The 112,762-nt window shown below is 71.2% G+C and carries 98 protein-coding genes and 2 pseudogenes (1 of these 100 cut by a window edge); 58 read left to right on the plus strand and 42 right to left on the minus strand.

Features of this window, described 5'->3' with window-relative positions; genetic code table 11:
• Nucleotides 1-117 precede the first annotated feature (117 nt).
• Nucleotides 118-498 carry a glyoxalase superfamily protein gene (locus tag ACFVHK_RS08970; protein WP_376928512.1) on the minus strand — a complete coding sequence of 127 codons (381 nt, stop codon included), beginning with the start codon at nt 496-498 and terminating at the stop codon, nt 118-120.
• Nucleotides 499-766: 268 nt separating this feature from the next.
• Between ACFVHK_RS08970 and ACFVHK_RS08975 the strand changes: the two genes are divergently transcribed.
• The 7 genes from ACFVHK_RS08975 (at nt 767) to ACFVHK_RS09005 (ending at nt 13,481) form a co-directional block, all read left to right on the plus strand.
• Entirely contained in the window at nt 767-1,354 is a 588-nt protein-coding gene (locus ACFVHK_RS08975; protein ID WP_376928513.1) for an HhH-GPD-type base excision DNA repair protein, read from the plus strand.
• Between the two features lie 368 nt (nt 1,355-1,722).
• Nucleotides 1,723-2,703, plus strand: a complete 981-nt coding sequence (locus ACFVHK_RS08980) for an ABC transporter substrate-binding protein (RefSeq protein WP_207207067.1) — start codon at nt 1,723-1,725, stop codon at nt 2,701-2,703.
• 142 nt (nt 2,704-2,845) lie between these two features.
• Nucleotides 2,846-4,522 carry a sugar ABC transporter ATP-binding protein gene (locus tag ACFVHK_RS08985; protein ID WP_376928613.1) on the plus strand — a complete coding sequence of 559 codons (1,677 nt, stop codon included), beginning with the start codon at nt 2,846-2,848 and terminating at the stop codon, nt 4,520-4,522.
• Complete coding sequence (locus tag ACFVHK_RS08990) at nt 4,519-5,562, plus strand: ABC transporter permease (RefSeq protein ID WP_242492284.1); 1,044 nt, start codon at nt 4,519-4,521, stop codon at nt 5,560-5,562. The genes ACFVHK_RS08985 and ACFVHK_RS08990 overlap by 4 nt, the downstream gene beginning before the upstream one ends.
• Nucleotides 5,559-6,632 (plus strand): galactofuranose ABC transporter, permease protein YjfF, encoded by a 1,074-nt coding sequence (yjfF, locus tag ACFVHK_RS08995; RefSeq protein WP_376928514.1) that lies wholly within the window; start codon nt 5,559-5,561, stop codon nt 6,630-6,632. Before ACFVHK_RS08990 ends, yjfF begins: the two co-directional genes overlap by 4 nt.
• Before the next feature lie 121 nt (nt 6,633-6,753).
• Nucleotides 6,754-7,812, plus strand: coding sequence for a LacI family DNA-binding transcriptional regulator (locus tag ACFVHK_RS09000; RefSeq protein WP_376928515.1), 1,059 nt, complete (start codon nt 6,754-6,756; stop codon nt 7,810-7,812).
• 299 nt (nt 7,813-8,111) lie between these two features.
• The gene (locus ACFVHK_RS09005; RefSeq protein WP_376928516.1) at nt 8,112-13,481 is read left to right on the plus strand and encodes an alpha-L-arabinofuranosidase C-terminal domain-containing protein; all 5,370 of its coding nucleotides are present in this window, start codon (nt 8,112-8,114) and stop codon (nt 13,479-13,481) included.
• A 77-nt stretch (nt 13,482-13,558) separates the two neighbouring features.
• Here the strand turns inward: ACFVHK_RS09005 and ACFVHK_RS09010 are convergent, their stop codons facing one another.
• Nucleotides 13,559-14,035, minus strand: coding sequence for a MarR family winged helix-turn-helix transcriptional regulator (locus ACFVHK_RS09010; protein ID WP_376928517.1), 477 nt, complete (start codon nt 14,033-14,035; stop codon nt 13,559-13,561).
• Between the two features lie 88 nt (nt 14,036-14,123).
• Between ACFVHK_RS09010 and ACFVHK_RS09015 the strand changes: the two genes are divergently transcribed.
• Nucleotides 14,124-14,711, plus strand: a complete 588-nt coding sequence (locus tag ACFVHK_RS09015) for an NADPH-dependent FMN reductase (protein ID WP_376928518.1) — start codon at nt 14,124-14,126, stop codon at nt 14,709-14,711.
• A gap of 27 nt (nt 14,712-14,738) precedes the next feature.
• On the opposite strand, the gene ACFVHK_RS09020 is transcribed toward ACFVHK_RS09015, so the two are convergent.
• Both ACFVHK_RS09020 and ACFVHK_RS09025 read right to left on the minus strand, forming a co-directional pair.
• Entirely contained in the window at nt 14,739-15,446 is a 708-nt protein-coding gene (locus ACFVHK_RS09020) for a hypothetical protein (RefSeq protein ID WP_376928519.1), read from the minus strand.
• A gap of 68 nt (nt 15,447-15,514) precedes the next feature.
• Nucleotides 15,515-16,333: an alpha/beta fold hydrolase gene (locus ACFVHK_RS09025; protein ID WP_376928520.1), complete on the minus strand. Its 819-nt coding sequence runs from the start codon at nt 16,331-16,333 to the stop codon at nt 15,515-15,517.
• 684 nt (nt 16,334-17,017) lie between these two features.
• Between ACFVHK_RS09025 and nrdH the strand changes: the two genes are divergently transcribed.
• The 6 genes and pseudogenes from nrdH to ACFVHK_RS09055 form a co-directional block, all read left to right on the plus strand.
• Entirely contained in the window at nt 17,018-17,251 is a 234-nt protein-coding gene (gene nrdH, locus ACFVHK_RS09030) for a glutaredoxin-like protein NrdH (RefSeq protein ID WP_154347074.1), read from the plus strand.
• Nucleotides 17,252-17,303: 52 nt separating this feature from the next.
• A complete protein-coding gene (gene nrdI / locus ACFVHK_RS09035; RefSeq protein ID WP_376928521.1) occupies nt 17,304-17,732 on the plus strand; it encodes a class Ib ribonucleoside-diphosphate reductase assembly flavoprotein NrdI in 429 nt (142 codons plus the stop codon).
• Nucleotides 17,733-17,767: 35 nt separating this feature from the next.
• Nucleotides 17,768-19,873, plus strand: coding sequence for a class 1b ribonucleoside-diphosphate reductase subunit alpha (gene nrdE, locus ACFVHK_RS09040; RefSeq protein WP_376928522.1), 2,106 nt, complete (start codon nt 17,768-17,770; stop codon nt 19,871-19,873).
• A gap of 45 nt (nt 19,874-19,918) precedes the next feature.
• Complete coding sequence (nrdF, locus tag ACFVHK_RS09045; RefSeq protein WP_376928523.1) at nt 19,919-20,938, plus strand: class 1b ribonucleoside-diphosphate reductase subunit beta; 1,020 nt, start codon at nt 19,919-19,921, stop codon at nt 20,936-20,938.
• A gap of 348 nt (nt 20,939-21,286) precedes the next feature.
• The gene (locus tag ACFVHK_RS09050; RefSeq protein WP_376928524.1) at nt 21,287-23,179 is read left to right on the plus strand and encodes a PxKF domain-containing protein; all 1,893 of its coding nucleotides are present in this window, start codon (nt 21,287-21,289) and stop codon (nt 23,177-23,179) included.
• A gap of 15 nt (nt 23,180-23,194) precedes the next feature.
• A pseudogene (locus ACFVHK_RS09055) lies at nt 23,195-23,602 on the plus strand (ribonucleotide-diphosphate reductase subunit beta); the annotation flags it as partial.
• Nucleotides 23,603-23,618: 16 nt separating this feature from the next.
• Here the strand turns inward: ACFVHK_RS09055 and ACFVHK_RS09060 are convergent.
• Entirely contained in the window at nt 23,619-23,798 is a 180-nt protein-coding gene (locus ACFVHK_RS09060; protein ID WP_376928525.1) for a hypothetical protein, read from the minus strand.
• A 99-nt stretch (nt 23,799-23,897) separates the two neighbouring features.
• Entirely contained in the window at nt 23,898-25,202 is a 1,305-nt protein-coding gene (locus ACFVHK_RS09065; protein WP_376928526.1) for a hypothetical protein, read from the minus strand.
• 263 nt (nt 25,203-25,465) lie between these two features.
• Between ACFVHK_RS09065 and ACFVHK_RS09070 the strand changes: the two are divergent.
• Nucleotides 25,466-25,952: pseudogene (locus tag ACFVHK_RS09070) on the plus strand (nucleoside deaminase).
• A 105-nt stretch (nt 25,953-26,057) separates the two neighbouring features.
• Here ACFVHK_RS09070 and ACFVHK_RS09075 read toward each other — a convergent pair.
• Nucleotides 26,058-27,101 (minus strand): serine hydrolase domain-containing protein, encoded by a 1,044-nt coding sequence (locus ACFVHK_RS09075; RefSeq protein WP_376928527.1) that lies wholly within the window; start codon nt 27,099-27,101, stop codon nt 26,058-26,060.
• Nucleotides 27,102-27,541: 440 nt separating this feature from the next.
• Between ACFVHK_RS09075 and ACFVHK_RS09080 the strand changes: the two genes are divergently transcribed.
• The gene (locus ACFVHK_RS09080; protein WP_376928528.1) at nt 27,542-28,933 is read left to right on the plus strand and encodes an FAD-binding oxidoreductase; all 1,392 of its coding nucleotides are present in this window, start codon (nt 27,542-27,544) and stop codon (nt 28,931-28,933) included.
• A gap of 121 nt (nt 28,934-29,054) precedes the next feature.
• On the opposite strand, the gene ACFVHK_RS09085 is transcribed toward ACFVHK_RS09080, so the two are convergent.
• Nucleotides 29,055-29,714 (minus strand): GntR family transcriptional regulator, encoded by a 660-nt coding sequence (locus ACFVHK_RS09085; protein WP_376928529.1) that lies wholly within the window; start codon nt 29,712-29,714, stop codon nt 29,055-29,057.
• A gap of 151 nt (nt 29,715-29,865) precedes the next feature.
• Between ACFVHK_RS09085 and ACFVHK_RS09090 the strand changes: the two genes are divergently transcribed.
• The 6 genes from ACFVHK_RS09090 to ACFVHK_RS09115 all read left to right on the plus strand — a co-directional run bounded on the left by ACFVHK_RS09090 (nt 29,866) and on the right by ACFVHK_RS09115 (nt 35,393).
• A complete protein-coding gene (locus ACFVHK_RS09090) occupies nt 29,866-30,567 on the plus strand; it encodes an alpha/beta fold hydrolase (RefSeq protein WP_129232971.1) in 702 nt (233 codons plus the stop codon).
• A 74-nt stretch (nt 30,568-30,641) separates the two neighbouring features.
• Nucleotides 30,642-31,307, plus strand: coding sequence for a trimeric intracellular cation channel family protein (locus ACFVHK_RS09095; protein ID WP_376928530.1), 666 nt, complete (start codon nt 30,642-30,644; stop codon nt 31,305-31,307).
• A 53-nt stretch (nt 31,308-31,360) separates the two neighbouring features.
• Nucleotides 31,361-32,170: a MerR family transcriptional regulator gene (locus tag ACFVHK_RS09100; protein ID WP_376928531.1), complete on the plus strand. Its 810-nt coding sequence runs from the start codon at nt 31,361-31,363 to the stop codon at nt 32,168-32,170.
• A 146-nt stretch (nt 32,171-32,316) separates the two neighbouring features.
• Nucleotides 32,317-32,682, plus strand: a complete 366-nt coding sequence (locus ACFVHK_RS09105) for a hypothetical protein (protein ID WP_376928532.1) — start codon at nt 32,317-32,319, stop codon at nt 32,680-32,682.
• A gap of 233 nt (nt 32,683-32,915) precedes the next feature.
• The gene (locus ACFVHK_RS09110) at nt 32,916-34,295 is read left to right on the plus strand and encodes a class I SAM-dependent methyltransferase (RefSeq protein ID WP_376928533.1); all 1,380 of its coding nucleotides are present in this window, start codon (nt 32,916-32,918) and stop codon (nt 34,293-34,295) included.
• 261 nt (nt 34,296-34,556) lie between these two features.
• The gene (locus ACFVHK_RS09115; protein ID WP_376928534.1) at nt 34,557-35,393 is read left to right on the plus strand and encodes an alpha/beta fold hydrolase; all 837 of its coding nucleotides are present in this window, start codon (nt 34,557-34,559) and stop codon (nt 35,391-35,393) included.
• A 334-nt stretch (nt 35,394-35,727) separates the two neighbouring features.
• On the opposite strand, the gene ACFVHK_RS09120 is transcribed toward ACFVHK_RS09115, so the two are convergent.
• The 3 genes from ACFVHK_RS09120 to ACFVHK_RS09130 form a co-directional block, all read right to left on the minus strand.
• A complete protein-coding gene (locus tag ACFVHK_RS09120) occupies nt 35,728-37,188 on the minus strand; it encodes a thioredoxin domain-containing protein (protein WP_376928535.1) in 1,461 nt (486 codons plus the stop codon).
• A gap of 139 nt (nt 37,189-37,327) precedes the next feature.
• A complete protein-coding gene (locus ACFVHK_RS09125) occupies nt 37,328-39,694 on the minus strand; it encodes a LuxR C-terminal-related transcriptional regulator (protein ID WP_376928536.1) in 2,367 nt (788 codons plus the stop codon).
• 78 nt (nt 39,695-39,772) lie between these two features.
• Nucleotides 39,773-40,624 carry a MerR family transcriptional regulator gene (locus tag ACFVHK_RS09130; RefSeq protein WP_376928537.1) on the minus strand — a complete coding sequence of 284 codons (852 nt, stop codon included), beginning with the start codon at nt 40,622-40,624 and terminating at the stop codon, nt 39,773-39,775.
• 129 nt (nt 40,625-40,753) lie between these two features.
• Between ACFVHK_RS09130 and ACFVHK_RS09135 the strand changes: the two genes are divergently transcribed.
• Nucleotides 40,754-41,623, plus strand: a complete 870-nt coding sequence (locus ACFVHK_RS09135; protein WP_376928538.1) for an AraC family transcriptional regulator — start codon at nt 40,754-40,756, stop codon at nt 41,621-41,623.
• 153 nt (nt 41,624-41,776) lie between these two features.
• Here ACFVHK_RS09135 and ACFVHK_RS09140 read toward each other — a convergent pair whose 3' ends face one another.
• Both ACFVHK_RS09140 and ACFVHK_RS09145 read right to left on the minus strand, forming a co-directional pair.
• Complete coding sequence (locus ACFVHK_RS09140; protein WP_376928539.1) at nt 41,777-43,411, minus strand: amidohydrolase; 1,635 nt, start codon at nt 43,409-43,411, stop codon at nt 41,777-41,779.
• The gene (locus tag ACFVHK_RS09145) at nt 43,408-44,922 is read right to left on the minus strand and encodes an APC family permease (protein WP_376928540.1); all 1,515 of its coding nucleotides are present in this window, start codon (nt 44,920-44,922) and stop codon (nt 43,408-43,410) included. The genes ACFVHK_RS09140 and ACFVHK_RS09145 overlap by 4 nt, the downstream gene beginning before the upstream one ends.
• Nucleotides 44,923-45,081: 159 nt before the next feature.
• Between ACFVHK_RS09145 and ACFVHK_RS09150 the strand changes: the two genes are divergently transcribed.
• A complete protein-coding gene (locus tag ACFVHK_RS09150; protein WP_376928541.1) occupies nt 45,082-46,122 on the plus strand; it encodes a LacI family DNA-binding transcriptional regulator in 1,041 nt (346 codons plus the stop codon).
• Nucleotides 46,123-46,187: 65 nt separating this feature from the next.
• On the opposite strand, the gene ACFVHK_RS09155 is transcribed toward ACFVHK_RS09150, so the two are convergent.
• A complete protein-coding gene (locus ACFVHK_RS09155) occupies nt 46,188-47,213 on the minus strand; it encodes an LLM class flavin-dependent oxidoreductase (RefSeq protein ID WP_376928542.1) in 1,026 nt (341 codons plus the stop codon).
• A gap of 128 nt (nt 47,214-47,341) precedes the next feature.
• On the opposite strand from ACFVHK_RS09155, the gene ACFVHK_RS09160 reads away from it, so the two are divergent.
• On the plus strand, nt 47,342-48,208 hold the full coding sequence (locus ACFVHK_RS09160; RefSeq protein WP_376928543.1) for an AraC family transcriptional regulator: 867 nt from the start codon (nt 47,342-47,344) through the stop codon (nt 48,206-48,208).
• Between the two features lie 247 nt (nt 48,209-48,455).
• Here ACFVHK_RS09160 and ACFVHK_RS09165 read toward each other — a convergent pair whose 3' ends face one another.
• Entirely contained in the window at nt 48,456-48,863 is a 408-nt protein-coding gene (locus ACFVHK_RS09165; protein WP_376928544.1) for a VOC family protein, read from the minus strand.
• A gap of 245 nt (nt 48,864-49,108) precedes the next feature.
• On the opposite strand from ACFVHK_RS09165, the gene ACFVHK_RS09170 reads away from it, so the two are divergent.
• Complete coding sequence (locus ACFVHK_RS09170; protein ID WP_376928545.1) at nt 49,109-50,470, plus strand: sensor histidine kinase; 1,362 nt, start codon at nt 49,109-49,111, stop codon at nt 50,468-50,470.
• A complete protein-coding gene (locus ACFVHK_RS09175; protein WP_376928546.1) occupies nt 50,464-51,105 on the plus strand; it encodes a response regulator in 642 nt (213 codons plus the stop codon). Before ACFVHK_RS09170 ends, ACFVHK_RS09175 begins: the two co-directional genes overlap by 7 nt.
• Before the next feature lie 63 nt (nt 51,106-51,168).
• On the opposite strand, the gene ACFVHK_RS09180 is transcribed toward ACFVHK_RS09175, so the two are convergent.
• Nucleotides 51,169-52,665, minus strand: coding sequence for a PxKF domain-containing protein (locus tag ACFVHK_RS09180; protein WP_376928547.1), 1,497 nt, complete (start codon nt 52,663-52,665; stop codon nt 51,169-51,171).
• A gap of 271 nt (nt 52,666-52,936) precedes the next feature.
• On the opposite strand from ACFVHK_RS09180, the gene ACFVHK_RS09185 reads away from it, so the two are divergent.
• On the plus strand, nt 52,937-53,152 hold the full coding sequence (locus ACFVHK_RS09185; RefSeq protein ID WP_376928548.1) for a hypothetical protein: 216 nt from the start codon (nt 52,937-52,939) through the stop codon (nt 53,150-53,152).
• A gap of 16 nt (nt 53,153-53,168) precedes the next feature.
• On the opposite strand, the gene ACFVHK_RS09190 is transcribed toward ACFVHK_RS09185, so the two are convergent.
• Together ACFVHK_RS09190 and ACFVHK_RS09195 are read right to left on the minus strand one after the other, a co-directional pair.
• Nucleotides 53,169-54,032, minus strand: a complete 864-nt coding sequence (locus ACFVHK_RS09190; protein WP_376928549.1) for an alpha/beta fold hydrolase — start codon at nt 54,030-54,032, stop codon at nt 53,169-53,171.
• Nucleotides 54,033-54,072: 40 nt separating this feature from the next.
• A complete protein-coding gene (locus tag ACFVHK_RS09195) occupies nt 54,073-55,821 on the minus strand; it encodes an L-aspartate oxidase (RefSeq protein ID WP_376928550.1) in 1,749 nt (582 codons plus the stop codon).
• A 93-nt stretch (nt 55,822-55,914) separates the two neighbouring features.
• On the opposite strand from ACFVHK_RS09195, the gene ACFVHK_RS09200 reads away from it, so the two are divergent.
• Nucleotides 55,915-56,841: a LysR family transcriptional regulator gene (locus tag ACFVHK_RS09200; protein WP_376928551.1), complete on the plus strand. Its 927-nt coding sequence runs from the start codon at nt 55,915-55,917 to the stop codon at nt 56,839-56,841.
• 78 nt (nt 56,842-56,919) lie between these two features.
• On the opposite strand, the gene ACFVHK_RS09205 is transcribed toward ACFVHK_RS09200, so the two are convergent.
• Together ACFVHK_RS09205 and ACFVHK_RS09210 are read right to left on the minus strand one after the other, a co-directional pair.
• Nucleotides 56,920-57,822, minus strand: a complete 903-nt coding sequence (locus ACFVHK_RS09205) for a right-handed parallel beta-helix repeat-containing protein (RefSeq protein ID WP_376928552.1) — start codon at nt 57,820-57,822, stop codon at nt 56,920-56,922.
• 197 nt (nt 57,823-58,019) lie between these two features.
• Nucleotides 58,020-58,181 carry a hypothetical protein gene (locus tag ACFVHK_RS09210; protein WP_376928553.1) on the minus strand — a complete coding sequence of 54 codons (162 nt, stop codon included), beginning with the start codon at nt 58,179-58,181 and terminating at the stop codon, nt 58,020-58,022.
• Nucleotides 58,182-58,299: 118 nt separating this feature from the next.
• Here ACFVHK_RS09210 and ACFVHK_RS09215 point away from each other — a divergent pair, with 118 nt between their 5' ends.
• Nucleotides 58,300-59,145 carry an aldo/keto reductase gene (locus ACFVHK_RS09215; protein WP_376928554.1) on the plus strand — a complete coding sequence of 282 codons (846 nt, stop codon included), beginning with the start codon at nt 58,300-58,302 and terminating at the stop codon, nt 59,143-59,145.
• Nucleotides 59,146-59,169: 24 nt separating this feature from the next.
• Here the strand turns inward: ACFVHK_RS09215 and ACFVHK_RS09220 are convergent, their stop codons facing one another.
• The 3 genes from ACFVHK_RS09220 to ACFVHK_RS09230 all read right to left on the minus strand — a co-directional run bounded on the left by ACFVHK_RS09220 (nt 59,170) and on the right by ACFVHK_RS09230 (nt 61,170).
• Entirely contained in the window at nt 59,170-60,147 is a 978-nt protein-coding gene (locus ACFVHK_RS09220) for a zinc-binding dehydrogenase (RefSeq protein ID WP_376928555.1), read from the minus strand.
• 63 nt (nt 60,148-60,210) lie between these two features.
• Nucleotides 60,211-60,696, minus strand: coding sequence for a MarR family winged helix-turn-helix transcriptional regulator (locus tag ACFVHK_RS09225; RefSeq protein ID WP_376928556.1), 486 nt, complete (start codon nt 60,694-60,696; stop codon nt 60,211-60,213).
• Between the two features lie 87 nt (nt 60,697-60,783).
• Nucleotides 60,784-61,170: a PPOX class F420-dependent oxidoreductase gene (locus tag ACFVHK_RS09230; protein WP_129233679.1), complete on the minus strand. Its 387-nt coding sequence runs from the start codon at nt 61,168-61,170 to the stop codon at nt 60,784-60,786.
• A gap of 142 nt (nt 61,171-61,312) precedes the next feature.
• On the opposite strand from ACFVHK_RS09230, the gene ACFVHK_RS09235 reads away from it, so the two are divergent.
• Genes ACFVHK_RS09235 through ACFVHK_RS09245 form a run of 3 tightly spaced genes read left to right on the plus strand, consistent with a single transcriptional unit; the run spans nt 61,313 to nt 64,033 of the window.
• Nucleotides 61,313-62,455, plus strand: coding sequence for a 3-oxoacyl-[acyl-carrier-protein] synthase III C-terminal domain-containing protein (locus ACFVHK_RS09235; protein WP_376928557.1), 1,143 nt, complete (start codon nt 61,313-61,315; stop codon nt 62,453-62,455).
• On the plus strand, nt 62,452-63,171 hold the full coding sequence (locus ACFVHK_RS09240) for an iron-containing redox enzyme family protein (RefSeq protein WP_376928558.1): 720 nt from the start codon (nt 62,452-62,454) through the stop codon (nt 63,169-63,171). Before ACFVHK_RS09235 ends, ACFVHK_RS09240 begins: the two co-directional genes overlap by 4 nt.
• A gap of 1 nt (nt 63,172) precedes the next feature.
• Nucleotides 63,173-64,033, plus strand: a complete 861-nt coding sequence (locus tag ACFVHK_RS09245) for a DUF6999 family protein (protein WP_376928559.1) — start codon at nt 63,173-63,175, stop codon at nt 64,031-64,033.
• Between the two features lie 103 nt (nt 64,034-64,136).
• On the opposite strand, the gene ACFVHK_RS09250 is transcribed toward ACFVHK_RS09245, so the two are convergent.
• From ACFVHK_RS09250 to ACFVHK_RS09265, 4 genes are read right to left on the minus strand one after another with little or no spacing between them, the layout of a single operon-like run.
• The gene (locus tag ACFVHK_RS09250) at nt 64,137-64,901 is read right to left on the minus strand and encodes an ABC transporter permease (protein WP_376928560.1); all 765 of its coding nucleotides are present in this window, start codon (nt 64,899-64,901) and stop codon (nt 64,137-64,139) included.
• Nucleotides 64,898-65,722, minus strand: coding sequence for an ABC transporter ATP-binding protein (locus ACFVHK_RS09255; protein ID WP_376928561.1), 825 nt, complete (start codon nt 65,720-65,722; stop codon nt 64,898-64,900). Before ACFVHK_RS09255 ends, ACFVHK_RS09250 begins: the two co-directional genes overlap by 4 nt.
• The gene (locus ACFVHK_RS09260) at nt 65,719-66,093 is read right to left on the minus strand and encodes a DUF1048 domain-containing protein (protein WP_129233690.1); all 375 of its coding nucleotides are present in this window, start codon (nt 66,091-66,093) and stop codon (nt 65,719-65,721) included. The genes ACFVHK_RS09255 and ACFVHK_RS09260 overlap by 4 nt, the downstream gene beginning before the upstream one ends.
• A 2-nt stretch (nt 66,094-66,095) precedes the next feature.
• Nucleotides 66,096-66,443, minus strand: a complete 348-nt coding sequence (locus ACFVHK_RS09265; protein ID WP_376928562.1) for a PadR family transcriptional regulator — start codon at nt 66,441-66,443, stop codon at nt 66,096-66,098.
• Nucleotides 66,444-66,699: 256 nt separating this feature from the next.
• On the opposite strand from ACFVHK_RS09265, the gene ACFVHK_RS09270 reads away from it, so the two are divergent.
• From ACFVHK_RS09270 to ACFVHK_RS09280, 3 genes are all read left to right on the plus strand, one after another.
• A complete protein-coding gene (locus tag ACFVHK_RS09270) occupies nt 66,700-67,599 on the plus strand; it encodes a lytic transglycosylase domain-containing protein (RefSeq protein ID WP_376928563.1) in 900 nt (299 codons plus the stop codon).
• A 78-nt stretch (nt 67,600-67,677) separates the two neighbouring features.
• Nucleotides 67,678-68,424 (plus strand): formylglycine-generating enzyme family protein, encoded by a 747-nt coding sequence (locus tag ACFVHK_RS09275; protein WP_376928564.1) that lies wholly within the window; start codon nt 67,678-67,680, stop codon nt 68,422-68,424.
• A 90-nt stretch (nt 68,425-68,514) separates the two neighbouring features.
• Nucleotides 68,515-69,150 carry a nuclear transport factor 2 family protein gene (locus tag ACFVHK_RS09280; protein WP_376928565.1) on the plus strand — a complete coding sequence of 212 codons (636 nt, stop codon included), beginning with the start codon at nt 68,515-68,517 and terminating at the stop codon, nt 69,148-69,150.
• 12 nt (nt 69,151-69,162) lie between these two features.
• Here ACFVHK_RS09280 and ACFVHK_RS09285 read toward each other — a convergent pair whose 3' ends face one another.
• Nucleotides 69,163-69,333 (minus strand): hypothetical protein, encoded by a 171-nt coding sequence (locus tag ACFVHK_RS09285; RefSeq protein ID WP_376928566.1) that lies wholly within the window; start codon nt 69,331-69,333, stop codon nt 69,163-69,165.
• 99 nt (nt 69,334-69,432) lie between these two features.
• Nucleotides 69,433-69,792 (minus strand): iron chaperone, encoded by a 360-nt coding sequence (locus tag ACFVHK_RS09290; protein WP_376928567.1) that lies wholly within the window; start codon nt 69,790-69,792, stop codon nt 69,433-69,435.
• Nucleotides 69,793-70,048: 256 nt separating this feature from the next.
• Between ACFVHK_RS09290 and ACFVHK_RS09295 the strand changes: the two genes are divergently transcribed.
• Both ACFVHK_RS09295 and ACFVHK_RS09300 read left to right on the plus strand, forming a co-directional pair.
• On the plus strand, nt 70,049-70,711 hold the full coding sequence (locus ACFVHK_RS09295) for a hypothetical protein (protein WP_376928568.1): 663 nt from the start codon (nt 70,049-70,051) through the stop codon (nt 70,709-70,711).
• Entirely contained in the window at nt 70,708-71,484 is a 777-nt protein-coding gene (locus ACFVHK_RS09300; protein WP_376928569.1) for a PspA/IM30 family protein, read from the plus strand. The genes ACFVHK_RS09295 and ACFVHK_RS09300 overlap by 4 nt, the downstream gene beginning before the upstream one ends.
• 19 nt (nt 71,485-71,503) lie before the next feature.
• Here ACFVHK_RS09300 and ACFVHK_RS09305 read toward each other — a convergent pair whose 3' ends face one another.
• Nucleotides 71,504-72,196, minus strand: coding sequence for a YdeI/OmpD-associated family protein (locus tag ACFVHK_RS09305; RefSeq protein WP_376928570.1), 693 nt, complete (start codon nt 72,194-72,196; stop codon nt 71,504-71,506).
• A gap of 292 nt (nt 72,197-72,488) precedes the next feature.
• Between ACFVHK_RS09305 and ACFVHK_RS09310 the strand changes: the two genes are divergently transcribed.
• From ACFVHK_RS09310 to ACFVHK_RS09340, 7 genes are all read left to right on the plus strand, one after another.
• Nucleotides 72,489-74,927: a M14 family metallopeptidase gene (locus ACFVHK_RS09310; RefSeq protein ID WP_376928571.1), complete on the plus strand. Its 2,439-nt coding sequence runs from the start codon at nt 72,489-72,491 to the stop codon at nt 74,925-74,927.
• An 83-nt stretch (nt 74,928-75,010) separates the two neighbouring features.
• Nucleotides 75,011-75,340, plus strand: a complete 330-nt coding sequence (locus tag ACFVHK_RS09315) for a nuclear transport factor 2 family protein (protein WP_376928572.1) — start codon at nt 75,011-75,013, stop codon at nt 75,338-75,340.
• A 56-nt stretch (nt 75,341-75,396) separates the two neighbouring features.
• The gene (locus ACFVHK_RS09320; RefSeq protein WP_376928573.1) at nt 75,397-75,753 is read left to right on the plus strand and encodes a three-helix bundle dimerization domain-containing protein; all 357 of its coding nucleotides are present in this window, start codon (nt 75,397-75,399) and stop codon (nt 75,751-75,753) included.
• A gap of 106 nt (nt 75,754-75,859) precedes the next feature.
• Entirely contained in the window at nt 75,860-76,360 is a 501-nt protein-coding gene (locus ACFVHK_RS09325) for a bifunctional nuclease family protein (RefSeq protein ID WP_129233812.1), read from the plus strand.
• 98 nt (nt 76,361-76,458) lie between these two features.
• Nucleotides 76,459-77,379 (plus strand): bile acid:sodium symporter family protein, encoded by a 921-nt coding sequence (locus ACFVHK_RS09330; RefSeq protein ID WP_376928574.1) that lies wholly within the window; start codon nt 76,459-76,461, stop codon nt 77,377-77,379.
• Nucleotides 77,376-78,281, plus strand: coding sequence for a potassium channel family protein (locus ACFVHK_RS09335; RefSeq protein WP_376928575.1), 906 nt, complete (start codon nt 77,376-77,378; stop codon nt 78,279-78,281). Before ACFVHK_RS09330 ends, ACFVHK_RS09335 begins: the two co-directional genes overlap by 4 nt.
• 42 nt (nt 78,282-78,323) lie before the next feature.
• On the plus strand, nt 78,324-79,124 hold the full coding sequence (locus ACFVHK_RS09340) for an alpha/beta fold hydrolase (protein WP_376928576.1): 801 nt from the start codon (nt 78,324-78,326) through the stop codon (nt 79,122-79,124).
• An 18-nt stretch (nt 79,125-79,142) separates the two neighbouring features.
• Here ACFVHK_RS09340 and ACFVHK_RS09345 read toward each other — a convergent pair whose 3' ends face one another.
• The 3 genes from ACFVHK_RS09345 to ACFVHK_RS09355 form a co-directional block, all read right to left on the minus strand.
• Nucleotides 79,143-79,487 carry a CHY zinc finger protein gene (locus ACFVHK_RS09345; protein ID WP_376928577.1) on the minus strand — a complete coding sequence of 115 codons (345 nt, stop codon included), beginning with the start codon at nt 79,485-79,487 and terminating at the stop codon, nt 79,143-79,145.
• 8 nt (nt 79,488-79,495) lie between these two features.
• Nucleotides 79,496-80,221 carry a DUF6518 family protein gene (locus tag ACFVHK_RS09350; RefSeq protein ID WP_376928578.1) on the minus strand — a complete coding sequence of 242 codons (726 nt, stop codon included), beginning with the start codon at nt 80,219-80,221 and terminating at the stop codon, nt 79,496-79,498.
• 103 nt (nt 80,222-80,324) lie between these two features.
• Nucleotides 80,325-81,302: a calcium/sodium antiporter gene (locus ACFVHK_RS09355; protein WP_129235971.1), complete on the minus strand. Its 978-nt coding sequence runs from the start codon at nt 81,300-81,302 to the stop codon at nt 80,325-80,327.
• Between the two features lie 109 nt (nt 81,303-81,411).
• Here ACFVHK_RS09355 and ACFVHK_RS09360 point away from each other — a divergent pair, with 109 nt between their 5' ends.
• The 3 genes from ACFVHK_RS09360 to ACFVHK_RS09370 all read left to right on the plus strand — a co-directional run bounded on the left by ACFVHK_RS09360 (nt 81,412) and on the right by ACFVHK_RS09370 (nt 85,642).
• Nucleotides 81,412-82,335, plus strand: a complete 924-nt coding sequence (locus ACFVHK_RS09360) for an oxygenase MpaB family protein (RefSeq protein WP_376928579.1) — start codon at nt 81,412-81,414, stop codon at nt 82,333-82,335.
• Nucleotides 82,336-82,498: 163 nt separating this feature from the next.
• The gene (locus ACFVHK_RS09365) at nt 82,499-84,340 is read left to right on the plus strand and encodes a hypothetical protein (protein ID WP_129234192.1); all 1,842 of its coding nucleotides are present in this window, start codon (nt 82,499-82,501) and stop codon (nt 84,338-84,340) included.
• A 3-nt stretch (nt 84,341-84,343) separates the two neighbouring features.
• Nucleotides 84,344-85,642, plus strand: coding sequence for a hypothetical protein (locus tag ACFVHK_RS09370; RefSeq protein WP_376928580.1), 1,299 nt, complete (start codon nt 84,344-84,346; stop codon nt 85,640-85,642).
• An 18-nt stretch (nt 85,643-85,660) separates the two neighbouring features.
• Here the strand turns inward: ACFVHK_RS09370 and ACFVHK_RS09375 are convergent, their stop codons facing one another.
• Nucleotides 85,661-86,704, minus strand: a complete 1,044-nt coding sequence (locus tag ACFVHK_RS09375) for a DUF2235 domain-containing protein (RefSeq protein WP_129234190.1) — start codon at nt 86,702-86,704, stop codon at nt 85,661-85,663.
• A gap of 204 nt (nt 86,705-86,908) precedes the next feature.
• On the opposite strand from ACFVHK_RS09375, the gene ACFVHK_RS09380 reads away from it, so the two are divergent.
• The gene (locus tag ACFVHK_RS09380; protein WP_376928581.1) at nt 86,909-89,404 is read left to right on the plus strand and encodes an FAD-dependent oxidoreductase; all 2,496 of its coding nucleotides are present in this window, start codon (nt 86,909-86,911) and stop codon (nt 89,402-89,404) included.
• Nucleotides 89,405-89,492: 88 nt separating this feature from the next.
• Nucleotides 89,493-91,358 (plus strand): Na+/H+ antiporter NhaA, encoded by a 1,866-nt coding sequence (gene nhaA / locus ACFVHK_RS09385; RefSeq protein WP_129234188.1) that lies wholly within the window; start codon nt 89,493-89,495, stop codon nt 91,356-91,358.
• A 19-nt stretch (nt 91,359-91,377) separates the two neighbouring features.
• Here nhaA and ACFVHK_RS09390 read toward each other — a convergent pair whose 3' ends face one another.
• Entirely contained in the window at nt 91,378-93,243 is a 1,866-nt protein-coding gene (locus ACFVHK_RS09390; protein ID WP_376928582.1) for a YhgE/Pip domain-containing protein, read from the minus strand.
• Complete coding sequence (locus ACFVHK_RS09395) at nt 93,240-96,113, minus strand: MMPL family transporter (protein ID WP_376928583.1); 2,874 nt, start codon at nt 96,111-96,113, stop codon at nt 93,240-93,242. The genes ACFVHK_RS09390 and ACFVHK_RS09395 overlap by 4 nt, the downstream gene beginning before the upstream one ends.
• Nucleotides 96,114-96,335: 222 nt before the next feature.
• Here ACFVHK_RS09395 and ACFVHK_RS09400 point away from each other — a divergent pair, with 222 nt between their 5' ends.
• Nucleotides 96,336-97,895 carry a SulP family inorganic anion transporter gene (locus ACFVHK_RS09400; protein ID WP_376928584.1) on the plus strand — a complete coding sequence of 520 codons (1,560 nt, stop codon included), beginning with the start codon at nt 96,336-96,338 and terminating at the stop codon, nt 97,893-97,895.
• 78 nt (nt 97,896-97,973) lie between these two features.
• Here ACFVHK_RS09400 and ACFVHK_RS09405 read toward each other — a convergent pair whose 3' ends face one another.
• Nucleotides 97,974-99,293 (minus strand): MFS transporter, encoded by a 1,320-nt coding sequence (locus tag ACFVHK_RS09405; RefSeq protein WP_376928585.1) that lies wholly within the window; start codon nt 99,291-99,293, stop codon nt 97,974-97,976.
• A gap of 312 nt (nt 99,294-99,605) precedes the next feature.
• On the opposite strand from ACFVHK_RS09405, the gene ACFVHK_RS09410 reads away from it, so the two are divergent.
• On the plus strand, nt 99,606-100,079 hold the full coding sequence (locus ACFVHK_RS09410; RefSeq protein ID WP_376928586.1) for an NUDIX hydrolase: 474 nt from the start codon (nt 99,606-99,608) through the stop codon (nt 100,077-100,079).
• Nucleotides 100,080-100,134: 55 nt separating this feature from the next.
• Here ACFVHK_RS09410 and ACFVHK_RS09415 read toward each other — a convergent pair whose 3' ends face one another.
• Nucleotides 100,135-101,064 carry an ROK family protein gene (locus tag ACFVHK_RS09415; RefSeq protein ID WP_376928587.1) on the minus strand — a complete coding sequence of 310 codons (930 nt, stop codon included), beginning with the start codon at nt 101,062-101,064 and terminating at the stop codon, nt 100,135-100,137.
• A gap of 229 nt (nt 101,065-101,293) precedes the next feature.
• Between ACFVHK_RS09415 and ACFVHK_RS09420 the strand changes: the two genes are divergently transcribed.
• Nucleotides 101,294-103,630, plus strand: coding sequence for a CotH kinase family protein (locus ACFVHK_RS09420; RefSeq protein ID WP_376928588.1), 2,337 nt, complete (start codon nt 101,294-101,296; stop codon nt 103,628-103,630).
• A gap of 18 nt (nt 103,631-103,648) precedes the next feature.
• Here ACFVHK_RS09420 and ACFVHK_RS09425 read toward each other — a convergent pair whose 3' ends face one another.
• From ACFVHK_RS09425 to ACFVHK_RS09440, 4 genes are all read right to left on the minus strand, one after another.
• The gene (locus tag ACFVHK_RS09425) at nt 103,649-104,224 is read right to left on the minus strand and encodes a GNAT family N-acetyltransferase (protein ID WP_376928589.1); all 576 of its coding nucleotides are present in this window, start codon (nt 104,222-104,224) and stop codon (nt 103,649-103,651) included.
• A 2-nt stretch (nt 104,225-104,226) separates the two neighbouring features.
• Nucleotides 104,227-105,168 (minus strand): hypothetical protein, encoded by a 942-nt coding sequence (locus ACFVHK_RS09430; RefSeq protein WP_376928590.1) that lies wholly within the window; start codon nt 105,166-105,168, stop codon nt 104,227-104,229.
• A gap of 72 nt (nt 105,169-105,240) precedes the next feature.
• Nucleotides 105,241-105,744 (minus strand): ASCH domain-containing protein, encoded by a 504-nt coding sequence (locus tag ACFVHK_RS09435; protein WP_376928591.1) that lies wholly within the window; start codon nt 105,742-105,744, stop codon nt 105,241-105,243.
• Nucleotides 105,741-107,165: a carboxylesterase family protein gene (locus ACFVHK_RS09440; protein WP_376928592.1), complete on the minus strand. Its 1,425-nt coding sequence runs from the start codon at nt 107,163-107,165 to the stop codon at nt 105,741-105,743. The genes ACFVHK_RS09435 and ACFVHK_RS09440 overlap by 4 nt, the downstream gene beginning before the upstream one ends.
• A gap of 106 nt (nt 107,166-107,271) precedes the next feature.
• Between ACFVHK_RS09440 and ACFVHK_RS09445 the strand changes: the two genes are divergently transcribed.
• From ACFVHK_RS09445 to ACFVHK_RS09465, 5 genes are all read left to right on the plus strand, one after another.
• The gene (locus tag ACFVHK_RS09445) at nt 107,272-107,910 is read left to right on the plus strand and encodes a DUF2278 family protein (protein WP_376928593.1); all 639 of its coding nucleotides are present in this window, start codon (nt 107,272-107,274) and stop codon (nt 107,908-107,910) included.
• A gap of 12 nt (nt 107,911-107,922) precedes the next feature.
• Entirely contained in the window at nt 107,923-110,811 is a 2,889-nt protein-coding gene (locus tag ACFVHK_RS09450; protein WP_376928594.1) for a helix-turn-helix transcriptional regulator, read from the plus strand.
• A gap of 109 nt (nt 110,812-110,920) precedes the next feature.
• On the plus strand, nt 110,921-111,745 hold the full coding sequence (locus ACFVHK_RS09455) for an alpha/beta fold hydrolase (protein ID WP_376928595.1): 825 nt from the start codon (nt 110,921-110,923) through the stop codon (nt 111,743-111,745).
• A gap of 66 nt (nt 111,746-111,811) precedes the next feature.
• Complete coding sequence (locus ACFVHK_RS09460; protein WP_376928596.1) at nt 111,812-112,657, plus strand: alpha/beta hydrolase; 846 nt, start codon at nt 111,812-111,814, stop codon at nt 112,655-112,657.
• Nucleotides 112,658-112,668: 11 nt separating this feature from the next.
• A protein-coding gene (locus tag ACFVHK_RS09465) for an MBL fold metallo-hydrolase (protein ID WP_376928597.1) crosses the window boundary here: on the plus strand, nt 112,669-112,762 show its beginning. Its footprint extends 704 nt past the window's final position; only the first 94 of its 798 coding nucleotides appear in the window; its start codon is at nt 112,669-112,671; its stop codon lies off the right edge, out of view.

The raw sequence follows: 112,762 nt of genomic DNA on the forward strand, positions 1-112,762 counted from the left end.
GAGCGGCGTCATGGTGGTGCCAGGGGTGGCGTGGGCCGGGTCATCCTGCGAACTCGCGGTCGGATGCCGCGGGCGGCGGGGCTGACGGCGTCTGCGGGCCGCGCGGCATCCGTCGCCTCAGGCGGCCGAGTAGTCGGGCAGCTGCTGGAGCGTCCAGCGGTTGCCGTCGGGGTCGGCGAGCGTGATGAAGCGGCCCCACGCCTGCTCGTCGACGCCCTCGGCCTCGACGCCCTTGGCGCGCAGGTCGGCGAGGACGGCGTCGGCGTCGGGGATGACGACCTGGATCGTGTCCTGCCGCCCGGGTTCGAGCGTCAGGCCGAGCCCCTCGCCGATCGCGATCGAGCAGGCCGAGCCGGGCGGGGTGAGCTGCACGAAGCGGAGTTCGTCGCTCACGCGCTGGTCGTGGTCGGCGGTGAAGCCGAGCTTGTCGACGTAGAACTCCTTGGCGCGGTCGACGTCGGTGACGGGCACGAAGATCAGCTCGATCTTCCAGTCCATGGTGGTCCTCCTCTTCGGGCCGGGAAGCGGATGCCCGGCTGACTCCGCCAGTGTCCCGCGCCTTCCGGTCAGATCCCGTCCGGAATGGGGGTGCATCAGCACTCGCAGCGTTCGGGTCGTCGGAGATTCCGCGCGGCGCGCCGCGCGCACCCGGCGTGTCGCCGGGAATCTCCGACGACGTGATCGCATCCAAGCGCGGGCGGGCGGGCGGGCGGGCGTGCCGGGCCGGCCGGCCGCCGCCCGGCGAGCCGCGGCCTGCGGTGGGAGGATGGAGCCCATGACCACGCTCAACATCACCGGGGATGCCGCAGCCGACGACCTGCTGGGCAGCGACGCGTTCGCCCTGCTCACGGGCATGCTGCTCGACCAGCAGGTCGCGATGGAGACGGCGTTCGCGGGGCCGGCGAAGATCCGCGACCGGGTCGGCACGATCGAGCCCGCGGCGATCGCGGCCGTCGAACCGGAGCGATTCGTCGAGGCCTTCAAGCAGCCGCCTGCGGTGCACCGGTACCCGGGCTCGATGGCCGGGCGCGTGCAGGCACTCGCCGCCGCGGTGCGCGACGAGTGGGGCGGCGACGCCGCCGCGATCTGGACGCAGGGCAAGCCCGACGGCGCCGAGGTGCTGAGGCGACTCAAGGCGCTGCCCGGGTTCGGCGAGCAGAAGGCGAAGATCTTCCTGGCGCTGCTCGGCAAGCAGTGCGGCCTCGAGGCGAGCGGATGGCGCGAGGCCGCCGGCCACTACGGCGAGGCCGGGTCGTACGCCTCGGTGGCCGACATCGTCGACCCGGAGTCGCTCGCGAATGTCCGTGCCACGAAGCAGGCCGCGAAGGCGGCGGCGAAGGCCGCGAAGCGGTAGCGGGAGGGCTGCCGCTCCTGCGTCGACCCGGGCGTCGGCGAGCAGCGGGGCGCTGTCCGCGACCGGGCCGCGATGGGACGCGCTTCGACCTCGACCCGCTGAAATGAGCGATCACATCGAGTCCTGACGTAGCGGTGGCGGCGCTCAGGAAGCGAGCGCATATGGCGTCGATTATCCCTCTGAACAGGGAGAAAACGCACGCAACCTGCTCCCAGTCGCTCGTGATGCATCCGTTACCGAATTCGCACTTGTGAGCGCTCACTTGTGAGCGCTAACATTCCAAGCGCGGCCCGAATGAACTGGCCGCCCGGCGCACCGAGACTCCGCAGCAGCCCAGACGCCGGCAGTGAACAAGGAGGTTCCAGCTGATGAAGAAGCTCATCGGCATCGCCGCCACCGGCGCGATGCTCCTCGCCCTCACCGGATGCGCCACGAGCGGCAACGCCGCAAGCGATGGCCCGAAGCCGCTCGACGAACTCGTGGTCGGGTTCGCGCAGGTCGGCGCAGAGTCGGGTTGGCGCACCGCGAACACGAAGGACATCCAGGCGTCGTTCGAGGAGGCGGGCATCGAGCTCAAGTTCTCCGACGCGCAGCAGAAGCAGGAGAACCAGATCAAGGCGATCCGCTCGTACATCCAGCAGCAGGTCGACGTGATCGCGTTCTCGCCGGTCGTCGAGACCGGCTGGGACGCCGTGCTGAACGAGGCGAAGGCCGCGGGCATCCCCGTGGTCCTCACCGACCGCGCGGTCGACTCGCAGGACGACTCGCTCTACGTCAGCTTCCTCGGCTCCGACTTCGTCGCCGAGGGCGAGAAGGCCGGCCAGTGGGTGCTCGACGAGTACGCCGACTCCAGCGAGTCGGTGAAGATCATCCAGCTCGAGGGCACCACGGGCGCCGCGCCCGCCATCGACCGCGCCGAGGGCTTCGCCGAGGTCATCGCCGAGAACCCGAACCTCGAGGTCGTCGCCAGCCAGACCGGCGACTTCACCCGTGCGGGCGGCAAGCAGGTGACCGAGGCGCTGCTGAAGTCGAACCCCGACGTCGACCTCATCTACGCGCACAACGACGACATGGGCCTCGGCGCGATCGAGGCGATCGAGGCGGCCGGCATGGAGCCGGGCGTCGACATCAAGATCGTCACGGTCGACGCGGTCAAGGACGGCATGCAGGCCCTGGCCGACGGCAAGATCAACTTCATCGTCGAGTGCTCGCCGCTCCTCGGCAAGCAGCTCGTCGACATCGTGAAGCAGATCAACGACGGTGAGGCGCCCGAGAAGCGCATCATCACCGAGGAGACGACCTTCACGCAGGAAGAGGCGATCGAGGCGCTGCCCACGCGCCAGTACTGACTCGATCCGGCGGGCGCCCGGCAGGGCGTCCGCCGGACCGACCGGGTGCGCGGTCGTCCATGCCGCGCACCCGTACCCTTGTCCCACCCGCGCCGCCTCCGGCGCACGAGACGGGCGGATGACGCATCCGCTCGCGGACTCGATGGAGAGCACCGTGACCCAGCAGACCGAACCCGCCGTGCCCGCACCGGTCCCGGTCGTCGAGATGCGCGGCATCTCGATCGGCTTCCCCGGCGTCAAGGCCCTCGACGGGGTCGACTTCCGCATGTTCCCCGGCGAGGTGCACTCGCTCATGGGCGAGAACGGCGCCGGCAAGTCGACCCTCATCAAGGCGCTGACCGGCGTCTACGGCATCGATGCCGGCACGATCACCCTCGCGGGCGAGCGGGTGTCGTTCGCGGGACCCGCGCAGGCGCAGGCCGCCGGCATCTCGACGGTGTACCAGGAGGTCAACCTCCTCCCCAACCTCTCCGTGGCCGAGAACATCATGCTCGGCCGGGAGCCCCGCCGCTTCGGCGGCATCGACTGGCGCGCGATGCGTCGCCGGTCGGCCGAGCTGCTCGCGGGGCTCCACCTCGACATCGATCCGGGCTCGCTGCTCGGCGACCACTCGCTCGCCGTGCAGCAGCTCGTCGCGATCGCTCGGGCGATCGACGTGAACGCCAAGGTCCTGATCCTCGACGAGCCGACGTCGAGCCTCGACGCCGACGAGGTCGCCGAGCTGTTCCGCGTCATCCGGTCGCTCAAGGACCAGGGCGTCGCCATCCTCTTCGTCTCGCACTTCCTCGACCAGGTGTACGAGATCTGCGACCGCCTGACGGTGCTCCGCAACGGCACGCTCGTGGGGGAGTACCTCGTCGACGAGCTCCTCCGCATCGACCTGGTGCAGAAGATGATCGGCAAGGAACTCACCGCGCTCGACGACCTCGAGCACCGCGCTCACGCCTCGGTCGTCGACGAGTCGGATGCCGCGACCTTCGTCTCGGCGTCCAAGCTCGGGCGCCGCGGGGCGATCGAGCCGGCCGACCTGCCCATCGCGGTGGGCGAGGTCGTGGGCCTCGCGGGCCTGCTCGGCTCGGGTCGCACGGAGCTCGCGCGCCTGTTCGGCGGCATCGACCGTGCCGACACGGGCGAGCTGACGATCCACGGCGAGAACGTGAAGCTGCGGACGCCGCGGCAGGCGATCTCGAAGCGTATCGCCTTCTCGTCGGAGAACCGCCGTGACGAGGGCATCGTGGGCGAGCTCACGGTGCGCGACAACATCGTGCTGGCGCTGCAGGCCGATCGCGGCTGGTTCCGGCCGATCCCGAAGAAGAAGCAGGACGAGCTCGCGCAGTCCTACATCCAGGCCCTCAACATCAGGCCCGGCAACCCCGACGCGCTCGTGCGCAACCTCTCGGGCGGCAACCAGCAGAAGGTGCTGCTCGCCCGGTGGCTCGCGATCGCCCCCCGCCTGCTCATCCTCGACGAGCCCACGCGGGGGATCGACATCGGCGCGAAGGCCGAGATCCAGAAGCTCGTCTTCAACCTCGCCGAGAACGGCATGAGCGTGCTGTTCATCTCGGCCGAGCTCGAGGAGGTGCTGCGGCTCAGCCACCGCGTCGTGGTGCTCCGCGACCGGAACGTCGTCGCCGACCTCGAGAACGACGGGCTGACGGTCGACTCGCTGCTCGCGCTCATCGCCGACGGACGCGTCGCGTCCGACGATGAGGCGCTCGACGAGCGCACCCCGGCCGTGGCGGTGGTCGCCGTCGGCTCCGGAGACGGCCCCGCGGCATCCGCCCCCTCGACCCCCTCGACCGAAGGAGACCGCTCGTGAGCGCGCTCGCCAAGATGGCGTCCAACCGGCTGTTCTGGCCGGTCGTGATGCTCCTCGTGCTGTTCGCGATCAACCTGGTCGCGTTCCCCGGGTTCTTCGAGATCACGGTGCGCGACGGCCAGCTGTTCGGCAGCCTCATCGACATCCTGCGCAACGGCGCGCCGACGCTGATCATCGCGGTCGGCATGACGCTCGTGATCGCGACGCGCGGCATCGACCTGTCGGTCGGCGCGGTCGCCGCGATCTCCGGTGCCGTGGCCTGCTCGATCATCCTGGGCTCGCCGGCTCCGGGGAGCCTCGCGACCGTGGCCGTCGCGATCACGGTGGCGCTGCTCATCTCGCTCGTGCTCGGCGTGTGGAACGGCTTCCTCGTCGCGGCGCTCGGCATCCAGCCGATCATCGCGACGCTGATCCTGATGACCGCGGGTCGCGGCGTCGCGATGCTCATCACCGAGGGGCAGATCCTCACGGTGAACAGCCCGCCCTTCAAGTTCCTCGGCTCGGGCTTCTGGTTCGGCATCCCGGTGGCGGTGATCATCGCGGCGGTCGTGTTCGGGCTCGCGGCGCTCATCACGCGCCGCACGGCGCTCGGCATGTTCATCGAGTCCGTCGGCATCAACCCCGAGGCCAGCCGCCAGGCGGGCGTGCGGGCGCGTGGACTGCTCTTCGCGGTCTACACGTTCTGCGCGCTGTGCGCCGCGATCGCGGGGCTCATCCTCACCGCGAACACCGCGGCCGCCGACGCGAACAACACGGGCCTGTTCATCGAGCTCGATGCGATCCTCGCCGTGGTCATCGGCGGCACCTCGCTCGCGGGCGGCCGGTACTCGCTGCTCGGCACGCTCGTCGGCGCCCTGGTCATCCAGACGCTCGTCACCACGGTCTACACGGTCGGCATCCCGCCGATCGCGACCATGGTGTTCAAGGCCGCGGTCGTCACGATCGTGTGCCTCCTCCAGTCGCCCACCACCGCCGAGGCGCTGAGCGGGTTCCGACGACGGCTCGCCGTCCGATCCGGGAAGGGGGTCGCCGCATCATGACGAAGCTCCTCGAGGCGCCCACGACGAACCGCCAGCCGCGCCAGGGCCGGGGCACCGGCCCCGGCGGCACCGCACCGACCGGCTCGGGCCGCCGCCCGCTGGCCGCGGCATTCGGCCTGCTCACGAGTCCGAAGTACGGACCCGTCACGGTCACCGGCCTGCTGTTCGTCGCGATCTTCGTGATCGGCGGCTTCCGCTACCGCGGGTTCTTCTCCGGACAGGTGTTCCTGAACCTGTTCGTCGACAACGCCTACCTGATCGTGCTCGCGGTCGGCATGACCTTCGTGATCCTGACGGGCGGCATCGACCTCTCGGTCGGCGCGGTGGTCGCCCTGTCGGGCATGATCGCGGCGAGCCTGCTGCAGACGGGGTGGTCGCCTGGCGTCGTGATCCCGATCATCCTGGTGCTCACGAGCGTGCTGGGCCTGCTCGTCGGCCTCATGGTCCACGTCTTCAAGGTGCAGCCGTTCATCGCGACACTGGCGGCGATGTTCCTCGCTCGGGGCCTCTGCTACGTCATCAGCCAGTCGTCGATCTCGATCACCGACCCGACGTTCGTGCAGCTCGCGGTGTCGCGGATCCCGCTCGGCGCCGGCCTGTCGATCACGCCGAGCGTGATCATCGCGCTCGTCGTCGTCGCGCTCGCCGTGTGGGTGCTGCACGGCACGCGGTTCGGCCGCACGGTCTACGCGATCGGCGGCGGCGAGCAGTCGGGCCTGCTCATGGGCCTGCCGGTGGCGCGCACGAAGGTGCTCGTCTACGTGATCTCGGGCTTCTGCTCGGGCCTCGCGGGCGTGCTGTTCACCTTCTACACGCTGTCGGGCTACCCGCTGACGGCGATCGGCACCGAGCTCGACGCGATCGCCGCGGTCGTGATCGGCGGAACCCTGCTCACGGGCGGCTACGGGTTCGTGCTCGGCTCGGTGCTCGGCGTGCTCGTGCTCGGCGTGATCCAGACGATCCTGACCTTCGAGGGCACGCTCTCGTCGTGGTGGACGAAGATCTTCATCGGCGCGCTGCTGCTGGTCTTCATCATCCTGCAGAAGGTGCTGACGGCCAGGCGACGATGACCGCGGGAGGGGCGCGTACCCCGGTCGCGGGGTGCCGCCCTCCCCGCGCCGGTCGGCGGCGAATGGGATGATGGCGGGGAACGAGCGCGCCGCAGGCGCGGGGCAGGGAGCCGGTCGGAGAGTGAGCGACGACGAGAAGGCCAGGGCCGCGACGATCTTCGACGTGGCCCGGCTCGCCGGCGTGTCCCATCAGACGGTCTCGCGGGTGCTCAACGACCTGCCGAACGTGCGGCCGGCGACCCGGGCTCGCGTCGAGCAGGCCATCAAGCAGCTGCGCTACGTGCCCTCGCAGGCGGCGCGCGCGCTCGTCACGCGGCGGACGCGGACACTTGGCCTGATCGTGAGCGGTGCGCCCGACTACGGCCCCTCGAGCACGGCGCTGCACTTCAACGAGGCGGCGCGCGATGCGCGCTACTCGGTGATCACGGCGAGCATGCTCGAGGCGGATGCCGCGAGCATGCGCTCCACGGCCGAGCTGCTGGTGCGCCAGAACGTCGAGGCGATCGTGCTCATCGCGGCGCAGCGCGGCGGGCTCGACACGATCGAGCGGCTCGACCTCGGCGTGCCGGTCGTGGCGGTGGCGTCCGAGGATCGCGGCGCGCTGCACCGGGTCTGGCTCGACCAGTACGCGGGCGCGCGGCTCGCGGTCGAGCACCTGATCGGGCTCGGGCATCGCGAGATCCGGCACGTGAGCGGGCCGACCAGTGCGACGGACACTGCGGAGCGCCTCCGCGCCTGGAGTTCGACCCTCGGCGAGCACGGCCTGCCCGCACGCGAACCGCTCGTGGGGAATTGGTCGCCGGGCAGCGGCTACGTGCACGGCCGCGCGCTCGCCGAGGACCGCGAGATGACGGCGGTGTTCGTCGCGAACGACCAGATGGCGCTCGGGGTGATCCATGCGCTCGCCGAGGCCGGGCGCTCGGTGCCCGGCGACGTGAGCGTGGTCGGCTTCGACGACATCCCCGAGGCGGAGTTCTTCGCGCCGCCGCTGACGACGGTCCGGCAGGACTTCGTCGAACTCGGTCGCGACGCGATGGCGGGCGTGCTCGCGGTGCTCGGCGACGACGACCGGATGCCGACGCCGCGCGTGCCGGACCTCGTGGTCCGCGCCAGCACCGCGGCGCCCGGGGCGGCGTCGACGCCGCCGGCGGCGGCCCAGCGCACCGCCGTCTCCTCCTGACCGCCGATCCATCGGATCACGGCGTCGGCCGACATGGCGCGCCGTCGCAACTGTGAGCGCTCACATTTGTTGCGATCGGAAGCATATTCGTCGCGGACATTGGGTCTGGCGAGGCCCGGATCGTGCTGTTACGGTTCTTGATTGTGAGCGCTAACACTTCGCTCGCACTGTGCTCCACCACCCACTCCCGACGAAGAGAGCGAGGACGGTCGATGACGACCAGAGCCACGCGCGGCACGAATGCGCCGCGCCTCAGACGAGAGCCAGGTGCACCGCGCCGAGGGCTCCGGACCTCGAGGATGCCGATCTCCGGCGCCCTCGCGGTCGCCCTGATCGCGCCCCTCGGCGCGATCACCATGGCTTCGGCCGCGGCCGCCGAGACCCCGGCCGAGGCCGCTGCCGCCGGCGTCGTGATCCCGCACCTCGACGACGTGCGCGGCAACCTGGCCCTGCCGGAGGCGGGCGAGGGCGGCGCCGAGCTCGACTGGGCCACGAGCGACCCGGCGGTGATCACGACCGACGGCGTCGTGACGCGCCCGGCCACGGGCGACGACCCGGTCGCGGTCACGCTCACCGCGACCGCGACCCTCGACGGCGAGACGGCCACGCACGACTACGCGGCGACCGTGCTGCCCCTGCCGGAGCTCGAGCCGTACTCCGCGTACTTCTTCCCGCACTTCGTGGGCGAGTCGACCGACGACGGCGAGGAGATCTACTTCGCCGCGAGCGTCGGCAACGACCCCGAGGAATGGATGGGCCTCAACGACGGCCAGTCCGTGCTGGCCTCCACGCTCGGCGAGCAGGGCCTCCGCGACCCGTTCATCATCCGCAGCCCCGAAGGCGACCGCTTCTTCCTCATCGCGACCGACCTGAAGATCTTCGGCGGAGGCAACTTCGGCGACGCGCAGGAGACCGGCAGCCGCTCGATCATGGTGTGGGAGTCGACCGACCTCGTCACCTGGTCCGAGCAGCGCGAGGTCGTCGTCGCCCCCGAGAACGCGGGCAACACCTGGGCGCCCGAGGCGTTCTGGGATGCCGCGGCCGGCGAGTACATCGTCTACTGGGCGTCTGCGCTGTACCCGCCGGAGCTGCCCGCGGACCAGCGCGACATCGCCACGAGCTACCAGCGGATGATGTACGCCACCACCCGCGACTTCGTGACCTTCTCCGAGGCGCAGGTCTGGATCGACGAGCCGCAGGGCGCGGGCCGGGGCATGATCGACTCCACGGTCGCGCAGGTCGGCGACACCTACTACCGGCTCACGAAGGACGAGTCGTACATGGGCATGCGCCAGGAGCGCTCGACCGACCTGCGCCTGACGCAGGGCGTCACCGAGGGCGACGGCTGGGAGCTCATGGCCGAGCGTGTCGGCTTCGGCGAGCCCAACCAGTGGGGCGGCGAGTTCACCGGCGGCGAGGGGCCGTCGATCTTCCGCAGCAACACGGATGACACCTGGTACCTGCTGCAGGACCAGCCGTCGTACCACGGCGGCCAGGGCTACATGCTCTTCGAGACCGACGACCTCGCGAGCGCCGCGTGGACCGCGGTGCCCGATGCCGAGCTCCCCGAGAGCCCGCGCCACGGCACCGTCATCCCCGTCACCGCGACCGAGTACCAGGCGCTCCTCGAGACCTACCAGCCCGACGCGCTCGTCGAGGGCGTGACGGTCACGCCGGCCGAGCTGAGCCTCGCTCCGGGCTACACGCGTCAGCTCGAGGCATCCGTCATGCCCGTCACCGCTGAGGACCGCAGCGTCACGTGGTCGTCGAGCGACGACGCCGTGGCCACGGTCGACGCGAACGGACTCGTCACCGCGACCGGCGACGGCACCGCGACGATCACCGCGAGCTCGACGCGCGGCACGTCCGCCGACGCGACCGTCGAGGTCGCGACGCCGGGGGCGCCGGAGCTTCCCGCCGAGGCGTGGGTCGACGAGTTCGACGCCGACGCGCTCGGCGAACGGTGGAGCATCCTCTCCGAGATCCCCAGCGCCTGGTCGCTGGCCGAGAACCCGGGTGCGCTGACGATCCAGTCCCAGCGCGGTGACACCTACCAGGGCGACAACACGGCCGACAACGTGTTCCTCGTCGACGTGCCCGTCGGCGACTTCACGGCGTACACCTCGGTGAGCGGTGCCGTGTCGCGCGACTTCCAGGGTGCGGGCCTCATCGCGATGGCCGGCCTCGACGACTACGCTCGCGCGGGCCTCACCAACGTGAGCTTCGCGCCCGGCGGACCGACCGTCATCGAGAACGGCGTGGAGGAGGGCGCGGTCTACCGCTCGACATTCACCTCTCGTCCGGGATCGACGCAGGAGTACCTGCGCATGCAGCGCACGGGCGACGAGATCGTCACGAGCTACTGGACCGGCTTCGAGTGGGCCGAAGCCGGACGGGCGACCGTGGGCTTCGACGTCACCCGCATCGGCCTCTACGCGCTCGCCGCGGGCGCCGCACCGAGCCACGAGGCGCAGTTCGACTACTTCGCGCTCATCGAGCCCGAGGGCGCCGACGTCGTGCCCGAGGGGGCGTTCACGCTCGGCCGCGACGGCGATGCGTCGTACCTCGCCGAGGGCGACGACGGCGTGATCCGCTTCGGCTCGGAGCGCCCGTTCGCCCAGCTGGGGTTCACGGCCGAGGAGCTCGCCGCCGAGGCATCCGCTCGCCCCATCGCCCTCACCGAGCAGGGCGGCGACCGCCCGCTCGTCGTGCGCGACGGCGTGGTCGCCTTCGGCGCCGAGGGCGACGAGCCCACGGCGTTCCGCCTGACCGACGTGGGCGGCGGCAAGGTCGCGCTGCGCACGACGGACGGCGGGTTCGCCGGCCTCGGCGAGGACGGCGCGCTCGTGATCGGCAGCGAGGCGGATGCCGCGCGGCTCGAGATCGTGCCCGTCGAGATCGCCGAGCACTCGATCGCCATCGACACGGCGGCCGAGCGGACCGACATGAGCGACGACCTCTACGGCATCTTCTACGAGGACATCAACTACGCCGCGGACGGCGGGATCTACGCCGAGCTCGTCCGGAACCGGTCGTTCGAGTTCTCGACCGCCGACAACGGGTCGTTCACCGCCCTCACGGCATGGGACGAGGTCGAGCGCGGCGCGACCGGGTCGATCGCGGTCGGCAGCGACCGCGACCGGTGGCTGAACGACTCGAACCGCGCGTCGCTCACCATCACGGGCGACGGTCCCGGCGTCGGCGTGCGCAACGCCGGCTTCAACCGCGGCATCCACGTCGAGGAGGGGGAGTCGTACGACTTCTCGGTCTGGGCGCGGTCGGCGACGGCGCAGGAGCTGACCGTCGCGGTCGAGGACGCCGACGGCACCGAGCAGTTCGCGCTCGGCACCGTCTCGGTCGCCGGCGACGACACCTGGCGCAAGCTCGAGGTGCGGCTCACGGCGAACGCGACGACGGATGCCGGCCGGCTGGTCGTGCTCACCGGCGCCGCGGGGTCGGTGCAGCTCGACATGGTCTCGTTGTTCCCGGTCGACACGTGGGTCGGTCCGGTCAACGGCAGGAGCCCGCTCCGGAAGGACCTCGCAGAGAAGGTGGCGGAGCTCGACCCGAGCTTCCTCCGCTTCCCCGGCGGCTGCGTCACCAACGTCGGCACGTTCGACACCTACCTCGAGTCCGACGGGCAGGACCGCCAGCGGACCTACCAGTGGAAGGAGACCATCGGACCGGTCGAGGAGCGCCCGACCAACTGGAACTTCTGGGGCTACAACCAGTCGTACGGCATCGGCTACCTCGAGTACATGGAGTGGGCCGAGGACCTCGGTGCGACGCCGCTCCCGGTGGTGTCGGTCGGGGCCAACGGCTGCGGCAGCAGCATCCCCGAGATGACGGATGACGCGCGCATCGACCGGTGGGTGCAGGACACGGTGGACCTCATCGAGTTCGCGATCGGCGACGCCGAGACGACCGAGTGGGGCGCGAAGCGCGCCGAGCTCGGCCACCCGGAGCCGTTCGACCTGCGCTACATCGGCCTCGGCAACGAGGAGAACACGAAGACGTTCGAGGCGAACTTCCCGAGGTTCCGCGACGCGATCGAGGCCGTCTACCCGGACATCACGATCATCTCGAACTCGGGTCCGGACGACGCCGGCACGCGCTTCGACGAGCTGTGGGAGTTCAACCGGGCGCAGGGCGTCGACATGGTCGACGAGCACTACTACAACGACCCGTCGTGGTTCCTCCAGAACTCGGAGCGCTACGACGCGTACGACCGCGAGGGTCCGCACGTGTTCCTCGGCGAGTACGCCTCGCGTGGCAACACGTTCGGCAACGCGCTCGCCGAGGCCGCCTACATGACGGGCCTGGAGCGCAACTCCGACCTCGTCGAGCTCGCGTCGTACGCGCCGATGTTCGCGAACGAGGACTACGTGCAGTGGGCGCCCGACATGATGTGGTTCGACAACGACGAGTCGTGGGGCTCGGTGAACTACTACACGCAGCGGATGTTCATGACGAACGTCGGCGACGAGGTGGTTCCGTCGACCCATACCGAGGCGGATGCCGCGAGCGACCTCGACGGCGGGGTGTTCCTGTCGACGTGGGCCACGAGCGCGGCGTACGACGACGTGCGGGTCACCTCGAACGCGACGGGCGAGCCGCTCTACGAGCAGTCGTTCGACGCGGGCTCGGACTGGTCGCCCGTCGCGGGCAGCTGGGCCGTGCAGGGCGGCGAGTACGTGCAGTCGTCCACCTCGGTGACGGATGCGCGGTCGCTCATGCCCGACGCGTACGCGCAGGACTGGTCGAACTACACGCTCGAGCTCGACGCGCGCAAGCTCGCCGGGTCGGAGGGGTTCCTCATCGGCTTCGCGGCCGGTGGCGCGAACGACTACTACTGGTGGAACCTCGGCGGCTGGAACAACACCCGCTCGGTGCTCCAGCAGGCGGCCGGCGGCGGTGCCGGCGAGGTCGTCGCGCTCGAGAACACGGGCGTGGAGACGGGCCGCGACTACCGCGTGAAGGTGGTCGTGCAGGGCTCGACGATCGAGCTCTACCTCGACGGCGAGCTGCAGCTCAGCTACACCCAGCCGAGTGCGAAGGGCCTCTACCAGGTCGTCACGCACGACGAGGAGACCGGTGACACGGTGCTCAAGGTCGTCAACCCGACGGGCGCCACCGCGCGCACGGCGGTGTCGGTGACCGGCGGCATGGTCGTCGACGACGAGGTGGGCGTCACCGAGATGGTCGGCGCGCCGGGCGACATGAACACGAAGGCCGAGCCGGAGCACCTGGTGCCGGTCGAGCGGGCATGGGACGGCGGGGCGAACGAGTTCACCTACGACTTCCCGGCGTACTCGATCACGTTCCTCACGCTCGCCGAGTACGTGCCGACGTGCGAGGTCGACTACGTCGTCGAGGGCAACTCGAAGAAGGCGTTCGACGCGACGCTCACGATCTCGAACATCGGCGACGAGCCGATCGACGGATGGGAGCTCGGCTTCGCCTTCGACGACGCGCAGACGGTGCGCAACGGCCGCGATGCGTTCTGGTCGCAGGACGGCTCGTCGGTGACCGCGACGAACCTGCCGTGGAACGGGCGCATCGAGCCCGGCGCGAGCATCGAGGTCGGCTTCAACGGCCGCGTGAACGGGGGTGACAACACGGCGCCGAGCGCGTTCACGCTGAACGGCGACCTCTGCGCGACCGGCTGATGCCGGGTCATCCGCTCACCTGATCGGGGGCGCCGCTCGCTTCGGCGGGCGGCGCCCTCTCGCGTCGGCGCTCGTCGTCAGCGTGCTGCGGCGGATGCCGAGAGGCCGGCCCGCACGCGGGCGGATGCCGCGGCGATCGCGCGCTTCTCGTCGGGCTCGAGCCGGTCGAGGAAGAGCTCGCGGATGGCACGGGCGTGATCGCGCATGGCCCGGAGCAGTGCTCGGCGGCCGTCGCGCGTGAGCACGATCATCGAGCCCCGCGCGTCGGTGTCGCATTCGACGCGCTCGACGAGCCCGCGACCGACCATGCGGGTGAGCTGGTGCGAGACGCGGCTCTTCTCCCATCCGATGAGGTCGCCGAGCGCGCCGGGGCGCAGGCCCTCGTCGGGGCCGCGGAACAGCTCGAGGAGCAGCCCGTAGTCGGCCTGCGAGATGCCCGCGTCGCGCTGGAGTCGTCGGTCGAGTTCGCGTGCGAGCTCGGCGTGCATGAGGGAGAAGCCGTCGAAGAGCGCCCACTCGGCGTCGTCGACTTCGGAGACCTCGGAGGTGGGCATGCCGCCATCCTACCGGGCTTTGGTTGACGTGTCATCTAATTCGGTTATGATGACGTGTCAACTACTTCCCCACGAGAGGACGACGCACATGTCCGCAGTCAGGATCGGCATCATCATCGGCAGCACGCGACCGGGTCGCGTCGGCGAGCAGGTCGCGCGTTGGGTGCTCGAGCAGGCACGCTCGCGCTCCGACGCCGAGTTCGAGCTCGTCGACCTCGTCGACTTCGCCCTGCCCCACCTCGACGAGGCGATGCCCGCGGCGATGGGCCAGTACGCCCACCCGCACACGAAGGCGTGGGCCCAGAAGGTCGACTCGTTCGACGGCTACATCTTCGTCACCCCCGAGTACAACCACTCGACCTCCGGCGCGCTGAAGAACGCGATCGACTTCGTCTACGCGGAGTGGAACAACAAGGCGGCCGGGCTCGTGAGCTACGGCTCGGCGGGCGGCACGCGAGCGGCCGAGCACCTCCGCCTCATCCTCGGCGAGCTGCAGGTCGCCGACGTGCGCCAGCAGGTGTCGTTCTCGCTCATGACCGACTTCGAGAACTACACGACGTTCACGCCGGCCGAGTACCACGCCGGCATGCTCGCGACGCAGCTCGACCAGGTCGTACCGTGGGCGCTGGCACTTCGCTCGGTGCGCGAGGCGGGGGAGCTCGCGCAGGCGGCGTAGCCCGGCGGCGACGAATCGCCGTTCGCGCTACGCCTGGAGTTCGGCGTCCGGCATGGAGTGGACGGACCGGCTGCGGCGGATCATCTCCTCGATCAGGCGCAGGTACTCGTGCTCGCGCTTCGGGCGGATCCACCATGCGCGGTCGTCGAGCGGGCTGAGGCCGAGCAGGAACGCGTGGCCGTCGACCTCGGCGGCGACGAGGATGGCGCGCTCCGAGACATCCGCGAACTCGGCGCTGCCGACCCTGATCGACTCGACGCTCGACCACGGCACGAACGCGACCCCGCCGGGTCCCCCCGCAGGCCGCTCGCGGAGCTCGAACCCGTCAGCGTCGAGCGTGAGCAGCTGGAAGGCTCGTCCCGGCTTGCGGCGCTCCTCGCGGAGATCCCGCTCGTATGCCTTCGATGCCGCGAAGCCGGCGGTGCTGCGTACCGCGACGGCACTCGGATCACCTGCCTGCTCGCGCAAGGCCCGCAAGCGTGCGCGCGCTTCACCGAGGACGACGGCCAGCCGGATCCAGATGACCACGCCGCCGATCATGAGACCCCCGGCAGCGGCGACCACGCCGTCCGCAGCGCCGTTCGCGCTGCCGACGCCGAACGCGAGCGTGAGGGCGCCGATCGCTACCGCGATGACCATGGTGAGCGTTGGTCGCCGCCCGGCAGGCAGGCCGGGCGCCGAGCGTGACCGCAGGCGCACGCTCGCGCCGAAGTGGTCGAGTCCGTGGGCGGTCACGCGCTCACGCTATCGCGACGGGCAACGTGGTCGAGCGCGCCGCCGGCCGGCTGCCCGGCGCGCGCGCGTCAGCGCTCCACGTGCGCGTCGAGGAAGTCGGCGATCGCGCCGGCCATGCTCTCGGGCTGCCACGAGTGCTGCACGGCGGGCACGGTGCCGCGCTCGGCGTGCGGCATCGCCCCGACGATCGCGTCGGCGGCCGGCGCCATCCCGTTCGGCGCCTCCTCCTCGCCGACGAGCACGAGCGTGGGCGCCTGGATCGGCCCGAGCAGCTCGGCGTGCGACGCGGACTGCGCCCAGGCGAGGGACTCGGCATCCGCTTCCAGGCTCGGGCCGATGCGCACCATGAGGGGCCACGCCGGGCTGGCCTTCGCCTGCTCGAGCCACTCGGGCGGCATGTCCTTCATGAAGTACTCGACGACCGCGTCGGGGTCGTCGCCCGCGACGCGCTCGCGGATGCCGGCGAGGAACTCCGCGCCCTCGGGGCCCTGCTCGGCGCCGATCGGCACCTCGAACGCGACGATCGCCGTCACGGGCAGCCCGTGGGCCGCGGCCGCGAGTGCGATGGCCCCGCCCGAGGAGTTGCCGAAGAGGGCGACGCCCTCGCCGAGTTCGTGGATGCGCTGCAGCTCGGCGACGATCGCGCGGAGGTCGGCGAGGGTCTCGTGGAGGCCCATCGGCACGTCGTGCGCGCTCTCGCCACGCCCGCGGCGATCGTAGTTCACGACCGTGTAGCCGCGCTTGGCGAGGTGGGTCGCGAGCTGCTTCGTGGCCGGGTCGAAGGCGCGGAACTGGAACGCGCCGCCGACCAGGACGACGGGCGGGCCCTCGCCCTCGCGGTCGTAGGCGATCGAGGCGCCGTCGTGCGAGATGACGGTGTGGGACATGCGGTCCTCCCTCGCAGGGCCGGCCCTGCGTCGGTGGTGGGCTGCGTCGGTCTGGTCTGCCGTCGGTCTGTCGTGCATCGGCGCGTGGCACCGCCGGTGCGTCGGTCGAGTCCGTCGTCAGGCTAACCCGCGTGGCCGCATGCCGGTAGGGCCCCGCCGTGCGGGCGAGGGCCGCCCCGCGAAGTGGGGGCGACGGATGCCGCGACGCGCCGTGGCATCCGTCGCGGGAATGTCGGTGGGTGGTGGCAGCATTACCAGCGGACGCCACCAGATGTTGTGGTCGGCGGGCCGATGAGGGCCAGATGTCGGGTCGGGGGAGCCGGTATGTCGCGTGAAGCCGTCGCCAGCGGGGGTCGTCGCGTCGTCGCCAGGGCGGTGCGGATGCCTCGTGCCGGCGTGGTGCGTGCGCGACACGCCGACGACACGCCCGGCATCCACTCACAGGCCGATCATGCACAGATGAGCAGGCCTGTGGAGAACCCGATCGCGAACCGCGAGAATCCGCCGATCAGACCGGCATCGACCTGTTGATGAACGGTGGAGAACGCGGTGGAAAACTACACGGATGTAACTACATCATCTTGTGGTCGTGCAATTGCCCAGACACAAGATGTAGTATCGATGAGTCGAAGCAACACCGGGGGAACGGCTCCTCCAGGAGCCTGAGAAAGAGGGGTCACAGAGATGACGGTCACGGTCTACACGAAGCCTTCCTGCGTCCAGTGCAACGCCACGTACCGCGCCCTCGACAGCAAGGGCATCGAGTACGAGGTGCTCGACCTGTCGCAGGACGAGACCGCCCTCGCCGCGGTCAAGGAGCTCGGCTACTTGCAGGCCCCGGTCGTCATCACCGACGAAGGTCACTGGTCGGGCTTCCGCCCCGACAAGATCGACGAGCTGGCCTCTCGGCTCGCGTAACGGCTCCCGGGCGCATCGACCGGGGGGTCGAGATGCACGACCTGGAGCAGTCATGACGAACCTCATCTACTTCTCGAGCGTGTCGGGCAACACCGCACGCTTCGTCGAGAAGCTCGGTCGGCCGGCGACGCGCATCCCGCTCCATGCGAAGGATGCCGCGCTCGTCGCCGACGAACCGTACGTCCTCGTGGTTCCGACCTACGGGGGTGGGGACGGCAAGGGCGCCGTGCCCAAGCAGGTCATCAGGTTCCTGAACGACCCGCACAACCGCGCACTCATCCGCGGCGTCATCGCCGCCGGAAACACCAACTTCGGTGCGGCCTACGGCCTCGCCGGCGACATCGTCGCCGCCAAGTGCCATGTGCCGCACCTCTACCGCTTCGAAGTATTCGGAACACCAGACGACGTTCGCGCCGTCGACGAGGGATTGGACGCATTTTGGTCAACGCAGCAGCAGGCGCCGCAGGCGACAGTGGCGTAGCGGTCATCGACGCACCGCGCTCGGGCAACTCGGGGATGGACTACCACGCCCTGAACGCGATGCTGAACCTCTACAGCGCCGACGGGAAGATCCAGTTCGAGAAGGACCGGGAGGCGGCGCGGGAGTACTTCCTGCAGCACGTCAACCAGAACACGGTCTTCTTCCACTCGCTGAAGGAGCGGCTCGACTACCTCGTCGAGAAGGAGTACTACGAGCCCGAGACGCTCGGTATGTACTCGTTCGAGTTCATCCAGAAGCTCAACGACCTGGCGTACTCGAAGAAGTTCCGCTTCGAGACCTTCCTCGGCGCGTTCAAGTACTACACGAGCTACACGCTGAAGACCTTCGACGGCAAGCGGTACCTCGAGCGCTTCGAAGACCGGGTCGTCATGACCGCGCTCGGCCTCGCCCAGGGCGACGAGCAGCTCGCGACCGACCTCGTCGAGGAGATCATCGCCGGCCGCTTCCAGCCCGCGACCCCGACCTTCCTCAACACGGGCAAGGCGCAGCGCGGCGAGCTCGTCTCGTGCTTCCTGCTCCGCATCGAAGACAACATGGAGTCGATCTCCCGCGGCATCAACTCGTCGCTGCAGCTGTCGAAGCGCGGCGGCGGCGTGGCGCTCCTGCTCTCCAACATCCGCGAGGCGGGTGCGCCGATCAAGCAGATCGAGAACCAGTCGTCGGGCATCATCCCCGTGATGAAGCTGCTCGAGGACTCGTTCAGCTACGCCAACCAGCTCGGCGCACGCCAGGGCGCCGGCGCGGTGTACCTGTCGGCGCACCACCCCGACATCATGCGGTTCCTCGACACCAAGCGCGAGAACGCCGACGAGAAGATCCGCATCAAGACGCTCTCCCTCGGCGTCGTGGTGCCCGACATCACGTTCGAGCTCGCGAAGAACAACGAGGACATGTACCTCTTCTCGCCGTACGACGTCGAGCGCGTCTACGGCAAGCCGTTCGGCGACGTGCCGATCACCGAGAACTACCGCGCCATGGTCGACGACCCGCGCATCAAGAAGACGAAGATCAACGCGCGCGAGTTCTTCCAGACGATCGCCGAGATCCAGTTCGAATCGGGCTACCCCTACATCGTGTTCGAGGACACGGTGAACAAGGCCAACCCGATCAAGGGCCGGATCAACATGTCGAACCTGTGCTCCGAGATCCTGCAGGTCAACACTCCGACGACCTACAACGAAGACCTGTCGTACAACCAGATCGGCAAGGACATCTCGTGCAACCTCGGGTCGCTGAACATCGCGCTCGCGATGGACTCGCCCGACCTCGGCAAGACGGTGGAGACCGCCATCCGCGGACTCACCGCCGTGTCGAACATGTCGCACATCTCGTCGGTGCGCTCGGTCGAAGACGGCAACGACAAGTCGCACGCCATCGGCCTCGGCCAGATGAACCTGCACGGCTACCTCGCTCGCGAGCACATCCACTACGGCAGCGAGGAGGGCATCGACTTCACGAACATCTACTTCTACACGGTGCTCTTCCACGCGCTGCGCGCGTCGAACCAGATCGCGATCGAGCGCGGCGAGACCTTCGACGGGTTCGCCGACTCGAAGTACGCGTCGGGTGAGTTCTTCGACAAGTACACGGATGCCGCGTGGGTGCCGCAGACCGCACGGGTCATCGAGCTGTTCGCCGACGCCGGCGTGCACATCCCGACGCAGCACGACTGGCAGGAGCTGAAGGCCGCCATCCAGGAGCACGGCATCTACAACCAGAACCTGCAGGCGGTGCCGCCGACCGGCTCGATCTCGTACATCAACAACTCGACGTCGTCGATCCACCCGATCGCGTCGAAGATCGAGATCCGCAAGGAAGGCAAGCTCGGCCGCGTCTACTACCCGGCGCCGTTCATGACGAACGACAACCTCGAGTACTACGAGGACGCGTACGAGATCGGCTACGAGAAGGTCATCGACACCTACGCCGCGGCGACGCAGCACGTCGACCAGGGCCTCTCGCTCACGCTGTTCTTCAAGGACACCGCGACGACCCGCGACATCAACAAGGCCCAGATCTACGCCTGGCGCAAGGGCATCAAGACGATCTACTACATCCGTCTGCGTCAGCAGGCGCTGGAAGGCACCGAGCTCGAGATGTGCGTCAGCTGCACGCTCTGACCGCTCTCGCAACGCAACGGATGACTCGAGAAGAGGAATGAACGGATGACCCTCACCGACCCGGTGAACTCGGCCCAGAACGACCCGGCGCACGCCGCTCCGATCAAGCTGGTCGACCACGTCAACGCGATCAACTGGAACCGCATCCAGGACGACAAGGACCTCGAGGTCTGGAACCGCCTGGTGAACAACTTCTGGCTGCCCGAGAAGGTGCCGCTGTCGAACGACGTGCAGTCGTGGAACCAGCTGACGCCCGATGAGCAGCAGACGACGATGCGGGTGTTCACCGGGCTCACGCTGCTCGACACGATCCAGGGCACGGTCGGCGCGGTCTCGCTCATCCCCGACTCGCTGACTCCTCATGAAGAGGCGGTGTACACGAACATCGCGTTCATGGAGTCGGTGCACGCGAAGAGCTACTCGTCGATCTTCTCGACGCTGTGCTCGACGAAGGACATCGACGATGCCTTCCGCTGGTCGGTCGAGAATGAGCACTTGCAGAAGAAGGCCTCCATCGTGATGGAGTACTACCGCGGGGACGAGCCCCTGAAGCGCAAGGTCGCCTCGACGCTGCTCGAGTCGTTCCTCTTCTACTCGGGCTTCTACCTGCCGATGTACTGGTCGAGCCGGGCGAAGCTGACCAACACGGCCGACCTGATCCGCCTCATCATCCGCGACGAGGCCGTGCACGGGTACTACATCGGCTACAAGTTCCAGCGCGGACTCGAGCTGGTCGACCAGGCCAAGCGCGACGAGATCAAGGACTACACGTTCTCGCTGCTCTACGAGCTCTACGACAACGAGGTGCAGTACACGCAGAGCCTCTACGACGGTCTCGGCCTCACCGAGGACGTCAAGAAGTTCCTGCACTACAACGCCAACAAGGCCCTGATGAACCTCGGCTACGAGTCGATGTTCCCCTCCTCGGTCACCGATGTGAACCCGGCGATCCTCGCCTCGCTCTCGCCGAACGCCGACGAGAACCACGATTTCTTCTCGGGGTCGGGGTCGTCGTACGTGATCGGCAAGGCGGTCAACACGGAGGACGAGGACTGGGACTTCTAGGTCCTCCGCGCGACCTTTCCGCACTCGGCAAGCGCCGAGGACGTATCCTTCTCAGCCGATCGATTCGTCCCGGAATGTCAGAGGGACGGTGGATCTGCGCTCTGGCCTGACAGGGCGTCAGCCTGCCCGAATCGATCACGACCTGCTGGACCGACGCGACTGTGCAGACCTGCGTGATCCACCTGATCCGCAACGCGCGACCGTCGCGCCGTCAGAGTTCGGGCATCTGCCCGAGACGTGCGCACCGGGCAGAGTCCGGGCATTTGCCCGATGTGCGCACCGGGGCCGCGTGCTTGCCTGACTGCAGCGATGGCGCAGACGGCGTCGCGCGTGAGAGAAGAGGACCCCATGCTCACTCACCCGCATCGCGCCGGGGCGGCACTCGCGGCGGCGGCGCTGACCTCGGTTCTGCTGGCGACCCCCGCGCCCGCGCTCGCGGCCGACGGCGCGCCCTCCACGTGCACCGTGTCAGATGGTGAGCGCTCCTGCGTGTTCCCGTTCACCGGTCAGGCGCCGGGGACGTGGACCGTCCCGGCCGACTTCATCGGCGACACGTTCACCGCCGTCGTCATCGGCGGCTCGGGCGGGAACGGCGCCGGCGAAGGCGGCCGTGCCGACGCGCTCGTGCTCACGGTCCCTGCCCAGGTCGGCGATCAGTTCCTGCTCGGTATCGGGGGCGCGGGCGCGGACGGCATGCCTCGCGGGACCATCCTGGTCGGCGACGGATCACTGGGATTCGGCGCAGGCGGGTATCCCGACGGCGGCCGCTCCGGCGCCCATCTGCTCGACTTCGCTGGGCGCGCGGGTGGTGGCGGCGGGTCGAGCCTCCTCGCCCGGGTGAGCGGCGACGACACCCTGCTGGTGGCCATCGCGGCCGGCGGAGGAGGAGCCGGCGGGTGGTACGGAGGGGTCGTCTTCAACCCTGAGGTGGCGTTCTCAAAGAGCGACGGCGGCGATGCCGGCGAGGACGGCGAGGACGGCGCGAGCTCGGGCACGGCGAACGGCGTCGTCTACCCGGTTCCGGGCGGCGGCGGCAAAGCAGCGCCCGATTCGAGCCAGGGCACGCCCGGGGATGGGTGCACCCTCCCCTACCCCCAGCAAGGCGAGGGCGCCACCGGCGGCTATGGCGGCCCCGGCGGATTCGCGCAGGACGGCGACGGCAACCCGTCGGCCGGCGTCGCGACCGGTGGCGGCGGCGGTGGCGGGCTGAAGGGCGGCGGCGGCGGCGGCGCGGGCGGCGCCTGCGATGCGGTCGGTTTCGAGAACAGGTACGCCACCGGTGGTGGCGGGGCGGGAGGCCAGAGTGCCTTCGTCAACGAGCAGGTCGAGCAGGGCGCGATCGGAGTATCGGGAGATCGCGGCAACGGCCTGATCCGCATCACGCACGCTGTCGCCGACCAGACGCCGCCCGAGACCACGATCGACTCGGCGCCGGCGGCGCTCACCGCGTCCGGATCGGCGACCTTCGAGTTCAGCGGCTCCGACGGCGTCGACCTCGACCTCGATTTCTTCTGTTCGATCGACGGCGCGGAACCGGTCGCATGCACCAGCCCCGCGACCTACACGGGGCTCGCAGACGGTGACCACACCTTCACCGTCTCCGCCTCGGACCGGTCGGGGAACAAGGACACGTCTCCAGCCGAGCACAGCTGGAGCATCGACACCATCGCTCCGACGCTCGCACCATCGGTCGCATCGCCCCTCGCGTTGGGCGACGTCGTGACGGTCGATCCCGGTGCGACCGACTCGGGGTCGGGCGTGGCCGATGCTTCGTGCAACGACGGTGATCCACTCGACACCAGCAGCGCGGGGACGTTCACCATCGAGTGCTCGGCGACAGACGTGGCCGGAAACCAGGCGACTGAGTCGGTCGACTACCGGGTGGCGTTCGGCTTCGGCGGCTTCGGCGCCCCGCTCGACGCGGGAGCGGTCAACGTGGTCAAGGCCGGACGCACGGTCCCGCTCGTGTTCACGGCCGTCGCCGGCGTCGACGGCACGCCTGCCGATCTCTCGGGTGCGGATGTGAAGGTGCGCGTGTCGTCCCGGGCATGCGACCTCGGGGACACGCCGAACCTCGTCGAGGAGTCCGCCGCCGGCCAGAGCGGCCTGCAACACCTCGGCGGCGGCACCTACCAGTACAACTGGGCGACGCCCAAGGCCTACGCCGGTTCGTGCAAGACGCTCGAGCTCAGCCTCGGCGACGGCGCGGTCCATGCCGCCGAGTTCTCCTTCACGCGGTGACCTGATCGCGGAACGGTGCAGAAGAAGGCCTCCATCGTGATGGAGTACTACCGCGGTGACGAGCCCCTGAAGCGCAAGGTCGCCTCGACGCTGCTCGAGTCGTTCCTCTTGTACTCGGGCTTCTACCTGCCGATGCACTGGTCGAGCCGGGCGAAGCTGACCAACACGGCCGACCTGATCCGCCTCATCATCCGCGACGAGGCCGTGCACGGCTACTACATCGGCTACAAGTTCCAGCGCGGACTCGAGCTCGTCGACCAGGCCAAGCGCGACGAGATCAAGGACTACACGTTCTCGCTGCTCTACGAGCTCTACGACAACGAGGTGCAGTACACGCAGAGCCTCTACGACGGCCTCGGCCTCACCGAGGACGTCAAGAAGTTCCTGCACTACAACGCCAACCAGGCCCTCATGAACCTCGGCGACTAGGCCGTGTTGATCAAGTCGGCCGGCGTTGAGCCTTGATGCCATCGATGCCGACGGCCTGCTCGCCCGTCGCTGTCAGGAAGAGGCAGAGTCCGTTGCTAGCAGGCGTGGCCCACGCTGCGTCGCTCTCGACCGACAAGACCGCGGCGCCTCCGAGGTACTCGTCGTCGGAGTTGAGCACGTAGGTTCCCACCAGTCCGCGCTCGAGCAGTCGCCGGAGCGCGTCGCGAGCGGCGGGAAGTTCGAACGCGGGGAAGTCCTGTCGGCGGCGTGCGGCGCTGTGGCGACGGCCTCAGGGCACGAACTCAATCGAGTAGGAGACGCCTGACTCCGTTTCGGCCAGCATCACGACACACGATCCGTCGGGACCGAGCAACGGCGGCGCTTCGAAGACGTAGTCGTAGTCGAACGTCGTTGCGGAATCGGCCGACGCAAGCTCCTCTGCAGTGGGGTACCCGGGTATCACCTGATCGGCAGCAAAGGTCGGTGATTCGACGCTCGCCCCCTCGGGAATCGTGTAGATCATGTCGGGGAACCGGAAGTCGGCGTTCGGATCGGCCAGCGCCGAGCGATCTACTTCGACGGTGACGTGGCAGGCGAAATAGGCGCCGTTCGCGGGCCGAGGGACTGAGGCGGCATCGGCGGCATCGGTCACGTCGACAGGTCGATCGACGCGGATCCGTGCCGCGTTCTCGCCGGTCAGGTTGGAGGTCAGGTCGACCCAGGACCCATAGGTCGCCCGGTCAGCCTTCGGGATGAACTCCTCGATCGCACCGCCCCAATAGATCCGCTGCCCTCGTGCGGGAAGCAACCACGTGTAGCGCGAATCCTCGGCTGAAGCCCAATCGGCGTCGAAGACGTCGTAGCGGCTGTACTCGCCTTCGACGTTGAGGTCCCAACCTTTGAGCACCTCGTATCCTGCAATCGAGAATTCGATCGGCCACTCCTCGTAACCGCTCTCAGTGTCCCAACGCCGATCGGGGAGGAGATCGGGATCGATTTCGGCTGCGTCGATGACGCGCACCGTCACCGGGACGGCGATGTACTGATCGTCAGGGGTGGGTGCGCCTGCAGCGATGGCCTCCTGGGTGATGTCGATGGGATCCCCGGCCGCCACCAGCATCGCGGGGTTCCGGGTGCCGAGAGTGCGGAGCTCCACCTCGCTGCCGTACGGGAGCGGGGCGGCTCGGGTGGTCGGCGAGTCGGCGAGCTGTTCGGAGTACAGGTCGCCTGCCGACACCTGGTATCCGAACGAGAAGTACGTCACGATCGCGATGGTGAGGGTCCAGATCACGCCGCCGGCGATCGAGATGGCGAGTGCGCCATGAATCATCCGCCTCGCGGCAACCAGTGACCAGATGGCGGCGACGAAGCCCGCCGTGAGCAGTCCGAAGGTCACTGCGATCGCGAACACTCGCCACCAAGGTGGGAGGAAGAATGCAGCGAGCTCCTTCGATGCGAGCGGTGCCACAATTCCGAGCGTCAGCAGCACTCCGAGCCCAGAGAGAACGAGAGAGACGACGGCGGAGCGGCGACCATTCCGAGATGGACCGTCGTTTTTCTGCGCTTCGTTGCGGACTGAGGAATCCACCGCCATGTTCACCCCTGTTCCACCGACGGCGACCCGAATCATCGTGTTCGGATCGCAGAGTGCCCGCGAGGTAGGGCCGCATGTTTCTGTCTATCGGTAGCGCACCCCTCTGAGTCACCCCCCGATCGGGTGCATCCGTCGCCGACTGCATCGGCGCGGGAACAGCTTCGGTCCGCTGACCGTCGTCCACCCGGCGTCCATCGCGATCTGGGGGAGTCGGTCCTATGGAGGACGTGCCATCCGCACGCGACCGCGCCTAGCTTGGACGCATGACGATCTCCGGGGCCGATCTCGTCCACCTGCGCCGGGCGGTCGAGCTCGCGCGTGAAGCGCTCGACGCCGGCGACGGTCCGTTCGGGTCGGTACTCGTCGACGCCGTCCGGCACCGTGCGGTTCGAAGACCGCAACCGCGAGGTGACGGCGGGGGATGCCACACGGCATCCGGAGTTCGAGATCGCGCGCCGGGCGGCGGCGAACCTGACCGCCGACGAGCGGGCGGCGGCGACGGTGTACACGTCGGGGGAGCACTGCCCGATGTGCTCGGCCGCGCATGCGTGGGTCGGGCTCGGACGCATCGTGTACGTGGCGTCGGCCGCGCAGATCAGCGGATGGCGCGCGGAGCTCGGCGTCGCGGCATCCGCGGTCGCCGTGTTGCCGATCACGGCGGTCGCGCCGGGTGTGCCGGTCGAGGGGCCGGTCGACGAACTCGTGCCCGAGGTGCGGACCCTGATCGAGCGCTCGGTCGCGCTGCGCTAGCGGAACGATCGCCCCGGGCGTCATTGGCCCGTGGCATCGGCGCCAGTGATCCTCAGGGTCGAGGGAGCGGGCAGAGCGCCGGCCGCCCCGCCGTGGAGGGTGAGCCTAATCCGCAAGCAGGAGGAGCCGGCGGGCGACCTCCTGGGCGTCACCGGGCGCGTTCCACAGCACGGCCGCAGCCACGCCGGAGTCACGGTCGACGAGCAGCGACGCCGAGTAGCCACCGGTCGTGCCGTCGTGCAAGGTCAGCGTCCGCCCGGGCTGCTCATCGATGAACCACAGGTAGCCGACGGATGCGCGCGTGTTGAGCTGCAGGTGAGGGTCGAGCGCGGCGCTCTCGGAGAACGGTCCATCGAGCACTGCGCGCGCGAGCGCCGTGAGGTCCACCGCCGTCCCGGCGACCCCGCCCGCGGGGGCGTAGTCGCCGAAGGTCCAGGGCTCCACCGCGATGCCGGCCAAGGTGTAGCCCGGCTCCAGCGTCGACGGGACGTCGGCGCGGCTCGACACGACCACGGCATCGTCCATTCCCGCCGGGTCCAGCACCCGGTCCCGCAGGAGCTCGGCGTAGGGCATGCCCGACCCGGCGGAGAGGGCCGCGCCGAGCAACGCCGCTCCGACGTTGCTGTACTCCGGCTCCGGTTCGGCGGGCAGGTCGATCCCCGCAACCAACCCCGACAGCATCCCCGGGGCATCCGGGAAGGGGTCGGCGTCATCCGACTCGGAGGGAAGGAGGGGCAACCCCGCATGGTGGGTGGCGAGTTGCTCGAGCGTCACCGCCGTGGCATCTGAGGAGCCGAGATCGAGATACGCGCCGACCGGGTCATCAGGGGCGACCTCGCCGCGCTCGACCGCCTCAGCGAGCAGCAGGCCGAGGAGCGCCTTGCTGATCGACCCGAACTCGAACATCGTCGTCTCGTCGGCGTTCACGAACGCGGATCGGACGGTATCACGCGCGACGAGCACGGCGGCCGCCCGATCGACATCGTCTCCGAACGTCTGACCCAGCGACTCGACGAGTTCAGGATCACCCGTCGCACCACCGGTCGACGACGATCCTGCGTCCGTCGCCTCCGGCGACGTGTCGGACGGCTCCTGCCCGGCCGTGCAGTTCGAGCACCACAGTGCGGTCGCCGCGGCCACCGCGATCATCCCGACTCTCCGCGACCCGGCGGCGAATCGCCGCCGTTCCATCTCACGCATGGTCCGACCCTTCCGAGACCTCACCCGCACGACCGCATCGAAGCGTCGACGGATGCCAGGGTCGAAGGCCCGTTCTCGACGGCCTGATCGACCCGGCTTCGAGTCCGTTCACCCGTCCCGATCCGGGGCGGTTCGCGGGTCCGTGCGGCTGCCCGCCGCGGACATGTGCTTCGCTCGGCGGGATGGAAAGGAGCATCCGGATCTCGAGCGAGTGGGACCGGGCCACGCCACGCGAGGCCCGCCACCATGGTACTCCCGCGAGCCCTCGGCACGCGGGGCGGAGTACCGTCGCGATGCCCGGGCGGCGCGAAGCGCCTCGATCCGCCTGCGCGCCGTGCGGAATGCGGGAGAACCATGCGGCCAGCGGGCCCGCGGACTACCGTGAGGGTGTGTCCGCTCCTGCGACCGACGCGATTGACGCACGAGCCGCTCACGCCGACGGCGTGGAGCGCCTGCTGGAGAGCTATCGGGCGCTGCCGGCCACGGCGACGGTGCGGCTGGCGAAGCCGACGTCGAACCTGTTCCGGTCGCGCGACCGGGTCGAGGCCCGGGGCCTGGACACGTCGGGGCTGACGCAGGTCATCGCGGTCGACGCGGCGGCGCGGACGGCCGACGTGGCCGGCATGTGCACGTACGAGGATCTCGTCGCGGCGACGCTGCCGCACGGGTTGGCGCCGCTGGTGGTGCCGCAGTTGAAGACCATCACGCTGGGTGGCGCGGTGACGGGCCTCGGCATCGAGTCGACGTCGTTCCGCAACGGGCTGCCGCACGAGTCGGTGCTGGAGCTCGACATCCTCACCGGCGCCGGCGAGATCGTGACCGCGTCGCCGAAGGAGCACGCCGACCTCTTCCGCGCCTTCCCGAACTCCTACGGCACGCTCGGCTACGCCGTGCGCCTGCGCATCGAGCTGGAGCCCGTCCAGCCCTACGTCGCGCTCACGCACCTGCGGTTCCACGCCCTCGCCGACCTCATCGACACGATGGGCCGCATCGTCGAGACCGGCGCCCTCGACGACGGAACCCGCGTCGACTACCTCGACGGGGTCGTCTTCAGCGCCGACGAGAGCTACCTCTGCGTGGGCGTGCAGACCGCGGCATCCGGCCCGACCAGCGACTACACCGGCCAGCGCATCTTCTACCGCTCCATCCAGCACGCGGATGGCGCGACGCACGACCGGCTCACGATCCACGACTACCTGTGGCGGTGGGACACCGACTGGTTCTGGTGCTCGCAGGCGTTCGGCGCGCAGCATCCGCTCGTTCGCCGGCTCTGGCCGCGGCGCTACCGGCGCAGCAGCGCGTACTGGAGGCTCATGAGGCTCGAACGGCGGTTCGACATCGGCGACCGCATCGAACGGCTCCGGGGCCGTCCGCCGCGTGAGCGGGTCATCCAGGACGTCGAGATCCCGATCGAGCGGACCGCGGAGTTCCTCGACTGGTTCCTCGCCGAGGTGCCGATCGAGCCGATCTGGCTGTGCCCGCTGCGACCGCGCGACGACGCCGACTGGCCGCTGTACCCGCTCGAGCCGCACCGCACCTACGTGAACGTCGGCTTCTGGTCGACCGTGCCCGTCGGCGCGAGCGAGGGCGCGACGAACCGGCTCATCGAGCGCAAGGTCACCGAGCTCGACGGGCACAAGTCGCTGTACTCCGACTCCTTTTACCCGCGCGACGAGTTCGACGCGCTCTACGGCGGCGACGCCTACCGCGCCGCGAAGCGACGCTACGACCCCGACTCGCGGTTCCTCGACCTCTACGCGAAGGCGGTGCAACGACGATGACGACGTTCGCGAGCTCGTTCCCCAGATTCGTGAACTGATCGAGCGCGCGACGCGCGACGCACGACGCGCAGCCAGGCTCGGGCAGGGCGCGGTCGACCTGACCTGACGCGGCGCGAAGCGGTCACCCCGGGGGAGCGGTGCGCTCCGCCGGCAGGCTGTGCCAGATCTCGAAGGTGAGCTCCGATGCCCGCGCGGCGTCGCCGCTGGCGAGGAGCTGGATCAGCCGCTCATGCCGTTCGATCGTGTCCTGCCCGCCTGCCGCGAAGCGTTCGCGTTCCGCTCGACGCACGACGGGGCCGAACTGGTCGAGCACCGACTCGATGGCGCGGTTCCCGAGAACCGACACCGGGATCGCGTGCAACTCGTCGTCGGCGTCGAGCGCGGCGGCGGTGTCGCCGGCGCTCACGGCCCGGGCGAAGCGGTCGTTCGCGTCGCGCATGCGCGCCACGTCGGCATCGGACAGGTTGCCCGCCATCTCTCGTGCGACCAGGACGTGCATCGCGGCGACCACGTCGCGTGCGTCCCTGACGGCCTTCGGGTCGATCGCGCTGACCGTGGTCGATCGTCCGGGCACCGCGACCACGAGGCCGCTCGCGCCGAGACGAAGGAGTGCTTCGCGAACCGGGGTCCTGCTGACGCCGAGCCACTCCGCGAGGTCCGCGTCCTTCAGCTGTTCGCCGGGCAGGAACGTGCCGTCGACGATGGCGTCCCGGAGCCGGCGGAACACGTCGTCGCGCAGCAGCGAGCGGTCGACACCGGGGACACTCCGGGGAATCGGCATGCAATATATTGCCCACACTCCAGGCCCGGGTTGCAAGTCCGCTTCGCCGGTTGACGCGATCATCGGCAACATGCAATATATTGCACATCGCCGCTGTTACATCGCATGACCGCATCCCACCGGCCGAACGGCCGCTACCGAAGGAAGAGACATGAACACCGAACACGACATCACCAACGTCGTCCTCGTGCATGGGGCGTTCGCCGATGGATCCGGATGGCGCCACGTCTACGATCTGCTGACCGCTCGCGGCTACCGGGTGTCGATCGTGCAGAATCCGCTCACCTCGCTCGAGGCCGACGTGGCGGCGACCAACCGGGTGCTCGACCTCCAGGACGGGCCGACGATCCTCGTGGGCCACTCGTGGGGCGGCACCGTCATCACCGAGGCGGGCGTCCATCCCAAGGTCGCCGGCCTCGTGTACGTGTCCGCGCTGGCGCCCGACGCCGGCGAGACCTCCGCTCAGCAGTACGAGGGGTTCGCGCCCACGCCCGAGTTCGTCATCGACGTCGGCGACGACGGGTACGGCTACCTGAACCGCGACGCGTTCCACGCCGGCTTCGCCGCAGACCTCAGCGAGGCCGAGGCCGCCTTCCTCGCCGACAGCCAGGTGCCCGTCGACATGGCTGTGTTCGGGACCCCGGTGACCGTGGCCGCCTGGCGGGACAAGCCGAGCTGGGCCGTGATCGCGACCGAGGACAAGGCGTTCGACCAGGCCATGCTCCAGCACATGGCCACGCGCATCGGCGCCGACATCACCGACGTCCCGGGGAGCCACGCGGCGTTCATCTCCCAGGCCGAGGTGGTCGCCGACGTCATCGTCACCGCCGCCGAGCGGAGCGCGGCGCGCTGACGTCGTCGCTGACCTCCGGGGTCGGTTCGCTCACTTGGAGCAAGCCGACCCCGGGCGATCAGGGGAGTATCCGGATGAACGTCGCACCGTTCCAGGTCTCGCTGTGGGTGGAGCTGCTCGCCGCGGGTCTGGGCGGCCTCCAGGGCGCCCTCTTCGCGGCTGAACATAGGAACCGTCGCATCGACGTGCTCGGCGTCCTCGTCATCGGGCTGGTGGTCGCGCTCGGGGGCAGCCTGCTGCGCGACATCGTCCTCGACCAGCCGCCCGTCGTCATCTGGATGAACTGGTACCTGGTCGTCGCCGGCGGCTCGGCCATCCTCGGAATGATCCTCCAGCACCTGCTCGCTCACGCCGGCTGGGTCATCACCGTGCTCGATGCCGTCGTGATGGGACTGTTCGGCGCGATCGGCGCCTCCAAGGCGTTGTCTCTCGGCGTCGGCGAGGTCGGCGCGCTCGTCGTCGGCGCCATCGGCGCGATCGGCGGGGGACTGCTGCGGGATGTCTTCCTGGGCCTGCCGGTCTCGTTCCTCCAGATCGGGACGCTGTACGCGGTCGCTGCCGGCTCCGGGGTGGGCGTGCTCGTGTTCCTGACCGAGTTCGGCACTCCGGTGCCCATCGCCGGCCTGATCTGCGTCGGAGTGACGACCGTGGTTCGCCTGATCGCCGTCCTCCTCGGCTGGCGGTTCCCCGAGCAACGCGCCCTGACCCGGCCACGACCCAGGTCCCCGAAGCCGAGCTGAGGAAGAATCGCACCGTGCACCTCGACCACATGACGTCGCATGAGCGTTCCCTCATGACCATCGGCGACTTCTCGCGTGCGGTGCGCATGACCGCGAAGGCCCTGCGGTTCTACCACCGGAACGGCATCCTCACCCCGGCGCTCGTCGACGACCGCAACGGCTACCGGCTGTACGCCGCCGACCAAATCGCGGACGCCCGGATCGTCAGGACACTGCGGGAGCTCCACGTGCCGGTCCAGTCCATCCGAGACGTGCTCGCCGCTCCGGACGTTGCAGCGCGCACCGAACTGCTCGCGCAGCACCTCCAGCGGATGGAGCGACAGCTCGACGACACGCGGATCGCCGTGCAGAACCTCCGCGACATGCTCGCGCCCACTCCCGCGCCGGTCGAGATCGTCCACCACAGCGTCCCGGAGACCCGGGCCGTGGCGGTCAGCGAGGTCATCGGCCTCCCTGACCTCGGAGGCTGGTTCCGTCGTTCGACGGGGATGCTCCGGCACATCGCCGAAGCATCCGACCCGTCGTCGACCGGCCACTACGGCGGCATCTGGCCCAACGAGCTGTTCGCCGACGGGCGGGGACTCGCCACCGTCTTCCTCACCGTCGGTGACGACTTCGATGAACGTGCCAGCGACGGGGTCGCGACATCCGTCGAGCTGCCCGCGGTCGAGCTCGCCGTCGCACTCCACGACGGGCCCGACCAGACGATCCCGGAGGTCTACGCAGCACTCGGCGACTACGTCGCACGTCACGAGCTCGCCACGGATGCGCCCGTCCGCGAGGTCTACCTGGAAGGGTTCCCGGGCATCGACGCACACACCGTCACCGAGATCGGATGGCCGATCTTCCGGGTGCTCCGCTGAGGGCGAACGAGACGGCTTGACCTTCCCCTCAGGGGAAGCGGGAGCGTGGAGCCATGCACGAACCACGGGGCTCGACATCGGCGGTGGTCGGCGGCCCGGGGCTCGTGCATGTCGATCAACGGAACTCGAGGAACTGGAGCACACCCATGTCTCACACCGACGCATTCGACGCCTACGACACCGCGACCCTGCCGCCGGTCGTCGTCCGGTACCTGAGCGCTCACGGTGACGACGCGCAGCGGCAGGCGGTCGTCGAGACCTTCACCGCGGACGCCCGCGTCACCGACGAGGGAATCGACTACGACGGCCGGGACGGCATCCGCGCCTGGCTCGACAAGACCGGCAGCGAGTACACCTACACGTCGACGCTCACCGGCCAGCGCCAGGAGGGTCCCGATCAGTGGATCGTCCTCGCGCACCTCGAGGGCGACTTCCCCGGCGGCGTCGTCGACCTGCGCTATCGGTTCAGCCTCGACCAGGACCGGATCGCGAGGCTGATCATCGCCCCGTGAGGCGATGTGCGACCGGTTGATCGAAACCCTCGGATGACGCTCGTGGCCCGCGTCGGCCCGGGCGTGAACGCACCGATCCGCCAGCGCGCGCCGTGCGGAAAGCGGGAGGAACCATGCGGACTGCGGGTCCCGCGGACTAGCGTGAGGGTGTCCGGTCCGGCGACCGACGCGTCTGATGCCACCGATGCGCGGGCCCGGGTCCTCGACCTCTCTGCGAAGGCGGTGCAACGACGATGACGACGTCCAAGGAGCAGAGGTCGCCGTCGGCGACGACGGCCGATGCCACGCAGGCGGATGCTGCGGCGAAGCCGGCTGCCGCCCCGAAGCCGGATGCCTCGGGCAGGCTCACCCTCGCCGAGATCCTCGAGCTCGTCGCCGGTGGGCAACTCCCGCTGCGGTTCACCGCGTACGACGGCAGCTCGGCGGGTCCGCCCGACGCCCCGCTCGGCATCGAGCTGAAGACGCCGCGTGGCACGACGTACCTCGCCACGGGTCGCGGCGACCTCGGCCTCGCGCGCGCCTACATCGCCGGCGACCTCGAGATCCACGGCGTGCACCCGGGCGACCCCTACGAACTGCTCCGGGCGCTCGCCGACGAACTGGTGTTCCGGATGCCGCCGCCACGTGCGATGGCGCAGATCCTCCGCTCGATCGGGGTCGAGCACCTGCGGCCGATCGCGCCGCCGCCGGGGGAGGCGCCTCCGCGCTGGCGTCGGGTCGCCACGGGCCGCCGGCACAGCAAGGCGCGGGACGCCGAGGCCATCCACCACCACTACGACGTCTCGAACACCTTCTACGAGTGGGTGCTCGGGCCGTCGATGACCTACACCTGCGCGTGCTACCCGCGGCCCGAGGCATCCCTCGACGAGGCCCAGGAGAACAAGTACCGGCTCGTGTTCGAGAAGCTGCGGCTGAGCCCGGGCGACCGGCTGCTCGACGTGGGTTGCGGCTGGGGCGGCATGGTGCGCTACGCGGCGCGCCGCGGCATCCGTGTCATCGGCGTCACGCTGTCGGAGGAGCAGGCCACGTGGGCGCAGCGCGCCATCGCCGAGGAGGGCCTGGGCGAGCTCGCCGAGGTCCGCCACGGCGACTACCGCGACATCGCCGACACCGGGTTCGACGCGGTGTCGTCGATCGGGCTGCTCGAGCACATCGGGGTGCGCAACTACGCGAAGTACTTCCGCTTCCTGCAGTCGCGGCTGCGCACCGGCGGGCTGCTGCTCAACCACTGCATCACCCGCCCCGACAACCGGTCCGAACCCTCGACCCACGGCTTCATCGACCGCTACGTCTTCCCCGACGGCGAGCTCACCGGGTCCGGGCGCATCATCACCGAAGCGCAGGATGTCGGCCTCGAGGTGCTGCACGAGGAGAACCTGCGCCCGCACTACGCGCTGACCCTGCGCGACTGGTGCGCCAACCTCGTCGAGCACTGGGATGAAGCAGTCGACGAGGTCGGACTGCCGACCGCGAAGGTGTGGGGCCTCTACATGGCCGGCTCGCGGCTCCAGTTCGAGCGGGGCGGCATCCAGCTGCACCAGGTCCTGGCGGTGAAGCCGGACGACCGCGGGGGAGTGGGCGACCTGCCGCTGCGGCCGTGGTGGACGGCGTAGTCGGAGAGCGCCCGGAACCGGTACCTCAGACGTCGCCGCAAGGGGGTAGCGGCGTGCCCTTCGATCGGAGATGGTGGTCGCCTGCAGAAATCAAGGGCCCGTCGGCAACCGACGACGGCGCCACTGGCGCGACGTGCGGAGGCGCTGGAAGGAGCGGGGACCCGCAACCGTTGCGTCGAACATGCCTCGCCGACCCGGCGCAGCATCCAACGCAAGATCGCCGGGCAGATGCCCGGCCGAAGATGAACCTGGAGGTCGGTCATGTCCTTTGTGACGACGGACGACGGTGCGGAGATCTACTTCAAGGACTGGGGCGACCGCGACGCCCAGCCCATCATGTTCCACCACGGGTGGCCCCTGTCTTCGGACGACTGGGACGCCCAGATGCTGTACTTCCTCGGGAAGGGGTACCGCGTCATCGCCAGCGACCGTCGCGGTCACGGCCGTTCGTCGCAGATCAGCACCGGCCACGACATGGATCACTACGCCAGCGATGCGTCCGCCGTCGTGGAGCACCTGGACCTGCGCAACGCGATCCACGTCGGCCACTCGACCGGCGGCGGCCAGGTCGCCCGCTACGTCGCGAAGTTCGGTGAGCCGCAGGGTCGTGTCGCGAAGGCGGTGCTGGTCGCGGCGGTTCCCCCGCTCATGCTCCAGACCGACGCGAACCCCGGAGGGCTGCCGATGTCGGTCTTCGACGGGTTCCGCAGCGCGCTGGCCGCCAACCGAGCCGACTTCTTCCAGGCCGTCGCGTCGGGCCCGTTCTACGGCTTCAACCGCGAGGGTGCGACCGTATCGGAGCCCGTCGTCGCCAACTGGTGGCGTCAGGGCATGATGGGCAGCGCCCTCGCGCACTACGAGGGCATCAAGGCATTCTCGGAGACCGACCAGACCGAGGACCTCCAGACGATCTCGGTGCCCGTCCTCGTCCTCCAGGGCGACGACGACCAGATCGTGCCTTACCAGCAGGCCGCGCTCAAGCAGCACGAACTCCTCAGCAACTCGACCCTCAAGATCTACGAGGGCTTCCCGCACGGGATGCTCACCACGCAGGCGGACGTCCTCAACTCCGACATCCTCGCCTTCATCCAGCAGTAGCCCAGCTGCTGCGCGAGGAGGAGGCGGCGTGCGCACGGGACTGCCCGTGTGCGCGCCGCTCCCTCACTCGCGCCGTTGAGTCTTCGACGGGAACCGTGGGCACCCGCGGCGGGCTGTGCATGAACTCGAGGCGGATGCCGATGTCGTCTCCGACAGGAGTTCACCGGGTCCGGGCGCATCATCACCGAGGTGCAGGATGTCGGCCTCGAAGTGCTGCACGAGGAGCAGGCGTTCGTTGCGCGCCATCCGCTCGTGCGAGCGGATGCGACATTGCGGACGGTGGCTCAGTCGTGGGCGATGCGCGATCACGCACCGCCCACGGCCGGAGCAGCCGTCACTTCCGAGCGAACACGGCCTCCGCCTCGACCCCGGCGATGTTCGCCACCAGGGCGTCGATGTCCGCGTCGGTCAGTTCGCCGATCGTGCCGTAGTCCTCGTACTCGCCCGAACGCAACGCCTGCTCGTACGGGATGCGCAGCGCGGCCAGGTCGATGTCGACCGTGGTGACGCCCTTCACGGACGTCGCGGGCAACTCGACCCAGGCGCCGGCCTGGCGGTCGAAGTCCCCCGGCGTGAGGAGTCCGGTCACCCACACGTAGAGCGTGCTCGACGTGAGCGGTTCCTTCGCGGCCGTGCGATCGAGGCGCTCGAGCGAGAGTGTCAGCTCGCCGGACGATGGGAGACCGGACGGTTCGTAGAACGAGAAGTTCCGGACGGCGATCGACGGATCGGTGTCGTCCGACCGATGTCCGAGGATGCCGAGTGGCGTCTGCTCGTACTGCTGGGTGCCCGAGGGGTCGAAGACGACCGACGCGGAATCCCCGTCGAGGGTGGCGGTCACCCGTTCACCGGTGAGCGACTTGTCCGGCTTGGGCGCCTTCGGCCGGTGGGCCTTCGCCCCGCTGTCGAGGACGCGCTGGATGATCTCCTCGACGCTCGCCTGGGCTCCGAGCACACGGTCGAGGATCGTGCCGTCGGGGCCGATGAGCAGGCTCGTGGGAACCGCCTGGCCCACGCCGGCGTCGTCGTCCAGCAGGAAGAACTCAGCGGCCCGCGCGAGATCGGAATCGGAGTCGCCCTCCGCGTGCAGCACGGTGTTCGTCAGTTCGAGGGACTCCTCCCAGGCGACGGCGTCCGATCGCGTGCTCGGTTCGCCGGCGTTCGCGCCCTGCTGGAGCACGGTCACGATCGCGAGGTCGACCTTGTAGTCGGTCGCGAGCTTCGCACTCGCATCGCGCAGCATCGGCGCGTAGAAGCGGCATGGCCCGCACCATGCGGCGCAGACGTCGACGATGGTGTATGTGCCCTTCTGCACGGTGTCGCGGAGGTTGTGGCGAGCGCCGTCCTCGCCCTCGGCGTCGATGCCGGCGAGCTGTTCGCCCGGCCGGAAGCCCGGCGGTCGCACGAACATCCACGCGCCGGTTCGAACGTCGTCACCGACATCGGCGCGCAGCACGGCGCGTCCGCCGATGTCGCCGGCGGTCGCGTGCACCACGATCGCACCATCGGCGCCCGTGATCGCCGAGTACGTGTCCAGCGCGACCGTGGCGCCCTGCCACGTGTCCGGGACGACGGAGAGCGTCACCTCGACGCCGACCACCGGCTGCCCGGCGTCGTCGGTGACGACCGCCCGGATGGGGCCGGCGAACTCCTCGCCGACCGGCGCCGAGTAGTACGGATCGTCGAAGAGGATCATCTCCGGGACCCCGTCGGCCGCCACCGCGGGCGTCACTCCGGCCGCCAGCGCCATGGCGACGACCGCCGCGGCGGCCACGTGGGTTGCGAGCGTTTTCATCGTGAACCTCCCGGGCCAGGCGCCGCCGCGTCGACGACGCGCATGTCGAACGCCGTCACGATAGGAGGTGCCGTCGGCGACGGCATCGGGCATTTGCCCGCCTCGTTCAGGACCCGTCGAGCACGCCCGAACTACGGGCTCAGTCGAATCGCACCAGCCCGCTCGTCGCTGCCTTCGTGGCGGCCTCGGCACGAGTGCGGACGCCGAGCTTGCGATACACGGCGCTCGTGTGGTGCATGACCGACTTCGGGGTGATGCGCAGCTCGACGGCGATTTCCTTGTTTCGGAGACCGCGCGTCAGCAGTTCGAGCACCTGCAGTTCGCGCGCCGTCAGCGGCGCGATCGCAGTGGTCGGGGAGGTTGCACTCTCGGCCGGCGTCGGCACGTCCGCGATCTGCCGCAGGTACGCCCCGAGTTCTCCCAGCGTCTGCTCGCGATCGAGAACCTGCCCGCCCGCGACGGCCGCGGCGAATCCGGCCGGGCCGAGCGTCGCGCGGAACCGGTCGACGGCCGCCCGGTACCGCTCGCCGTGCTCCGGTGCTGCCAGCGCCAGCACCGCATCGACGTGCGATGCGATGGCGCCGTGCAGCCTCGCTCCGACGCGGTGGTCGCCGCGTATGTCGGCGATGAGCGCGGCGAGCATGACCGAGACCGTCAGGCCGTTCAGGAGGTCGACCCGGCGCAGGGCGGACTGACGCATGGTGAGCCAGGACGCGGCCGCCGCGGCGTCGCCGCGGTCGACCGCCGAAAGGGCGAGGGCGGCGAGCACGTGCAGCTCGCGCGGCGTGTCGTCGAGATCGCGGGCGATCTCGAGCACGTCCTCGAGGCGAAGGCGGCCGTCCTGATCGGGCAGGGCCCCCGTCGGGAGGGAGTGCAGCACCAAGGCCGCGAAGACCACCGTGCGCCGGTCGTCGGAGCGGATGGCCCGTGCGAGCCCCGAGGTCGCGAGCCCGGCAGCCTCGTCGTACCGGCGGAGATTGCCGTACATCGAACTCGCCGAGACCTCGAATCGACCCGTCCACCGCGTATGTCCGAGCTCCCCGGCGAGGCGCATCCCCTCGGCGCAGGCCGCGAAGGCCGCCGGCACGTCGCGGGTGGCGGACACCGCCAGGAACTGGGTGCGCAGCGCCATGAGGAGGGGAAGCGGGGCGCCCGAGTCACGGGCGAGGACGAGCGCCTCTGCCACCCGAGCCGCGATGACCCCGGCCTTGTCCTGGGCATCGGGCGTCAGGCTCTCGAGCTGCGCTGACCAGATGAGCGCGTCGCGCCGTGCGCTCGGATCGCCGGCGCCCGGCGCATCGAGAAGATGCCGCAGCAGGTGCAGCACTCGATCGCCTGTTCCGCGCCGTTGCGCCTCCCAGCCGAGGTCCGCCGCGAGGCGGAGCGCCCTCGCAGCATCGTGCTCGATGAGCCAGTGGAGCGCGTGCAGGCACTCCGGGAAGTCCTCGCCCATGATCGCGAGTGCGGCGTCCTCGTCGGCGTCCTCGACCGCCTCCGCCGCACGACGGGCCCGGTCCGAGAAGTGGCGGGCGTGGCGATCGCGCGCTTCGGAGGCGTGCCCGGACGCCTCGAGCCGCTCGCGTGCGAAACCCTGGACGAGTCGACTGAGCCGGTACCGGCCGAGCGTCGTCGCCGAATCCAGCTCGGCCAATCGCAGGTCGAGGAGCTCGCCGAGGGGGTTGTAGCACGATGCGACCAGGCCCTCGCAGACCGCTTCGACGGCCTCGATGGCGAACGGACCGGCGAACACCGAGAGCAGTTCCAGCAACCGCTGCGCCGCGGCGGAGGACATCTCGTGGGTCGTCAGGACCGCATCACGCACCCCGCGCGCGCGATCGCCCGCACCGATCGGGGCGGTGAGCACGTCGAGGGCACGGCGGGGATCCGACAGGAGCGGATCGAGGTGGGTCAGGGGGATGAACGGCAGCCTGCAGGCGGCGAGTTCGATCGCGAGCGGGTTGCCGTCGACGGACGAGCAGATCCGACGGATGCGGTCGTCGACCTCCGGTCCGTCGCCGACGTCGACCCCGACGCTCGCGGCGGCCTGACGGAACAGCTGCGCAGCGGCATCCGCCTCGAGCGGACCGACGAGCACGGGGGCGCAGCCCGGCGCACGGAGTTCCGGCACCGATTCGACGAGTATGGTGAGGGCGCCGTCCTGTGCGGCGAGCCGCACGAGCGACTCGGCCTGCGACGCGAGCGGATCGCCTCGATGGATCACCAGCAACGACCGATCACGGTTCCCGCCGGGGAGCGACAACGGCATGCGGGCCGTGAAGCTCCGGACCGCCGGCATCACGTCGCCGATGCCCTCGGTTCGCAGTTCGAGGTGCTGGACGTCGGCGAAGCGACCTGTGGTGCGCTGGAGCACGCGCTCGACCAGCGCCGACTTGCCGACACCCTCCGACCCGGTGACGTTGACCACGAATGGGCCGTCCGGTTGCAGCAGCCGGTCGAGTTGCGCGCGTTCCGCGTCCCGACCGACCAGCGGCAACGGTGAGGTCATCTCATCTGCCTCGGCCACGGTGCCATGCCACGATGATGCCAGCCCTGGCCGGGAATGGGAACCGAACGCGGGCGGGGCTCAGGCCTCGCGCTCGACAGGTGCCTGCAGCTCGGTCACCCAGTCGGGGCCGGGCTCGTGCCCGTCAGCCACGAGGTAGACCTCTCGAGTGGGGCCGGTGATCCGGTACCCCTCGGCGACGATGCCGTCCACCAGCGTGCTCCATGACTGCCCGATGCCGATCATGTCGCCGCGGTGGATCAACGTGGCCATCGTCGCGACGGCGGGCAGCGTCACGATGTCGTAGCCCTCTCCCGGCTGCGGTTCGGGCTCGGCCGTGTACGACACGTGCACCGCGAGGTCGTCGCTGCCCTCGACCGGTTCGTACCAGAAGATGCCCGGCTCGATGAGGGGCCGGCCGGCGGAGGTCAGCGCGTCGTCGAGCCGGGCGATCGCGGGGCCCACGACGGGACCGACGTTCTCGGGACCCATGCCGTGCGCGACCATGCTGGTCGCGTAGACGGTGACGGGCTCGACGGTGCGGTATTCGATGGTGTCGCTCATGGTCTCTGTTCCTTCGAGGAGTCGGAGTCGCCGCTCCAGGCGTGCGAGCCGTACGGTGTCGTCGGCGACGGATGCCGCGAGGTCGGCGCGACGCTCGGCCAGGGCGTCGTGCAGGCCCCCGACCTCGTCGCCGGCGAGCGCCACCGCGATGCGGTCGAGGCCGATCCCGTAGCCGCGCAGTTCGACGATCCGCAGCAGCCGCTGCAGCTGGGCACTCGAGTACCGGCGGTACCCGCTGTGCTCGTCGACGTGCGCCGGCTCGAGCAGCCCGATCGCGTCGTAATGGCGCAGCATCCGCACGCTCACGCGTCCGAATGCGGCGAATTCTCCGATGGTGTACATGGTGGAGACCACGTTCGACCATGACACAGTGTGAGGGTCAAGCGACACCGTCCGCACGAGCGGTCTTCGACCCGGCGGGGCGCGATCGGATCGGACCGGGATAGTCGGGTCCGTTCCCTGTGCGATGAGCAGGCTGGAGGTTGAAAGGGGGTCGCCGTGATCGGAGCGTTGAACCGGCTCGTCGAGGTCATCGAGGAGCACCTCACCGATGGTGAGATCGTCCTCGCCGACCTGGCGAGCGACGCCGGCACGACGGAGTACCACCTGCGCCGGATGTTCTCGTCGCTCGCCGGCATGCCGTTGTCGGCGTACATCCGGCGTCGGCGGATGACGGTCGCGGCATCCGACGTGCTCGAAGGTCGTGACCTGTTGGATGTCGCGGTGCGCTTCGGGTACGGCTCGACCGAGGCCTTCACTCGTGCGTTCCGCTCGGTGCACGGCGTCGGTCCCGGTGACGTGCGCCGAGACGGCGGCCCCCTTCGCAGTCAACCGCAGCTCAGGTTCCGCCTGACCGTCGAAGGGAACACCACCATGGACACTCGTATCGCCGATCGACCAGCCTTCCGACTCGTCGGCCACGCCGCGCGCGTGCCGCTCATCCACCACGGGCCGAACCCGCACATCCAGGCGCACATCGCCTCCCTGCCGCCGGAGGAGCACGTGCGTCTCAAGGCGCTGGGCGACACCGCGCCGACGGGGCTGCTGCAGGTCAGCGACGACGTCGACCCCGACTACACCGAGGGCAGCGAGCTGACGTACCTGCACGGCGTCGCCGTCGCGTCGGGCGCCGCGGTGCCCGACGACCTCGATGTCATCGAGGTCCCGCCGGGCACGTGGGCCGTGTACCGCTCGTCGGGGGCGTATCCGGATGAACTGCAGGCGACGTGGGCGGCGACCGCCGCGGACTGGTTCCCGTCGAACCCGTGGCAGCTGCGGCCCGGGCCGACGATGGTCGCGGTGCTCGAGCGTGCTGATGACTTCAGCACGGCGACCACCGAGTTGTGGCTGCCGGTCGAGCGGGCGTGAGGGGTGGATCGCAGCGGGCGGAGCGCGTCGCGTTCCACCCGCTGCGATGACCGCCATCCGCTCGCGGACGGGTCGGCGACTCAGTGAGGGGCCCACGGTGCGGTCGCCGTCCGCATCCTGAACCCCTGGTCGTCGACGCTCACCGAGATGCGCTCAGTCCACCGGTACCGACTCCCGCTCGGTGACCACGCGCCCGTCGACGAGCGTGAGCAGCACCTCGGCGCGACCCAGCTCCTCCGCCGAGACGGCCAGCGGGTCGCGGTCGAGGACGGTGAGGTCGGCGACGGCGCCGACCTCGAGCACTCCGCCGCGCTGCCCGACGGTCGTGTACGGGTGGGTGGTGAATCCGCGCAGCGCGTCGAGCGCGTCGAGCGCCTGGTCCGGGCGCACGGGCGTCGCGGCGGGGTCGTCGTGCGGACGCCGAAGCACGGCGTCGGCGAGGATGCCGACCGCGTCGCACGGCGCGACCGGCCAGTCCGACCCGAGTGCGAGCGGCACCCCGGCCCGAACGAGGTCACCGGTGCGGAACCCGCGACCCGCGCGCTCCTCGCCGAGCCGGATGGACCAGTTGTCGCTGCCGTCGGCCTTCGTGTAGAGCGTGCAGTGGGTCGGCTGCATGCTCGCCATGATGCCGGCCGAGCGGAAGAGCTCGAGCGTGTCATCCGTCATGGTCTCGATGTGCTCGATGCGGTGCGTCGCGTTGCGGTGGGGCAGCCTCGCGATCGCGCGCGCGACGAAGTCGATGCCCGCGTCGCCGATCGCGTGGGTGGTGGTCGGGATGCCGCGGCGGTCGAGCTCGGTGAGTGCCTCGCGGTACTGCTCGGGCTCGAGCCACAGGGATGCCGTCGACTCGCCGAAGCAGTCGGGCTCGTGCAACCACGCCGTGCCGTTGTCGACGGTGCCGTCGATCATGAGCTTCACGCCCTCGACGACCCACCGGCGCCCGCGGCGCCCCTGGAGCGCTGCGAGGCGGTCGACCTCCTCGACCGCGGTGCCGGGCTCGAACCACGGCGACATCCGCAGGCGGATCGGCAGCTCGCGAGTCCGCTCGAGGTGCTGCAGCAGCTCGATCGCGTCGGGCGCGAGATCCTGCACCTGACCTGACGTGAACCCGGCACGCGCCATCCGCGCGAGCACCTCGTAGAGCTCGTCGGCCTTCTGCTCGAAGGTGAGCTCGGGGATCAGCGGCAGGACCAGCCCGAGCGCCTGCATCTCGAGCAGGTACCCGGTCGGCCGGCCCGCGGCATCCGTCACGACTCGCGAACCGTCGGTGAACCGCTCGCCGCCGTCGACGCCGGCCAGCTCGAGGGCCCGAGCGGATGCCACGGCGGCGTGTGCGTCGAACATCCGGATGAACGCGGGGCGGTCGCCGGCGATCTCGTCGAGCACGCGGCCTGTGATCTCGCGACCCTCGAACGCATTCGGGTCGAGCCCCCAGCCGAGGAGCCAGTCGTCGTCGCGGAGCGTGTCGAGCTCGGCGGCGAGGCGGGCCCGGACGTCGTCGAGGGTTCGGCAACCGGAGAGGTCGGCGCCGCGCGTGAGGTCCAAGCCGAGCACGGGGTGGATGTGGCTGTCGACGAAGCCCGGCATGATGACCCCACCGGGCAGGTCGATCACCGTTGTGGTCTCGCCGATGAAACGCTCGAGGCTCTCGCGGCCGCCGATGCCGGTGACCCGGCCATCGGCGACCGCGACGCCGCTCGTCTCCTCAGGCGCGGGGGGCTCGCCGGTCATGGTGATGACGCGGCCGCCCAGGATGACGAGGTCTGCGGTCGTGGCGGTGCTCATCGCGCCTCGACGTGCTCGCTGCCGACCGGCTGCGCGCCGGCTTCGTCGGCACCTGCCGGCTCGCCGCCCGGCTGCTCCGCGCCGCCGATGCGGGCGTAGACCTCCGGGCGGTTCGACCGGAGCACCATGGCGTAGACGGCGCCCCCGACGAGGATGAGCGGCACGACCGCGAGGATGATCGCGTTGATGGCGGGGCCCGCCGCGGTGAGGTAGTCGATCGTCGCCACGAGCACGGCGAGCAGCCCGGTCATCGACACGATCGAGAAGATCGCCGCCGGCAGCACGTACCACTTCCGCTCCAACTGGCGGTTCTTCAGGATGAAGATCAGCACCGCGATGGAGGCCAGCAGCTGCAGCGTGATGATGCCGTACACGCCGGGCGAGTTCACGAGGATGAGCAGCTGCGTGAGCGGGTCGAGGCCGGCTGCTCCGAACGCGATCACGACCGCGATCGCGACGACGGACTGGATCAGGCCCGCGACCCAGGGCGAACCCGCGCGGTTCGTGCGCTTGAACAGGGGCGGCAGGATGCCGTCGCGAGAGAGCGCGAAGCTGTACCGGTTGATCGCATTGTGGAAGGCGAGCTGCCCGGCGAAGATGCTCGACACGATCAGCACGAACATCACCGCGACGCCCCACTCGCCCACGTACTGTCCCATGGCGATGAAGAAGAAGGCGGCCGGGTCTTCGGCGATGACGCCCTGCACCGCAGCGTCGCCGAAGGCCTGGATGACGAGCCACAGCGTGCCGGTGTAGAACAGCGCCAGGAACGCCACCGCGATGTACGTCGCGCGCGGGATGGTGCGAGTGGGGTTGCGGGTCTCGTTGCGGTACAGCACGGTCGACTCGAAGCCCATGAATGCGGCGAACCCGAAGCCGAGGATGGCGAACATGCTCGGCGTGAACACGTTCTCCGGCGCGAAGGTCGCGAACCCGAGGTCCCCGGCGCGCTGGCTCAGGATCCCGAAGGCCAGGATCGCAAGCAGGATCGTCTCGAGCACCAGCAGGACGCCGAGCACTCGGGCACCGACATCCACCCCTGCGGCCGCGAGGCCGAACACGAGCACCGCGCCGATGACCGCCACGACGTACCAGGGCATCTGGATGCCGAAGACCTGCGCCAGCATGCCCTCGGCCATGACGCCGAAGAGGCCCCACAACCCGATCTGCAGCAGGTTGTACGACGCCCACGCGAGGAACCCGGCTCCGAGGCCGACGACCTTGCCGAGGCCGACGGCGATGTAGGTGTAGAAGCCGCCCATGGGCTTGAGGTTGCGGGCGGTGAAGAGGAAGCCGATCGAGAACACGGCGAGGACCACGCCGGCGATCGCGTAGACGAGCGGCGCGGAGACGCCGCCGATGAGCACGGCGAGCGGTCCGACGCCCGCGAGCACGCTGAGCGGCGCGGCGGCCGAGATGACGAGGAAGACGACGCCCCATGTTCCGAGTGCGGCGGCCTTGAGCCCGCCGGTCTTGGGGGTGTCGTCGAGGAGGGACGAATCCAGCGTCACGAGCAACTCCTTCGTTGAATGCCGACCCGAACGCGTCGGGACGATGCGGGGTGAATGAGCCGAGTCTGCATCACTTCCGGCAAATGCACAATCGATTGTGCAAATTTGTCCTCGCCGTGGGATCGATCGTTAGGATCGACCGAGGAGGGGAGGCATCCGATGGTCGCCACACGCCCGCCGACGCTGCAGGATGTCGCCGACCGCTCGGGAGTCTCCCGGGGAACCGCCTCGCGGGCGCTCTCCGGCGGGGGTCGCGTCTCGGCTGAGACGCGTGCTCGAGTCGCCGCGGTGGCCGCGGAGCTGAACTTCACCACGAACAGCGCCGCGAGGAACCTCCGCCGCGCGCGCGCCGGCTCGATCGGCCTCTGGTTGCCGCAGGGCCTGCGCTTCATGGACTACTACATGAACTTCACCTTCGGCGTGGTCGAGGCGACCAACGACCGCGAGCTCACCGTCTCGCTGATCCCCGGGGACTTCCCTCCCGAGCGGGCACGCAGCCTGCACGTCGACGGCTTCGTGATGGCCGACGTCGACAGCCAGGACACGCTCGCCCGCGCCATCCTCACCACCGGGAAGCCGGTCGTCACCTCGGAACTCGTACCGCCCGGCATGCCGGAACCGACCGCCTCGGTGATGGCCGACCACGCCGCCGCGACCCGACTGCTCCTCGACCGGCTGCGCGACGGCGGCGCCGCCTCGATCGTGGTCCTCATCCCCGACATCGACCAGATGTGGGTGCAGGCCGTGCACGAGGCCGCAGCCGCCTGGTCCGAGGAGCAGGCGGTCGAGCTCTCGTTCCTGCCCCTCGTCGGCGTGCCGAGCGCGACCGAGCTGCGCCGCATCGTCGACGGGCTCATGGCGGCCCGACCCGACGTCGACGCCATCGTCTGCGTGCCCGACGGCCTCGGCGTCGGCATCCTCTCGACCCTGCAGGAACTCGGCCACGCCGTGCCGGACGACATCCAGATCGTCTCCTACGTCGACGGCGCGACGCTGCCGATCGTGCAGCCGCCCATCAGCGCCCTGGACCTGCGGCCCCGCGAGGCCGGTCGCCGCGCCGGTGACCTGCTGGTCTCGCTGCTCGAGGGGGCCCCGCCCGCGGCGGAGGCGGGTGCGGTGGCGACCATCGTCGAGACGTTCGACCTCGCGTACCACGAGCGCGGCTCGACCCGGCAGCGCGGGGACGCCGCCGGGCGGTGACCCGTGGGCCGGCCGCGCGCGGCCGGCCGTCGCCGCCGCCGATCAGGTTCCCTGACGGCCGCCGCTCACCGCCACCCGAGCGCCGGCGCCACGTGCGTCAGGAGCGACTCGAGCACGTGCGCGTTGTAGTCGACGCCGAGCTGGTTGGGCACCGTGAGCAGCAGGGTGTCGGCGGCGGCGATCGCCTCGTCCTCGCGCAGCTGCTCGATGAGCACATCGGGTTCGGCGGCGTAGCTGCGGCCGAAGACGGCGCGGAAGTCGTCGATCACGCCGAACTGGTCGGACTCGTCGCGCTGGCCGCCGCCGAAGTAGGCGCGGTCCATGTCGTTCACGATGGCGAAGATCGAGCGGCTCACCGAGACGCGCGGCTCGCGCTCGTGCCCGGCCTCGGCCCAGGCGGCGCGGTACGCCTCGATCTGCTTGCGCTGCTGCACGTGGAAGGGCTCGCCCGATTCATCCTCCTTGAGCGTCGAGCTCATGAGGTTCATGCCCTGCTCGGCCGCCCACACGGCGGTCGAGTCGGACCCGGCGCCCCACCAGATGCGGTCGCGCAGGCCGGGCGACTGCGGCTGGATGCCGAGCGGCCCCGGGTGCGGGTTCGGGAACATGGGGCGCGGGTTCGGTTCGGCGAACCGTGCGCCGTCGATGACCTTCAGGAACACCCCGGTGTTGTTGCGTGCGACGTCGGCCATGGTCGAGCCCTCGGGCGCTTCGTAGCCGAAGTAGCGGTAGCCCTCGATCACCTGCTCGGGTGACCCGCGCGAGACGCCGAGCTGCAGCCGGCCGCCCGCGATCAGGTCGGCCGCGCCGGCATCCTCGGCCATGTACAGCGGGTTCTCGTAGCGCATGTCGATCACGCCCGTGCCGAGCTCGATGCGACTCGTCTTCGCCCCCGCCGCCGCGAGGAGGGGGAACGGGCTGGCGAGCTGGTTCGCGTAGTGGTGCACGCGGAAGTAGGCGCCGTCGGCACCGACCTCCTCGGCCGCGACCGCGAGGTCGATCGACTGGAGCAGCACGTCGGACGCCGATCGCGTCTTCGAGCCGGGGGAGTTCGACCAGTGGCCGAACGAGAGGAAACCGATGCGCTTCATACAGGGATCCAACGCTGGGCGCGGCGAGGCATTCCGTCGTGGGGTCGGCGGGCGCGATCGAATCGGACCACGATAGTCGGGTCCGTTCCCTGCGCGATGAGCAGGCTGGAGGTCGAAAGGGGGTCGCCGTGATCGGAGCGTTGAACCGGCTCGTCGAGGTCGTCGAGGAGCACCTCACCGGCGAGATCGACCTCGGCGGCGTGGCGAGCGACGTCGGCACGACGGAGTACCACCTGCGCCGGATGTTCTCGTCGCTCGCCGGCATGCCGTTGTCGGAGTACATCCGGCGGCGGCGGATGACCGTCGCGGCATCCGACGTGCTCGAGGGCCGCGACCTGCTGGATGTCGCGGTGCGCTTCGGGTACGGGTCGACCGAGGCCTTCACTCGCGCGTTCCGCGCGGTGCACGGCGTCGGCCCCGGTGACGTGCGCCGAGACGGCGGCCCCCTTCGCAGTCAACCGCAGCTCAGGTTCCGCCTGACCATCGAAGGGAACACCACCATGGACACTCGCATCGTCGACCGACCGGCCTTCCGACTCGTGGGCCACGCCGCGCGCGTGCCGCTCATCCACGACGGACCGAACCCGCACATCCAGGCGCACATCGCCTCCCTCTCGCCGGAGGAGCACCTGCGACTGAAGGCGCTGGGCGATACCGAACCGGCGGGGCTGCTGCAGGTCAGCGACGACGTCGACCCCGACTACGCCGAGGGCAGCGAGCTGACGTACCTGCACGGCGTCGCCGTCGACGAGGGCACCGCTTTGCCCGACGACCTCGATGCCATCGAGGTGCCGGCGGGCGCATGGGCGGTGTTCCGCTCGTCCGGCCCGTATCCGGAGGCACTGCAGGCGACGTGGGCGGCGACGGCCGCGGACTGGTTCCCGTCGAACCCGTGGCGGCTCCGACCCGGCCCGTCGATGGTCGCCGTGCTCGAGCGTGCCGAGGACTTCAGCACCGCGACCACCGAACTGTGGTTGCCGGTCGAGCGGGCCTGACGAGAACCGAGGGGCGGTGCGGATGGCGCGGCCGCGCGCAGTGGTGCGTGCCCGCTGGGCGCGGTCGAGTTCCGACTCGCGCGGCCCGTACGCATGCCCACTGCGACGCGCTGCGGCGACCGCGCGAACGACCGGGGTGAGCACGATCCAGGAGGCTTGGGGCGGGCGTCGCGTCACCGATGTCCGAGCAGCAGGCCACGTCCGCAAGGATGAGGATCCGCCGTGCGACCTCCTGGGCCGGCGGGATTCAGCCCGTCGCCTCGTCCCGCGGCGGGTTGTGCATGAACTCGAAGCGGATCCCGTTGTCGTCCTCGACGAACGACGCGTAGTAGCGGTCGTTGAAGCGCGGGTAGGGCTTGGGGTCGCGGACGGCCGTCCACCCGGCGTCCATCGCGATCGCGTGCAGTCGATCGACCTCGTCGCGCGAGTCCACGGCGAACGCGAGGTGCTGCCAGCCGACCCGGCCGTGCCGGTGCGGCCCAGTGCCGCGCTCCCGGGCAGGGAGCAGGACCAGCTCCTCCCTGCCCCTGTACCAGGACACCCCGTTGTCGGCGTCGAGCCGCGTGCAGCCGAGGGCCGTCATCACGGGATCGAACTGAGCGAGCGAACGGGAGAGGTCCTCGACGCTGATGCTGACGTGGTCGAAAAGGGCCATCCGGCCAGCCTAACGAGGCGCGAGTCGCGCCCGCTTCCCCGGAGGCCCTGCCCAGTAGACTCGCCCCACTGAGCGGCGCGGCGGCCGCGCTGAGCGCACCGGGGGTTGTGTTCGTGAGTGACGACGTCGGGACGACGGCTTCGCGTCCGTTCGCGTCGCGCCCAGCAGGGGCCGACGGCGGCGCGTCGAGCGCCGGATCGCCGACGGCACCTGGTCGGTCGCATCCGCGCGCCTGGTCGTGGCTGATGATCGCGACGTGGGTGTTCTGCATCCTGATCACGGCGACGCTGCTGTGGAGCCCGTACGTCGCGTTCGGGTTCCCGAACCGGTCGCTGCATCTCGTGCTCGACTCGATCGACGGCTTCGTGGCGCTGCTCGTGGCCTACCTGCTGCACAACCGCTTCGTGCGCCGGCGCCGGCTGCAGGACTGGCTGCTGTGCGAGGGGCTCGTGCTGCTCGGCCTGGCGGGGCTCATCGTCACCTACCTGATCGAGGACGTCGCCGGCATCCGCGACGGACGCCTGAACGTCTGGGTGCCGCTGACCGTGCGGGTCATCGGGGCGGTGCTGGTGCTCGCCGCCGCGCTCGCCGGGGACCGCCTCGGCCCGCGACGGCTCCGCTCCTGGTCGCTCGCGGCGCCCGTGCTCCTGATCCTCGTCGTCGCCGCGGCCGGGTGGGCGGCGTCCAGCGGACTGCCGGTCGCGCTGGGCGATGACTTCTCCGCGAACTCCGCGGTGGCGCCCGTCCTGGCGGGGCATCCGCTGCTGCTCACCGGGCAGGCGATCGGGGCGATCTCCTTCCTCGTCGCCTCGATCATCGTGGCGCGGCAAACGGCGCGCCGGAACGACGAGCTCCTGCGGTGGCTCGCGCCGGCAGCGACGCTGGCCGGGTTCGCGCGGCTGAACTACCTGCTCTACCCGTCGCTCTACACCGACTGGCTCTACACGGGCGACGTGCTGCGCACCGCCTGCTACGTCCTGCTGCTCGTGGGCGCGCTCCGGGAACTGCAGCTGTACTGGATCGCGCAGACCCAGGTCGCGGTCGTCGAGGACCGCCGCCGCCTCGCACGTGAGCTGCACGACGGCGTGATGCAGGAGCTCGCGTACATCCGCGTCGAGTCGGCGATGCTGCCCGATGCGGCCGCGTCGAAGAAGCAGATCACGGATGCCGCGGTGCGCGCGCTCGACGAGGCGAGGGCCGCGGTGAGTGCACTCGGCAGCGTGGACGACGAGCCGCTCGGGTACGTGCTCCACCGTGCGGCGCGCGAGCTCGCCGCCCGTTACGACGTGCGCCTGGAGGTCGACGTGGACGACTCGATCGCAGCCGACCGCGACCAGCGGCACGCGCTCGTGCGGATCATGCGCGAGGCCGTGGTCAACGCCGTGCGCCACGGCGACGCGCGACTCGTGCGCGTGCGCCTGGTCGGAACCGACGGCGCGCGGCGGCTCACCATCGAGGACGACGGTGCGGGCTTCGCGGTCGACGCGGGCGCGTCGTCGGGCGGGTACGGGCTGGTCAGCATGCGCGACCGGGCGAAGGGCCTGCCCGGGTCGATGCGGATCGAGTCCGCCCCCGGTGAGGGAAGCACGGTGATCGTGACGTGGTAGCCGAGTCGATCACCGTCGTGCTCGCCGACGACCATGCGGCGATGCGGTCCGTCGTGCGCCGGGGGCTCGAATCGGGCGGATGCCGCGTCGTCGGCGACGCCGCCACCGCCGACGAGGCCGTCGAGCTCGTGATCGAGCACCGTCCCGATGTGGCGCTCCTCGACATCCACATGCCCGGCAACGGCATCCGCGCCGCCGAGGCGATCAGCCGCGCAGTCCCGACCACGGCGATCGTCATGCTGACCCAGTCGCGCGAGGACGACGACCTGTTCGACTCGCTGCGGGCCGGCGCGGCCGGGTACCTGCTGAAGGATGCCGCGCCGCAGTCGCTCTCCGACACCCTCCGCGGCGTCCTGGCGGGCGAGGCGGCGATGCCGCCGGCCCTGGTGGCGCGGATCCTCGACGAGTTCCGTGGCCCTGCGCGACGCCGGTTCGGACGGGGCTCCGCGGCCGCGTCGAAGCTGAGCACTCGGGAGTGGGAGGTCATGGACCTGCTCCGGCGGGGCGAGAGCACCGACGACGTCGCGGCCCGGCTGTTCCTGTCGCCGACGACGGTGCGCGTGCACGTGTCGTCCGTCCTGCGGAAGCTGGCGGTCACCGACCGCGCGAGCGCGTTCCGCCTGCTCGAGGAGTAGCGACGCCGATGGCCCCGGAGGCGTCTCCGGGGCCATCGATCGTGGGGGCAGGTGCGACGCGACCTACTTCAGCATGAAGCCCGCGGTGATGGAGGATCCGTCCTTGGTGGTCATGGTGACCAGGTAGCAGGCGCCGGGCTTCTTCGGGGTCGCCCAGTTCTGGACGAACTGGCCGCCGGTGGCGTCGTACCGCAGCGCGGTGCCGCCGGTGGTCGTGAACTCGATCGCATCAGTCAGGGCATCGGCGCCGGGGCAGAGCGTCGGCGTCGCGGTGAACCGGTCGACCACTGCGGTGTCGGTGAGCTCCGTGGCGCCGGCGAACACCTCGAACTTCAGCGGCACCGTGCTCCCGCCCTTGACCGTGTTCCAGGTGCGGCCCATGTCGACCGGGGCGGTGAAGCCGGCGAGCGTCCAGCTCAGGACCGTGTACGAGAGTTCCGCCGTCGCCACGTTGCCCGCCCTGTCGGTCGCGGTCGCGGTCAGGGTGTGCGATCCGACGGCCGGGCTGTACCCGGTGACGACGCACGAGGCGAGACCCGAGAGCGCGTCGGATCCGTCGCAGGCCGGGACGGCCGGCACCTGGCCGAAGTAGTAGGACGAGCCGAACCCGCCCGCGAACCCGACCTGCGGCTTCGTCAGGTCGACGTTGAGGCCCGAGACCGTGTCGGTGGCGGTGTTGCCGGCCCAGTCGACCGCCGTGCCCGTGACCGTCTGGTTCGCACCCTCGAGCACGACGGCGTTCGGCCCGCAGGACTGGATGCCGGACCCGGTGCCGTCGTCGCAGGAGAACGTCACGCTCACCGGCGTCTTGTACCAGCCGTTCGCGTTGGCGGCGGCGGGGTCGAGCACGTGTCCGATGGTCGGCGCGCCGGTGTCGACGACGGTGTAGGTCACCGAGGCCGTGTCAGCGGCGAGCCCGCCGAGGTCGGTGTAGTCGCAGGTGGCGGTCTGCGTGCCGATGCCGTGCACCAGCGTGTTCGAGAGGGTCGCGGGGAACGAACTCGGGCCGTCCTCGGCGTCCGTCACCGCACACGTGGCCGCCGGCACCGAGCCGATCTCGTACTCCTGCGCCGAGACGCCTTGGACCACGACGGTCGGCTTCGTGTTGGTCGGCTGCGACTGGGTCACCACGATCGGGATCGACACCAGGTTGTGGTACAGCCCGCCCCCGGCGGGTCCGGAGATGATCGTCGCCGTGGCGTTGCCGCTGACTGCGTTCGACGCGGCGGAGAACGTGACGGTGAAGTCGACGCCGCAGTCCGTGATCTCGAGCGGATCCGGGTTCGCGGTGATGCCCGCGGGAGTGACGATGTCGAGCTTGAGCGGAGCGTCCCCGCTGTCGATATTGCAGCCGGAATCTGGGTCGCCTCCCATGCCGCCCCCGCCTCCCGCGCTGTTCCCGATGAGACGGATTTGGGCACTCTGCGTCGCAGAGCTTCCGGCGACGAGCGTCAGCGGGGCATCCGTCGCCTCGATCGAATCGGCGATCGTGTCGGCGTGGGCCACGAGGCTGCTGCCGAAGACAGCGGCGATGGTGAGGAGGGCGCCCGCGGTGGTCATGCCAGCGCGCTTCAGGCTTCGATTCATGGGCTCGTTCTGCTCTCTGGTCCGTCCGGCGAGCCCCATGCCGGAGCGGCCGTCCATTCGACGGTATGGATCGCCGCACGCCCCTGGAACAGGTCGCGCGTTCAAATCCCTGAACATGGACCCGAACGGGGGGCAGGGCAGTAGGCCGAGCTGAGATCCATGACCCGCCTCGGAGTCCGACCTGATCCACCTCCGACGAGGGCGGGCCGAGGCGACGGTCTCCACATCGGGCGCGCACTGCCCGATGTGCTCGGCGGCGCATGCGTGGGTCGACGTCGGCCGGATCGTGTTCGTCGCGTCGGCGGAGCAGATCGCGGGCTGGCGGCGCGACCTCGGCGCGGAGCCCGCCGCCGTGAGCGTCCTGTCGATCGGAGTCGTCGCGCCGGGCCTGCAGGTCGAAGGTCCGGTCGAGCAGCTCGTTCCCGACGTGCGGGCGCTCATCGAACGGGCGGCCGGCTGAGCACCGAGCGGATCGATCAGCGCTCGGCCGCAGCGGGCGAGGTCCAGTCCATCAGGACGTCGAGGAACCGCTGCGGCTGCTCGAGCGACGGGAGATGCGCGACATCGGGCCAGTCGATGCGCCGGGCGCCGGCGATGCCCGCGATCACGCGACCCGCGGCGTCCTGCGTCGTCTCGAGATCGTGGCCGCCGACCAGCACCAGCGTTCGAGTGGTCAGCTCCGACAGGCGATCGAGTGCCGGCGGTTCGAGTTCCACCTCGGACGCGTTGCCCTGCCATGATGCGGCGATGTCGAACGTCCGGCGCTGCATGGTCCGCACCGCTCCGATGACGTCCGGGTCGACCTCGGTGACCTCGCGCCCGGAGCCGACGACCCAGGCGTCGATGTTCGCCTCGACCGCCGCGTCGAGGTCTCCACGGGCGAGCGCGTGCTCCTCCGCGTCGACGAAGGCCCTGAGGTCGGGGGTCAGGGTGGCGAGCAGGCTCCCGCCGGGCGGGCACAGGAGCAGCGACTCGACGAGCTCTGAAGCGGTCAGGGCCACTTCGACCGCGACCCCGGCTCCGAACGACGCCCCGACCAGGTGGCAGCGTTCGATCCCGAGATGACGGAGCGTCTCGAGCACGTCTGCGACGTGCGACCATTCGGCGTCAGGCTCGGTCGTGGTCGAGCCGAACCCGCGCAGGTCGAGGCGCACCGCTGGGCGCACGGACTCGAGGTGCGCCCACTGGGGGTCCCACATGCGCCGATCGGCGATGCCGGCGTGGATCAGCACGATGGGTGTGCCCGGGGTCGCGATGCGATCGAACGTGATGCCCGATGGGGTCGCGCCGGTGACGCGCTCGCGGTCGAACGGGCCGTCGACACCCGGGCGCGCGTTCACGGTTCCCCATGCTAGTGGCGGCCCACGGGCGCGGAGCGGGCTACTCGACGAGCTTGCCGACCGTCGACACTTCGCGCATGAGCGCCGCGATCTCCTCCGGGATCGGGGGGATCGACTCGCGGGTCACGCCCGTGGTCGGGGACCAGACGAGGTTGACCTGCAGGTCGGCATCCGTCTCGGGGTAGTCGGAGCGGTTGTGGCATCCGCGGGTCTCGCGTCGTTCGAGGGCGGCCTCGAGGGTCGCGCGGGCGGCGAGCGCCGCCGACTTGAGGTCGAACGCGTGCGCGAGGTCCTGGTAGCCGGCGAGGTCGGGGTGCACGCCGATGTCGGCCATGCGGGCCTCGATCGCGTCGAGCTCGGCGAGGCCGGTGAGCAGGCCCTGTTCGTCGCGGACCACGCCGGCGTGCTCGGTCATGGTGTTCCGGATGGCGCGCTGCAGTGCGCGGACGTTCTCCGGGCCATCCGCTGCCAGCAGGTCGTCGATCTCGGCGCGCGCCGCCCGCACCGCGGCCGCCGAGCGCTGCTGCGCGGTGAGCCCGCGCGAGTACCCCGCCGCGGCCTGGCCGACGATGCGGCCGAACACGAGCAGCTCGATGAGCGAGTTGCCGCCGAGGCGGTTCGCGCCGTGCAGGCCGGAGGAGGCCTCGCCGATCGCGTAGAGGCCCGGCACGTCGGTGCCGTGGTCGTCGGGCCGCACCCAGACGCCGCCCATCGAGTAGTGGGCGGTGGGCGCGATCTCGATGGGCTCCTTCGTGATGTCGCGCATCTGCAGCTCGAGCATGGTCTGGTACACGCGGGGGAGGCGCTGCATGATCGTCTCGCGGGGCAGGTGCGAGACATCCAGCCAGACACCGCCATTGGGGGTGCCGCGGCCCTCCTTGATCTCGGTGTAGGCGGCGAGCGCGACGCGGTCGCGCGTGGAGAGCTCCATCCGCTCCGGGTCGTACTTCGCCATGAAGCGCTCGCCGAGGGCGTTGGTGAGGATGCCGCCCTCGCCGCGGGCCGCCTCGCTGATGAGGGTGCCGGCGGCGTTCTCGGGCTCGAGGATGCCCGACGGGTGGAACTGCACGAGCTCGGGGTCGCGCACCCGTCCACCGGCCTCGACGGCGAGGCGCCACGAGTCGCCGGTGTTCTCGTCGCGGCGCGACGACGTGCGCCGCCAGATGCGGTTGTGGCCGCCGGCGGCGAGGACGACCGCGTCGGCGTGGATGAGGTAGCGGGTGCCGTCCTCGAGGTCGAAGCCGTAGGCGCCGAAGACCGCGCCGTCGTCGTTCACGAGGATGCGCGTGACGTAGACCGTGTCGAGGATCGGCACGCCGAGCTGCGCGGCCCGGTTCACGAGCGTGCGCTGGATCTCGAGGCCCGTGTAGTCGCCCGCGAACGCGGTGCGGCGGAAGGTGTGCGCGCCGAAGAAGCGCTGCGAGATGCGCCCGTCCTCCTCGCGGGCGAACGGCATGCCGTACCGCTCGAGGTCCAGGATGCCGCGGGCCGCGCCCTTGGTCACGGTCTCGACCGTGCGCGGGTCGGCGAGGAGGTAGCTCTCCTTCAAGGTGTCGGCGGCGTGCTGCTGCCAGCTGTCGTCGGCGTCCATGGTGCCGAGGGCCGCGTTGATGCCGCCGGCCGCGAGCGAGGTGTGCGCGTCGGACTTCGCGCGCTTGCCCAGCGCGAGCACGTCGACGCCGGCCTCGGCGAGTTCGATGGCGGCGCGCAGGCCCGACCCGCCCGTGCCGATGACGAGGACGGTCGTGGAGATCTGGCGCTCGGAAGCGGTGCTGGCTGCGGTGGTCATGCGTTCCACGGTAGGTTCGCGGCACGGATGCGTCCAATGCATCTTCCGACTGAATACGATGCACTCGCGCTATCGAACATGTACGCTACCGCCATGAACCTCGAGCAGCTCCGGTCGTTCGTCGAGGTCGCGCGGTTCGGCAACTTCACGCGCGCCGCCGAGGAGCTCTACCTCGCCCAGCCCTCGCTGAGCCGCCAGATCGCGGCGCTCGAGCAGGACCTGGGTAGCGAGCTCTTCCACCGCGCCCGCGGCGGCTCGACGCTGACTGTCGCGGGGGAGTCCCTGCTCCCGCTCGCCCGGCGCATGCTCGCCGACGCCGAGTCGGTGCGACGCGAACTCGCCGAACTCGCGGGCCTCGAGCGCGGCCGCGTGCGGCTCGGCGCGACACCCACGCTCTGCATCAGCCTCGTCGCAGAGGTGCTCAGCACCTTCCACGCCGAGCACCCGGCCATCGAGCTGCACCTCTCGGAGCAGGGCTCGCGACGGCTGCTCGACGAGCTCGCCGGCGGCGAGCTCGACCTCGCGCTCGTGACGACGACGGATGCCACGGCCCCGGGCCGATTCACGGTGACCCCGTTGCTCGTCGAGGAGCTCGTCGTCGTGTCATCCGCTGCCGCACCGCCGGTCACCGACCGCGACACGATCTCGCTCACGGAGGTCGCGCGGCTGCCGCAGGTCGTCTTCAGTTCGACCTACGACCTGCGGGCCGCGACGGATGCCGCGTTCCGGGTGGCGTCGCTCGAACCGGACGTCGTGCTCGAGGGTGCCGAGATGGACGCGGTGCTGCGGTTCGTCGAGCGCGGGCTCGGCGTCGCGATCGTTCCGGCGCTCGTGCTCATCGACCGGCCCGAGCTGCGCTCGGTGCGGCTCGGTGAGCGCGCACTCGACCGCACGATCAGCCTGGCGCGGCCGGCCGACGTCGCAGCGACCGCGGCCGTCGAGGTCATGCGGCGGACGATCGCGGCGGAGGCGACGGCGTTCGCGGCACGAGCGGGGGAGACCATGCGGGTGGCGACCTGACCATTGCAGTGGACAGAGCGGATGCCGCGGGGCGAACCCCGCGGCATCCGCTGCTGATCGGCGATCAGCGATCGGCGGTCACGGCGCGGTGCAGGTCACGCCCGAGCACTGCGGCTCCGTGAGGTTGCCCGCGGCCTTGTTGCCTCCGCCGTCGGTCGAGGCGACGGCCACGATGCCCTGGCCCGCGTTGTCCACCGCGGTGTTCTTCACGACGAGGCTGTTCGCCACGAGGAGCCCCGCGCCGCCGTTCGCCCAGCTCGCGTTCTGCGAGAGCGTCGTCCCGGACGTCTCGTTCCTCACGACGATGCCGTCGCTCCAGCTGGCGCTCACGCGGTTCTGCGTGAACGACGTGCCGGTCGCCCACCCGAAGGCCGCGAGTCCGTGCTGGCTCGAGCCGGTCACGACGTTGCGCGACACCGCGTTGTCCTGCGATCCGTCGGCGACCGAGATGCCCCACGTGTTGCCGTCGACGGTGTTCTGCGTGACGGTGTTGCCTGTGCTCAGGCCGAGGCGCACGCCGTCGCGACCGTTCGCCGAGACGGTGTTCTTCGCGACGAGGTGCTGGCCGCCACCGGCGAGGTTGACGCCCTGGTCGTTGGCAGAGACGGTGAGCTTGCTCACGGTGGCTCCCCACGACTGGTCGAGGACGACGCCCGCCTGGAATCCGGTCACCGTGCCGTGGGTCACCGTGACGCCGGTGCGGCCTGCCGCGCGGACGGCGGCCCACGGTGTCGCGTACGCTCCGGGACCCGAGATGGCGTGACCGCCGAGGTCGAGGGTGACGCCGTCGGCCCCGATGACGAGCCCGTCGGAGGAGTCGTCGCAGACGAGGTCGGCGGTCAGCACGGTGTCGACCATGATGACGTCGCCGCATTCCGGCCCGTCGAGCGCCGATGCGGGCGCGCTTCCGACGAGTGCCGCGGTCGCGGCGAGAGCCAGGGCGGATGCCGCGGCGGCGGCCCTGCGTGTGAGGATGGACATTGCGGACCTCTTCCCCTCGCCGTCAGCACCGACGGCGTTCGGTACGGCCCGGCCGGGTCGCGAGGCCAACGCTAGAAGTGCTGATCAGGGCGGTCAAGCGCATCGACCGCGCCGCGGGCGAATGCGCCGCGTACTGGGGGTGCGCGGCAGTGTCTCCCGAGTCGATGGGTCAGTGCGGGCGCCCGCCGCGCCCGCGTTCACATGCCGGGGATCTCGAGCGCCTCCAGCACCTCGATGGTGCCGATCTTCAGGTGCGGGTGGCCGTCCATGAGGGCGACGGCCGCGTCGGCATCCGCCGCTTCGACGACCGAGTAGCCCGCGACATCCGACGATGACGCGGACGCGCCCGACGCGGCCACCGAGCGGCCGTTGCCGACCGGCGAGCCGAAGTCGGCGAGCGCATCGCCGACCTTCCCGACGGGTCGCCGGTTCGGGGTAGGTTACGGGCGTGGCATCCGCATCGCAGCGAGGCATCGCGTGACCGGGTTCGCGTTGCCGACTCCGGGCATCGTGCTCGGCGTCGCCTCCCTCGTGCTGAAGGAGGGCGCCACGATCGACGGGGCGCTCGCGGTCGTGCGTGCGGCCGTCGACGCCGGGGTGGCCGCGATCGACACCGCTCGCGCCTATGCCACGATCGACGACGATGCGGCGGGGGAGCGGATCGCGCAGGCCGCCCGCGTGCAGGCGCCGGGCATCCCGATCATCACCAAGGCCGGGCACTTCCGGCTAGGCCGGGCCGCGTGGGACTCCGACACCAGTGCGGAGCGCGTCCGGGCCGACGCGTTCCGCAGCCGCGAGGTGCTCGGGGCTCCGCCGTCGTTGCTGCTCCTGCACCGCACCGACCGGGTCGACGACCTCGACGCCTCGGTCCGTGAGCTCGCGGCACTCCGCGACGAGGGCGTCGTGCAGACGATCGGCCTGTCGAACGCGACGGTCGAGCAGCTCGACCGAGCTCGTTCGATCACGTCGCTCGACGCCGTCGAGAACCGGTTCGCGCTCGGCATCGACGAGGCGACCGAGTACCGCTACTGCCGTGACGCCGGCATCCCGTTCCTCGCCTATGCGCCGTTCGGCGGGCCGAAGGCCGACCCGCTCGCGACGCACGTGCCGCATGTCGCGGCGATCGCACGCGACCGGGGCGTCTCGGCGCATCGGGCCGCACTCGCGGCGATGCTCGACGCGATGCCGGGCGCCTGGCCGGTCATCGGCTCGACCCGCATCGACTCGGTCCTCGATTCGCTGGCCGCCGTCGACCTCGCCGTCGACGACGAGCTGCGCGCGGCGTTCGTCGGCGACCTCCGGGCGCGCGGCGTCGCCGTCTAGCGGCGCCCCGGCTCCGGCGGGAGGCTACGGCCGGAGCAGCACCTTGCCGACCCGGCCGGCGGTCGTGCTCGCCGCCACGGCCTCGGCGATGTCGTCGAGCGCGTACGTGCCGGCGACCGGCAGTGTGAGCTCGCCGGCGAGCACGTGCCCCATGAGCTGCGTGAAGAGCATCGACCTGGTCTCGGGGTCCATGTCGCGGCTCACGCGGCTGCCCCAGAAGCCCCGGATGGTCAGCTGCTTGAAGATGACGTCGCCGGACGGGACGCGCATGTCGGGGGAATGCATCGCGCCGAACACCACGAGGGTGCCCCCATCGGCGAGCAGCGACACCACGTCGGCCGACGCGTCGCCGCCGACGGAGTCGACGCCCGCCACGATCGGCGCATCGCCCGTGAGGGCGGCGACCTCGTCGCGCCATCCGTCGGCCTCGGTCGACACGACGTTCGAGATGCCCTGGTCGCGGAGCTCGGCGACGCCCTCGGCCCGCCGCACGAGCCCGATGACGTTGATGCCGCGTGCGGCCCCGATCTGGGCGACCATGCGGCCCACTGCGCCGTTCGCCGCGTTCTGCACCATCCAGTCGCCCGGCTTCAGGTCGAGGGAGTGCAGCAGGCTGACCGCGCTGAACGGCATCGAGACGAGCTGGGCCGCCGCCTCGTCGGGCAGCCCGTCCGGGACCGGGATGAGCCCCGCCGCGCCGGCGACGAAGTACTCGGCCCAGACGCCGAACGTGCCGCCGGTGACGACGCGCTGGCCGACATCGAGGCCGGTCACGCCGTCGCCCAGCGCATCCACGACGCCGACGGCTTCGGTGCCCGCACGGGCCGGAAGCTCGGGCTTGAATCCGTAGGTGCCGCGGACGGTCCACAGGTCGTGGTTGTGGATCGTCGCGCGCAGGGTGCGGACGCGGACCTGGCCCGGGCCGGGCTCGGGCAGCGGACGCTCCTCGACCGCGAGCACGGTCTCGGGGGCGCCGAAGGTGGAGTGGATGAGGGCGCGCATGACGCGGCTCCTTTCGTTGCGTACAGGGGAACGGCCAGGATGGCCGGGATCGGATGGCGACGGTCAGCGCGTGGTCGCGGCCGGCGCGCCATCCGATTCGGTCGTGGCGGGCACGTGAGCGGATGTCGCGGCCGCGTGCATCGATGCGGTGACCCGCTGGAGCGTGCCGATCAGCGATTCCGCGTCGCCCTCGCGCACACCCGCCGCCTCGGCGATCCGCGACGGCAGGTGGGCCAGTTCGGCGCGCAGCGCGGTGCCGCGCTCACCGAGGGAGACCGTGACCACGCGCTCGTCCTGCGCGCTGCGGGCCCGGACGACGAGACCCGACTGCTCCATGCGGCGCAGGAGCGGCGAGAGCGTTCCGGAGTCGAGCTGGAGCAGGTCGCCGAGCGACGAGACGGTCTGCTCGCCTTCACGCCAGAGCGCGACGAGCACCAGGTACTGCGGGTAGGTCAGGCCCCACGGCTCGAGGAGCGTGCGGTACAGCTGCGTCGTCGCCCGGGAGGCGGCGTACAGCGAGAAGCACACCATCTCATCCGTCACGACCATCGGAGAAGCATTGCACACAATCGAATTGTGTACAACTCGAATGCGGCGGATGTCGCGTGCGTCGCCGTCCGGACCGCGGCCCGGCGGTCAGCCGGCGTCGGGTCGCATGCCGCTCGACCCGAGCACGCGCTCGACCGTCAGCTCGAGGACGACGCGCTTCGGATTCGGCCGCGGCTGCCGGTATCGCGCCGCGTAGAGCTCGACCGCCAACGCGACCGACTCGGGGTCCGACAGGATGCGGACCGGGCCCTCGAAGCTGATCCACCTCGCACCGTCGACCGTGTTCACGCTCGCGCGGCCGCTCCGCTCGGCGTTGAGGAACTTCTGCGATCCGCTGCTGCCGATCACGCGGACGATCCCATCGAGGTAGGTGATCCCGACCGGAACCGAGTGGATTCGGCCGTCGCGGCCCAGCGTCGAGAGCGTCGCGAGGTGGCGCTCGCCCAGGAGCTCGCGTGCGGCGTCGGTGATCATCCGGTCTGGTACTCCATGCTTCACGGCGGTCGGGGGTCCTCGCCGCATCAGTCTCTCATCCGCGGCGCCGGTGGAATCCCGTCGCGGATGTGCCGCGGACGGGTGCCACGGCCGTGGCACCCCCGTGCCCTACTGTCATCCCATGGGCACGACGGCGTCTGCGTACCTGACCGGCTTCGGCCGGTACCTGCCGGGGGATCCGGTCGACAACGACGGCATCGTGGCGCGGCTCGGCGGCGACGATCCGGTCACCGCGCGCATCCGCGGCATGATCCTCGACCAGAACGGCATCCGGCAGCGCCACTACGCGCTCGACGAGCGCGGCGAGCCGACCGAGCTCAACGAGGAGCTCGCGGTCAAGGCGCTCCGCGCGGCACTCGACGACCGCGGCATCCGCCCCGACGACCTGCGCATGCTGGCGACCGCGACGACCATCGGCGACGTGCTCGTCCCCGGCTTCGCCTCGATGGTGCACGGCCGGCTTGGCGGCGGGCCGATGCAGCTGCTCTCGGCGTCGGGCGTCTGCGCGTCGAGCCTGCAGGCGCTCGATGCGGCGGTGGGCAAGGTCAAGCTCGGCGAGCACCCGCGGGTCGCGGTCGTCGGGTCGGAGCTGGCGAGCCGCAGCCTCCGTCAGCGCCGCTTCGACGGCATCCGCGCGGGCATGGACTCGCACTTCCTCCGCTGGATGCTCTCCGACGGCGCGGGCGCCGTGGTCGTCGAGTTCCAGCCGCACCCCTCGCGGCCGTCGCTCCGCGTCGACTGGGTGCGGCACGTCTCCCTCGCCCACGAGCACGACGTGTGCATGCGCGCCGGGATGGACGGGCTCGAACCCGAGGTCGGGCGCACCTGGCAGGACGTCGGCATCGGCGACGCCGAGGCATCCGGCATGTTCGTGCTCCGACAGGACGTGAGCGTCCTCGACGACCTCGCGGGCGCCGGCCTCCGCGAGTTCGAGCAGCTGGTGGACATCGGACTCGTCGATGTCAGCCACCTCGACCACGTCGTCTGCCACTACAGCACCAACGCGTTCCGCGACCTCGCGTTCGACGGGCTCCGCAAGCGGATCCCGACGCTCGACACCGACCGGTGGTTCTCGAACCTCGAGACGTGCGGCAACACGGGCGCGGCGAGCATCTTCATCGCCCTCGAGGAGGCGTGGCGCACGGGCCGCTTCTCGCCCGGCGAGACCATCCTCCTCGCCGTCCCCGAGTCGGGCCGGTTCTCGTTCGCCTTCGCCCATCTCACCGTGGTCGCCCCACCCGATCAGCAAGGAGCCCCGACATGACGACCGACACCGCCGCGACGGCCACGATGACGGATGCCGCGGGCGCGGCGTCGCCCGCCGAACCCGCCGCGCTCTCCGAACGGCTCGCCGAGGTGTGGGCCGAACTCGAGGAGCGCCTGGACCGGGTACCGATCCTCCGCGCGCTCGCCGAGGGCACGGTGACGATCGACGACTACCGGCGGCTGCTCTTCAACCTGCGGCAGCAGGTCGTCGACGGGTCGCCGTGGATCAGCCGCGCGGCCTCCAACTTCGACATCGACCACTTCACGCTGCGCGCGGCGGCGATCAAGCACGCCGAGGAGGAGCATCGCGACTACCTCATGCTCGAGCGCGACTACGTCGCGATCGGCGGGTCGCTCGACGAGCTGCGCGCCGGCCGCAAGAACCTCGGCTCCGAGGCGCTCTCGGGCTACATGTTCACCTACGCCGACCGGCCGAACCCGGTCGGACTCCTCGGCGCGATGTTCATCATCGAGGGGCTCGGAGCGAAGCGCGCCGCGGGCTGGGCCGCGCGGTTCCAGGAGGTGCTCGGGCTCGCCGACAACCAGGTGCACTTCATGACGTACCACCAGGAGGCAGACGGGGCGCACACCGGCGACCTGCAGGCGATCCTCGACTCCGGGATCATCGACGAGGCGGCCGCCGACGAGATCGTGCGGTGCGCCCAGGTCGTCGCGCGGCTGTACGCGCTGCAGCTCGAGGAACTGGACGGCTGACGTGCCGAAGGTCCCCGAGTACGTCCGCTCCGACCCGAGCATGTGGCAGGCGGTGTACGCCGACCCGTCGGTGCCGCTCGACCGCGCGCTCGTGCGCCAGATCATCAACGACCAGCGGCGGCTCTCGCGGCGCTGGCTGTACCCGATCGCGCGCGTCGTCTCGCGCGTGCTCGTCGCCCTGATCTCGATCGTCAAGCGCGTGCTGCCGTTCCGGTGGATGCCGCTGCACACCATGGACGTGCTCTGCGTGTGGTTCCTCCGGCGGTTCGTGTCGCCCGACGCCGTCGACCTGCTGATCCGCCACTTCGTGGTCGAGACCAACCTCGTGAACTTCATCATCCGGAACACGCCCGTCGACATGGAGCCCGTGACGCTCCGGCCCGAGAAGCTGTCCGGGCTCGGCGACCAGGCGGTCGTCGAGCACGACGTCAACGTCTACGACGTGCTCATCGCCCTCGACGACGTGAAGGTCACCCGCCCCGAGACCCTCGACTTCTCCCAACTCGACGTGCCGCCGCTCGACGCGGAGCGCCGCCGCCGACGCGTCCTCCGCCTCGACATCCAGACCGCGCTCTGCTTCATGAACATCCCGTTCTCGATGGCGCTCACGGTCGAGGAGTACCGGCGTGCGGTGCACTCCATCCGCTTCGACGACTCGTTCCTCGAGATCCTCGCGCTGATCACCGACGACGACACGTTCCGCCACTGGAAGCTCGCGGGCATGAGCCTCTGGATGGACTCCAACGTCGACGTGCCGCGCATGGTCTACCGGCACGCGCTCGTGTGCGAGTACGCGCACGCCAGGCTCGTGAAGCTCGCAGGCGGCGCGTACCCGCGCGACACCGACGTCGCGTTCGACTGACGGCCACCGGCGCCCGGCATACGACGGGTCGGGCGCGCTGCGCAGACGACGGATGCCCCGGGGGCTCGAGCCCCGGGGCATCCGCTCGCAGCTTCATGCGGGCCTACGACGCCCTGCGCCGGTAGATGCGCATGGCGAATCCGAACGCGACCGCCATGATGCCGACGAGCCAGGCGAGCGCGACCCAGATGTCGGCGCCGACGGGCTCGCCGGCGAACAGCGCCCGGGTCGTGTCGACGATCGAGGTCACGGGCTGGTTCTCGGCGAACCAGGCGACCGGCCCGGGCATCGAGTCGGTCGGCACGAACGCCGAGCTGACGAACGGCAGGAAGATCAGCGGGTAGCTGAAGGCGCTCGCGCCGTCGACGGTCTTGGCCGAGAGGCCGGCGATCACGGCGATCCAGGTCAGGGCGAGCGTGAAGAGGACCAGGATCCCGATCACGGCGAGCCACGCGCCGACGGACGCCCCGGTGCGGAACCCCATCACGAAGGCGACCCCGACGACGATCGCGACCGACACGAGGTTGGCGACGAGCGAGGTGAGCACGTGCCCCCAGAGCACGCTCGACCTCGCGATCGGCATCGACTGGAACCGCTGGAAGATGCCGCCCTGCAGGTCGAGGAACAGGCGGTACGCCGTGTAGGCGACGCCGGAGGCGATCGTGATGAGCAGGATGCCGGGGAGCATGTAGTCGATGTACGACTCGGTGCTCCCGGTGTCGATCGCGCCCCCGAACACGTACACGAACAGCAGCATCAGCACGATCGGCGTGACCGCCGTGGTGATGATCGTGTCGGGGCTGCGGACGATGTGCGTCAGCGAGCGTGCCGTGAGGACGCGCGTGTCGCTGAGGACGTGGGTGGTCATCGCGACTCCTTCCGGGTGGGCTCGGCGGCGGTCGCCTCGCCCCGGGCCGGTTCCCCGACCAGGGCGAGGAAGACCTCCTCGAGGCTCGGCTGCTTCTCGACGTACTCGACCTTCGCGGCCGGGAGCAGTCGCTTGAGCTCGGCGAGGGTGCCGCTCCGGATGATCACGCCCTCGTGGAGGATCGCGATCCGGTCGGCGAGCTGCTCGGCCTCGTCGAGGTACTGCGTGGTGAGCAGCACGGTCGTGCCGCTGTCGGCGAGCGCCTTCACCGTCTGCCAGACTTCGATGCGCGCCTGCGGGTCGAGGCCGGTGGTCGGCTCGTCGAGGAAGATGACCGGCGGATCGCCGATGAGGCTCATCGCGATGTCGAGCCGTCGCCGCATGCCGCCGGAGTAGGTCGCCGCCCGACGGTCGCCGGCCTCGCTGAGCGAGAACCGGGCGAGCAGGTCGTCGGCGATGCGCCCGGGATCCTTCAGGTGACGCAGCCGGGCGACGAGCATGAGGTTCTCGCGGCCCGTGAGCACCTCGTCGACCGCGGCGAACTGCCCGGTCAGGCTGATCGAGCGGCGGACGTCGCCGGCATCGGCCGCGACGTCGAACCCGTGCACGGTCGCGGCGCCGGCGTCGGCCTTCAGCAGCGTCGACAGGATGTTCACGAGCGTGGTCTTGCCCGCACCGTTCGAGCCGAGCAGGGCGAAGATGCTGCCCTGCGAGACGTCGAGGTCGACGCCGCGCAGCACGTGGACGTCCGCGAAGGACTTCTCGATGCCCCGCACGCTGATGGCGGGCGCGGCGGCCGCGGCGGGCGCTGCGGCGGTCATCGCGGTTCCTCCTCGTCGCGCCTGGCGTCGTCGATCGCCTTGGCCAGGCGAGCGCGTTCCTTGTCGATCCACTGCGCTCCGCCATAGGCCTGGGTGAAGCTCTCGGCGAAGCCCACGGGGTCGTCGCCGACGAGCTCGCCGACCGGCGTGCCGTCGATGGCGGCGCGCTCGAAGAGGTCGGCGAAGTCGCCGAGCATGGTGACGAGCGTGTCGCCGTCGGTGATGCCGCCGTAGTACATGAAGTACCGCTCGAACGCCTTCGCGGCCCCGGCGTACGGCTCGGGAAGGGCGGCGATGCGCGCCTTGTACTGGCGGTACTGCTTCTTCTGCTCGAGGGAGCCCGTCAGGGCTTCGATCCACTTCGCGGCCATGTTCACTTCTCCTCCTCCTGGAGCGGTCCGATGTCGTGGAGCTGTTCGATTCGTGCGGCGAGGAAGCTCCAGGTCCTCCAGAACTCGTCGAGCGAGTCGCGCCCGCGCGCGTTGAGGGAGTACACCTTGCGCGGTGGCCCCTTCTCCGACGGGACCTTCTCGACGTCGACGAGACCGCGCTGCTCGATGCGCACGAGCAGGGCGTAGATGGTGCCCTCGGCGATGTCGGTGAACCCCTGTTCGCGCAGCCACGCGGTGATCTCGTAGCCGTAGGCGGGCCGGCCGGACAGGATCGCGAGCACGATGCCCTCGAGCGTGCCCTTCAGCATCTCGGTCGCCTGCCTGCCCATCGGGCCTCCTCGACTATTCAGTGTTGCTGAGTACCGGTACATAGTAAGCACGAGTACCGGTAGATAGCAACACTGAATACCGAATCGGGCGACGGATGCCTCGGGCCGGACGTCCGGCACCTTCTCAGCCCGCGTGGGCGGCGGCGCGAGTAGCCTGAGCGGGCGGGGCGGCAGCGCGGTGCATCGACGGCACGGCGCAGCGCCGTCCCGGCGGGCACGAACCTCGATCCACCGCCCGAGACGGAGCTGCAGACCGATGACGTGGGACGACGATCCGAACGGCGAGGACCGGCGCGGTCCGAGGCCGTCCGGGCGCGAGATCCTGCTCCAGGTCGCGGGCTACGTCGGCCTCGTGACCGCCGTCGTCGCCCTCGTGGTCGGCGCCGTCTTCGCGGTGACCGCCTGGGGAGTCGCAGTGAAGCCCGGCGGGTTCGCCGCACCGTCCGCGTCGGGGCGCGGCGCTCCGCTTCCGCCGGTGACCTCGTCATCGACCGGGGGCGACGCCGAGGCGGGCGCCCGGTCCGAGTCGACGGATGACCCGAACGCCCTCACCGGGTCGGAGGTGGCGCCGCTCGTGGAGCCCGAGCCCGAGGCCGAGCCGGAGGTCGAGGTCGACTGGCTCTCGGTCGTCGCGGAGGCGACCGGCATCCCCCCGCGGGCGCTCTCGGCGTACGCGCTCGCGCACGTCGCGATTGCCGAGGAGGAGCCGACCTGCGGGCTCGACTGGACGACGATCGCGGCCATCGGCGCGATCGAGTCCGGCCACGGCAGCCACGGCGGCTCGGTCCTCGAGGCGTCGGGCATGGTCCGGCCCACGATCCTCGGCCCGGCGCTCGACGGCGACGGCGTGGCGGCGATCCACGACACCGACGGCGGCGTCCTCGACGGCGACGTCACGTGGGACCGCGCGGTCGGGCCGATGCAGTTCATCCCGTCGACCTGGGAGCAGTGGGGGGCCGACGCGAACGGCGACGGCGTCGCCGACCCCAGCCAGATCGACGACGCCGCGCACGCAGCCGCGCGCTACCTGTGCGCCTCCGGCCCGATGACCACGCCCGACGGATGGCGCGAGGCCGTCTTCTCCTACAACCACCTCGACTCGTACGTCGACAAGGTCGCGAGGCTCGCGAACGGGTACGCCGACGCGATCGGGTAGTGCCCCGTCGATCCGCCGCTCGGCGGCCGCCCGCCGCGACCACGCGGACCGCGGAGTTCCGCGTGAGAGACTGCCCCGATGAGTGCCGACATCGAGCTCGCGCGGATCGACGCCGGCACGGTGGTGCTCCACGACGCCCGGCGCGACCTCCGTCGGAGCGTGGACCTCGAGCCGTTCGAGATCGGCGTGTACCCGGTGACGCAGGAGCAGGTGGCCGAGCTCCTGGGCGAGACCGCGACGCACCCGCGGCGGCCGGCGACCGAGGTGAGCTGGCTCCGCGCCATCCGCTTCTGCAATGCCGCGTCGGAGTGGGAGGGGCTCGACCCGGCCTACGCCTTCGACGGTGAGGACGTCACCTGGCATGTGGATGCCGACGGGTTCCGCCTCCCGACCGAGGCGGAGTGGGAGTTCGCGTGCCGCGCCGGATCGACCGCGCCGCACTACGGCCCGCTCGACGAGGTCGCGTGGACGAGCGCCGACGGAGTCACCGCCCCGCAGGACGTCGGCGGCAGGCTGCCGAACCTCAACGGCCTGTTCGACACGCTCGGCAACGTGTGGGAGTGGTGCTGGGACCTGCTCGACCCGGCTCGCTACGACGACTACCGCGTGTTCCGGGGCGGCGGCTTCGCCGACGACGCGTGGAGCGTTCGGGCCTCCACCAGGCGCGGCGGCGCGCCGCGCATGCACCACGAGGACGTCGGATTGCGCGTCGCGCGGGGCGGGTTCGATGCGGCGGATGCCGCGCAGGGCTGGTCGGCGCAGGCCGACCTCGAGCGCGCTGCGGTCGACGGGCCGGTGCCCTACGGGTGGACGCCGCGGCGCTGAGCAGTCTGTGCTTCCGGGTGCGCCGCGGTATCACTAGCGTATGAGACGACTCGGGACGGAGCGCGCCGGCCCCGAGGGGAGGAACCGCCGTTGAGCGCCGAGGACATCGTCACCGCCTACGTCACCGCCCTGCCCCCGGGTGTCGGATACGAGCGCGTGCGCGTGATCGCCGACGGCGACCTCGTCCTCCTGCACGGCGTGGTCCACGGCGCCGGTCCCGTTCCGCTCGTGGGGTTCGACCTCTTCCGCGTCGGCGACGGGACGATCGTGGAGCACTGGGAGGCCCGAACGCCGGTCGTGAACGAGCCCGTCGGAGGTCGGTCTCAGGTCGACGGTCCGGTCGCGCCGACGGATCACGACCTGACCGCGGCGAACCGAGCGCTCGTGGCCGGATGGATCGATCGGGTGCTCATCGGAGGCGACCGCTCGGTCCGGACCGAGTACGTCTCGGCGGACCGGTACGTCCAGCACAATCCGGAGGTCGCCGACGGCCTCGACGGGTTGGCCGACGCCGTCGCGGCCTGGTCCGCGGCCGGGCGACGGCTCCGGTACGACGCGGTGCGACAGGTCGTCGCCGAGGGCGACTTCGTCTTCGCCCGGTGCGAAGGCGACTTCGGCGGACCCGTCGTCTTCAACGACCTCTGGCGCGTCGAGCACGGTCGGATCGTCGAGCACTGGGATGTGATCGTCCCGGCCGCGCGAGCGGCGGACGACGCCGGCGCCTGAGCCGACGACCGGCTACGGCAACTGCAACGCGGTGTCGCCGAGCACGACTGCGGCGACCGACAGGATCGCCCCGGCGGCGATGACGAGCGCGGCCATGACGAGCACGAGCGCGGTGCCGAGCAGGGTGGCCTTCGATTCCTGGCGCACGCCACGCGAGGTCTGGTCGGAGGTGTTCGAGGTCATCATCGCCGGTCCTTTCGGCTCATGGCCGCCTGGTTCGATCCACTCACATCATGCAGGCCCGACGGCGAGGCCGAAACCGCCTTTCGGATGAATCGCGCGTCAGCCGTCGGCGGCGGCGCGCTGCGCGACGATCGCCGCCGTGATGCGCCCGATCAACTCGACGGGCAGGTCGTCGCCGTGCCGGATGTTCACCGAGTCCTTGCCGGTCCGCATCGGAGCGACCTCGGACTCGATGGGCTCGGGCAGCGTCGGCACCGGGTAGAGCCCGATGTGGCGCTTCCAGCCGGCGAAGTGCAGCGCGTAGCGGCCGCCGAGCATGACGGCGGCGATGCCGTATCGCATCTTCTCCTCCGCCGGCGGCGGGACCTCGGCGATGATCGCGGCTCGCACCAGCCGGAGACGACCGGCGACCTCGTCGGGGAACGACGCGATGTACTCGTCCACGGTCTGCACTGCCATGCGGTCATGCTCGCACCGTTCGATGGGACGCACCAGTGCCGGGAGCCCGGCCGCCGCCCTGCGCGCACCCTGCGAATTCGCATGCACCCCCTGCCGTTTCGGGCCGACCTGGCGTAGATTGCGATATATCGCGTTGAGACACGCTATATCGCGTCATCGCCGGCGCGATGTCCGCAGCGACGGAGCGACGGGAGGGCGGGCGCATGGACCTGGATGACCGCGGAGGGATCGGCGCGAGCCCGCGGAGGCGGCGGCCATGACCGGGCTGGAGGTCGTGCTCGCCGCACTCGGCATCATCGTGCTCATCGGCATCGCGAGCTTCGTCGCGGTCGTGCTTCTGGTGCGGCACGCCTACCGACGCATCCGTCGCAGCCGACGTGTCGACGGTGCGCTGCTGCGGAGCCGGGCGAAGATGAGCCGCGGCCCGCAGCGCACGATCCTCGACCTCAGGGTGCGGCTCGACGACGCGCTCGCGAGCGGGCAGGCCGCCGTCGACCTCGCCGCGCAGGGCCCGGGCCCGCGCGGGGAGTTCCCGGGCATCTTCCGACGCATCCGCGAGGAGGGCGCGTCGCTCGACGCGCAGCTGCGACTGATGGAGAGCGAGATCGACCGATCCGTCCTCGCTGCCGAGCTCCCCTCCGCCGAGGAGCGCGTCGGCCAGGTCGAAGCGCTCGTCCGACGCATCCGCTCGGCCGTGGCATCCGCCCTCGCCGGAGCGAGCGACGACGGACTCACCGGCCTGCGCGCCGACGTCGACCGCGAGGTCTCCGCGCTCCGCGCGGGCGTCGAGGAGCTCCACGCGCTCAGCCTCCGCGACATCGCCGACGGGCATCTCCGACGGCCCGCCGCGTCCACGGTTCGCGACACCGCGGCCGTGCATCACAGCTCACCCGTTCGAGACAAGGGGAACCGATCATGAGCGACAACACCTCCCGGATGCGCACCATCTTCCGCAGCAAGACCACGAAGGCCCTCGACCGGATCGAGGACCCGCGCGACACCCTCGACGACAGCTACGACCAGCAGGTCAAGCTGCTGCACGAGGTGCGGCGCGCCGTCGCCGAGGTGGCCACCGCGAAGAAGCGCATCGAACTGCAGGGCCAGGAGATGGGCGGGCGCTACCAGCGCCTGGGCGCGCAGGCGCGCGATGCACTGACGCAGGGGCACGAGGACCTCGCGCGCGCCGCGCTCGAGCGTCGGGCCCTGCTCGAGGGCGAGGTCGCGAAGCTGCAGGCGCAGTACACGTCGCTCGACAGGCAGGCGTCGCAGCTGCAGGAGCGGGAGCGCCGGCTGACCGACCAGATCGCGGCATTCCGCGTCGAGAAGGAGACGATCAAGGCGACCTACACCGCGTCGGCGGCGCAGGTGCGCGCGAACGAGGCGGTCGCGGGCCTCAGTGCGAACATCGACGACATCGGCACGAGCCTCGACCGGGCGCGCGACCGGGTCGCGCAGATGCAGGCGCGTGCGGCCGCCACCGACGAGCTGCTGACGAGCGGGGTGCTCAAGGACCTCACGGCGGCGCCGGATGCAGACATCGAGCGGCAGCTGGCCGCGATCACGGCGCAGGCCGAGGTCGAGCGGCGCCTGCAGTCGATGCGGGATGCCACCGGGTCGGACGCGCCCGCCGCCGAGCGCGGCGATGAGGGTCCCGACGGCTGGCTGAGCATCGGGCAGGGGCCGACGCGCTGAGCCGGCACGTGCCGTGGTCTCAGGACGACTCGGGCGCGCCGCCGCTCGGTTCGACCGCCGCCCGCGCCGCTGCCGCGGCCCGCTCGACCCACTTCGGGGTCTCGCCGTAGCGCTGGAACGGCACGAGCTCGCCCGCTGCGCTGCACTCGATGAGCTGCGACATCCGTCGTTCCCGCGTGGACTCCTGCTTCGCTGACCGCACCCAGTGCGCCACCAGCTTCCGGTAGCTCGGCGTCGCGGTCTCCCAGAAGGCGGACGCCGCGGCATCCGCCTCGAGCATCGCCGCGAACGACGGCGGCAGCGCCTCATCGAGGTTCTCGAACGAGTAGATCGCCGTCGGGTCGTCGCGCCGCCGCTCGTACGCCGCGATGCCCGCCGGACGCATGCGGCCTTCGGCCGTGAGCCGCTCGACGTGCGCGACGTTCACGGCCGACCAGTTGCTCGTCGGCTTGCGGGGAGTCCAGCGCTGCCGACGGGCGACGTCGTCGATGCGCTGCGACACCGAGTCGATCCAGCCGAAGCAGAGCGCCTCGGGCACGGCCTCCTCCCACGTGAGTCCGCGCTCGGGCGCGCCCTTCTTGTAGAGGCCCATCCACAGTTCGGTCTCGGTCTCGTGGTTGGCCTCGAGCCAGGCGCGGAACTCCTCGGGACCCGAGAAGAACAGGGCGGGCCGCTCGGGCGTGCCGCCCGGCGTGCCGATGGTGCCGCTCATGGGTCGAGTCTGGCAGGGGCCACCGACGCCGGCACCGGCGGCCCGGGGTCACCCCGCCGCAGGGCGCCGCGCCGATCGTCCACCGCAGGTGCCGCGGAACGGGCAATTCGTCCCGTCTACTTTTGACATCGTTGACGCGAAAGTTGCCCAACCGATAGACAGAGCGCACGCTCGACCCGGCCCGCGCCCGCAGGCCGGGTCGGGCGGTCGGAGTGGGGACGAGTGCTTCCGGTCTTCCCTGCGCCGCGAACGGCTCCATCCCAGGGTCCACCGCAACGAGGGGAAGACATCGATGTCCACGATGAGACGCAGGATGCTCGGGGGGTCGGCGGCGTTCGCCGCGCTCGCGGGACTCGTCCTGACCAGCATGACGCCCATCAGTCCGGCCAGCGGCACCGAGCCGCTGCCGGACCTCGTCCGCGAATCCGGTGACGAGGTCGCCGTCGTCGAGGTGATCGTCGCCGACGCCGCAGAGCTCGACCGCCTGGTCGACATCGGCGTCGACCTCGACCACGCCGCGCACGCCAACCCGGACGGCACGATCACCGCCCACGCGGTCGTCAGCGACGGCGAGGCGGACGCGCTCCGGGCGCACGGCTTCGCGGTCGGGAAGTCCCTGCACGACGAGGACGACACCGCCGCCGTGCTCGCGGAGCGCGACGCGACCATCGCCGAGGCGGTCGCGGCGAACGAGGAGTTCGCGGAGGCCGCGGCGGCCGCCGACGTCTCCGACGTGAAGATCATCCGCGCCGACTACTACACCTCGTACGGCGTCGGCTACCTCTCCGTCGAGGCCAAGTGGGCAGAGGGCCAGACGAACTCGGCCCAGCTCACGGTCGAGCGCGACAGCGGTCCGGGCACCGACCTCGGCTCCGGCGGCAGCCAGAACATCAGCCGCTTCGTCGACGCGAGCGTCTACCTGTACCACCGCGGCGCCGCCGTCGTCGAGACGCGACCCGACACGATCCGCATCGTCAGCCCGACCGGCGACGTCGCCACCGCGAAGGTGAACGACTGGCTGCCGCTCGACGGCGAGGACGCGTTCGGCCCGAACTACCAGAGCGACTTCATCACGTCGTACCTGACGCCGACCGAGCTCTACGACCGCATCGCCGACCTCGCTGCAGAGTTCCCGCAGATCTCGGAGATCGTCGAACTGCCCTACGAGACGAACGGCTACCGGCGCCTCGCCCAGGCGGTGCTCGGCTCCAGCAGCAGCACCCGCGTCGCGGTCGACTCGATCGCCTGGGGCCACGAGGGCGGCAACGATCTCAGCATCGCGACGGTCGACCCCGGCGCGCCGAACTCGCCGCTCTCGGTCACCGTCGCCGGCGATGACATCACGGTGTCGCTCGCGACGAGCGCCGCCGGCGATGTCACGAGCACCGCGGCGCAGGTCGTCGCGGCGATCAACGCCTCGCCCGCGGCATCCGCGCTCGTCGTCGCGTACACGTACCGCGGCAACTCCGGGTCGGGGGTCGTCGCCCCCGCGGCGGCGGACCTCACCGACGACCTGTCGGCGCCCGAGACCGTCTCGCGCGACCCGCACCCGGTGTACGCGATCCGGATCGGCAAGGTGCGCGACGGCTCGAAGCCGGGCGTCCTCGCGTACGCCCAGGAGCACGCACGCGAATGGGTGCCGCCGCTCGTCGCGGTCGAGACCGCCGAGCGGATGCTGCGCAACTACGCGCAGGACGCGGAGACCAAGCGCCTCGTGAACAACCTCGACATCTGGATCGTGCCCTCGGTCAACCCGGACGGCGGTCACTACTCGTTCTACGACTTCAACTCGCAGCGGAAGAACATGTTCAACCACTGCGAGCGGACGGGCAGCGCCGACTTCCTCGCGAGGGACAACTGGGGCGTCGACAACAACCGCAACTACGACACGTACAGCCTCTTCGACGGCTACAACGGCGCGTCGACGTCGTGCACGAGCAGCACGTACGCCGGCCCGAGCGAGCTGAGCGAGCCGGAGAGCGCCAACATCGACTGGATCGCGGCGGAGAACCCGAACATCGAGTTCTCGATGAACCTGCACAGCTCGGGCAACTACTTCATGTGGTCGCCCGGCGCGTACATCACCCCGGGTCGCATCTCGGCGCCGCGACCGACGGTCGAGGACGAGGCGTACTTCTGGGGTGCGTCGTCGCGGATCCTCTCCGAGATCAAGCGGTACCGCGGCCTGTCGGTGACCCCGGCGCGCACGGGCCCCGTCTCCGACGTGCTGTACTCGGCGGCCGGCAACTCCGGTGACATGCTCTGGTACAAGTACGGCATCTACGCCTGGAACTTCGAGGTCGGGACGCAGTTCCAGCCCCCGTTCGAGAACGAGAACCCGATGGGCCCGTCGGCGCACGCCGAGTCGCAGGAGTTCGCGAACGGTCTCGTCGAGCTCATGCGCGTGGCGTACGACTACCACACCGACTCGCAGCGCCCCTCGAGTTCGGTGGTCGTCTCGGCGAGCGCCGAGGCGGGCATGGTCGACGTGGTGTTCGAGACGTCGGAGCCGGCGTCGGTCTTCTACACGGTCGACGGGGCCAAGCCGACGTTCGCCTCGACGATGTATGCCTCCGCGGGCATCCGCGAGGGCGGTGAGACGATCACGGTGCCGGCCGGCACCAGGATCAAGTGGTTCTCCGTCGACGCGGCGGGCAACATCGAGAAGAACTACAAGCCCGGAGGCGGCGGTACCAACTTCAGCACGACCACGGCGAACGCGCCGAGCTGAGCCTCCCCGCCAGGCCCGAACCGGCTGCGGCCGCGGCGTCCGAACGGATGCCGCGGCCGCGGTCGTCGGCGTAGGGTGTGCCCATGTCCGACACCGCCATGCCCGAGGCCATCCGGGCGTTCGTCGACACCACCAACGCCGGCGACTCCGAGGGGTTCGTCGCCGCCTTCACCGAGGACGCGTACCTGAACGACTGGGGTCGCGAGTTCCACGGCCGCGAGGGCGTCGCGAGCTGGAACGAGTCCGACAACATCGGCAGGAACGCGCGCTTCGAGGCGCACTCCATCAGGGCGGGACGGATGCCGGGGCAGTACCTGCTCACGGTGACCGTCTCGGGCGGCGGGTACAACGGGCCGGGCGTCTTCACGTTCGACCTGCGCGACGGGCTGATCGCGCGGTTCCTCATCGCGTAGGCCTGCGATCCGACGATGCGCTTGCACAGGGCGACGCGACGGCGCACACTGCATCCATGACCACTGAGGCCGATGAACAGCAGGCCGTCGAGCACGTCGTCTCGCGCCTGCTGGAGCGCTTCCCCTCCCTCTCCGAGGATCACGTCCACGCGATCGTCGACGAGGAGCACCACCGGTTCGACGGTCGACCGGTCCGCGACTTCGTGCCCGTGCTCGTCGAGCGCGAGGCCCGCAAGCGGCTGAAGGCGGAGGCGAAGGGCGTCGACGTCGAGCCGGACGCCGCGGCGCTCGCCGCCGCGGACGAGGTCCGGCGCCCCGACGGCGCCGAGGTCGACCCGATGGAGCGCGCGCGGCGCCGCGAGGTCGACGGGAGCGACTTCCTCTTCGGCGACCTCGGCGGCCGGGCGTCCTGATCGTTCCCGCGGGGGCGGCTGCGCGCGGGACCTTCCGCCGGTGGGGCCGACGGCCGCCCGACGTACCATGGCAGGACCACGTCCCGACCACCAGACGGGAGTCGCCATGGTCCAGGTCCGCGTCCTCGGGATCGCGCTCGACGCGGCCCGGCAGCACATCGTCCTGCTGAAGCCGCTCGGCGAGGAATCGGCCGAGGGGCGCGTGCTGCCGATCTGGATCGGCGAGCAGGAGGCGACGTCGATCCTCATCGCCCTGGGCGGCGACCACGCCCCCCGTCCGCTCACGCACGACCTGCTGGTCACCCTCATCGAGGCCGTCGGCGGCAACCTCGAGCGCATCGACGTGACCCGCATCGAGGAGGGCACGTTCTACGCCGAGCTCACGCTCGTCACGCCGGCCGGGCCGCTCGTGATCGACTCGCGGCCGTCGGATGCCATCGGCATGGCCGTCCGCATCGACGCGCCGCTCTTCGTGGCCGACGCGGTGATGGACGACGCGGGGATCCCCGCCGAGATGGTCGAGCACCACGACAGCGAGGACGAGGAGAAGCTCGAGGAGTTCAAGAAGTTCCTCGAGGACGTCGACCCGGAGGACTTCCAGGGCTGATCGGGCGAACCCACCCGGTCCGATCCGGCGAGCGTGCGTGACACGGCGTCCCCGCGCACTCCAGACTGTGAGGCACCGTCTTCACGAAGGAGTGATCAATGGGTCCACTGACGACGATCGGGCTGCCGGTCGCCCTGGGCATCATCATGTTCGGCCTGGGGCTCGCCCTGACTCCGCGCGACTTCGCGCGGGTCGCGACGCAGCCGAAGGCGGTGATCGTCGCCCTCGCCTGCCAGTTGGTGCTGCTGCCGGCCGTCTGCTTCGGGCTCGTGCTGCTGTTCGACCTGCCACCGGTGCTCGCGGTCGGAATGATGCTGCTCGCCGCCTCGCCCGGCGGGACGACCGCGAACCTCTACTCGCACCTGTTCCGCGGCGACGTCGCCCTGAACATCTCGCTCACGGCGCTCAACTCCGTCATCGCGGTGTTCACCCTGCCGCTCATCGCGAACCTCTCGATCGCGTACTTCCTGCCCGGAGACGACGGCCTCGGACTCCAGCTCGCGAAGACCGTCGAGGTGTTCGCCATCGTGCTGCTCCCCGTGATCGCCGGCATGCTCGTGCGCCGTTGGAAGGCCGCCTTCGCCGACCGGATGGACCGTCCGGTCCGGATCGCATCGGTCGTCATCCTCGTCGTCGTGATCGCCGGCGCGATCGCGTCGAACCTCGGACTGCTGGTCGACAACTTCGGCCGACTCGCCGGGATCACGGTGCTCTTCTGCCTGCTGAGCCTCGGGATCGGGTACCTCGTGCCGCGCCTGCTCCGCGTCGAGCGCCGGCAGTCGATCGCGAGCTCGTTCGAGATCGGCATCCACAACGCGACCCTCGCGATCGTCATCGCGCAGACCGTCATCGGCAGCGTCGAGATGAGCCTCCCCGCAGCGGTCTACGGCGTGCTCATGTTCTTCGTCGCGCTCGGCTTCGGCTTCCTCATCCGCGGTCGAAGGACGGATGCCCCGGCCGCGGAGGGAGCGAACCCGGACCCGGACCCGGAGGCGAGCGCTCGGAGCATGGGCGGGTGAGCGTGCTGTGGGTCGTCGCCGGAGTGGTCCTCATCGTGATCGGACTCGATGAGGTCTTCCACACGGTGCTGCACCCGACGGGCCGAGGCCGCCTCTCCCACCTCGCCGCCCGGTCGACCTGGGCGCTGACCTCCCGCTTCGGACGTCGCGGGCGCACCGTCGCGGGTCCCGTCGCGGCGGTCGTCGTCGTCGCCGTCTGGGCGGCGCTCCAGATCGTCGGCTGGACGCTGGTCTACCTGCCGTTCGTCCCCGACGGGTTCGAGTACAACCCGGGCGTCGACCCGCAGGCGTACCCGGCGATCGTCGAGGCGTTCTACTACTCGACCGTGAGCATGTCGACGCTCGGGCTCGGCGACGTCTACCCGACCGATCCCTGGTTGCGGATCTTCGCGCCCCTGCAGGGACTGATCGGATTCGCGCTGCTCACGGCCGCGGTGGCCTGGTTCCTCCAGCTCTACCCCGACCTCGGACGTCGGCGCACGCTCGCGCTGCGCATCGCGCTGATCCAGCGTGCCGACACGGCGGGGCACCTCCTCAGCATGGAGTCGGCCACGTCGAGCGGACTGCTCGACTCGCTCACCGCCGCGCTCGCCCAGTCGCGTGTGGACGTGTGGCAGAACTCGGAGTCGTACTACTTCACGGAGGCGGAGGAGACGGCCTCGCTCGCCGCGCAACTGCCCTACGCGCTCCACCTGGCCAAGCTCGCCCGGCGTTCCTCGGACCGGACCGTCCGCAACAGCGGCCAGATGCTCGAGGAGGCGATCGACGACTACGCGACTGTGCTCCGCGACCGGTTCATGCGGGTCGGCGCCGACACGGATGAGATCCTGCGCGAGTACGCGCGACAGCACCGGCAGCGTGCGACCGTGCCCGAGGGGTCCGCGGGGTCGACACCCGCCTGAGCCGCCGCGCGCGCCCGCGGGCCGCGCGGCAGAATGGCCGACATGGATGCCGCGTTCCCGTCACTGACCGAGATGCCCGCGCCGCAGTTCGTCATGTCGGGGGAGGGGCGTCGCATCGCGACGTACTCGTGGGGCGAGGACGACGCCCCGACGGTCCTGTGCGTGCACGGCTTCGCGTCGAGCTGCCGTGACAACTGGGTGAGCACCGGGTGGGTGCGCGACCTGCTCCGCGCGGGGTTCCGGGTGCTCGGCGTCGACCAGCGCGGGCACGGTGCGAGCGACACACCGCACGAGGCATCCGCCTACGGCATGGACGCCTTCGTCGGCGACCTCGTCACCGTCCTCGACACCTACCTCGTCGACACCGTGCGCTACGCCGGATACTCGCTCGGCGCCCGGGTCGGCTGGCAGGCCGCCGTGCAGGTGCCCCAGCGCATCGAGCGGGCGGTGCTCGGCGGCATCCCCGACGGCCGGCCGCTCGCGCGCATGCAGATCGAGCAGGCGCGCGCGTACGCCCAGCAGGGCACGCCCGTCGACGACCCGGTCACGCGCAACTACGTCACGCTCGCGGAGCGCGTCCCGGGCAACGACCTGCTCGCGCTCGTCGCGCTCGCCGAGGGCATGCGCGCCGGCGACGCCGACCCGGACCCGTCGAACCCGCCTCCCCAGCCGATCCTGTTCGCGACCGGCACCGAGGACGCGATCATCGAGCAGTCGCGCGCGCTCGCCGCGGCGACGCCCGGCGGGTCGTTCGCCGAGATCCCCGACCGCCACCACTTCAACGCGCCCGGGTCGCGGGAGTTCCGACGCGCGGCGATCGAGTTCCTGTCCGACGGGCGTTGAGCGGCGGGTGGGGCGACCTCACCCCTCGGACTCGAAGTACAGGTGCGCGTGCAGCCGGCAGCGCGGGTTGAACGCCGCGCCGCATTCGGGGCAGGCCTCGACTTCGAGGTAGGTCGCGATCGGCAGTTCGGCCCCGCACGACCCGCAGAGGATGGCGCGCGCCTCGCGCTCGGCGATCGGCCACTGCCGTGCGGGGTGCCCGGCGGCCTCCTCGTGGCAGAGGTGGCACGGGTAGTACTCGCCGCAGCAGGCGAAGCGGATCGCGACGATGTCGACGTCGGTGCGGTAGTGCACGCAGCGGGTCTCGTCGTCGACGACCGCACCCAGCACGCGCGGTCGTGCGGGCGGGGCGTCGTGCGTCATGCCCTCCATCATCCCCGGAACACGAGGATCGGCAGCAGCACGAATGCCGACCAGACGAGGCCGGCGACGAGCACGGTGCCGGTGAGCGCCACGAGCGCGAGCCCCCACGGCCGCACCCGGAGCACGCCGGCGACCAGCACGGCCGCGCCGACCGCGATCTCGATCCACCACCACACGGGGCTCGTCGTCTCGGCGACGACCGTGAGCCCGTAGACGCCCTCGCCGACGAGGATCCCGGCGAGCACCGAGGCGCCGAGCGCGAGCTGCAGAGCCCGGCGCCGGAGCGCGTGCGCCGCGCACCCGACGACCGGGCCCGCGAACACCCCGATGATCGCCCAGGTCGTCGGGTCGAAGGCGAAGCCGCGCCATCCGGATGCCACGGCGTACCCGAACGTCAGCGCGATGAACGCCGCCGCGCCCGCAACGGCCGCCTCGCGGTACCCGCGCGCGAGGAGGACGACGAGCAGCGCGGTCGGGATCGTCCATCCGCCCGCGGAGTTCGCGAGCGACGACGTCTCGGCGGGGAGCAGGAGCTGACCCCACGGCGTGAGTCCGCCGAGCACGAACGCGACGGCGGCGACCAGCAGGATCCGCCGCGCGGCGGAGGACCACGGATGCCGCGGCGCGCGCGCCGGGGTGGACGCGGCGCCGTACGCGGGCGAGTCCGCGGGAACGGCACCGGCACGGGGTGCGCCCGCACCCGGCGCGGGATTCCGACCGCTGCGACCTGCCATGCACCGCACGCTAGACGCGAAGCTCCGGCCCCGCGTCATCCGCTCGGCTGACTCGCAGGAGGTCGTGACCGCACCGTGACCGCGCCGCGCGCGCGCGAGCGGGTCAGGTCCGGAACAGCAGCAGGCTCGTCAGGTACGCCAGGTAGGCGACGACGAACACGGCTCCCTCGACCCGCTGCATGCGCCGCCCGGTGAGGAACACCGGGATGCACGCGATCGTCGCCCCGACCATGACCGGCAGGTCGATCGTGAGGATGCCCCGGTCGACGCCGATCCCGTCGGCCGGGATGAGGCTCGTGATGCCGAAGATGAACAGGATGTTGAACACGCTGCTGCCGAGGAGGTTGCCCACGGCGATGTCGCGCTCGCGGCGGATGGTCGCGACGATCGCGGTCACGAGTTCGGGCGACGAGGTGCCGATCGCGACGATCGTGAGTCCGATGACCGAGACCGGGACCCCGAACCCCGCGGCGAGCTCGACCGCGCCGCTCACGAGCCAGTCGGCGCCGAGGACCACGATGCCGATGCCCGCGACGAGCTGGACGGCATCGCGCACGGTGCGGGTGGGTTCCCCGGCAGCGCGTGCCCGCGGCGCGCCGAACTCGCGCGCGAACTCGGCGCGCGCGGCGAGCCCCTCCCGATGCGCCGCGCGGACGATGATCACGGTGTACACGATGCCCAGCAGCACGAGCAGCGCGCCGTCGAAGCGGGTGACGACGCCGTCGGCGCAGAGCAGCAGCAGGGTCGCCGCGGCGACCACCATCGCCGGGAGGTCGAGCCGGATCGCGTGCGACCGCAGCGTGAGGGGCCTGATGAGCGCGGCGATGCCGAGGATGAGCAGCACGTTCAGCGTGTTCGTGCCGACGATGTTGCCGAGGGCGAGCGAGCCGGTGCCCTGCGCGGCCGCGTCGATGCCGATCGCGAGCTCGGGTGCGCTCGTGCCGAGCGAGACGACGGTCACGCCGATCACCATCGGCGAGACGCCCAGCCGCGCGGCGAGCCGGGTGCCGCCGCGCACGAGCAGCTCGGCGCCGCCGACGAGCGCGAGCAGGCCCCCCACGAGCAGCAGGGATTCGGACATGCCGCTCCCTCCGAGGCTCACCGGTTCGCAGGTCCGTCCGTTCGACAGTAGGGCCTTTCGCAGCGAATCCGCAGGTGCACGGGCGGCGCGAACGCCTAGCGTCGGAGGCATGGCGGAGCGCGGGCGCGACGGCGCCGGGGCCCGCGCGGGGCACGCGCGGTGGAGTCCGCTGCGTCGTCGTCACGACGAGCCGCCGGCCTGGACGCGGGCGCTCGCCGAGGGAGACGACGCCGGGCTGTTCGGCCCGGGAAGCGCCGTGTGGGCCGTCAACGGCGCACTTCCCACGCTCGTCGCGGGGATCCGCGCGCTGCTGCTGCAGACCCTGCACCCGGGCGCGATGGCGGGCGTCCACGACCACTCGCGGTACCGGGAGGATCCGCTCGGGCGCCTCGACGGCACCGTGCGATGGGTGGCGACCACCACGTTCGGCGACCGGCGCGCCGCCGCGGCCGCGTGCGCCGCGGTGTCCCGACTGCACGAGCGGGTCACCGGGACGTACGTCGACGCCCGCGGCGAGACGCGCGCCTACGCCGCCAACGACGAGGACCTGCTGCGGTGGGTGCACGACGCGTTCACCGAGGCGTTCATCGGCGCGCACGAGCGCTGGGGCGGGCCGATCCCCGGGGGCGGCGACGCCTACGTGCGGGAGTGGGCGGAGGTCGGCCGGCTCATGGGCGTGCGCGAGCCGCCGACATCGCTCGGCGCGCTGCGTGCCGAGCTCGACGGGTTCCTCGCGGACGCGCGGCCCGACGAGCGCGTCGCCGAGGCCGTGCGGTTCATCCGACGTCCCGGGCTTCCGGGGGTCGTGGCCCTCATCTACCCGATCCTGTTCGGCGGCGCGGTCGCGTCGCTCGGCGCCCGGGAGCGCAGCCTGCTCGGCCTCCGGCGGCCGTGGTGGCCCGCGGTCACGCTCACGCGCGCGGTGCTCGCGATCGGCACGCAGCGGTTCGGGCGGATGTCGCCGAGCGAGCGCAACGCGCGCCGGCGGATCGCACGCCTCGCGGGCGCGTCGGAGTCGGCGTCGCGCGGCTGATCCGCGTTCCTCGCGTGGCGCTCCGGCCCTCGGTCGCCGCTTCGCCACGACGGGTCGGTGCGGGCCCTCAGGGCGTTCCCTGTTGCCGCACCGGTCGGGGGTCGATAGGTTCGGCCCTGCACGGCAGCATCACGCGTTCCAGCCTTGTCGAGGAGGCCCTGCGATGCTCTCCAACCACAACGTGCCCGCCGTCCAGGCACCCGACCGCCGCCTCCTGCGCGCCTTCGCGTTCGACCCGATGAGCTCGCGCCTCAGCGGCCAGTTCCTCACGGTCGACATCCCGTTCGAGACGGGGCTCCGGCCGGGCCCGGACGGCGAGCTCGTCCAGGTCGTCGACTACGACGCCACCCGGCGCCGGTGGTACCACCCCGTCGACCTCGACGACCCGCCCGTCCTCGCGCAGGAGGGCCTGCGTCCGTCCGAGAGCGATCCGCGGTCGCACCAGCAGATCGTCTACGCGATCACGATGAGCGTCATCGAGCGGTTCGAGCGGTTCACCGGTCGTCGCTTCCGCTGGCGCGGCGAGGACCGGCTCCGGCTCGTGCCGCACGCGTTCTACGGCCGCAACGCCTACTTCGACCCGGACCGGCGCGCGGTCCTCTTCGGCTACTACCGGGCCGACGACTCCGACTCGCAGGCGAACCTGCCGCACCAGCTGATGTTCACGTGCCTCTCGGTCGACATCATCGCCCACGAGGTCACGCACGCGATCGTGCACCGGATGCGGCCGATGTTCACGATCGCGACGAACTCCGACGTCTTCGCCTTCCACGAGGCGTTCGCCGACCTCGTCGCACTGTTCCACCACTTCCTGTTCACCGACATCGTCGAGGACTTCGTCGCCGGCTCGCGCAGCGAGCTCTCCGATGCCACGGCGCTGCTCTCGCTGGCGGACGAGTTCGGCCGGTCGACCGGCCGCGGCGGGCCGCTGCGCTCGGCGGTCGGGTCGGAGCCCGATCCGGCGGACTTCCAGGCGGCGCGCGAGCCGCATCGCCGCGGCGCGATCTTCGTGGCCGCCGTGTTCGACGCGTACCTCGCGACCTACCGATCGCGGATCGCGGACCTCCGACGGCTCGCCACGGGGGGCTCGGGCGTGCTCTCCGACGGCGAGCTGTCGCCCGACCTCGTCCGCCGCATCGCCGGCGAGGCCGTGAAGAACGCCGACCGCATCCTCGGCATGGTGGTCCGCGGATTCGACTACCTGCCGGCGGTCGACGTCACGTTCGGCGACGTCGTGCGCGCCGTCATCACGGCCGACCGCGACCTGTTCCCCGACGACCGGATCCATCTCCGCGGCCACCTCGTCGAGGCGCTGCGACGCCGCGGCATCTTCCCGCCCGGCGTCGTCTCGCTCGCCGACCAGGCGCTGCTCTGGCGCCGCCCGACCATCCCGCTGAACCTCACGACGGGTGATGCGACGGTCGACCTCGGGCAGCTGATCCTCGACTCGACGATCAAGCTCGACCCCGCGGCGTCCTCGGTCACCGCGGCCGGCAACGCCGCCAAGGAGCGTTCGAGGGCGGTGTACGCGCAGACCGTGAACTGGGCGAAGGCGCACGCCGTCGAACTCGGCCTCGACCCCCACGCGGGACGGATCCGGGTCCTCGGCATGCACGTCGGGTTCCAGAGCGGCGGCGACGGCCAGCCGCACCCGAGGATCTTCATCCAGATCGTGCAGCGGCGCGAGGACCTCGAGTCGGGACCCGACCGGGACACCCGGACGCGCCTCCACGCGGCCTGCACGGTGATCGCGAACGTCGACGGGCGCGTCGCCTGGCTCGTCCCGAAGCCGCTGCCGTACACCCGCCCCGCCGAGCTCGCGAAGCTGCCGGAACCGCTCCGGACGCACGGTCGCCATCAGCACGCGGCCGGCGTCGCGCGGCTCGAGGAGATCCACGACTGGTTCGACGAGGTCGAGGACGGCGACCCGCTCGCGATCTGGCTCGACCAGCCCGCGATCGGACGGTTGACGTTCGCGAGCCTGCACGCACCCGAGGAGGCCTGAGCCATGTCCGAGGCGACCGTCACGATCCGGATGTACAACCCCGGCTTCGGCGACTGCTTCCTGGTGACCGTCGCCGACGACGACGCGACCTGGCGGATGCTCATCGACTGCGGCGTGCACAGCCACGGCCGAGCCCGCGTCGGCGACGTGCCGCGGAAGATCGGCGACGTGGTCGACGCCGTCATCGCCCAGCTCACGGCCGAGAGCGACGACGGGACGCCGCGGCTCGACGTCGTCGTCGCGACCCACCGCCACTCCGACCACGTGTCGGGGTTCGCCGACGACGCCTGGGAAGCGGTCGACGTCGGCGAGGTGTGGGTGCCGTTCGTCGAGGACGAGCACGACTCCGACGCGATCGGCCTCCGCCAGGGGCTCTCCGTCGCTGCGACCGCCCTGCAGGGACTCGTCGAGCAGGCCGCCGGCGGGCGGCCGGTCGAATCGCTCGGACGTTCGATGGCGCTCGCGCTGGACTTCGCGGTGAACTCCGGACCGAACCTCGCGGCAGCGACCAGGCTGGTCGACGGCGGGTTCAAGGGCGGCGTCGAGCACCACGACGTCCGGTTCCTGCCGAAGCGCGACGCGGCGGCCAACCGCGTCGAGCTGCCTGTCGATGGTGCCGTGGTGCACGTGCTCGGGCCGAGTCGCGACCCCCAGTACCTCAAGCGGATGGACCCGCCCGCCGCCGTGCACTGGCTGGAGGAGGCGGCCGCCGAACTCGGTCGCGACGAGGACGACGACATCTTCGACCGCATGTACGCGGTGCCGCGCGACGAGGTCTCCGCCCGGGTCCCGATCCAGCTCGTCCGAGCGCGGAACGCCATGCGCCTCGGGCAGCTCGCGCTCGACGAGGAGGCGCTGCTGCGCGCGGCATCCGTCCTCGAGCGCTCGGTGAACAACACCAGCCTCTTCTTCGTGCTCGACGTCCGCGGAACCCGGTTCGTCTTCGTGGGAGACTCGCAGCAGGGCGCGTGGGAGCACGTGCTCGACGCCCCGGAGTCGCGGGCGCTCGTGACCGGCGCCGCGTTCTACAAGGTCGGACACCACGGCTCGCACAACGCGACGCCGAAGCCGGTCGCGCACGAACTCGTCCGCGCCGGCGGCGTCGCCATGGTTCCCGTCGGCACGGTGAAGGCATGGCAGGACAACATCCCGAAGTCGGAGATCCTCGAGGCGCTGCACGAGAGCGGCGCGCACGTGATCCGCGCGGACGATCCGGAGGCGGGCGCCCAGGGGGACGACGACCTCGACTTCGACGCCGCCCCGGACGGGCTCTGGAGCGAGGTGCGCTTCCGGATCCCCTGATCCGGCGCGGGCGACGGGTCAGGGGATCCGCAGCGTCGTCCAGTCGTCGTCGACCCACGTCGCGTCGGCGGGCAGCCGCGGCCGGTAGTCCGTCGCCGACATCCGCTCGCGCACGCTCGCGTGCACCCGGACACCCGGGGGGATCGGTCGCCGACGCGGCACCAGCAGGCTCCACACCGCTCCGTTCCGGTGCGCCGCTCCGGCCGAGTGCGCGTCGGAGAACCCCTCGAACTCCTTCGCGGTGCGCTTCGCGTCGAGCTTCAGGCCACGGTCGACCGCACCCTCGAGGACCCACTTCAACGCGATGGTCGAGAGCTTCGGGTCGTCGGCGTACGTGCCGCCGACGTCGGAGTGGATGCCCGCGAACCACGCCTCCTCGAGCGTCTCGGGCGCCTTGGTGCGCACCTCGTACTCGCGGAACGGGCGACGCCGCTCGTCGATCGAGATGGCGTGCCGGATGTGGCGGGCGTTCGGCAGCTGCCTCGTGTACGGCCAGTCGGGGGCGATGCGCACCACGCCGAGGGCCTTCACCGTGTCCCACAGCCCGAGGTACTCGATCGGGATCGTGCTCCGGCCGTCGACCTGCTGTGCGAACAGGCGCGAGAAGCGGTGGATCTCGTCCCACGGGATCCGCCCCTCTCCGCCGCGGCGGGCGTACTTCGCGACCGCGTACTGGAGCTGGTTCTCCGAGCCCGGGCGCATCAGCCCGACGAGGCGGAGCATCCCCGTCAGCGCACGGGCCGTGAACGCGCCTCGACTGAACCCGAACACGAAGATCCGGTCGCCCGGCTGCCAGGTCCGCATGAGCCACGCGTACGCCTCGCCGAGGTTCTGCCGCATCCCCGCCCCGTAGATCAGCCCGCCGAGTCGGGAGAGTCCGCGCGCCAGCGGGGTCCACGCGCCCGGCGACGCGAACGTGCCGACGCCGGGGTCGTAGTACGCGACCTGCGCGGTCTCGTCGGAGAGGTCGAGCAGGTCGTAGACCCGCACGCAGTTCGAGTCGGCATCGCCCCGCACCTGGCCGGCCGTACCGTCCAGGCAGAGCACCAGATTCCGCGCCATGATCGCGTCCCCCCGGACGGTCGGCACCCGCGGCTCCGCCCGAACGTCACGGTACTCCCCGGGCGTGCTCCTGCGGAAGGGAACGCCGTCGACCGCATCCCGCGTCACGGGACCGATGACCCGGCCGACGGCCGAGCCGGCCGCCTACCATCGGGCGCGACGGCCGGCCCGCTTCGCCGGCCCCGCACGGATGGAGGAGGCAGCATGAAGATCGTCGTGGTCGGAGGGGTGGCCGGCGGGGCGTCGGTCGCAGCGCGCGCACGCCGCCTCGACGAGTTCGCCGAGATCGTGGTGCTCGAGCGGGGCGACTACGTCTCGTTCGCGAACTGCGGCCTGCCGTACCACATCGGCGAGGTCATCACCGATCGCAGTCGCCTGCTGCTCCAGACGCCCGAGAGCCTGCACGAGTCGCTCGCGATCGACGTGCGCGTCGGCGCCGAGGTCGTCGCGCTCGACCGCGGGGCCAAGACCGTCACCGTCCGCGAGACCGCGAACGGTCGCGAGTACGTCGAGTCGTACGACCGGCTCGCGCTCTGCCCGGGCGCCGATCCGCTCCGGCCGCCGCTGCCCGGGATCGACCTGCCCGGCGTGCACGTGCTGCGCAACGTCACCGACATGGACGAGATCAAGGCGCAGCTCGACGAGGCGCTCGCGGCGGCGGCATCCGCACCGGGCCGATCACGCACGCCGGTGAAGGCGGTCGTCATCGGCGCCGGCTACATCGGCGTCGAGATGGCCGAGAACCTCCAGCACCGGGGAGCCTCGGTGACGATCGTCGAACTCGCCGACCAGATCCTGCCGCCGCTCGACAAGGAGGTCTCGGTCCCGGTCGAGCAGCACCTGCGCAGCCGCGGCGTCGAGCTGTTCCTCTCGACCGGTGCGGCGGCGTTCTCCGAGCGCCCCGGCGGCGGCCTCACGGTCGAGCTCACGAACACCCGGTTCGTCGACGCCGACCTCGTGATCCTGTCGGCCGGCGTGCGGCCGAACGCCGGCCTGGCGGCGGATGCCGGCCTCGAGCTCGGGCCGCGCGGCGGCATCCGCGTCGACACGCACATGCGCACGTCGGACCCGTCGATCTGGGCGGCGGGCGACGCCGTCGAGACCCCGCACACGGTGCTCCCGGGCTCGTGGATCACGCCGCTCGCCGGCCCCGCGAACCGCGAGGCGCGCGTCGCGGCCGAGAACATCTGCGGGCGCGACACCGAGTACCGCTCCACGCAGGGCACGTCGATCGTGAAGGTGTTCGACATGGTCGCGGGCGGCACGGGCGCCACCGAACGCCAGCTCCTGGCGGAGGGCATCGAGTACCGCGCGATCCACATCCACCCGTCCGGCCACGCGGGCTACTACCCGGGCACGGCGCAGATGCACCTGAAGCTCCTGTTCGCACCGGGCGACGGGCGCATCCTCGGCGCCCAGGTCGCGGGGTTCGACGGCGTCGACAAGCGGCTCGACGTGCTCGCCACGGCCATCCGCCTCGGCGGCACGGTGCACGACCTCGAGGAGCTCGAGCTCGCGTACGCGCCGCCGTTCGGGTCGGCCAAGGACCCCGTCAACATGGCCGGCTTCGTGGCGAGCAACGTGCTGCAGGGCGACCTCGTGCTCTGGTACGCGAGCGACTGGCCCGAGCGGGTGGAGGGCACGCGGCTCGTCGACGTGCGTACACCCGAGGAGTTCGGCATCTGGCACATCCCCGGTGCCGAGAACGTGCCGCTGGCGACGCTGCGCGGGGCCAGCGAGGACTGGGACCGGACGGTGCCCGTCCGCCTCTACTGCGCCGTGGGGTTCCGCAGCTACCTCGCCTACCGGCTGCTCGTGCAGCGCGGCTTCGCCGACGTCGCGACGCTCTCGGGCGGATCCAACACCTTCCGATTCCGGCACGAGGTCGAGCCGGCCTCGACCGTCGCGCCGCCGCCGGAGATCGCCTACGCCGAGGCGGTCGACCTCATCGCCGCGACCAAGGGGACGGGGAGGTCGGTCGACCTCGACTGCACCGGGCTCGCCTGCCCCGGCCCGATCATGCGGCTCTCGGCGACGATGGGCGACCTCGCCGCGGGCGACGAGGTCGTCGTGCGCGTCTCCGACCCGGGGTTCGTCAGCGACGGCCCCGCCTGGGCGGCGAGCCACGGGCACGAACTGCTCTCCATGACGCCCGACGGGCCGGGCTACGTCGCGGCCTTCCGCAAGGGCGGCGCAGCGGCATCCGGGGCCACGGCAGCCGTCGAGCGGAAGAACCAGACGTCGTTCGTCGTGTTCTCCGGCGACCTCGACAAGATGCTCGCCGCGTTCATCATCGCCAACGGCGCCCTCGCCATGGGGCAGCAGGTGTCGATGTTCTTCACGTTCTGGGGGCTGAACGCGCTCCGGCGGGACCACGCGCCGAAGCGCGAGCACGGCGCGCTCGAGCGCATGATGGGCATGATGATGCCCTCCGGCCCCGACCGGCTGCCGCTCTCGCAGATGAACATGGCCGGCGCCGGTCCGGCGATGATCAAGCACGTCATGAAGGAGCACGACGTGCAGTCGGTCCCCGAGCTCATGACCGCCGCACGCGAGGGCGGGGCGCGGCTCATCGCGTGCACCATGACGATGGACCTCCTCGGCATCGCCGAGACCGACCTGCTGGAGGACATCGAGTTCGGCGGCGTCGCGACCTTCCTCGGCGAGGCGGAGAAGTCCGGGACGACGCTCTTCATCTGAGTCCTCCCGCGTTCGGCCCCCGAACGGGGTCGGACGCCGGAGTCCGAGGTTCTCCCGTGCGCGGGGCATCCGCCCCTAGCATTGGCGCATGAGTGCGCCTGTCTCCGCACCCGACACCACGACGAGCCCCGCCCGTCGCAAGGTGCGGCTGCGCCGCGGTTCGACCGACCGATCGGCGGCCGCGCTGCTGCTGACCGGCACCGTGCTCGCCATCCTCTGGGCGAACTCGCCGTGGGGCTGGACCTACGAGGCGTTCTGGGAGACCGAACTCGAGATCGGCCTCGGCGGATGGCAGATGCACGCCACGCTGCACGACGTCGTGAACGACGGGCTCATGACGCTGTTCTTCTTCGTGGTGGGCCTCGAGGTCAAGCGGGAGTTCACGATCGGCGAGCTCACCGACCGCTCGCGCGCGATCGTGCCGATCGTCGCGGCGATCGCCGGACTGGTGATCCCCGCCCTGCTCTTCGTGGTCATCGCGCTGCCGACCGGTGAGCTCAGCGCGTGGGGCGTCGTGATCTCGACCGACACCGCGTTCCTGCTCGGCGCCCTCGCGATCATCGGTCCGCCGTTCCCGGCCCGGCTCCGCACGTTCCTCCTCACGCTCGCCGTGGTCGACGACGTCGGGGCGCTGCTCGCGATCGGCATCTTCTACAACACCGGGCTCGACCTCGTTCCGCTCGCGATCGCCGCCGTGCTCATGGTCGCGATCGCCCTCGTGCGGTACCTGCGGGCCGGGCGCGGCCTCGCCTACGGGGTGCTCGGCATCGCGCTCTGGGTCGCGATCGCCATGGCCGGCATCCACCCGACCCTCGCGGGCGTCGCGGTCGCGCTGCTGATTCCCGTGTTCCCGCCGCGCCGGACCGAGGTCGAGCGGACCGAGGAGCTCACGCGCGCGTTCCGCGAGTCGCCGAGCGCCCAGTACGCGGCCGCGGTGAACCGGAGCCTCCGCGAGTCGCTGTCGATCAACGACCGGCTGCAGGCCGAATGGGGCCCGTACATCGCGTTCCTCGTGCTGCCGATCTTCGCGCTCGCGAACGCGGGCGTGCACCTCGACGCCGAGACGCTCGCCTCGGCCTTCGCCTCGCCGCTCACGTGGGCGATCATCGCCGGCCTCGTCGTGGGCAAGTTCGTCGGCATCACGGCGGTGACGGCGATCGTGCGTGCGACCGGCATCGGCCGGCTCGCGCCGGGACTCGGCATGCCGCGCGTCGCAGGCGGCGCGGCCCTGTCGGGCATCGGGTTCACCATCTCGCTGTTCATCGTCGGGATCGCGCTCCCCGACGGGGAGTTGCAGGACCACGGACGGGTCGGCGTGCTGACGGCATCCCTCGTCGCCTTCGCGCTCGGGTGGGCGATCTTCGCCATCGCCGATCGCCTGGATCCGCCGAAGGCGGTCGGCAAGGTGCTCGCCCGGCCGTTCGACCCCGAGCGCGACCACTACCGGGGGCGCCCCGACGCGCCCTACCAGATCGTCGAGTACGGCGACTTCGAGTGCCCGTTCTGCAGCCGCGCGACCGGTTCGATCGACCAGGTGATCCGGCGCTTCGGCGACGAGGTGTGCTGGGTCTGGCGGCACCTGCCGCTCGAGGGCGTGCACCCGCATGCCAAGCTCGCGTCCCAGGCGTACGAGGCGGCGGCGCTGCAGGGCCGGTTCCTCGAGATGGCGCGCACGCTCTTCCAGCACCAGGACGCGCTGGAGACCGACGACCTGTGCCGCTACGCCGAGGAGATCGGCCTCGACGTCCCCCGGTTCCTCGAGGACCTGCAGTCGCCCGCCGTGGTGCGCCGCGTGGAGGACGACCAGATCGACGCCGAGTTCATGGACCTGCACTCGACGCCGACGTTCTTCGTCAACGGTCGCCGGCACATCGGGCCGTGGGACTCGCGCAGCCTGATCCGCTCGCTCGAGGCGTCGGCATCGGTGCCTCCGGAGCCCGCGGCCGAGCGCTGACCGCTCCCGCTGCGCCGGCTCAGCCGGCGGCGGTGCGGTGCCGGGACACCCCGACGACCACGAGCGCCGCGCCGATCGCGGCGTAGATGACGAGGGCGACGAGGTCGCCCCAGCCGGAGCCGACGCCGAGGCCGGCGAGGAGCAGGCTGTGGCCGGGGCCCGTCGGGATGAGGTTCGCGGGCCCGGCGATCGCGGCGGGCACGGTCGAGGAGACCCCGGCCGCGAGGCCGATGACGGCGGCGATCGCGGCCGCCGTGCGTCCGGGCCCGCCGAAGCCGGCGGCGAGCCCGTGGTTGACGAGGGCGAACACGGTGCCGATGAACACCGCGGCCGCGGCGAAGCCCACGCGCGCGGCGGCGTCGGCGTCGAGCGCGGGCTGCAGCGCGAGCCCGACGAGCAGGCCCTGTCCGGCGCCGAGCGCCGCTCCCGGCCAGATCGAGCGCCCGGCGATCGAGACCGTCGACGCGGACGTGAGCAGGCGACGCTGCGGCACCGCGCGGCGACCGAGGGCGAGGACGATGGCGCCGACCCAGAGCGCGAACGTCGCGAACAGCGGCACCGACTGCGTCCCGCTCGCGGGGACCGCGACGTCGGAGCGGGCGGGCTGCGCGACGACCGACGAGAGCGTCGCGATGTCGGAGTCCGAGTAGGTCGGGATCTGCTCGACGGCCTCCGCGAGCCCGTCGGAGAGCTGCGCCGCGCCCGACGAGGTCTCGTCGGCCCCGGACGCCACCTCCTGCGCGCCCGAGTTCACCTGCTCGCCGCCCGCCGCGCTCTCCGCGGCCCCGGCCGCGACCTCGTTCGCGCCCGCCGCCGACGCGTCGGCACCCGCGACCAGGCCGGGCATGCCGGCCGCGAGCTGGGCGTTGCCCGCCGCGACCTGATCCGCTCCGGAGGCGAGCGCATCGACGTCGCCGTCGACCGCCTGGACGCGCGCGAGCACGCTCCGCCCGCGTTCGCAGACGGCACCCGGGCGCACGGCGCACAGGTCGTCGACGACGCGGGCGACGTCCGCGGTCGCCCCGTCGAGTGCCGCGGCGATGGCGTCGAGCGCCGCGGCGACCTGCGCCGAGCCCGTCGCGAGCTGCGCGGTGTCGGACGGCAGGGACTGCACGGAGGCGTCGAGCTGCGCGAGGCCCGCGGCGAGCGAGGCGGCGCCCGAGTCGAGCGAGTCGAGTCCGGACGCGAGCTGCGACGTGCCGTCGGCGAGCGAGGCTGCGCCGCTCGCGAGCGACGACGCGCCCGACGCCAGTTCGGCGGCGCCGTCGGCGGCCTGGCCGATCTGCTCGTTGATGGTGTTGAACCCCTGGTAGACGTTGCCGAGGTAGCGCTCGGTGAGCTGGGCGTTGAACGTCGCGACGGCCGCCTGCGTGATGACCTCGGTGAGCGCGGGGTCGAGGTAGGCCGACGCGGGCGTCGTCTGGACGTGCAGCGTCGCGTGCACGGCATCCGCCGCGGGGCCGGAGATCGAGGTCGCGTCCGCGGAGAACGACGGCGGGATCGTGAGCACGGCGGCGTAGCGACCGTCGCGGAGGCCCGTCGCGGCGTCGTCGTCGTTCGTCAGGATCCACGTGAAGTTCGGACCGGTCGGTGCGGGAGTCGCCGTCGCGTCGGGCCCGGGGTCGTCGGGAGCCCCCTCGCCCGCGATGCCCCCGATGAGGCCTGCGGCGAACTCGCGGCCGAGCGGCACGGTCTGCCCGTTCAGCTCCACCGGCTCGTCGTCGTTGACCACCGCCGCGGTGACCCGGTCGAAGTCGCTCACGGGCGCCGCGAGCCCCCAGGCGAGCAGCCCGGCGATCGCGAGGGGCAGGAGCAGCACGCCGACGATCCCGAGGGCGCCGAGGCGTTCGGCGCCCTGCGACGACGAGAACGAGGTGTCGGTCATGTCGTCGTCCCCGTCGTCGCCGCCTGCCTCGCGGGTCGAGCGGATGCCGCCGGCTCGAGCACCGTCCGGCCGATCCCGTGCGGCAGGACCGCGTCGGCCGTCGACGCGCGCTCGCACGAGACGAGCACGGTCAGCGGATGCCCCGTCCGACGTTCCGCGCCGCGCGCGGCGCCGGTGAGGACCTCGAGGAGCTCGTCGCGCGCCGCCGCATCGGCGAGGAGGTCGACGCCGTCGACGGCGAGGAGCTCGGGGCCGGCGGCGGCGGCGTCCACGACCGCGGCGATCGGGTCGGGGCTCGGGCCGACCTCGACGACGGCGCTCCGCGCGCGCACGCTCCGCGCCCGTACGGGAAGCACGAGCCCGACGCACTTCAGCCGGCCGTCGACGATCGGGCGGCGGCCCGTGAACGCGAGCAGCACCGCGCGCCGCTCCTCGGGCGTCGCCCCGGCGACCACGAGCGCCTCGCCGGCCGGAACGCGCACGTCGAGGTCGACGAGGCGGGGCTCGTGCCGCACCGCGACGCCCTCGCCGACGATCGCGAACGCGTCGCCCGGCTCCGGCCAGTCGGCCAACTCGTCCTCGCGCGCGAGCCCTTCGCCCTCGACGTCGAAGCGGGGGAGCACCCGATCGAGCCCGGCGGGGAACCACCACGCATGCCGGCCGAACCAGGCGAGGACCGCGGGCGTCAGCGTCATCCGCACGATGAACGCGTCGATCGCGACGCCGGTCGCGAGCCCGAAGGCGATCGGCTGCATCGACGCCTCGCCGTTCAGGATGAAGCCGCTGAACACCGTGAACATGATGATCCCGGCGGCCGTGACCACGCGTGCCGAGGCGTGGAACCCGCGCTCGATGGCGGGCCGCGGCTCGCCGTGCTTCAGGTAGTCCTCGCGCATCCGGCTGACGAGGAACACCTCGTAGTCCATCGCGAGCCCGAAGAGCACGCCCATCACGATGATCGGCATGAAGCTCGTCACCGACCCGACCGACTCGACGTTCAGCGGTCCGGCGAGGACCCCGTCGACGAACACCAGGCTCGTGAGGCCGAAGGCGGCGCCGATGGAGAGCACGTACCCGAGCGCCGCGGTGATCGGCACGACGATCGAGCGGAACACCATGGCGAGCAGGACGAGCGAGAGCCCGACGACGAGCAGCCCGAACGGCAGCAGCGCGCCGCCGAGGCGCTCCGAGATGTCGACGCCGAGCGCCGTGTAGCCCGTCACCGAGAGGTCGACCGCGTAATCCTCGAGGAACGCGTCGTGCATGGCACGCAACCGGTGCACGAGCTGCTCGGTCTGCTCGGAGTCCGGGGCGCCGTCGGGGATCACCTGGATCACGGCGGTGTCGCCCGTCTCGTTCGGCGTCGCGAGCGGCACGGCCGCGACGCCCTGCACGTCGGCGACCTCGGCGGCGATGTCGTCGACGAGGTCGACGGGATCGGTGCTCTGGATGACGGAGCCCGTGAGGATGAGCGGACCGTTGGCGCCGGCGCCGAAGTGCTCGGCGATGAGGTCGTAGGTGACCCGCCCGGGGGCGCCCTCGGGAAGCGAACCCGAGTCGGGGAGGGCCAGGCGCAGGTTGACCGCGGGCATCGCGGCGAGGGCGAGGACTGCGGTGATGAGCACGACCGTCACCGGGGGCCAGCGGATGGCGCCGCGCACCCAGTACCCGAAGAACCCGCCGGGCCTGGCGTCCGCCGCGGCATCCGCCTCGCCCGTCGCGGTGGGCTGGGCCTCGGCATCCGCCTCGCCCGTCCCGGTCTGCTCGGCGTCGTGGTCCTCCGGTGCCTCCGATTCCTTCGTCTCCTGCGCGGGTGCCTCGTGCCCCGGCCGGTACCGCTTCGGCACGACGTGCCACCCCGCGAACGACAGCAGCGCCGGCGTGAGGGTCAACGCGACGAGCGCGGCCGTCGCGACGGCGAGCGCCGCCGAGAGCCCGGTGACGGTGAGGAACGGGATGCGCGCGACGGAGAGCCCGAGCAGCGCGATGATCACGGTCGTCGCCGCGAACATGACCGCGGAGCCGGCGGTCGCGACCGCGCGCGGTGCGGACTCGGCGGGCGGCATCCCGCGCTTCACCTGGTCCTGGTGGCGGGAGACGATGAAGAGGGAGTAGTCGACCCCGACCGCGAGTCCGAGCATCACCGCGAGGAGCGGTGCGGTCGAGGTGATCGTGAGCCAGCGCGTCGCGGTGAGGACGACGGCGACCGAGGCGCCCACGCCGACGAGCGCGGTCGTGATCGGCATGCCCGCGGCGACGAGGGAGCCGAACGTCACGATCAGGACGACGAGCGCGATGAGGATGCTCGTGAGCTCGCTGAGGCCGATCCCGGGGTTCACCTGCGAGTACAGGGAGCCGCCGACGGCGACCTGCGACCCGTCGGGGAGGTCCCCCTGGAGCGTCGCGCCCTCGGACTGCAGTGCGTCCGACGTCGAGGGCAGCACGTCGACGGCGCCGACCGAGAGCTGGATCGTGACGAGGACGGCCGAGGCGTCCGACGCGATGTCGGCAGACGACCCGCCGTCGTACGGCGAGCTCACGCCGGAGACCTGGGGGATCGCCTCGATGGCGGTGATCGCGTCCTCGACCGCCGACTCGAAGTCGTCGTCGGTGACGTCGCCGCCGTCGGGGGCGACGGCGATGAGCTGCGCCGAGGTGCCGGAGAACTGGGGGAAGGTGCGCGCGAGGGCGTCGAGCGCGTCCTGGGATTCGGTTCCGGGGAACGCGTAGGTGTTGTTCGTCCCGGTGCCGACGAGCCCGGCGATCGTGAAGAGCACGGCGAGGATGCCGACCCAGACGAGCACGACGAGGATGCGGGCGCGGTAGGCCCATCGTCCGAGCGCGTGCAGAGCCGAGGACACGTCTCTCATTCCCCCCGAAGTGGAGTTGAATGACCCTCAACCTAGGGCGCGGCGCCGGGGGACCGCAACGATGCCGCGCGGCGCCGGGTCGGTCGGACCCGCGTCGAGCAGGTAGGGTGGCACGTCGGCTCGCGACATCCGAGCCCACCCACGGCCATCGCGGCCGCGCGCGACGGGGCGCTCGTACGACACCCATCCGGCTCGAACGAGCCCCGCCGATCGGAGACCCACATGCCGGCGCCTGCGCGACCCCCCGCCGACCCCGCCCCCGAGACCGCCGACGCGCGCGCCGCCGCACGCGCCCGGGTCCGCGACCAGCCCTCGGTGCTCACCGCACTCCGCACCCCCCGGTTGCTCACCCGCGAGGTGCTTGCGGGCCTCGTCGTCGCGCTCGCCCTGATCCCCGAGGCGATCTCGTTCTCGATCATCGCCGGCGTCGACCCGCGGGTCGGCCTCTTCTCGTCGTTCGTGATGGCGGTGTCGATCGCATTCCTCGGCGGGCGTCCGGCGATGATCACGGCCGCCACGGGCGCCGTCGCGCTCGTCATCGCGCCCGTCGCGCGCGACTACGGCATGGACTACTTCATCGCGACCGTGATCCTCGCGGGCGTGTTCCAGCTCGTGCTCGGGGCCCTGGGCGTGGCGAAGCTCATGCGCTTCATCCCGCGGAGCGTCATGGTCGGATTCGTCAACTCGCTCGCGATCCTGATCTTCGCCGCACAGCTCCCGCACCTCGTCGGGGTGCCCTGGCTCGTCTACCCGCTCGTCGCGGCCGGACTCGTGATCATGGTCGGCGTCCCGCGGCTCACGAAGGCCGTGCCCGCGCCGCTCATCGCGATCGTCGTCCTCACGGTCGTCGTCGTCGCGGCCGGCTGGCAGGTGCCCACCGTCGGCGACGAGGGCGAGCTGCCCGAGAGCCTGCCCGAGCTGTTCATCCCGGACGTGCCGCTCACGTGGGAGACCTTCGCGACCATCGCGCCGTTCGCGCTCGCGATGGCCCTCGTCGGGCTCCTCGAGTCGCTCATGACGGCGAAGCTCGTCGACGACATCACCGACACCCGCTCGCGCAAGACGCGCGAGGCGCTCGGCCAGGGCGTCGCCAACATGCTCTCCGGCCTCTTCGGCGGCATGGGCGGCTGCGCCATGATCGGCCAGACGATGATCAACGTGAAGGTGTCGGGCGCGCGGACGCGCATCTCGACGTTCCTCGCGGGCGTCTTCCTGCTCGTGCTCGTCGTCGGACTCGGCGACCTCGTCGCGATCATGCCGATGGCCGCGCTCGTCGCCGTCATGATCATGGTCTCGGTCGCGACCTTCGACTGGCACTCGGTCCGCTGGTCGACGCTCAAGCGGATGCCGAAGTCGGAGACGACCGTCATGGTGGCGACCGTGGTCGTGGTCGTGGCCACGCACAACCTCGCGATCGGCGTCATCGTCGGGGTGCTCGTGGCGATGGTCGCGTTCGCCCGTCGCGTCGCGCACTTCGCGACCGTGACCCGTCGGGTATCGCTCGACGAGCCGGTGCCGACCGCGCACTACCGCGTCGACGGCGAGCTCTTCTTCGCCTCGTCGAACGACCTGACCACGCAGTTCGAGTACGCCGACGACCCGGAGCGGGTCGTGATCGACATGTCGGGCTCGCACATCTGGGACGCCTCGACCGTGGCCGCGCTCGACGCGATCACGACCAAGTACGAGCACCACGGCAAGCGCGTCGTCATCGAGGGGCTGAACGAGGCGAGCTCGGCGATGCACGCGCGCCTCGCCGGGCAGCTGGGCGCCGGCCACTGACGTCGGGCGCGGGCGCGCGCCGCGGAGACGACGAGAGGCGGATGCCACGCGGCATCCGCCTCTCGCCCGTTCAGGGGGTCAGACGCTCAGGTCGACGTCCTTCGTCTCCTTGACCAGCGAGACGCCGATCAGGGAGATGACCGCGGCGATCGCGATGTAGAGGCCGATCGTCCACGACTGGCCGGTCTCGCCGAGCAGGGCCGCGGCGATCATCGGGGCGAACGCGCCGCCGAGGATGGCGCCGAGCGCGTAGCCGATCGAGACGCCCGAGTAGCGCACCTTCGCCGGGAACATCTCGGCGTAGAGCGCGGCCTGCGGGCCGTACGAGAGGCCGAGGCCGAACGTCATCAGGAACAGCGCGACGAAGTACCAGACGATGTTCCCGGTGTCGATGAGGAACCACATCGGGATCGCCCAGAGCGCGAGGAACACGTAGCCGATCTGGAAGGTGCGGATGCGACCGAGGCGGTCGGACAGGCGTCCGCCCCAGAGCGTGAAGACGAGCCAGCCGAACGACGCGAAGGTCGTGGCGAGCAGCACCGTCGGCCGGTCCATGCCGAGCGCGGTCACCGCGTAGGTCGCGAAGTACGCGATCAGCAGGTAGCCCGCGGCGTTGTTCGCGATGAAGATGACGGCGGTGAGGACGACGTTCTTCGTGTTGCTGCGGAACAGCTCCTTGAGCGGGGCCGAGGACTCCTGCTTGCGCTCCTGGAGCTCCTTGAAGACCGGGCTCTCCTCGACCGCACGACGGATCATGTAGCCGACCACGATCAGCACGATCGAGAACATGAACGGGATGCGCCAGCCCCACTCCATGAACGCCTCCGGCGACATGGACGAGGTGATGATCCAGAGCGTGAAGGTCGCGAGGATCATGCCGACGGGCACGCCGATCTGCGGGAAGGCGCCGAAGAAGCCGCGCTTGCCCTTGGGGGCGTGCTCGACCGACATGAGCGCCGCGCCGCCCCACTCGCCGCCCGCCGAGAAGCCCTGCAGGATGCGGAGCAGGATCAGCAGGATCGGCGCCGCGATGCCGATCGCGGCGTACGTCGGCAGGAAGCCGATGAGCGAGGTGGACAGGCCCATGAGGATGAGGGTGAAGACCAGCATCTTCTTCCGGCCGAGCTTGTCGCCGAGCCAGCCGGCGACGACTGCGCCGAGCGGGCGGAAGAGGAACGAGATGCCGATCGTCGCGAAGGCGAGGACCTGCGCGAGCGTGGCGTTCGCCTCGGCGAGCGGGGCGAGGAAGAGCGGGGCGAGGACGAGTCCGGCCGCCTGGGCGTAGATGAAGAAGTCGTACCACTCGATGGACGTGCCCACGAGGGTGCCGGCGAGGACCTTGCGCTCCTCGGTGGACATCCTCCCGGTGCGCGAGGATTCCTGGACGGTTGCGGTCATGCGAACTCCGTTGTTCTGTGCAGGGTGAATCGGGGACCGACGCGGGGGTGGTGCGCCGTTGCGGGTTTCCCGACCGATCGTTCGGTTGGAAATCCGACCATAGCGCACCACCCGCGGCGAACGGTAGCCCCCTGCGACGAACGGCGGTTCCTGCGCGACGAACGGATGGCGGTTCGAGCACGTCGACGTGTCGCTCGCTCGAATTCGAAGGATGAGCCGTGGCACGACCCCGTCTCGAGGCCCATCGCGCGCCTCATCCTTCGAACCGAGGCGCTCGCGCTGCGGGCCACGGCGCTCGCGTAGGGTTTCGCCATGCCCACGCCCGACTTCGTGCTCGAGCTCCGACGCCACGTCGGGACCGCGCCGCTTCCGCTCGTCGGCGTGACCGCCGTCATCCTCCGCGACGGGCGGGTGCTGCTCGGTCGGCGCTCCGACACCGGCGCCCTCACCCCGATCACCGGCATCGTCGATCCCGGCGAGGAGCCGGCCGTGGCCGCGGCCCGCGAGGCGCACGAGGAGGCCGGCGTGCGGATCGCGGTCGACCGGCTCGCGTGGGTGCACCAGGTGCCGCGCGTCGTCTACGGCAACGGCGACCAGGCCGACTACCTCGACCTCACCTTCCGCTGCAGCTGGCTCGACGGTGAGCCGCACCCCGCCGACGGCGAGATGACCGACCTCGGATGGCACGACCCGGCCGACCTCGGCGCCGTCAACGCCGAGCATCGCCGCCGCATCGAGGCCGCGCTCGCCGCGGGCGACGGGCCGGCGCGGTTCGAGGTCGACTGAACGCCCTCGACGCCATCGGCGCCCGCGTGACGAGCGCGCACCGCGGTCCGCCGGATCAGTCCTCGAACGCGAGCAGGGCGGCCCCGACGAGCGGCGCGTCGTCGCCGAGCTCGGCGGCCACGACGCGCACCTCCCGCGAAGCGGGGAGCACGGCGGTGCGGTGCGCCGCCGCCTCGACGAGCGCGAGGTAGTCGTCGGCGACCCGCGAGAAGCCGCCGCCGATCGCGACGGTCGTGACATCGAGCAGCGCGCCGAACGACGCGATCGCCTGACCCACGGCCTCCGCGGACCGCTGCACGGCCCGCACCGCGACAGGGTCGCCCGCTCGGTAGTCGGCCGCGAGGGCGAGACCGTCGGCGCCGGCCCACCCGTGCGCGTTCGCCCACCTGACCGTCGCCGGACCGGACGCGACGGCCTCCACGGTCGCGGCGACCGGATCATCCGGCGACGGCTCCCGCACCCAGGACTGGCCGACGTGCCCCGCGTTGCCGGTGTCGCCGCGCACCACTCGGCCGTCGACGACGATCCCGCCCCCGATCCCCGTCGACACGACCATCGCGATGCCGTTGCGGACGCCGCGGAGCGCGCCGAATCGCACCTCGGCGAGCGCGATGCACGTTCCGTCGAGCGCCACCCGCACGGGCATGCCCCGCGCGAAGCGCTCGAGGGCCGGCACGAGCGGCAGGTCGCGGATCCCGGGCATGTTCAGCGGAGAGACATGCGTGCCGTCGCCGCGGAGCGGGCCGGCCGTGCCGACGCCGGCGCCGACGAGCCGGTGCGCCGGCCCCGCGGCATCCGTCGCCCGCTCGCACACGGTGGCGATCGCGAGGGCGAAGGTCTCGGGCGTCTGGCCGGCGCCGGTCGGTGCACGGTGGCGACTGCCCGGCACGATCCGCCCCTCGGCGTCGACGAGCGCGGCATCGACCTTCGTACCGCCGATGTCGACGGCGAGCGCGACGGGGATCCCGGATGCGTGGGAGGGCATGCGTCGATCATGCCGTGGATCGCGGCGAGGAGCACCTCCGGTTCGCTGTCCACCGAAGGCGGCTCGTGACGTGAGACATCCTCGCACCACACCCCCAATACGGGTGTGACCGGGCCAATGGACCCTCTCCGCGGGGTCGACTCGGGAGTACCCTCCACGCCAGACCCGCAACCCCGCACGCGCCGAGAACTCGCGACGGACGCGGTCGACCAAGGTCGAGGAGGACCCGATGCGCGGCACACGACCCGGAATCCTGTCACTGGCGGTCGCCGCCGTACTGGCCTTCCCGCTCGGGCTCTCGCCCGCGCTGGCGGAGGAGCTGCCGCCCTCCGCACCGGTCGAGACGACCCAGGCGCCGCCGCCGGAGTCGACGGCCCCGACCGAGCCCGCGGCTCCGATCGAGACGACGGAGCCCGCGGCGCCGCCGGCCACGACCGCGCCGCCCCAGCCCGAGGCCCAGCAGCTCGCCGCCCAGGCCCTCGCCGCGCCGCCGGAGATCGTCAACGACGTCCCGTCGATCTCGATCGAGCTGCCCCTTGGATACACGGTCGATGGCGACCTGAACGCGTCGAAGGACGACATCCCCGCCGACCCCGACACCGAGCCGCTCTCGATGCTCACGCTCGTCGACCCGAACGACTCGAACAACACCCTCATCGACGTTCCCGTCGAGGAGATCAGGGGCCGCGGCAACTTCACCTGGACCCTCGACAAGAAGCCGTACCAGTTCAAGTTCGAGAGCTCGAGGCCGATCCTCGGCATGCAGTCGGCGAAGACCTGGATCCTCCTCGCCAACCACGCCGACCCCTCGCTGCTCCGCAACAAGGTCGCGTACGACCTCGCGGCGGCGTTCGGCCTGCCCGGCACGACGGATTCGCGCTTCGTCGACCTCACGGTCAACGGCGAGTACCTCGGAAGCTACCTGCTGACCGAGAAGGTCGAGGTCAAGAAGAACCGGCTCGAGCTCTCCGATCCCGGTGGCATCCTGCTCGAGCTCGACAACAACTACGGCACGGCGGAGGACTTCTACTTCTACACCCAGCCGAGCAACACGCTGTTCGTGCTGAAGGACGCAGTGGAGGACGTGGACGAGCCGCTCCCGCAGCCGTTGGCGGAGGCGTACGCGGACATCCAGGAGTACCTCGACGAGATCGAGTCGCACCTGTACGCCGACGACCCGGACTGGGACGCGCTCAGCGCCCTGATCGACGTCGAGTCGTTCATCAAGTACTACTTCGTCTTCGAGGTCGCGGAGAACCCGGAGATCACGCAGTCGAGCGTGTACTTCTGGCGCGACGGCACGGAGGACGTCCTGCACGCCGGACCGGTGTGGGACTTCGACAGCGCCTTCGCGGAGTACGTCTCGGAGCGCCTCGGCGGCGATCCGCGGCAGGACTACGTGATGAACGGCCAGTTCCTGCGCAACAAGGGGAACGGCTGGTACACGCAGCTCTTCCGCATCCCCGAGTTCGTCGAGGCGGCCCGGGACCTCTACGACAACGAGCTGAAGGCGATCATCGACGAGCTGCCGACGAAGATCGACGAATACGCGGCCGCCATGCCCGGATCGGCGGACGCGAACTTCGACACGTGGGACGTGCTCGGCGGACCGGGCGTGTTCAACGGCGGTCACGTGATCGCCGACACGTGGCAGGGCGAGGTCGACTACCTCAGGGACTGGGTGGAGCGACGCGTCGACTACCTCGACACCGCCTACGGCGTCGGCAACCCGATGCTCATCCACTCGGTCCACGTGCAGAGCATCGGATGGCAGCAGAGTCGCACGGGCGGGCAGATCGCCGGCACGGCGGGCAAGGCGCTCCGGGTCGAGGCGCTCGACCTCGCCCTCGATGCGAACGGGTTGTCCGGAGCGCTGCAGAGCCGCGCACACGTCCAGAGCATCGGCTGGTCGGGTTGGCAGAGCGGGGATACGGTCCTCGGCACGACCGGTCGCAGCCTCCGTCTCGAGGCGCTCCAGCTCCGGCTCACCGAGCAGCTCGCGGCGAACTTCGACATCGAGTACCGCGCGCATGTCGCGAAGGTCGGATGGATGCCGTGGGTCGAGGACGGCGCCGTCGCCGGCACCACCGGTCGGGGCCTCGCAATCGAGGCGGTGCAGATCCGCCTCGTCGAGCGGGAGCCGGTCGTCGGCAGCTCGGTCTTCTACCGCGCGCACGTGGCGAAGATCGGGTGGATGGCCGAGACCTCCGACGGAGCGATCGCCGGCACCACGGGCCAGTCGCTCGCGATGCAGGCACTCGAGGCATCGGTCGTGAGCAGCGACCACTCGGGCGGGATCCGCTATCGGGCCCACGTGCAGAGCCTCGGGTGGATGCCGTGGACGGACTCGCCGGACTACATCGGCACCGTCGGCCGGAACCTCCGGATGGAGGCGCTGCAGATCCAGCTCACGGGAGACATCGCCGCGCACTACTCGATCCGGTACAGCGCCCACGTCCAGGGCATCGGCTGGCAGTCGTGGGTCGCCGACGGGCAGACCGCGGGCACCACAGGCCAGGCGAAGCGCGTCGAGGCGATCAGGATCGAGCTCGTCCCGAAACCGTGACCACTGCCGACCGCGGGATCACCGCAGGTCGAGCCGCATGAGGATGCGCGGGAAGCCGTTCAGCACGCTCGTCGTGTCGGCCGCCTTCGTGAAGCCCGCACGTTCGAAGGTGGCGCGGGTGCCGACGTAGGCCATCGTGAGATCGACCTTCTCGCCCCCGTTGTCGACCGGGTAGGCCTCGACCATGGGCGCGCCGTGGTCGCGCGCGAACGCGACGGCGCCCGCGATGAGGTGGTGCGAGATGCCCTGCTTCCGGTGGCCGGGCCGGACGCGCACGCACCACAGGGACCACACGTCGAGGTCGTCGAGGTGCGGGATGCGCCGGTTCGTCGCGAAGCTCGTGTCGGCCCGAGGGTGCACGGCCGCCCAGCCGACCGGCTCGTCGCCGTCGTAGGCGATGACGCCGGGCGCCGGATCCTCTGCGCAGAGCTCGCGGACCCGCTCGCCACGAGCGGGACCTCGGAGCGACAGGTTCTCCTTGGACGAGGTCAACCGGTAGCTCAGGCAGAAGCACACGTTCGCGTCGGGTCGCTTGGGCCCGACGACCGCGGCGACGTCGTCGAAGACGGATGCCGCCCGAACCTCGATGGCCACGGTCAGTCGATCGACGCGGGGTCGGCCCAGCGCAGCACGCGCAGGGCGCGGAGCGTGTTCCACGGGCTCGGCTCGCCCGCGGGCGCATCGATCTCGTACCGCTCGCGGCCGGGCCAGCGTTCGCCGGCGCGCCACCGGCCGTCGTCGTCGCGCTGCCCCAGTACCAGGTCGAGCGCGGGCCGCAGCCGCGTGTCGGGACGGCCGCCCGCGTCGCGGAAGTGATCGAGTGCACGCAGGACGTCGTAGAACCAGTACGTCGGGAACGAGAAGTTCGTGTAGCGCGGCTTCACGAGCTCGCCCGTCGACTTGCGCCGGAACAGGCTGCGCTCGAGCAGGTACTCCTCGCCGCCGTGTCGCGCATCGGTCACCGAGGCATCCGTCGACCCGGTTGCCCGCTCGTACGCGAGGAGCCCCTCGACGACGCACAGCGTCGAGTCGAACGACGAGCGCTGCGACTCGTCGGCCGGCTCGCAGTTCCACCCGCCGTCGGGGAGCGTCTCGTCGAGGAGGCGCGCGATGATCCGGTCGCTGCCCGCGCCGAGCTCGCCGAAGTAGGCGGCGTTCGCGAGGACCCCGCCGTTCACGCACTCCTCGACCTCGCCGCTGAAGTACGGCAGGTCGTCGAACTCGGCCCAGACCACGCCGTCGACGACCCGGTCGATCGCCGCCCGCACGGGTGCGGCGTCGGGTGGCGCACCGAGGTTGCGGAGGACCTGCAGGGTCCACATGACCGAGTTGCGCTCGCGACTCGACCCGTAGACCTGACCGCCCCAGTAGCCGTCGTCGCCCTGTTCGGCGAGGAGGCGCGCACCCCAGCCCTCGGTGGCGACGCGCGCGCGTTCGGTGGCGACCGCATCGGCGGGCGCGTCGTGCAGGTCGCGCATGACCTGCCAGCGCACGCTCGGATCGCTGCCGAGGAGCCAGGTGATGACATCGTCGTGCATACGGCCATGCTCGCGCATGCCGCCGACACCGACGAGGGGTGACGGATGCCGCGGCCCAGCGCTCGGGCGACGTCAGCCGTCCGCGACCTCCGGGGGCCACGCCACCTCGAACCGCTCGAACAGCACGTCGAGATCGTCGTGCCACTCGACGCCGATCCCCGGGCAGACCCGCTGCCAGTAGCGTCGGTGGTTGTCGCGCCACGACTCGAGCGTGCGGTCGTCCTCGCCCTCGTCGAACGCGAACGCGGCGTCGACGCTCGAGAACGGCCCGACCCGCAGTTCGGTGCTGCGGAGGATCGCGCGTGGTCGGCCCGCCGAGTCGCAGGCGATCCAGTGGCTGCCGACCCGGGGGAGCGGCTGCCCCTTGTGGCGGAACTCCGCGACGAGCGAGGCGGTCGCCCGCTTGGTGCCGTCGAGCACGAGCCCGAGCAGTTCGTCCGTGAGCGCGGGGTGGTCACCGAACACCTCGACGCTCGGCGGTTCGGCGTCGAGGGCGCGATCCGGGCGAGCCGCGCGGTACTCCTCCCATAACGCCGTGGCTGCCGCCCCGTCGACGGGGGCGTTGGCCCCGCTCATACCCGCCTCGCCAGCAGGCTGCCCGCCCATCCGTGGCCGGTCGGCACGTAGCCGGCGGGGAACGCGCCGTTGCGGGCGAACGCCGCCCAGGCGGCGCGGAGTGCGGCCCCGGCGGCGACGAGGCTGCGGGCGCCGTCCGGTGCGAGCAGGGGCGTGCCCTCCCAGGCCTCCGTCGCGGGGAAGAGCAGCGCGACCTCGATCGCGTGCGCCGACCCGATCCGGCTCCCGTCGGGATGCCCGTCGAACTCTGCGACGCGCACGTCGGCTCCGCCGCCGTCGACCACGCGGGCGAAGCGTCGCGCGCCGCTCACGTAGACGGCCCGCGTGGTGCGCAGGGTGATCACGCGGCGCAGCAGCGGGCCGATCACCGGCCAGGCGGCGAGCGCCGCGAGCTTCGGGTCGACCTCGAAGAAGAACGCGGTCTCGTCGCGGTTCCACGTGACGAGCACGTCGAGGTCGGCGGCGTGCTCGCGCCAGGCGGCCTCGATGTCGCCCTCCGCCGGGAGCGGCGCAGCCCCGGCGCGCGGGCCGAACGGCATGGCCGAGCGGAGGCCGGATCCGGCGGCGGCCTGCTTCGCGCGCGCCTGGGCGGCGAAGAGGTCGTCGAGCGCTGCGTCCGGCTCGAGCGGGCCCGCCGCCTCCGCCATCCGACGCTGCATCTCCGCCCGCCCCGTGCGGATGCCGAGCGGCGCGCTCTCCAGGATCACGCGACGGAACAGCCCGCGCGCGCCGTCGGCGGCGATCAGGTGCGCGAGCGCGTCACCGCCCGACGACTGGCCGACGGCGGTGATCCGCTCGGGGTCGCCGCCGAAGGCGCCGATGTGCTCCCCGACCCACCGGAATGCGGCGATCAGGTCGAGCAGTCCGAGGTTCGCGGGGTGCGCGTCATCCGTCGGGTACCCGAGCAGCCCGAGACGAGACGTGACGGCGACGACGATGACGCGCTGCTCGCGCACGATGGCGGCGGGGTCGTAGCCGGCGAGGTCGCCGGCACCGGAGACGTACGATCCGCCGTGCACCCAGACGAGCACGGGCATCGGCTCGTCGGGCGTGTCCTCCGGGATCGTGATCGTGAGGCGAAGGCAGTCCTCGTCGAACTCGACGCCGCGGAGCGGTCGCCCGAGCAGTTCGTCGCTGGGACTCGCCGGCTGCGGGCACGCGAGACGCTGGAAGCGTCGATCGGATGCCTCGTCGGGCCGGATCTCCGCGGGAACGGGTGCCTCGAATCGACCCGCCATGGCGTACCGGACGTTGCGCACCCGCACGACCCCGTCGCCGGCGACTGCGGGGAACGTGCCGAGCGGCGTCGCCAGTTCCGTGGGCGTGCCGAGGGGATGCGGGCCGTCCGGAGCGGTCGGCCCGTCGGTCTCGGTCGGGTCGGGGGTGGTCGGGTCGGTGGTGGTGTTCGGGTCGGTCTGCATCGGGTCGACTCCAGTGGGCGCCCGCCCGGACCGTCCGAGCGGGGTGCGTCGCCAGCGTAGCCGGAGCCCCGGACGGGGGATGAGGTCGTCGCGCAGGAGGAGTAGCGTGAGGGCCGTGCCGCTCTCGGCCTACGGCGTGCTCGTGGGCGCGCTGTCAGAGCATTTCCGGGACCAGCCCGATGACGTCGGGCGCTGGTTCCACGTCAACCTGCGCGTCGTCGCACCGGCCGGCACCTACGCGGTCGCCGTCGACGTCGACAGCAAGAAGTCGGACATCGGCGTGCACTGGAAGCTGCTGCGGATCCGCCGATCCACGCTCGCTCCTGCGAGCGAGGCGTCGTCGGGGTACCACGAGACCGCGCGGACGCGCGAGGCTGGCGCGATCGACCTGATCCGGCATCCGTCGATCGCAGAGCATCCCGGCTGCATCGCCCTCCTCCTCGGCGCACGCCGACGTCCATGGACGGTGGGCGACTTCGCCGAGGCGTCGACCGCGCTGGAGTCCATCCTCGTGATCGGCCGTCGCACGCTCGTCTGGGGCGAGCCGTTCGACGACGGCGGCCTCGGCGTGCACAACGTGCACCAGAACCAGGGCGATCCCGCCGGTTCGCAGTGGTGGCCGGAGAACGGCATCTGGCAGGACGGCGCGGTGATGGTGGAACGGCCCGACGGCGATTTCGACGCGTTCGTGTCGCGGTTCAGCACCCAGGCGGGTCGCACCGACGACCAGGGTCACCCGATCTGAGCCGTCGGCGAAGTGCGGGGCCGGCGCGGCTGCATCCGGGGTGCTCGACTGCCGCGGGTCGGGCAGCGTCCTCGGGCATCCTCCCTCGACCTGCGCGACGCGGGACGGGCCCGGTCGGGCAACCTCTATCCGGCGCGTCGGCGGAGAGGTAGGTTATGCCGCATCGATGCCCCATCGCCCCCGATCCTCGGGCGCTCCGACGAACTCGAACGACTCGGTGCGCTGCTCGGCGGTGCGCGCAACGGCCACGGCGGCGCCCTGCTCATCCGCGGCGAACCGGGCATCGGCAAGAGCACGCTCCTCGACGCGGCCGTGGAGTCCACGCGTGGCATCCGGGTCGTGCGCGCCGACGGGTACGAGGCCGAGGCGTCGATGCCCTTCGCCGCCCTGCAGCGCCTCGGCGCGCCCCTCGCCGAGCACCTGCCGGCGATCCCGCCGCGGCAGGCCGGCGCACTGCGCATCGCGGCAGGCCTGGACCGCGGCGATCCGCCGGATCGATACCTGGTCGGACTCGGCACGCTCTCCCTGCTGGCTGTCGCGGGCGAGGCGGGCCCGGTGGCGTGCGTGGTCGACGACGCGCATCTCCTCGACCCCGAATCGTTCGACGTGCTCGCGTTCGTCGCGCGACGCCTGCAGGCCGAGCGGGCGGCGATCCTCCTCGCCGGGCGGGCTGACGAGCTGCCGCAGGCACGGACCGCCGGGGTGCCCACGCTCGAGCTCACCGGCCTGGGCGCACTCGACGCGGTCCAGCTGCTCGCGCGTTCGGCGGACGAGCCCATCGACCCGTACCTCGCGACGCGGATCGCGGAGGAGACCGGCGGGAATCCGCTCGCGCTCGTCGACCTCGCGCACGAGCTCACGGCGCGGGAGCTGACGGCGACGTCGCTGTCGCAGGCGCCGATGCCGATCGGCCAGCGGCTCGAGTCCCACTACCGCGTCCGACTCGAGGCGCTCCCGGAGGAGACTCGACGGTGGTTGCTCACGGCTGCGGCCGAGTCGACCGGTGACCGCTCGGTCGTCGAGTCGGCGGCGGTCCGGCTCGGGCTGCCCGCCGAGGCCGCGACGCCCGCCGAGCGTTCGGGACTCGTCTCCGTGCACGACGCGATCGCGTTCCGGCATCCGCTCGTGCGCCTCGCGGCGTACAGCGGCATGCCGGCCGACGACCGGCGACGCGTGCACGAGGTGCTCGCCGACCTGATGGTCGATCGCGGGCGCGACGACATGGCGGCCTGGCATGCGTCGTCGGCGACGTCGGGGCCGGACGCCGATGTCGCGGAACGGATGGAGCGTGCGGCAGATGCTGCGGGAGGTCGTGGCGGCATCGTCTCGCGCGCCCGCCTGCTCGCCCGCGCGGCGGACCTCACTCCCGACGGAGACGCCCGCGACCAGCGGCTGCTCGCCGCGGCCGAAGCCGCAACGGCGGCCGGGGCCGCGCAGCTCGCAGGGGAGCTGATCGGGCGCATCGACGTCGCACGGCTCGATCCGGTCGGCGAGGGTCGACTGCTCATGCTCCGCGTGGGGATGGCACTGTTCCTGGCCGACGCCGACGGAGTGCTCACCGCCTCGGCGACCATGCTCCGCGCCGCGGAGCGCTTCCACGGACTCGTGCCCGACCTCGAGCAACGTGCGCTCCTCGGCGCCTTCGAGGTGCTGCTGACCGCGGAGTGGGCGGCGCGCGACGTCACGCTCCCCGAACTCGGACGTCGCGTGACCGAAGGAGCCGATGTCGCGGACGGCCCACTCGCCACGGCGCTGCGCGCGATCGGCGCCCACATCCTCCTGCCGTACGAGGAGGCCGTTCCGCTCGTGCGCGCGGCGGTCGGCATGCTCGTCGAGGCCGACGACGCCGAGCTGCTCGGCTTCGGCAACTTCGGAGTCGCGCTCACGATGGGGCTGTGGGAGGAGAGGACCTGCGTCCGCCTGCTCGAACGGACGGCGGCGGCCGCTCGCGAGGCCGGGGCACTCCAGGTGCTCGACACGACGCTCTGGCTGCTCAGCCTGCTCGAGCTCTACCACGCCGGCCCGGCGGCGTCCGCCGGGTACGTCGAGCAGGTGCGCGACCTCCGGCGGGCGATCGGCTACGACGCCGAGCAGGTGGTGAACGCCGCGTACCTCGCCTGGTCGGGCGCGCCCGCCGAGGTGGTCGAGCAGGTGGCGGAGGGAGCGCTCGCGGCGGGGTTCGGCGGTGTCTGGACCCTCGCGATGACCGGGTTGGGCATTCGCGAGATCGCGGACGGCCGATACCGCGACGCATTCCACCGCTTCGAGCCGATGGTCGCGCGGAAGTTCCTCCAGGTCACGTACCAGCAGCTGCCCGAGTTCGTCGAGGCCGGGGTGCGCGCAGGTCGCCCCGCGGAGGTCGCGGCCGCTGCCGACCGGCTGCGCGCCTTCGCCGCGGCGAGCGGGACGCCGTGGATCCTCGGCGTCGCCGAACGCTCCACCGCGCTGCTCGCCGACGACGCCGACGCCGAGTCTCACTACCTCGCGGCGATCGGGCACCTGCAGCAGTCCGCGGCGCAGCCCGATCTCGCCCGCGCCCACCTCGTCTACGGCGAGTGGCTCCGCCGGATGAAGCGCCGCCGGGAGGCGCGCGAGCACCTGCGCGTCGCGCTCGACCTCTTCACGCGCATCGCGGCGCCCGCCTTCGCGGCGAGGGCGCGCCGCGAACTGGAGGCGACCGGCGAGCACGTGCCGCATCGCGAGCCCGGCGCCGCCGCCGAGATGCTCACCCCGCAGGAGGAGAACGTCGCCCGCATGGCGGCTGCCGGGCACACCAACGCCGAGATCGGCGCGACCCTCTTCATCAGCGCGAACACGGTCGACTACCACCTGCGCAAGGTGTTCCGGAAGCTCGGCGTCACGTCGCGTCGGCAGCTCGGCGAGCGCCTGCCCACGGTCTGAGCGGTCACGACTACGCGCGCCACGTGGTTCGGGCGGGAGTGCCGGGGCGCGAGCATCGAGGCATCCGCTCACCTCACTGCCATGGGCGCGAAGCCACCGGGAGGCCACCATGCCGTACGTCACCGCCGATGACGGAGCCGAGATCTTCTACACCGACTGGGGCGCCGAGGGCACCCCGGTGCTGCTGAGTCACGGCTGGCCGCTGAACTCGGACGCCTGGGCCGCCGCCGCCCGCTTCCTCGCCGAGCACGGGCACCGCGCCATCGCCCACGACCGGCGGGGGCACGGTCGCTCGAGCCGCACCTGGAACGGCAACGAGATGGACACCTACGCCGACGACCTCGCGTGCCTCGTCGACCACCTCGACCTCACCGACCTCACGCTGGTCGGCCACTCCACGGGCGGCGGCGAGATCGTGCACTACCTCGGCCGGCACGGCAGCGCGCGCGTCGCGAAGCTCGTGCTCGTCTCGGCGGTGCCGCCGCTCATGCTGCGCACGGAGGACAACCCGGAGGGCCTGCCGATCGACGTGTTCGACGGCATCCGCGCGGGCGAGGCATCCGACCGGGCCCAGCTCTACCGCGACCTGGCCGACGGGCCGTTCTTCGGCAACAACCGCAACAACGACGTCTCGCAGGGCACGCGCGACGCGTTCTGGCTGCAGTCGATGGCCTGCGGCCACCGCGCGGCCTACGAGTGCATCGCCGCGTTCTCGGCGACCGACTTCCGCGACGACCTCGCGAAGGTCGACGTGCCGACCCTCGTGATCCACGGCGACGACGACCAGATCGTGCCGTTCGAGGTCGGTGGCAAGCGCTCGGCCGAGATGGTCGACGGTGCGACGCTGCTCGTCTACGAGGACGGCGCGCACGGCCTGCCCGACACCGAACGCGACCGGCTGCACGCCGACCTGCTCGCGTTCATCGATTCCTGAGACGGATGCCGCGGCATCCGACCCCGCCCCGACCCGACGCACCCCACTCCCGGAAGGACACCGATCATGACCGATGAGACCACCCCCGACGCCGCCGCACCCGACACCATCGTGCTCGTGCACGGCCTCTGGATGACCCCGCGCAGCTGGGAAGGATGGAAGGAGCGCTTCGAGCAGAAGGGGTTCACCGTGCTCACGCCCGCATATCCCGGCTTCGAGATCGAGGTCGAGGCGTTGCGCGAGAACCCCGACGTGATCGCGAAGCTCACGGTGCCCGAGACCGTCGACCACCTCGCCGGCGTCATCGAGGCACTGCCGCGGCCGCCGATCATCATGGGCCACTCGTTCGGCGGCACGCTCACCCAGCTCCTGCTCGCGCGGGGCCTCGGCGCGGCGGCCGTCGTGATGGACTCCGCCCCCACGGAGGGCGTGCGCGTGACGCCGCTGTCCCAGGTGAAGTCGCTGTTCCCTGCGCTGAAGAACCCCGCGAACCGACGCAAGGCGGTCGCGTTCACCCCGGAGGAGTTCCATTACGCGTTCGCGAACACGCTCTCGCGCGAGGACTCCGACGCCGTGTGGGAGAAGTACGCGATCGCGGCGCCCGGCGAGTGGATCTGGGCCTACGGCCTCATCGCGAACTTCAAGCCCGGCATGCAGGAGACCTGGGTCGACTACGCGAAGGACCGTGCGCCGCTGCTGTTCATCGGCGGCGAGAAGGACCACATCATGCCGCCCTCGGTCAACAGGTCGAACGCGAAGCACTACGCCAAGTCGCCCGCGATCACGGAGTACGTCGAGTTCCCCGGGCGCTCGCACTGGATCTGCGCCGAACCCGGCTGGGAGGAGGTCGCCGACCACGCGCTCGACTGGGCGCTCGCCCACGCGCGGCCGGTGGCCGTGGGCCGGGCCTGATCGGAGCCGGCATGCGGCTGACCAGGATCGGCGGGCCGACCGTGCTCGTCGAACTCGACGGCTGGCGCGTCCTCGTCGATCCGACGTTCGACGCCCCCGGTCGGA

It is taken from the genome of Agromyces binzhouensis, from assembly GCF_042672355.1.
Taxonomy (GTDB): domain Bacteria; phylum Actinomycetota; class Actinomycetes; order Actinomycetales; family Microbacteriaceae; genus Agromyces; species Agromyces binzhouensis.

What these genes read in the sequence shown, in the direction of transcription:
- ACFVHK_RS08970 (WP_376928512.1), bottom strand. Translation starts at nt 498, where the DNA reads ATGGACTGGAAGATCGAGCTGATCTTCGTGCCCGTCACCGACGTCGAC.
- ACFVHK_RS08975 (WP_376928513.1), top strand. Translation starts at nt 767, where the DNA reads ATGGAGCCCATGACCACGCTCAACATCACCGGGGATGCCGCAGCCGAC.
- ACFVHK_RS08980 (WP_207207067.1), top strand. Translation starts at nt 1,723, where the DNA reads ATGAAGAAGCTCATCGGCATCGCCGCCACCGGCGCGATGCTCCTCGCC.
- ACFVHK_RS08985 (WP_376928613.1), top strand. Translation starts at nt 2,846, where the DNA reads ATGGAGAGCACCGTGACCCAGCAGACCGAACCCGCCGTGCCCGCACCG.
- yjfF (WP_376928514.1), top strand. Translation starts at nt 5,559, where the DNA reads ATGACGAAGCTCCTCGAGGCGCCCACGACGAACCGCCAGCCGCGCCAG.
- ACFVHK_RS09005 (WP_376928516.1), top strand. Translation starts at nt 8,112, where the DNA reads ATGCCGATCTCCGGCGCCCTCGCGGTCGCCCTGATCGCGCCCCTCGGC.
- ACFVHK_RS09010 (WP_376928517.1), bottom strand. Translation starts at nt 14,035, where the DNA reads ATGCCCACCTCCGAGGTCTCCGAAGTCGACGACGCCGAGTGGGCGCTC.
- ACFVHK_RS09015 (WP_376928518.1), top strand. Translation starts at nt 14,124, where the DNA reads ATGTCCGCAGTCAGGATCGGCATCATCATCGGCAGCACGCGACCGGGT.
- ACFVHK_RS09025 (WP_376928520.1), bottom strand. Translation starts at nt 16,333, where the DNA reads ATGTCCCACACCGTCATCTCGCACGACGGCGCCTCGATCGCCTACGAC.
- nrdH (WP_154347074.1), top strand. Translation starts at nt 17,018, where the DNA reads ATGACGGTCACGGTCTACACGAAGCCTTCCTGCGTCCAGTGCAACGCC.
- nrdI (WP_376928521.1), top strand. Translation starts at nt 17,304, where the DNA reads ATGACGAACCTCATCTACTTCTCGAGCGTGTCGGGCAACACCGCACGC.
- nrdE (WP_376928522.1), top strand. Translation starts at nt 17,768, where the DNA reads ATGGACTACCACGCCCTGAACGCGATGCTGAACCTCTACAGCGCCGAC.
- nrdF (WP_376928523.1), top strand. Translation starts at nt 19,919, where the DNA reads ATGACCCTCACCGACCCGGTGAACTCGGCCCAGAACGACCCGGCGCAC.
- ACFVHK_RS09050 (WP_376928524.1), top strand. Translation starts at nt 21,287, where the DNA reads ATGCTCACTCACCCGCATCGCGCCGGGGCGGCACTCGCGGCGGCGGCG.
- ACFVHK_RS09065 (WP_376928526.1), bottom strand. Translation starts at nt 25,202, where the DNA reads ATGGCGGTGGATTCCTCAGTCCGCAACGAAGCGCAGAAAAACGACGGT.
- ACFVHK_RS09075 (WP_376928527.1), bottom strand. Translation starts at nt 27,101, where the DNA reads ATGATCGCGGTGGCCGCGGCGACCGCACTGTGGTGCTCGAACTGCACG.
- ACFVHK_RS09085 (WP_376928529.1), bottom strand. Translation starts at nt 29,714, where the DNA reads ATGCCGATTCCCCGGAGTGTCCCCGGTGTCGACCGCTCGCTGCTGCGC.
- ACFVHK_RS09090 (WP_129232971.1), top strand. Translation starts at nt 29,866, where the DNA reads ATGAACACCGAACACGACATCACCAACGTCGTCCTCGTGCATGGGGCG.
- ACFVHK_RS09095 (WP_376928530.1), top strand. Translation starts at nt 30,642, where the DNA reads ATGAACGTCGCACCGTTCCAGGTCTCGCTGTGGGTGGAGCTGCTCGCC.
- ACFVHK_RS09100 (WP_376928531.1), top strand. Translation starts at nt 31,361, where the DNA reads ATGACCATCGGCGACTTCTCGCGTGCGGTGCGCATGACCGCGAAGGCC.
- ACFVHK_RS09105 (WP_376928532.1), top strand. Translation starts at nt 32,317, where the DNA reads ATGTCTCACACCGACGCATTCGACGCCTACGACACCGCGACCCTGCCG.
- ACFVHK_RS09110 (WP_376928533.1), top strand. Translation starts at nt 32,916, where the DNA reads ATGACGACGTCCAAGGAGCAGAGGTCGCCGTCGGCGACGACGGCCGAT.
- ACFVHK_RS09115 (WP_376928534.1), top strand. Translation starts at nt 34,557, where the DNA reads ATGTCCTTTGTGACGACGGACGACGGTGCGGAGATCTACTTCAAGGAC.
- ACFVHK_RS09120 (WP_376928535.1), bottom strand. Translation starts at nt 37,188, where the DNA reads ATGAAAACGCTCGCAACCCACGTGGCCGCCGCGGCGGTCGTCGCCATG.
- ACFVHK_RS09125 (WP_376928536.1), bottom strand. Translation starts at nt 39,694, where the DNA reads ATGACCTCACCGTTGCCGCTGGTCGGTCGGGACGCGGAACGCGCGCAA.
- ACFVHK_RS09140 (WP_376928539.1), bottom strand. Translation starts at nt 43,411, where the DNA reads ATGAGCACCGCCACGACCGCAGACCTCGTCATCCTGGGCGGCCGCGTC.
- ACFVHK_RS09150 (WP_376928541.1), top strand. Translation starts at nt 45,082, where the DNA reads ATGGTCGCCACACGCCCGCCGACGCTGCAGGATGTCGCCGACCGCTCG.
- ACFVHK_RS09155 (WP_376928542.1), bottom strand. Translation starts at nt 47,213, where the DNA reads ATGAAGCGCATCGGTTTCCTCTCGTTCGGCCACTGGTCGAACTCCCCC.
- ACFVHK_RS09165 (WP_376928544.1), bottom strand. Translation starts at nt 48,863, where the DNA reads ATGGCCCTTTTCGACCACGTCAGCATCAGCGTCGAGGACCTCTCCCGT.
- ACFVHK_RS09170 (WP_376928545.1), top strand. Translation starts at nt 49,109, where the DNA reads ATGATCGCGACGTGGGTGTTCTGCATCCTGATCACGGCGACGCTGCTG.
- ACFVHK_RS09180 (WP_376928547.1), bottom strand. Translation starts at nt 52,665, where the DNA reads ATGACCACCGCGGGCGCCCTCCTCACCATCGCCGCTGTCTTCGGCAGC.
- ACFVHK_RS09185 (WP_376928548.1), top strand. Translation starts at nt 52,937, where the DNA reads ATGTGCTCGGCGGCGCATGCGTGGGTCGACGTCGGCCGGATCGTGTTC.
- ACFVHK_RS09195 (WP_376928550.1), bottom strand. Translation starts at nt 55,821, where the DNA reads ATGACCACCGCAGCCAGCACCGCTTCCGAGCGCCAGATCTCCACGACC.
- ACFVHK_RS09200 (WP_376928551.1), top strand. Translation starts at nt 55,915, where the DNA reads ATGAACCTCGAGCAGCTCCGGTCGTTCGTCGAGGTCGCGCGGTTCGGC.
- ACFVHK_RS09205 (WP_376928552.1), bottom strand. Translation starts at nt 57,822, where the DNA reads ATGTCCATCCTCACACGCAGGGCCGCCGCCGCGGCATCCGCCCTGGCT.
- ACFVHK_RS09220 (WP_376928555.1), bottom strand. Translation starts at nt 60,147, where the DNA reads ATGCGCGCCCTCATCCACTCCACCTTCGGCGCCCCCGAGACCGTGCTC.
- ACFVHK_RS09225 (WP_376928556.1), bottom strand. Translation starts at nt 60,696, where the DNA reads ATGGTCGTGACGGATGAGATGGTGTGCTTCTCGCTGTACGCCGCCTCC.
- ACFVHK_RS09230 (WP_129233679.1), bottom strand. Translation starts at nt 61,170, where the DNA reads ATGATCACCGACGCCGCACGCGAGCTCCTGGGCGAGCGCCACCTCGCG.
- ACFVHK_RS09235 (WP_376928557.1), top strand. Translation starts at nt 61,313, where the DNA reads ATGGGCACGACGGCGTCTGCGTACCTGACCGGCTTCGGCCGGTACCTG.
- ACFVHK_RS09240 (WP_376928558.1), top strand. Translation starts at nt 62,452, where the DNA reads ATGACGACCGACACCGCCGCGACGGCCACGATGACGGATGCCGCGGGC.
- ACFVHK_RS09250 (WP_376928560.1), bottom strand. Translation starts at nt 64,901, where the DNA reads ATGACCACCCACGTCCTCAGCGACACGCGCGTCCTCACGGCACGCTCG.
- ACFVHK_RS09255 (WP_376928561.1), bottom strand. Translation starts at nt 65,722, where the DNA reads ATGACCGCCGCAGCGCCCGCCGCGGCCGCCGCGCCCGCCATCAGCGTG.
- ACFVHK_RS09260 (WP_129233690.1), bottom strand. Translation starts at nt 66,093, where the DNA reads ATGGCCGCGAAGTGGATCGAAGCCCTGACGGGCTCCCTCGAGCAGAAG.
- ACFVHK_RS09265 (WP_376928562.1), bottom strand. Translation starts at nt 66,443, where the DNA reads ATGGGCAGGCAGGCGACCGAGATGCTGAAGGGCACGCTCGAGGGCATC.
- ACFVHK_RS09270 (WP_376928563.1), top strand. Translation starts at nt 66,700, where the DNA reads ATGACGTGGGACGACGATCCGAACGGCGAGGACCGGCGCGGTCCGAGG.
- ACFVHK_RS09275 (WP_376928564.1), top strand. Translation starts at nt 67,678, where the DNA reads ATGAGTGCCGACATCGAGCTCGCGCGGATCGACGCCGGCACGGTGGTG.
- ACFVHK_RS09285 (WP_376928566.1), bottom strand. Translation starts at nt 69,333, where the DNA reads ATGACCTCGAACACCTCCGACCAGACCTCGCGTGGCGTGCGCCAGGAA.
- ACFVHK_RS09290 (WP_376928567.1), bottom strand. Translation starts at nt 69,792, where the DNA reads ATGGCAGTGCAGACCGTGGACGAGTACATCGCGTCGTTCCCCGACGAG.
- ACFVHK_RS09295 (WP_376928568.1), top strand. Translation starts at nt 70,049, where the DNA reads ATGACCGGGCTGGAGGTCGTGCTCGCCGCACTCGGCATCATCGTGCTC.
- ACFVHK_RS09300 (WP_376928569.1), top strand. Translation starts at nt 70,708, where the DNA reads ATGAGCGACAACACCTCCCGGATGCGCACCATCTTCCGCAGCAAGACC.
- ACFVHK_RS09305 (WP_376928570.1), bottom strand. Translation starts at nt 72,196, where the DNA reads ATGAGCGGCACCATCGGCACGCCGGGCGGCACGCCCGAGCGGCCCGCC.
- ACFVHK_RS09310 (WP_376928571.1), top strand. Translation starts at nt 72,489, where the DNA reads ATGTCCACGATGAGACGCAGGATGCTCGGGGGGTCGGCGGCGTTCGCC.
- ACFVHK_RS09315 (WP_376928572.1), top strand. Translation starts at nt 75,011, where the DNA reads ATGTCCGACACCGCCATGCCCGAGGCCATCCGGGCGTTCGTCGACACC.
- ACFVHK_RS09320 (WP_376928573.1), top strand. Translation starts at nt 75,397, where the DNA reads ATGACCACTGAGGCCGATGAACAGCAGGCCGTCGAGCACGTCGTCTCG.
- ACFVHK_RS09325 (WP_129233812.1), top strand. Translation starts at nt 75,860, where the DNA reads ATGGTCCAGGTCCGCGTCCTCGGGATCGCGCTCGACGCGGCCCGGCAG.
- ACFVHK_RS09330 (WP_376928574.1), top strand. Translation starts at nt 76,459, where the DNA reads ATGGGTCCACTGACGACGATCGGGCTGCCGGTCGCCCTGGGCATCATC.
- ACFVHK_RS09340 (WP_376928576.1), top strand. Translation starts at nt 78,324, where the DNA reads ATGGATGCCGCGTTCCCGTCACTGACCGAGATGCCCGCGCCGCAGTTC.
- ACFVHK_RS09345 (WP_376928577.1), bottom strand. Translation starts at nt 79,487, where the DNA reads ATGACGCACGACGCCCCGCCCGCACGACCGCGCGTGCTGGGTGCGGTC.
- ACFVHK_RS09350 (WP_376928578.1), bottom strand. Translation starts at nt 80,221, where the DNA reads ATGGCAGGTCGCAGCGGTCGGAATCCCGCGCCGGGTGCGGGCGCACCC.
- ACFVHK_RS09355 (WP_129235971.1), bottom strand. Translation starts at nt 81,302, where the DNA reads ATGTCCGAATCCCTGCTGCTCGTGGGGGGCCTGCTCGCGCTCGTCGGC.
- ACFVHK_RS09360 (WP_376928579.1), top strand. Translation starts at nt 81,412, where the DNA reads ATGGCGGAGCGCGGGCGCGACGGCGCCGGGGCCCGCGCGGGGCACGCG.
- ACFVHK_RS09365 (WP_129234192.1), top strand. Translation starts at nt 82,499, where the DNA reads ATGCTCTCCAACCACAACGTGCCCGCCGTCCAGGCACCCGACCGCCGC.
- ACFVHK_RS09370 (WP_376928580.1), top strand. Translation starts at nt 84,344, where the DNA reads ATGTCCGAGGCGACCGTCACGATCCGGATGTACAACCCCGGCTTCGGC.
- ACFVHK_RS09375 (WP_129234190.1), bottom strand. Translation starts at nt 86,704, where the DNA reads ATGGCGCGGAATCTGGTGCTCTGCCTGGACGGTACGGCCGGCCAGGTG.
- ACFVHK_RS09380 (WP_376928581.1), top strand. Translation starts at nt 86,909, where the DNA reads ATGAAGATCGTCGTGGTCGGAGGGGTGGCCGGCGGGGCGTCGGTCGCA.
- nhaA (WP_129234188.1), top strand. Translation starts at nt 89,493, where the DNA reads ATGAGTGCGCCTGTCTCCGCACCCGACACCACGACGAGCCCCGCCCGT.
- ACFVHK_RS09390 (WP_376928582.1), bottom strand. Translation starts at nt 93,243, where the DNA reads ATGACCGACACCTCGTTCTCGTCGTCGCAGGGCGCCGAACGCCTCGGC.
- ACFVHK_RS09395 (WP_376928583.1), bottom strand. Translation starts at nt 96,113, where the DNA reads ATGAGAGACGTGTCCTCGGCTCTGCACGCGCTCGGACGATGGGCCTAC.
- ACFVHK_RS09400 (WP_376928584.1), top strand. Translation starts at nt 96,336, where the DNA reads ATGCCGGCGCCTGCGCGACCCCCCGCCGACCCCGCCCCCGAGACCGCC.
- ACFVHK_RS09405 (WP_376928585.1), bottom strand. Translation starts at nt 99,293, where the DNA reads ATGACCGCAACCGTCCAGGAATCCTCGCGCACCGGGAGGATGTCCACC.
- ACFVHK_RS09410 (WP_376928586.1), top strand. Translation starts at nt 99,606, where the DNA reads ATGCCCACGCCCGACTTCGTGCTCGAGCTCCGACGCCACGTCGGGACC.
- ACFVHK_RS09415 (WP_376928587.1), bottom strand. Translation starts at nt 101,064, where the DNA reads ATGCCCTCCCACGCATCCGGGATCCCCGTCGCGCTCGCCGTCGACATC.
- ACFVHK_RS09420 (WP_376928588.1), top strand. Translation starts at nt 101,294, where the DNA reads ATGCGCGGCACACGACCCGGAATCCTGTCACTGGCGGTCGCCGCCGTA.
- ACFVHK_RS09430 (WP_376928590.1), bottom strand. Translation starts at nt 105,168, where the DNA reads ATGCACGACGATGTCATCACCTGGCTCCTCGGCAGCGATCCGAGCGTG.
- ACFVHK_RS09435 (WP_376928591.1), bottom strand. Translation starts at nt 105,744, where the DNA reads ATGAGCGGGGCCAACGCCCCCGTCGACGGGGCGGCAGCCACGGCGTTA.
- ACFVHK_RS09440 (WP_376928592.1), bottom strand. Translation starts at nt 107,165, where the DNA reads ATGCAGACCGACCCGAACACCACCACCGACCCGACCACCCCCGACCCG.
- ACFVHK_RS09455 (WP_376928595.1), top strand. Translation starts at nt 110,921, where the DNA reads ATGCCGTACGTCACCGCCGATGACGGAGCCGAGATCTTCTACACCGAC.
- ACFVHK_RS09460 (WP_376928596.1), top strand. Translation starts at nt 111,812, where the DNA reads ATGACCGATGAGACCACCCCCGACGCCGCCGCACCCGACACCATCGTG.